This is a genomic window from Mesonia mobilis DSM 19841 (assembly GCF_000423405.1).
GTDB classification, from domain to species: Bacteria; Bacteroidota; Bacteroidia; order Flavobacteriales; family Flavobacteriaceae; genus Mesonia; species Mesonia mobilis.
The window spans coordinates 1-115343 of the sequence record NZ_AUHX01000007.1; the positions used below are offsets into that span (position 1 = coordinate 1).

The 115343-nt window shown below is 35.8% G+C and carries 100 protein-coding genes, 1 tRNA gene and 1 pseudogene; 48 read left to right on the forward strand and 54 right to left on the reverse strand.

The annotated features are described in order from the left end of the window. Positions 1–375 precede the first annotated feature (375 nt). Together dnaE and G551_RS0107130 are read right to left on the reverse strand one after the other, a co-directional pair. Positions 376–4767: a DNA polymerase III subunit alpha gene (gene dnaE, locus G551_RS0107125; protein ID WP_027884912.1), complete on the reverse strand. Its 4392-nt coding sequence runs from the start codon at positions 4765–4767 to the stop codon at positions 376–378. Positions 4768–5013: 246 nt separating this feature from the next. Beyond that, entirely contained in the window at positions 5014–6030 is a 1017-nt protein-coding gene (locus G551_RS0107130) for a DUF6252 family protein (protein WP_027884913.1), read from the reverse strand. A gap of 141 nt (positions 6031–6171) precedes the next feature. Between G551_RS0107130 and G551_RS0107135 the strand changes: the two genes are divergently transcribed. The 3 genes from G551_RS0107135 to G551_RS0107145 all read left to right on the forward strand — a co-directional run bounded on the left by G551_RS0107135 (position 6172) and on the right by G551_RS0107145 (position 8069). Beyond that, the gene (locus G551_RS0107135) at positions 6172–6741 is read left to right on the forward strand and encodes a 30S ribosomal protein S16 (RefSeq protein ID WP_027884914.1); all 570 of its coding nucleotides are present in this window, start codon (positions 6172–6174) and stop codon (positions 6739–6741) included. A gap of 12 nt (positions 6742–6753) precedes the next feature. Further along, a complete protein-coding gene (gene rimM / locus G551_RS0107140) occupies positions 6754–7281 on the forward strand; it encodes a ribosome maturation factor RimM (protein ID WP_027884915.1) in 528 nt (175 codons plus the stop codon). A 71-nt stretch (positions 7282–7352) separates the two neighbouring features. Further along, on the forward strand, positions 7353–8069 hold the full coding sequence (locus tag G551_RS0107145; RefSeq protein ID WP_027884916.1) for a tRNA1(Val) (adenine(37)-N6)-methyltransferase: 717 nt from the start codon (positions 7353–7355) through the stop codon (positions 8067–8069). Here G551_RS0107145 and G551_RS0107150 read toward each other — a convergent pair whose 3' ends face one another. Continuing rightward, positions 8070–8891: a tetratricopeptide repeat protein gene (locus G551_RS0107150; protein ID WP_027884917.1), complete on the reverse strand. Its 822-nt coding sequence runs from the start codon at positions 8889–8891 to the stop codon at positions 8070–8072. It abuts the gene before it with no gap. Positions 8892–9007: 116 nt separating this feature from the next. Here G551_RS0107150 and G551_RS0107155 point away from each other — a divergent pair, with 116 nt between their 5' ends. From G551_RS0107155 to G551_RS0107170, 4 genes are all read left to right on the forward strand, one after another. After that, positions 9008–10183 carry an acyl-CoA dehydrogenase family protein gene (locus G551_RS0107155; protein ID WP_027884918.1) on the forward strand — a complete coding sequence of 392 codons (1176 nt, stop codon included), beginning with the start codon at positions 9008–9010 and terminating at the stop codon, positions 10181–10183. Positions 10184–10689: 506 nt separating this feature from the next. Continuing rightward, entirely contained in the window at positions 10690–11472 is a 783-nt protein-coding gene (locus G551_RS0107160) for a DUF3050 domain-containing protein (RefSeq protein WP_027884919.1), read from the forward strand. Further along, complete coding sequence (locus G551_RS16655) at positions 11465–11836, forward strand: hypothetical protein (protein WP_036243489.1); 372 nt, start codon at positions 11465–11467, stop codon at positions 11834–11836. The genes G551_RS0107160 and G551_RS16655 overlap by 8 nt, the downstream gene beginning before the upstream one ends. Positions 11837–12126: 290 nt before the next feature. Continuing rightward, a complete protein-coding gene (locus G551_RS0107170) occupies positions 12127–13170 on the forward strand; it encodes a transporter (RefSeq protein WP_027884921.1) in 1044 nt (347 codons plus the stop codon). 184 nt (positions 13171–13354) lie between these two features. On the opposite strand, the gene G551_RS0107175 is transcribed toward G551_RS0107170, so the two are convergent. The 7 genes from G551_RS0107175 to trmB all read right to left on the reverse strand — a co-directional run bounded on the left by G551_RS0107175 (position 13355) and on the right by trmB (position 17994). Continuing rightward, positions 13355–13687 (reverse strand): 2Fe-2S iron-sulfur cluster-binding protein, encoded by a 333-nt coding sequence (locus tag G551_RS0107175; protein WP_027884922.1) that lies wholly within the window; start codon positions 13685–13687, stop codon positions 13355–13357. After that, the gene (locus G551_RS0107180) at positions 13687–14754 is read right to left on the reverse strand and encodes an NAD(P)/FAD-dependent oxidoreductase (RefSeq protein ID WP_027884923.1); all 1068 of its coding nucleotides are present in this window, start codon (positions 14752–14754) and stop codon (positions 13687–13689) included. Before G551_RS0107180 ends, G551_RS0107175 begins: the two co-directional genes overlap by 1 nt. An 85-nt stretch (positions 14755–14839) precedes the next feature. Next, positions 14840–15091 carry a NifU family protein gene (locus G551_RS0107185; RefSeq protein ID WP_027884924.1) on the reverse strand — a complete coding sequence of 84 codons (252 nt, stop codon included), beginning with the start codon at positions 15089–15091 and terminating at the stop codon, positions 14840–14842. Positions 15092–15095: 4 nt separating this feature from the next. Then, complete coding sequence (locus G551_RS0107190; protein ID WP_027884925.1) at positions 15096–16229, reverse strand: Mrp/NBP35 family ATP-binding protein; 1134 nt, start codon at positions 16227–16229, stop codon at positions 15096–15098. A 128-nt stretch (positions 16230–16357) separates the two neighbouring features. Further along, a complete protein-coding gene (locus G551_RS0107195; protein ID WP_027884926.1) occupies positions 16358–16690 on the reverse strand; it encodes an MGMT family protein in 333 nt (110 codons plus the stop codon). Further along, positions 16687–17313 (reverse strand): LysE family translocator, encoded by a 627-nt coding sequence (locus tag G551_RS0107200; protein ID WP_027884927.1) that lies wholly within the window; start codon positions 17311–17313, stop codon positions 16687–16689. Before G551_RS0107200 ends, G551_RS0107195 begins: the two co-directional genes overlap by 4 nt. Before the next feature lie 6 nt (positions 17314–17319). Continuing rightward, positions 17320–17994, reverse strand: coding sequence for a tRNA (guanosine(46)-N7)-methyltransferase TrmB (gene trmB, locus G551_RS0107205; RefSeq protein WP_027884928.1), 675 nt, complete (start codon positions 17992–17994; stop codon positions 17320–17322). 68 nt (positions 17995–18062) lie between these two features. Between trmB and G551_RS0107210 the strand changes: the two genes are divergently transcribed. After that, positions 18063–19115, forward strand: coding sequence for a glycosyltransferase (locus tag G551_RS0107210; protein WP_036243491.1), 1053 nt, complete (start codon positions 18063–18065; stop codon positions 19113–19115). Here the strand turns inward: G551_RS0107210 and G551_RS0107215 are convergent. Next, complete coding sequence (locus tag G551_RS0107215; RefSeq protein ID WP_027884930.1) at positions 19062–20141, reverse strand: sensor histidine kinase; 1080 nt, start codon at positions 20139–20141, stop codon at positions 19062–19064. The two genes, G551_RS0107210 and G551_RS0107215, sit on opposite strands and share 54 nt — an antisense overlap. Then, positions 20141–20824: a response regulator transcription factor gene (locus tag G551_RS0107220; protein ID WP_027884931.1), complete on the reverse strand. Its 684-nt coding sequence runs from the start codon at positions 20822–20824 to the stop codon at positions 20141–20143. The genes G551_RS0107215 and G551_RS0107220 overlap by 1 nt, the downstream gene beginning before the upstream one ends. Before the next feature lie 186 nt (positions 20825–21010). On the opposite strand from G551_RS0107220, the gene G551_RS0107225 reads away from it, so the two are divergent. From G551_RS0107225 to G551_RS0107240, 4 genes are all read left to right on the forward strand, one after another. Continuing rightward, positions 21011–23782: a TonB-dependent receptor gene (locus G551_RS0107225; protein ID WP_027884932.1), complete on the forward strand. Its 2772-nt coding sequence runs from the start codon at positions 21011–21013 to the stop codon at positions 23780–23782. Positions 23783–23924: 142 nt separating this feature from the next. After that, positions 23925–25058, forward strand: a complete 1134-nt coding sequence (locus G551_RS0107230; protein ID WP_027884933.1) for a hypothetical protein — start codon at positions 23925–23927, stop codon at positions 25056–25058. 145 nt (positions 25059–25203) lie between these two features. After that, entirely contained in the window at positions 25204–26988 is a 1785-nt protein-coding gene (locus G551_RS0107235) for a T9SS type A sorting domain-containing protein (protein ID WP_027884934.1), read from the forward strand. Positions 26989–27069: 81 nt separating this feature from the next. Further along, entirely contained in the window at positions 27070–28050 is a 981-nt protein-coding gene (locus tag G551_RS0107240; protein WP_027884935.1) for a LuxE/PaaK family acyltransferase, read from the forward strand. A 168-nt stretch (positions 28051–28218) separates the two neighbouring features. Here the strand turns inward: G551_RS0107240 and tyrS are convergent, their stop codons facing one another. Beyond that, entirely contained in the window at positions 28219–29514 is a 1296-nt protein-coding gene (gene tyrS / locus G551_RS0107245; RefSeq protein ID WP_027884936.1) for a tyrosine--tRNA ligase, read from the reverse strand. Positions 29515–29680: 166 nt separating this feature from the next. Here tyrS and G551_RS0107250 point away from each other — a divergent pair, with 166 nt between their 5' ends. After that, on the forward strand, positions 29681–30691 hold the full coding sequence (locus G551_RS0107250) for an NAD-dependent epimerase/dehydratase family protein (protein ID WP_027884937.1): 1011 nt from the start codon (positions 29681–29683) through the stop codon (positions 30689–30691). On the opposite strand, the gene G551_RS0107255 is transcribed toward G551_RS0107250, so the two are convergent. From G551_RS0107255 to G551_RS0107265, 3 genes are read right to left on the reverse strand one after another with little or no spacing between them, the layout of a single operon-like run. Further along, a complete protein-coding gene (locus G551_RS0107255) occupies positions 30688–31161 on the reverse strand; it encodes a DUF4296 domain-containing protein (protein ID WP_027884938.1) in 474 nt (157 codons plus the stop codon). The two genes, G551_RS0107250 and G551_RS0107255, sit on opposite strands and share 4 nt — an antisense overlap. Further along, on the reverse strand, positions 31161–32501 hold the full coding sequence (locus G551_RS0107260; RefSeq protein ID WP_027884939.1) for a dihydroorotase: 1341 nt from the start codon (positions 32499–32501) through the stop codon (positions 31161–31163). The genes G551_RS0107255 and G551_RS0107260 overlap by 1 nt, the downstream gene beginning before the upstream one ends. Beyond that, complete coding sequence (locus tag G551_RS0107265) at positions 32498–33226, reverse strand: polyprenol monophosphomannose synthase (RefSeq protein ID WP_027884940.1); 729 nt, start codon at positions 33224–33226, stop codon at positions 32498–32500. The genes G551_RS0107260 and G551_RS0107265 overlap by 4 nt, the downstream gene beginning before the upstream one ends. Before the next feature lie 93 nt (positions 33227–33319). Between G551_RS0107265 and G551_RS0107270 the strand changes: the two genes are divergently transcribed. Both G551_RS0107270 and G551_RS0107275 read left to right on the forward strand, forming a co-directional pair. After that, a complete protein-coding gene (locus tag G551_RS0107270; protein WP_027884941.1) occupies positions 33320–33985 on the forward strand; it encodes a DUF4271 domain-containing protein in 666 nt (221 codons plus the stop codon). Positions 33986–34009: 24 nt separating this feature from the next. Next, complete coding sequence (locus G551_RS0107275; protein ID WP_027884942.1) at positions 34010–34756, forward strand: uroporphyrinogen-III synthase; 747 nt, start codon at positions 34010–34012, stop codon at positions 34754–34756. Positions 34757–34830: 74 nt separating this feature from the next. On the opposite strand, the gene pckA is transcribed toward G551_RS0107275, so the two are convergent. Together pckA and G551_RS0107285 are read right to left on the reverse strand one after the other, a co-directional pair. Beyond that, a complete protein-coding gene (pckA, locus tag G551_RS0107280) occupies positions 34831–36429 on the reverse strand; it encodes a phosphoenolpyruvate carboxykinase (ATP) (protein ID WP_027884943.1) in 1599 nt (532 codons plus the stop codon). A 71-nt stretch (positions 36430–36500) separates the two neighbouring features. Further along, a complete protein-coding gene (locus G551_RS0107285; protein WP_027884944.1) occupies positions 36501–36890 on the reverse strand; it encodes a DUF423 domain-containing protein in 390 nt (129 codons plus the stop codon). 72 nt (positions 36891–36962) lie between these two features. Here G551_RS0107285 and G551_RS0107290 point away from each other — a divergent pair, with 72 nt between their 5' ends. Continuing rightward, complete coding sequence (locus G551_RS0107290) at positions 36963–38333, forward strand: saccharopine dehydrogenase family protein (RefSeq protein ID WP_027884945.1); 1371 nt, start codon at positions 36963–36965, stop codon at positions 38331–38333. 173 nt (positions 38334–38506) lie between these two features. On the opposite strand, the gene G551_RS0107295 is transcribed toward G551_RS0107290, so the two are convergent. The 3 genes from G551_RS0107295 to G551_RS0107305 all read right to left on the reverse strand — a co-directional run bounded on the left by G551_RS0107295 (position 38507) and on the right by G551_RS0107305 (position 44511). Next, a complete protein-coding gene (locus tag G551_RS0107295; protein ID WP_027884946.1) occupies positions 38507–39202 on the reverse strand; it encodes a zinc metallopeptidase in 696 nt (231 codons plus the stop codon). A gap of 1091 nt (positions 39203–40293) precedes the next feature. After that, positions 40294–41394, reverse strand: a complete 1101-nt coding sequence (ald, locus tag G551_RS0107300; protein WP_027884947.1) for an alanine dehydrogenase — start codon at positions 41392–41394, stop codon at positions 40294–40296. A gap of 105 nt (positions 41395–41499) precedes the next feature. Further along, positions 41500–44511 carry a leucine--tRNA ligase gene (locus G551_RS0107305; RefSeq protein ID WP_027884948.1) on the reverse strand — a complete coding sequence of 1004 codons (3012 nt, stop codon included), beginning with the start codon at positions 44509–44511 and terminating at the stop codon, positions 41500–41502. 143 nt (positions 44512–44654) lie between these two features. Here G551_RS0107305 and G551_RS0107310 point away from each other — a divergent pair, with 143 nt between their 5' ends. The 6 genes from G551_RS0107310 (at position 44655) to truB (ending at position 48303) form a co-directional block, all read left to right on the forward strand. Then, on the forward strand, positions 44655–45533 hold the full coding sequence (locus G551_RS0107310) for a cell division protein FtsX (protein WP_027884949.1): 879 nt from the start codon (positions 44655–44657) through the stop codon (positions 45531–45533). A 27-nt stretch (positions 45534–45560) separates the two neighbouring features. After that, entirely contained in the window at positions 45561–45770 is a 210-nt protein-coding gene (locus G551_RS0107315) for a hypothetical protein (protein ID WP_027884950.1), read from the forward strand. Beyond that, positions 45758–46081, forward strand: coding sequence for a type II toxin-antitoxin system RelE/ParE family toxin (locus tag G551_RS0107320; protein WP_027884951.1), 324 nt, complete (start codon positions 45758–45760; stop codon positions 46079–46081). The genes G551_RS0107315 and G551_RS0107320 overlap by 13 nt, the downstream gene beginning before the upstream one ends. Before the next feature lie 17 nt (positions 46082–46098). Further along, entirely contained in the window at positions 46099–46359 is a 261-nt protein-coding gene (locus G551_RS0107325) for a DUF3098 domain-containing protein (RefSeq protein WP_027884952.1), read from the forward strand. After that, entirely contained in the window at positions 46359–47147 is a 789-nt protein-coding gene (locus G551_RS0107330; RefSeq protein ID WP_027884953.1) for an undecaprenyl-diphosphate phosphatase, read from the forward strand. The genes G551_RS0107325 and G551_RS0107330 overlap by 1 nt, the downstream gene beginning before the upstream one ends. 442 nt (positions 47148–47589) lie before the next feature. Next, the gene (truB, locus tag G551_RS0107340; protein WP_027884954.1) at positions 47590–48303 is read left to right on the forward strand and encodes a tRNA pseudouridine(55) synthase TruB; all 714 of its coding nucleotides are present in this window, start codon (positions 47590–47592) and stop codon (positions 48301–48303) included. Here truB and G551_RS0107345 read toward each other — a convergent pair. Next, entirely contained in the window at positions 48300–48905 is a 606-nt protein-coding gene (locus G551_RS0107345) for a thioredoxin family protein (RefSeq protein ID WP_027884955.1), read from the reverse strand. The two genes, truB and G551_RS0107345, sit on opposite strands and share 4 nt — an antisense overlap. 75 nt (positions 48906–48980) lie before the next feature. On the opposite strand from G551_RS0107345, the gene G551_RS0107350 reads away from it, so the two are divergent. Continuing rightward, positions 48981–49553: a DNA-3-methyladenine glycosylase I gene (locus G551_RS0107350; protein WP_027884956.1), complete on the forward strand. Its 573-nt coding sequence runs from the start codon at positions 48981–48983 to the stop codon at positions 49551–49553. Here the strand turns inward: G551_RS0107350 and aat are convergent. The 3 genes from aat to G551_RS0107365 form a co-directional block, all read right to left on the reverse strand. Further along, a complete protein-coding gene (gene aat / locus G551_RS0107355) occupies positions 49550–50191 on the reverse strand; it encodes a leucyl/phenylalanyl-tRNA--protein transferase (protein ID WP_027884957.1) in 642 nt (213 codons plus the stop codon). The genes G551_RS0107350 and aat overlap by 4 nt on opposite strands. 215 nt (positions 50192–50406) lie before the next feature. Next, positions 50407–50781 carry a DUF3127 domain-containing protein gene (locus tag G551_RS0107360; protein ID WP_027884958.1) on the reverse strand — a complete coding sequence of 125 codons (375 nt, stop codon included), beginning with the start codon at positions 50779–50781 and terminating at the stop codon, positions 50407–50409. 8 nt (positions 50782–50789) lie between these two features. Then, on the reverse strand, positions 50790–51668 hold the full coding sequence (locus tag G551_RS0107365) for a flavin reductase family protein (RefSeq protein WP_027884959.1): 879 nt from the start codon (positions 51666–51668) through the stop codon (positions 50790–50792). A 113-nt stretch (positions 51669–51781) separates the two neighbouring features. On the opposite strand from G551_RS0107365, the gene G551_RS0107370 reads away from it, so the two are divergent. Beyond that, positions 51782–52933 (forward strand): sensor histidine kinase, encoded by a 1152-nt coding sequence (locus tag G551_RS0107370; RefSeq protein ID WP_027884960.1) that lies wholly within the window; start codon positions 51782–51784, stop codon positions 52931–52933. A gap of 18 nt (positions 52934–52951) precedes the next feature. Continuing rightward, positions 52952–53167, forward strand: coding sequence for a hypothetical protein (locus tag G551_RS0107375; RefSeq protein ID WP_027884961.1), 216 nt, complete (start codon positions 52952–52954; stop codon positions 53165–53167). Positions 53168–53238: 71 nt separating this feature from the next. Here G551_RS0107375 and G551_RS0107380 read toward each other — a convergent pair whose 3' ends face one another. The 3 genes from G551_RS0107380 to G551_RS0107390 are packed head-to-tail and all read right to left on the reverse strand — an operon-like array spanning position 53239 to position 56923. Continuing rightward, on the reverse strand, positions 53239–53628 hold the full coding sequence (locus G551_RS0107380) for an HIT family protein (protein WP_027884962.1): 390 nt from the start codon (positions 53626–53628) through the stop codon (positions 53239–53241). Between the two features lie 36 nt (positions 53629–53664). Next, positions 53665–54780: an ABC transporter permease gene (locus G551_RS0107385; RefSeq protein ID WP_027884963.1), complete on the reverse strand. Its 1116-nt coding sequence runs from the start codon at positions 54778–54780 to the stop codon at positions 53665–53667. A gap of 7 nt (positions 54781–54787) precedes the next feature. After that, complete coding sequence (locus G551_RS0107390) at positions 54788–56923, reverse strand: carboxy terminal-processing peptidase (protein WP_084626390.1); 2136 nt, start codon at positions 56921–56923, stop codon at positions 54788–54790. Between the two features lie 227 nt (positions 56924–57150). Between G551_RS0107390 and surE the strand changes: the two genes are divergently transcribed. From surE to G551_RS0107415, 5 genes are read left to right on the forward strand one after another with little or no spacing between them, the layout of a single operon-like run. Further along, positions 57151–57933, forward strand: coding sequence for a 5'/3'-nucleotidase SurE (gene surE, locus G551_RS0107395; protein ID WP_027884965.1), 783 nt, complete (start codon positions 57151–57153; stop codon positions 57931–57933). Further along, positions 57926–58207: a hypothetical protein gene (locus G551_RS0107400; protein WP_027884966.1), complete on the forward strand. Its 282-nt coding sequence runs from the start codon at positions 57926–57928 to the stop codon at positions 58205–58207. The genes surE and G551_RS0107400 overlap by 8 nt, the downstream gene beginning before the upstream one ends. A 1-nt stretch (position 58208) precedes the next feature. After that, positions 58209–59330 carry a lipid-A-disaccharide synthase gene (lpxB, locus tag G551_RS0107405; protein WP_027884967.1) on the forward strand — a complete coding sequence of 374 codons (1122 nt, stop codon included), beginning with the start codon at positions 58209–58211 and terminating at the stop codon, positions 59328–59330. Then, the gene (locus tag G551_RS0107410) at positions 59323–59838 is read left to right on the forward strand and encodes a C40 family peptidase (protein ID WP_027884968.1); all 516 of its coding nucleotides are present in this window, start codon (positions 59323–59325) and stop codon (positions 59836–59838) included. Before lpxB ends, G551_RS0107410 begins: the two co-directional genes overlap by 8 nt. Before the next feature lie 34 nt (positions 59839–59872). Continuing rightward, on the forward strand, positions 59873–61909 hold the full coding sequence (locus G551_RS0107415; protein WP_027884969.1) for a ComEC/Rec2 family competence protein: 2037 nt from the start codon (positions 59873–59875) through the stop codon (positions 61907–61909). Between the two features lie 36 nt (positions 61910–61945). Here G551_RS0107415 and G551_RS0107420 read toward each other — a convergent pair whose 3' ends face one another. From G551_RS0107420 to G551_RS0107435, 4 genes are all read right to left on the reverse strand, one after another. Continuing rightward, entirely contained in the window at positions 61946–62485 is a 540-nt protein-coding gene (locus tag G551_RS0107420; RefSeq protein ID WP_027884970.1) for a thioredoxin family protein, read from the reverse strand. A gap of 68 nt (positions 62486–62553) precedes the next feature. Next, entirely contained in the window at positions 62554–64620 is a 2067-nt protein-coding gene (locus G551_RS0107425; protein ID WP_027884971.1) for a peptide MFS transporter, read from the reverse strand. A gap of 15 nt (positions 64621–64635) precedes the next feature. Beyond that, positions 64636–66186: a peptide MFS transporter gene (locus G551_RS0107430; protein WP_027884972.1), complete on the reverse strand. Its 1551-nt coding sequence runs from the start codon at positions 66184–66186 to the stop codon at positions 64636–64638. Between the two features lie 18 nt (positions 66187–66204). Next, positions 66205–68382 (reverse strand): S9 family peptidase, encoded by a 2178-nt coding sequence (locus G551_RS0107435; protein ID WP_027884973.1) that lies wholly within the window; start codon positions 68380–68382, stop codon positions 66205–66207. 202 nt (positions 68383–68584) lie between these two features. Between G551_RS0107435 and G551_RS0107440 the strand changes: the two genes are divergently transcribed. Both G551_RS0107440 and G551_RS0107445 read left to right on the forward strand, forming a co-directional pair. Beyond that, entirely contained in the window at positions 68585–69892 is a 1308-nt protein-coding gene (locus tag G551_RS0107440) for a hydroxymethylglutaryl-CoA reductase, degradative (RefSeq protein WP_027884974.1), read from the forward strand. Then, positions 69882–70811 (forward strand): GYDIA family GHMP kinase, encoded by a 930-nt coding sequence (locus tag G551_RS0107445; protein WP_027884975.1) that lies wholly within the window; start codon positions 69882–69884, stop codon positions 70809–70811. The genes G551_RS0107440 and G551_RS0107445 overlap by 11 nt, the downstream gene beginning before the upstream one ends. A 199-nt stretch (positions 70812–71010) precedes the next feature. Here the strand turns inward: G551_RS0107445 and G551_RS0107450 are convergent, their stop codons facing one another. From G551_RS0107450 to G551_RS0107480, 7 genes are all read right to left on the reverse strand, one after another. After that, on the reverse strand, positions 71011–73086 hold the full coding sequence (locus tag G551_RS0107450) for a peptidylprolyl isomerase (protein ID WP_027884976.1): 2076 nt from the start codon (positions 73084–73086) through the stop codon (positions 71011–71013). Between the two features lie 85 nt (positions 73087–73171). Beyond that, positions 73172–74461, reverse strand: coding sequence for a hemolysin family protein (locus G551_RS0107455; RefSeq protein ID WP_027884977.1), 1290 nt, complete (start codon positions 74459–74461; stop codon positions 73172–73174). Beyond that, complete coding sequence (locus tag G551_RS0107460) at positions 74461–74652, reverse strand: hypothetical protein (RefSeq protein ID WP_027884978.1); 192 nt, start codon at positions 74650–74652, stop codon at positions 74461–74463. Before G551_RS0107460 ends, G551_RS0107455 begins: the two co-directional genes overlap by 1 nt. Further along, positions 74652–75218, reverse strand: a complete 567-nt coding sequence (gene lptC / locus G551_RS0107465) for an LPS export ABC transporter periplasmic protein LptC (RefSeq protein ID WP_027884979.1) — start codon at positions 75216–75218, stop codon at positions 74652–74654. Before lptC ends, G551_RS0107460 begins: the two co-directional genes overlap by 1 nt. 10 nt (positions 75219–75228) lie before the next feature. Beyond that, a complete protein-coding gene (locus tag G551_RS0107470) occupies positions 75229–76605 on the reverse strand; it encodes a hypothetical protein (RefSeq protein ID WP_027884980.1) in 1377 nt (458 codons plus the stop codon). Positions 76606–76626: 21 nt separating this feature from the next. Beyond that, complete coding sequence (locus G551_RS0107475; RefSeq protein WP_027884981.1) at positions 76627–77865, reverse strand: hypothetical protein; 1239 nt, start codon at positions 77863–77865, stop codon at positions 76627–76629. Next, entirely contained in the window at positions 77865–78596 is a 732-nt protein-coding gene (locus tag G551_RS0107480) for a type III pantothenate kinase (RefSeq protein ID WP_027884982.1), read from the reverse strand. The genes G551_RS0107475 and G551_RS0107480 overlap by 1 nt, the downstream gene beginning before the upstream one ends. Positions 78597–78697: 101 nt before the next feature. Between G551_RS0107480 and G551_RS0107485 the strand changes: the two genes are divergently transcribed. After that, positions 78698–78770: transfer RNA gene (locus G551_RS0107485), tRNA-Phe, on the forward strand. A 120-nt stretch (positions 78771–78890) separates the two neighbouring features. On the opposite strand, the gene G551_RS16945 is transcribed toward G551_RS0107485, so the two are convergent. After that, positions 78891–79049 carry a helix-turn-helix domain-containing protein gene (locus tag G551_RS16945; RefSeq protein WP_373294446.1) on the reverse strand — a complete coding sequence of 53 codons (159 nt, stop codon included), beginning with the start codon at positions 79047–79049 and terminating at the stop codon, positions 78891–78893. 544 nt (positions 79050–79593) lie between these two features. Between G551_RS16945 and G551_RS0107490 the strand changes: the two genes are divergently transcribed. Further along, positions 79594–80163, forward strand: a complete 570-nt coding sequence (locus tag G551_RS0107490) for a hypothetical protein (RefSeq protein WP_027884983.1) — start codon at positions 79594–79596, stop codon at positions 80161–80163. A 124-nt stretch (positions 80164–80287) separates the two neighbouring features. On the opposite strand, the gene G551_RS0107495 is transcribed toward G551_RS0107490, so the two are convergent. Genes G551_RS0107495 through G551_RS0107515 form a run of 4 tightly spaced genes read right to left on the reverse strand, consistent with a single transcriptional unit; the run spans position 80288 to position 86906 of the window. Then, on the reverse strand, positions 80288–80977 hold the full coding sequence (locus G551_RS0107495; RefSeq protein ID WP_027884984.1) for a M48 family metallopeptidase: 690 nt from the start codon (positions 80975–80977) through the stop codon (positions 80288–80290). Next, a complete protein-coding gene (locus tag G551_RS0107500; RefSeq protein ID WP_027884985.1) occupies positions 80970–84143 on the reverse strand; it encodes a type I restriction endonuclease subunit R in 3174 nt (1057 codons plus the stop codon). The genes G551_RS0107495 and G551_RS0107500 overlap by 8 nt, the downstream gene beginning before the upstream one ends. 4 nt (positions 84144–84147) lie before the next feature. Then, entirely contained in the window at positions 84148–85359 is a 1212-nt protein-coding gene (locus G551_RS16215) for a restriction endonuclease subunit S (protein WP_051191322.1), read from the reverse strand. Beyond that, entirely contained in the window at positions 85356–86906 is a 1551-nt protein-coding gene (locus tag G551_RS0107515; RefSeq protein WP_027884986.1) for a type I restriction-modification system subunit M, read from the reverse strand. Before G551_RS0107515 ends, G551_RS16215 begins: the two co-directional genes overlap by 4 nt. 237 nt (positions 86907–87143) lie before the next feature. Between G551_RS0107515 and G551_RS0107520 the strand changes: the two genes are divergently transcribed. Then, positions 87144–87749 (forward strand): recombinase family protein, encoded by a 606-nt coding sequence (locus tag G551_RS0107520; protein ID WP_027884987.1) that lies wholly within the window; start codon positions 87144–87146, stop codon positions 87747–87749. Positions 87750–87768: 19 nt separating this feature from the next. Here the strand turns inward: G551_RS0107520 and G551_RS0107525 are convergent, their stop codons facing one another. The 3 genes and pseudogenes from G551_RS0107525 to G551_RS16950 form a co-directional block, all read right to left on the reverse strand. Continuing rightward, positions 87769–89244: a site-specific integrase gene (locus G551_RS0107525; protein WP_027884988.1), complete on the reverse strand. Its 1476-nt coding sequence runs from the start codon at positions 89242–89244 to the stop codon at positions 87769–87771. Positions 89245–89589: 345 nt separating this feature from the next. Further along, a complete protein-coding gene (locus tag G551_RS0107530) occupies positions 89590–92850 on the reverse strand; it encodes a T9SS type B sorting domain-containing protein (protein ID WP_378913887.1) in 3261 nt (1086 codons plus the stop codon). Positions 92851–92892: 42 nt separating this feature from the next. Next, positions 92893–93675 (reverse strand): annotated as a pseudogene (locus G551_RS16950) (choice-of-anchor L domain-containing protein); the annotation flags it as partial. Positions 93676–93828: 153 nt separating this feature from the next. Here G551_RS16950 and treF point away from each other — a divergent pair. Next, positions 93829–95484: an alpha,alpha-trehalase TreF gene (treF, locus tag G551_RS0107535; RefSeq protein WP_027884990.1), complete on the forward strand. Its 1656-nt coding sequence runs from the start codon at positions 93829–93831 to the stop codon at positions 95482–95484. Here treF and G551_RS0107540 read toward each other — a convergent pair. Further along, positions 95471–96223, reverse strand: coding sequence for a DeoR/GlpR family DNA-binding transcription regulator (locus G551_RS0107540; protein ID WP_027884991.1), 753 nt, complete (start codon positions 96221–96223; stop codon positions 95471–95473). The two genes, treF and G551_RS0107540, sit on opposite strands and share 14 nt — an antisense overlap. 221 nt (positions 96224–96444) lie before the next feature. Here G551_RS0107540 and G551_RS0107545 point away from each other — a divergent pair, with 221 nt between their 5' ends. From G551_RS0107545 to G551_RS0107560, 4 genes are all read left to right on the forward strand, one after another. Next, positions 96445–98022 (forward strand): glycerol-3-phosphate dehydrogenase/oxidase, encoded by a 1578-nt coding sequence (locus tag G551_RS0107545; RefSeq protein WP_027884992.1) that lies wholly within the window; start codon positions 96445–96447, stop codon positions 98020–98022. A gap of 87 nt (positions 98023–98109) precedes the next feature. Then, a complete protein-coding gene (gene glpK, locus G551_RS0107550) occupies positions 98110–99615 on the forward strand; it encodes a glycerol kinase GlpK (RefSeq protein ID WP_027884993.1) in 1506 nt (501 codons plus the stop codon). 3 nt (positions 99616–99618) lie between these two features. Then, positions 99619–100359, forward strand: a complete 741-nt coding sequence (locus G551_RS0107555; protein ID WP_027884994.1) for an MIP/aquaporin family protein — start codon at positions 99619–99621, stop codon at positions 100357–100359. 8 nt (positions 100360–100367) lie between these two features. Beyond that, the gene (locus tag G551_RS0107560) at positions 100368–101153 is read left to right on the forward strand and encodes a hypothetical protein (protein ID WP_027884995.1); all 786 of its coding nucleotides are present in this window, start codon (positions 100368–100370) and stop codon (positions 101151–101153) included. 66 nt (positions 101154–101219) lie between these two features. On the opposite strand, the gene G551_RS0107565 is transcribed toward G551_RS0107560, so the two are convergent. After that, positions 101220–102089, reverse strand: coding sequence for an oxidoreductase (locus G551_RS0107565; RefSeq protein WP_036243499.1), 870 nt, complete (start codon positions 102087–102089; stop codon positions 101220–101222). Positions 102090–102210: 121 nt separating this feature from the next. Between G551_RS0107565 and G551_RS0107570 the strand changes: the two genes are divergently transcribed. After that, complete coding sequence (locus G551_RS0107570) at positions 102211–103266, forward strand: NAD(P)-dependent alcohol dehydrogenase (protein ID WP_027884997.1); 1056 nt, start codon at positions 102211–102213, stop codon at positions 103264–103266. 131 nt (positions 103267–103397) lie between these two features. Here G551_RS0107570 and asnB read toward each other — a convergent pair whose 3' ends face one another. Next, the gene (gene asnB / locus G551_RS0107575; RefSeq protein ID WP_027884998.1) at positions 103398–105083 is read right to left on the reverse strand and encodes an asparagine synthase B; all 1686 of its coding nucleotides are present in this window, start codon (positions 105081–105083) and stop codon (positions 103398–103400) included. Positions 105084–105361: 278 nt separating this feature from the next. On the opposite strand from asnB, the gene G551_RS0107580 reads away from it, so the two are divergent. After that, a complete protein-coding gene (locus tag G551_RS0107580) occupies positions 105362–106336 on the forward strand; it encodes an NAD(P)H-quinone oxidoreductase (protein WP_027884999.1) in 975 nt (324 codons plus the stop codon). Here G551_RS0107580 and G551_RS0107585 read toward each other — a convergent pair. The 3 genes from G551_RS0107585 to G551_RS0107595 form a co-directional block, all read right to left on the reverse strand. After that, entirely contained in the window at positions 106329–107501 is a 1173-nt protein-coding gene (locus G551_RS0107585) for an MFS transporter (RefSeq protein WP_308426751.1), read from the reverse strand. The two genes, G551_RS0107580 and G551_RS0107585, sit on opposite strands and share 8 nt — an antisense overlap. A 118-nt stretch (positions 107502–107619) precedes the next feature. Further along, positions 107620–107982 (reverse strand): response regulator, encoded by a 363-nt coding sequence (locus G551_RS0107590; protein ID WP_036243501.1) that lies wholly within the window; start codon positions 107980–107982, stop codon positions 107620–107622. Position 107983: 1 nt separating this feature from the next. After that, complete coding sequence (locus tag G551_RS0107595) at positions 107984–110302, reverse strand: sensor histidine kinase (protein WP_027885002.1); 2319 nt, start codon at positions 110300–110302, stop codon at positions 107984–107986. A 148-nt stretch (positions 110303–110450) separates the two neighbouring features. Between G551_RS0107595 and G551_RS0107600 the strand changes: the two genes are divergently transcribed. Genes G551_RS0107600 through arsM form a run of 6 tightly spaced genes read left to right on the forward strand, consistent with a single transcriptional unit; the run spans position 110451 to position 114791 of the window. Further along, positions 110451–110786: an arsenosugar biosynthesis-associated peroxidase-like protein gene (locus tag G551_RS0107600; protein WP_027885003.1), complete on the forward strand. Its 336-nt coding sequence runs from the start codon at positions 110451–110453 to the stop codon at positions 110784–110786. Between the two features lie 59 nt (positions 110787–110845). Next, on the forward strand, positions 110846–111901 hold the full coding sequence (gene arsS, locus G551_RS0107605; protein WP_027885004.1) for an arsenosugar biosynthesis radical SAM (seleno)protein ArsS: 1056 nt from the start codon (positions 110846–110848) through the stop codon (positions 111899–111901). 6 nt (positions 111902–111907) lie between these two features. After that, positions 111908–112405 carry a rhodanese-like domain-containing protein gene (locus G551_RS0107610; protein ID WP_027885005.1) on the forward strand — a complete coding sequence of 166 codons (498 nt, stop codon included), beginning with the start codon at positions 111908–111910 and terminating at the stop codon, positions 112403–112405. After that, positions 112406–113014 carry a TIGR04282 family arsenosugar biosynthesis glycosyltransferase gene (locus G551_RS0107615; protein WP_027885006.1) on the forward strand — a complete coding sequence of 203 codons (609 nt, stop codon included), beginning with the start codon at positions 112406–112408 and terminating at the stop codon, positions 113012–113014. After that, positions 113011–113826 (forward strand): purine-nucleoside phosphorylase, encoded by an 816-nt coding sequence (locus G551_RS0107620; protein WP_036243503.1) that lies wholly within the window; start codon positions 113011–113013, stop codon positions 113824–113826. Before G551_RS0107615 ends, G551_RS0107620 begins: the two co-directional genes overlap by 4 nt. Further along, positions 113823–114791: an arsenosugar biosynthesis arsenite methyltransferase ArsM gene (gene arsM / locus G551_RS0107625; protein ID WP_027885008.1), complete on the forward strand. Its 969-nt coding sequence runs from the start codon at positions 113823–113825 to the stop codon at positions 114789–114791. The genes G551_RS0107620 and arsM overlap by 4 nt, the downstream gene beginning before the upstream one ends. A gap of 65 nt (positions 114792–114856) precedes the next feature. Here arsM and greA read toward each other — a convergent pair whose 3' ends face one another. Further along, a complete protein-coding gene (gene greA / locus G551_RS0107630; protein ID WP_027885009.1) occupies positions 114857–115333 on the reverse strand; it encodes a transcription elongation factor GreA in 477 nt (158 codons plus the stop codon). Positions 115334–115343 lie beyond the last annotated feature (10 nt).

A 115343-nucleotide genomic window follows, 5' to 3' on the forward strand; every position in this document is an offset into this window, starting at 1 on the left:
AATGAATATCTTATAAAACCGAAAAACCGTCTCTACTTCAAATTCAAAACAAACTGCTTACTGTAAACTGACCACTGTCAACTGTCAACTCCCAACAACCTCCTAGATACTCCATAGATACTCCCACAAAAGCCCACTCACCACTAACAAAAAAAACCATTCCGCACCCGATCCGGAATCTCATGATAGGAACATAAAATATCTTCCATAAAACAATTCAAAAAGTCTATATTCTAGAATCTATCTCACACCCTGAGCCTGCCGAAGGATCAACTTCAAACTCGAATTCAACTTCATGTTCAAAAGAAACTGTCAACTGTCAACTGTCAACTGCTAACTGTCAACTGCCAACTGCCAACTGCTAACTAAAAACCCCTAATTCACCTTATACTTCAACGGATGCTCCTTTAACTCATCCAGCAGCTCCCGACAGATCTTCACTTTTTGCTTTCGACTTGGCATATTCAGCTTTAAACGTTCTTTGAGTTCATACACCACAAAATGAATCGCAGAATCACCGGTATAAGTAATGAATAGATCTTTAAGCGCTTCAATACGATCTTCTTTCAATTCATCTATATCAATTTGCAAGGTCAACTTACGCGCTAAGCTTTCCATCACATCTTGCAACTGCTTAAACGAATTGAACTGTATACGCGGGTCGCCGGCTTTCCCGGTGTCTTTATTCACCCAACCTTGCTTGATAAAAGCTTTGATATGCACAAAATTATTCGGCATCAGGAAATGGCGGTACTTCAGGTACTCTTCCCCAAAGATGCGGAACTCATACGATTCAATATAATCTTCAACCGTAAACGCTGCCCAGCCCTTCCCCATCTTACTGGTGCGATGCTGCACATCGCTAATCACACCGGCAAACGAAAGCTCGCGCCCGGTCTGACTATGCAGATCGCCAAAGTTCTCTAGCGTACTATTACAGAAATAATCGATCTCGTAACGGAAATCATCCAGCGGATGTCCCGAAATATAAATCCCTACCACTTCGCGCTCTTTCTTTAGCTTTTCCATCGTAGCCCATGGTTCACAAGGCGGTACTTGCGGCTCCGGGATCTGTACATCACTAGCTTCTCCAAACAAACTCACCTGAGAAGAATTCTGGTTCTCTTGAAATTTAGAGGCAAACTTCATCACCTTTTCTAAAAAAGTAATGCCATCGCCTTCATCGTGGAAGTATTGCGCCCGGTGCGTAGGCGTAAAACAATCGAAACCTCCCGCTAAGGCTAAGTTTTCAAAAGCTTTTTTATTGGCAGCCCGCAAATCGATACGTTTCGCCATATCGAAAATAGAACGATACGGACCTTCTTTTCCTTTTCTGTTTTCAACAATCGTAGCGACCGCCCCGCTTCCTACTCCTTTGATCGCGCCCATTCCAAAGCGGACAGCGTTATCTTTATTTACAGAGAATTTGTAATACGATTCGTTGACATCGGGACCAAGTACCGGTAACTTCATTCGTTTACATTCTTCCATAAAGAAGGTCACGTTCTTGATGTTATTCATGTTATTCGACAATACCGCCGCCATATATTCTGCCGGGTAATGAGCTTTTAGATAAGCGGTTTGATAAGCAATCCACGCATAACAGGTAGAGTGCGATTTGTTAAAGGCGTAACTCGCAAAGGCTTCCCAGTCTTTCCAGATCTTTTCTAGTATCGTACGATCGTGTCCTTTTTCTTCTCCTCCGTTTAAGAATTTCGGTTTTAATTTTTCAAGTAAAGCAAAGATCTTTTTACCCATGGCTTTACGCAACATATCGGCTTCACCTTTGGTAAATCCGGCTAACTTTTGCGAAAGCAACATTACCTGCTCTTGATATACGGTAATCCCGTAGGTTTCTTGCAGGTATTCTTCCATATCATCGAGATCGTAAGTGATCTCTTCATCGCCATGTTTTCGAGCAATAAAACTCGGAATATATTCCATAGGCCCCGGACGATATAAAGCATTCATCGCAATTAAATCTTCAAACACGGTAGGTTTTAAGGCCTGCATGTGTTTTTGCATCCCGGGAGATTCATACTGAAAGATCCCCACCGTTTCACCACGCTGGAAGAGCTTATAGGTTTCTTCATCATCTAACGGAAAACTTTCCGGATCTAACTCAATCCCGTGGCGGCCTTTTACAATTTTGATGGTGTCTTTAATCAGTGTTAAAGTTTTCAGTCCCAAGAAATCCATCTTCAGCAATCCGGCACTTTCTACCACCGAGTTATCGAACTGCGTCACATACAGATCGGAATCTTTAGCGACCGATACCGGAACGTAATTGGTAATATCACTCGGCGTAATAATTACCCCACAAGCGTGAATTCCTGTATTTCTCACCGAGCCTTCTAACACACGCGCCTGATTCACAGTTTGCGCCTCTAGATCTTCCCCTTCAGAAATATTAAAAAGCTCATTGATCTTTTCAACCTCTTCACTTCTAAACTTGGCTTTGATCCCTTTTTCATCTAAGGCAAAAATCTTGTGCAGCTTCGACATATCTGGGATGAGCTTCGCAATACGATCGGCATCACTCAACGGCAAGTCGAGCACACGCGCCGTATCTCGAATAGAAGATTTGGCCGCCATAGTACCATAAGTAATAATTTGCGCCACCTGATTGGCACCATATTTATCGATCACATAATCCATCACACGGCTTCGACCTTCATCATCAAAGTCAATATCGATATCGGGCATACTCACACGATCCGGATTTAAGAAACGCTCAAAAAGCAGATCGTATTTAATCGGATCGATATTGGTGATCTTTAAGCAATAAGCAACCGCGCTTCCCGCCGCAGAACCACGCCCCGGACCTACCGAAACATCCATATTTCGAGCTTCGCGAATAAAATCTTCAACGATCAAGAAATAACCCGGATACCCTGTATTCTCAATCACCGAAAGCTCAAAATCGAGCCGCTCGCTAATCGATTCAGTAATTTCTCCGTAACGCTCTTCGGCGCCTTTATAGGTTAAATGACGTAAATAGGCATTTTCGCCTCGCTTTCCGCCATCTTCTTGATCGCGTTCATCTAAAAATCGCTCCGGAATGGTAAACGCAGGTAATAAAACATCACGCGCTAACACGAAAGGCTCTACCTTATCGACCACCTCCTGAATATTCGTAATGGCTTCCGGCAGGTCTTTGAAGAGTTCTTTCATCTCTGCGGAAGACTTGAAATAATACTCCTGATTAGGCAAACCATAGCGGTAACCACGACCGCGACCAATAGGTGTTGACTGCTTCTCCCCGTCTTTTACACACAACAAAATATCGTGCGCATTCGCATCTTCTTTTTCGCAATAATACGTGTTATTAGAAGCTACCAACTTCACATTGTGCTCTCTAGCAAACCGAATTAATACTTCATTGACACGGTCTTCATCTTCTTGCCCGTGACGCATAAGTTCTATATATAAATCGTCTCCGAATTCTTCTTTCCACCACAACAAGGCTTCTTCGGCTTGATTTTCACCAACGTTTAAAACTTTACTGGGTACTTCACCGTATAAGTTGCCGGTAAGCACCATCACATCTTCTTTGTAACGCTTGATCACTTCTTTATCGATACGCGGCACATAGTAAAAACCATCGGTATAAGCTAACGATGACATTTTTGCAAGGTTATGATAACCTTTTTTATTTTTAGCGAGTAAAACTACTTGATAACCATTGTCTTTTCTCGACTTATCGGTATGGTTTTCACAAACAAAAAACTCACACCCTACAATTCCGGTGATCTCTTTTCCATCATAGGCTTCTCCATTTACTTCTGCTTCTTCTCGTTTCTTTTTTACTTCATCGTTATGCTTAGCGATCGCTGAAACAAAGTGAAAAGCACCCATCATATTCGCATGGTCGGTAAGCGCAACCGCCGGCATTCGTTTATCGGCTGCCGCTTTTACTAAATCCTGAACACTAATGGTCGATTGTAAGATCGAGTACTGACTATGATTATGTAGATGAACAAAATCTTCATCCTGTAAGACTTCAATATTCTCTTGCAGCTCTTCTTCTGAAAGCTCGTTTTGTGGCTCTTGCTTGGCCATCTTCTTCCGAATCGCTTCGGAAGCTTTTTTCAGGTTAATGTGTTTTAACCCGATAAGTTGAATAGGCTGCGGATTCGCTTCTGAATAGTTTTCAAAATAGTCGGGAGCAACATCTAACTGCTCTACCGTATAAATACGCTGTCTTACCAATTCTAAGAAACAACGTGTGGTTGCCTCTACATCGGCAGTAGCGTTATGCGCTTCAGCAAAAGGCTCTCCAAATAAATGCTCATGAAGTTCGGTTAGCGTTGGTAATTTAAATTTACCTCCACGCCCTCCGGGAATTTGGCAAAGTTGCGCCGTCGTTTCGGTACAAGTATCCAATACTGGAAGTTCAGTAAGCTTGGTCTCGATCCCTTCCCGATAAAATTCGGCACCCATAATATTTACATCGAAACCTACGTTTTGCCCAACGATAAATTTCGTTTTTCCTAAAGCTTGTTGAAATCGCGCTAAACCTTCTTGTAAAGTAATTCCGTCTTCAGCAGCTAATTCTGTAGAAATACCGTGAATCTTTTCTGCATCATAAGGAATATTAAATCCGTCAGGTTGAATTAAAAAGTCGTCATGCTCGACCAATTCTCCCATCTCATCATGCAACTGCCAAGCAATTTGTATGGCTCTTGGCCAGTTTTCAGAATCGCTAATTGGCGCATCCCAACGCTTTGGTAATCCGGTAGTTTCGGTATCAAAAATTAAATACATGAGCGGTGCTAAATTTTGAAAAATTGAACAGATAAAATTAGAAAAACATAACCTTAAAAGAAAGGGAAGTTATCAACAAAAAAAGCCACCTGCTTATCAAGCGGCGGCTTCTTAAAACTTGGGGCAAATCAATCTACTATTGATTCATTACTAAGAACGAAGCTTTTCGAATCTTAGTATTATTCGATCATAAAAAAAGCCTTGAAAAAAAATTCCAAGGCTTTATAATTTATAATGATTTCTATTCTAATAGTAAATATCGAACTCACCTTCAACCAAATACTCAATTGTAGCATCTTGACTGTCGGTAGAATTAAATTCAAAATTCCCAACAATTCTAGAGTTAGCCATATCGTGTTCTGTAATATTAAGAATTACTGATTGCGACTCAATAACAGTTGGCTCCTCCCAACTAGGCTCATAAACCCAAAATAGTCCGTTAGAAGTGATTTGATTATAACCATAAGTTCCTACTTCTAGATTATTCGGAATCGCAATCGCTAATCTTCTAACATTTTCCTCAAGCGCGGTAAGTGTAATAGATTCTGTTTGATTTGCAGTAAGCTCAGCATATTCATATTCTTGAGAATTCACTTGCGCTGTAAACGTACTCTCCACTTCTTCTGTACCAGAACAATCAAGACTATTTAAAGTCTCTAAAGCACCTTGCGCATCTACACAACTATCAATGATTGCTTGCAATGCTGCAGCGTAAGCAATACATATTTGTTCGTAATCATCATCAGTCGGGTCTGCATTATTGTAGGCAGTTGCTGCATCTGAAGCCTCAAGTGTGACCTCTCCACAAGAACCTCCTTCAGAACCCCCATTAATATTTGCAATTGGCACATCAAAGAAAGATCCTTTACTTACATTAATTGTATCCCCGCTAATCGCATTAAAATAAAACTCTCCGGAAACAGTATTTTCACCAATTCGAGTTATTTCAATTAAACCATCACCCGTTGTACCCGTTGAATAAATATTTGAACCTCCAACCTCATAAGCAGCTTCACTTTGTGTTCCTTGCCCCAATATATATTCCCCAATCTCAAAATCTGACGTTTTTAAAATAATTCTATCAAGACCTGTATCTCCAGTTAAAGTAATAGACTGATCTGCATTAAGAAAGGCTGTAGAAGAATTTGATCTAAAGAAAGTTCCATTTAATTCTCCCTGAATAGAAGGTGTGTTACTTTCTATATCATCACTACAACTAATAGTAATCAAGGCTAAAATGAACAGCAGGGTTAAATTTTTCATAAGTTTGGGATATATTTAACTATTTGAGTGTTACAAATGTAAAATAAAAATTAATAATCTTTTCACTAATAATAAAAAATTATATAGTACCTTTGCGCACTTATTAATAACCGAGGTCGAGAACCTCAAAATTTAATTTTTATGCCTGTAAAATTAAGATTACAAAGACACGGTAAGAAAGGTAAGCCTTTTTACTGGATCGTAGCGGCAGATGCTCGCGCGAAAAGAGATGGTAAATTTTTAGAAAAAGTAGGAGTTTACAATCCAAACACTAACCCAGCAACTATCGAGTTAGATGTTGATGGAGCAGTAAAATGGTTACAGAACGGTGCTCAACCAACAGACACTGCCCGTGCCATTCTTTCTTATAAAGGAGCTTTACTTAAAAATCACCTTGCCGGTGGTGTTCGTAAAGGTGCTTTAACTGAAGAGCAAGCTGAAGAAAAATTCCAAGCTTGGTTAGAAGAAAAAGAAGGAAAAGTAAACGCTAAGAAAGAAAACCTTTCTAAAGCAGAACAAGAAGCGAAAGAAAAAGCGCTTGCTGCAGAGAAAGAAGTAAATGAAAAGCGTGAAGCAGAAGCAAAAGCTGCACAAGCAGAAGCTGAGGCTGCTGCAGTAACTGAAGAAGGTGAGCCTGAAGCAGACGCTGCAAACGAAGTTGATGCTGAAACTGCGGAAGAAGCAAAAGCTGAAGAAAAAAAATCTGAATAAACTTTATTAGCGATGAACAAGGAAGATTGTTTCTATCTTGGAAAAATCGTTAGTAAATTCAGTTTTAAAGGAGAAATCTTAGTCAAACTTGACACCGACGATCCTGAAAGTTTTCTAGAAATGGAATCGGTTTTTATTGATATGAATAAAAATCTGATTCCATTTTTTATTGAAAAAAGTTCCCTTCAAAAATCAAATTTACTTCGACTTAAATTTGAAGAGATCACCTCGGAAGAAGATGCCGATCGTATCTTAAAAAAAGAACTTTACCTTCCACTTTCCTTTTTACCTGAATTAAAAGACGATCAATTTTATTTTCACGAAGTTATTGGCTTTAAAGTAACCGATAAACTTTTTGGAGATGTTGGGATATTAAAAAGTGTTAACGATTCTACACCACAAGCTTTATTTGAAATCGATCGTGACGGAAAAGAAATTCTAGTACCTGTAAACGACGATTTTATAGACAAGCTAGATAAACCCAACAAAATTCTACACCTCGATGTTCCTGAAGGACTCATTGAAATGTACTTGGATTAAGTTTTAGGTATTAGGTGATAGGTTTTAAGAAGTGGATCCTAGTTTCTAAGCAGTTAAGCAATTAAATTTCTATGTCAAAAGCATTTCAATTCAAGCAATTCAAAATAGAACAGGACAAATGTGCGATGAAAATTGGCACTGATGGAGTTCTATTAGGCGCTTGGGCAAGTTTAGAAAATCAACCTTTTTCAATTTTAGATATTGGTGCCGGTACCGGAGTAATTGCTTTAATGATCGCTCAACGAAGTTTTGCTGAATTGATCGATGCACTTGAGATTGAAGAAAATGCTTACGAACAATGTGTAGATAATTTTGAAAGTAGCGATTGGGGCGACCGACTTTTTTGCTACCACGCGGCATTAGATGAATTTGCTGAAGAAATGGAAGGCGAAACCTACGACCTTATTATTAGCAATCCGCCTTTTTATGATGAAAATTTCACTTCTACAGAAGAAAATCGAAATTTAGCTCGCTTTACAGAAGCGCTTCCGTTTGAAGATCTCGTAAAGTATTCAGCGCAACTTCTTGCTGAACAAGGTAAATTCTGCACGATTATTCCACATAAAAATGAAAAAGAGTTTATTCAACTAGCTTCAGCACAAAAATTATTTCCACAGAAAATCACAAGAGTTCGTGGCCATAAAAACTCACCCATCAAAAGAAGTTTACTTCAATTTGGGTTTGAACAAACAACTTTAGAAACTTCAGAATTAATTATCGAAATCGATCGTCACGTTTACACGGAAGATTACAAAAACTTAGTAAAAGATTTTTACCTAAAAATGTAATTACCATCTTACTTGGTAAGGGTAAATTTCGTAAACAGCATTATCTTCGTTGATCGTATTACCGGCTTCTCCTTCTTTTTTAGCCAACGTATAAATTTCTTTCGCTTTCTCATACACTCCCAAACGACTTAATGCAATCGCCTTGTAATACAACGCATCAGAGAATTTCGGGTATTTACTCAGCGATTTATCAAAGATCTCAACAGCATCTTCATATTCAGATTGCTCGTAAAGCGAAATCCCGTAATAAAATAAATCGAGATGATGATAACCATCTTCTCCCCATTTTTCAACTTCAGCCTCTATTTCATTTTCTAATAGCTTTTCTGCTTTTTCAAATTCATTCAATTGAAGATAACACAAAGCCATATAAAAATCATAAGTATGATCCATCACATATTGATTTCCTTCTTTTTCTTTTAGGGTTTTAAAATCTTCAATCGCTTCCGCATAAGTTTTAGCAAAAATACATTTAATAAAAGCCCGATAAGGCAACCATTCTTTTTCATTATACTTTACCGCCTTATCTAAATACCGCATTCCTAATTCATATTTTCTGGCTTTAAAATTTGGCATTGCTTTTTGTTGCCACAAATACGCAATGGTAGAATCTTCTTCTAAACCTTTATCTAAGCATTCTTGCCATTCTCTACTATAGTAACTATAATTATGAGCGCAACTATCTACATATTTTGTAATGATTTGCTCTTGTTTTGCTGAAGTAGAATTGTATTCAAAATTATGACGATTCTCTTGCTCTTTTTTACAACTGAAGAATAGCAGCACCAAGAAAATGATCGTGAAAGCGTGAAGAAATTTCATATAAAATTTACCTGTATAATTCATCCTAAAGCAAATAAAATTAGTGATAAAATTGTTACCTAATTACACTTTCCTTAAATTTAGCCGTAAAATTTTAAGAATTTCAAAAATAACTTATGGCAGATTTATTTCAGGCTCCAGATTATTACCATATAGACGACTTATTAACCGACGAACATAAGATGGTTCGTGATGCTGCTCGCGATTGGGTAAAACGTGAAGTTTCTCCAATTATTGAAGACGCTGCACAAAAAGCAGAATTCCCAAAATCGATCGTGAATGGTTTAGCCGAAATTGGCGCATTTGGTCCTTATATTCCGGAAGAATATGGCGGCGCCGGTTTAGATCAAATTTCTTACGGATTAATTATGCAAGAAATTGAACGTGGTGACAGCGGTGTTCGCTCGACAGCTTCAGTTCAATCTTCATTGGTGATGTACCCTATTTGGAAATACGGTAGCGAAGAACAGCGCAAAAAATACCTTCCTAAATTAGCGACCGGCGAGTTTATGGGAAGTTTTGGTTTAACTGAACCCGATCACGGATCGAATCCCGGCGGAATGATCACTAACTTTAAAGACAAAGGCGATCATTATTTATTAAACGGTGCTAAAATGTGGATCTCAAACGCGCCATTTTGCGACATCGCTGTGGTTTGGGCAAAAAATGAAGAAGGCAGAATTCACGGTCTTATCGTAGAACGCGGCATGGAAGGCTTTACCACTCCAGAAACGCATAACAAATGGTCACTTCGTGCATCGGCTACCGGAGAGTTAATTTTTAATGATGTAAAAGTTCCTAAAGAAAATTTATTACCTAACAAAAACGGATTGGGAGCTCCGCTAGGTTGTTTAGATTCTGCACGTTTTGGCATTGCTTGGGGAGCGATTGGCGCGGCGATGGATTGTTACGATACGGCTTTACGCTATGCGAAAGAACGCATTCAGTTTGATAAACCGATTGCCGGTTACCAACTTCAGCAGAAAAAGTTAGCTGAGATGATTACTGAAATTACCAAAGCCCAATTAATGGCGCTACGTTTAGGTCAACTAAAGAATGAAGGCAAAGCAACTTCTGCGCAAATTTCGATGGCGAAACGTAACAATGTAGATATGGCTATTAAAATTGCTCGTGAAGCGCGACAGATTTTAGGCGGAATGGGAATTACCGGCGAATACAGCATTATGCGCCATATGATGAATTTAGAAAGTGTAATTACGTATGAAGGAACGCACGATATTCATCTTTTAATTACAGGACTTGATATTACAGGAATTTCAGCATTTAAGTAGAAAAGTCAGATGAGATGCTGAAACAAGTTCAGCATGACGAAAAATCACACTTCGACAAGCTCAGTGTGACAATACTTATTAAGAAAGCAGATCATAGCAAGGGCAGCGTTTACAACGTTTGCCCTTTTTTAAATATTTCTCACAACATTTCTTCTTCAGCTTTACTTCTTTTTTAGGCACCACACCATCCACCCGTAAAAAATCTTTGGAATGGTTCGAATAGAAAATTAAAATATTCAACAACATGAATAGAAGTTTTTAAAATATAAGTAAATCCCTACAATTACTTGAAAGCTCGTTACCCTGAACTTGATTAACTCCGTTGAATCTTTGATTTCAGCATCGCATTGTTAATTTCGCCTTATGTGATTCCGGATCAAGTCCGGAATGACGAAAAATTTAATTATTCAAAAAAATCTGCTTTTTAGTGATTAAACAGGCGTTAAACTTGCCTTTGTATTTTAATAAACAAGAATCGCGCCTTATTTTTGCATAAAATTTAGAGTATGAGCACTACCCGCATTGAGCAAGCTACGCAAGAGCTACGTGAACAATTACTGAATCATTCTTTATATGAAAAAATTCAGACGCCTAAAGATCTTCAGATTTTTATGGAGCATCACGTTTTTGCCGTGTGGGATTTTATGTCGCTGCTCAAAGCGCTTCAGTCTAAATTAACCAACACCAAATTCCCTTGGTATCCCGTTGGAAATCCTGAAGTTCGCTATTTGATTAATGAAATTGTTTTAGCAGAAGAAACCGATATCAACCTCGACGGTAATCGCCAAAGTCACTACGAAATGTATTTAGACGCGATGGAAAAAGGTGGCGCAAGTACAGAAGCGATTTATAAATTTATGGAGCAAATACATCACGGCACCGATATTTATTTAATTATCGCAGCTTCAGAATTACCCATTAGCGTAAAGAAGTTTTTGAAATTTACGTTTGAAACCATTTACGCTAATCAGCCACACGCCATTGCTGCTGCATTTACGTTTGGACGAGAAGATTTGATCCCGGCGATGTTTAATTCGATCATCACAAAAATTCAGCAGCAATTTCCGGAAGAAGATCTAAGGTTATTTAAGTATTATTTTGATCGCCATATTGAATTAGATGAAGATGAACACGGCCCGATGGCTTTAAAAATGATCGAAGAGCTTTGCGAGAACGACGAGCAAAAATGGCAAGAAGTGGAAGAAGCTTCGATCAAAGCTTTAGAAAACCGAATTATCTTGTGGAACGGAATTGAAGAAGAAATAATTCAACAGAAAACACTTGCCTAAATTTCTTTCCATAGTATTTACAACGCTGTATTTAGTGGCTATGCTGAAACCGGTGGAGCCTATTCTCGAATATTGCTTTAACTACAATTATATCGTTGAAGTTCTTTGTGTGAATAAAGACAAACCTCGCCTAAATTGTAACGGAAAGTGCTATTTAATGAAGCAACTGCAAAAACAAAGCAACGAGAATTCACCCAAAAAAGCGCAAAGCATTCAATTAGAAAATTACCCAATTGGTTTTATAGAAATTGCTGAAATTATTCAACCTCAACAATTCAACTTCACCCTAAAACGGAATTATTTTTACTTCAATAATTATTCGTACTTAAAAGGAAACATTCCTTTTCAGCCGCCACAGGTTTAATTCTTCTTTTATTTTAAATAATTTTTTGTGTTCTGCCACCAAAGAACGCGTCACCCTGAACTCGATTCAGGGTCTCATCCTGAAAATATTATTTCAAGTTTAGGATGAGATTCCGTGTCAAGCACGGAATGAGGAAAAACTCAATTATTTTAAAATAACAAGTACAAAATTATATTTATAAATGCTGAAAAACTTCAGCTGTAAAATTCATATTTCAAAATAAATCGAATGCTCCTAAATCAATAATAACAAAAGGAGAAATCGAATTTACAATCTTTAAAAATCAATTCATGAAAAATATTTTATGGGTAGCAATGGCATTGTTTTGCTTCAACCTAAACGCTCAAGAGAACAACGAAGAAGAAAATTTATGGGATGCTCATCGAGCAAGTAGTCACGCGCCAATTGGCGTGATGGGAGATCACACACACCATAAAGGTGAATTTATGGTTTCTTACCGCTACATGACAATGTTTATGAAAGATATTCGCTACAATGAGAACGACGTTAATGATGATTTTGTTTACCAAAACTATATGACCTCGCCTCAAGAAATGACGATGGGAATGCATATGTTGGGAGCGATGTACGCGCCATCTGATCGTCTAACTTTGATGGCGATGGCAAACTACATCACCAACGATATGGATTTAACTATGCGTATGACCGGCGATATAGGAATGACAATGGATACCGATTTTTCGACTGCTTCTTCCGGTTTTGGTGATGTTAGCATTAGTGCTTTGGTACAATTACTCAATAAAAACAAGCAAACCTTACACGCAGAATTTGGCGTTGGCATCCCAACAGGATCGATCGACGAAAAAGATGTGACTGCCATGTCGAATGGCGAAGAAGTAATTTTACCTTACCCGATGCAAATTGGTTCAGGTTCTTTTTCAACTAAATTAGGAATGACGTATTTATGGCAAACTGAAAAACTTAGCGGTGGTGCTCAAGCAAACGTAAAGTTTTTCTTGAATGAAAACGATAACAATTACCGTTTAGGCAATCAATATTTAGCGACTTCTTGGTTAGCATATGATGCTACTCAAAATTTTAGTTTTTCGGCAAGAGCAGAAGCTAATTATGTTGAACAAATTGAAGGTTACAATCCTGCGTTAAACCCAATGATGGTGACTACAGCCAACACAAGTAATATTGGCGGAATGCAATTGAATTATGCTCTAGGCGCTAATTATTATTTCAGTAAAAATGCATTAAAAGGATTACGTTTTGCTGCGGAAGTGAAATTACCTGCATACCAAGAACCAAACGGAATACAGTTAAAACAACAATATTCAGTTACATTGGGAACGCAATATTCATTTTAACCTATAAAGAACAATCAAAACATTCCTGCGAGGTCTAAACGACCTCGTAGGTTTTAAGAGGTAAATCTCAATATATTTTTAATCAAACACCAAACCTACAAGGTTTTAAAAACCGTGCAGGATCATAAAAAAAGCCTTATCAAAATTTGATAAGGCTTTTTAAATTATAAGTGAATCAAGACTTTTACTCTTCCGGTGCTAATTGCACTTTAAGTCCTGCTAATTCTTCCGTAATAGGAATTTGGCAACCTAAACGGCTATTATCTTCTACGTGAAAAGCTTCTGCAAGCATAGCTTCTTCATCGTCTTGCATTTCTGGCAATTCAGTATCACTTAACACATAACATTGGCAAGAAGCACACATAGCCATTCCGCCACAAATTCCGATGGTTCCTTCAGGAGCTAATTCGTATGAGCGAACTACTTCCATTAAATTCATATTCATATCGGTTGGCGCATCGATTTCGTGAGATTGACCTTCACGATCTATAATGGTAATTTTTACGTCTTGTTTCATTAATCGATGGCTTTTACAACCGCTTTTGGCGCTTCTTTTTTAGTTCCGTCGAAACCGGTTACGCCACCAACGGTAGTATACTTCATCACGTATTTTTTATCGGGATGAATTTTTTTGTAAGCACTTTGACACATTAAGGTCGCTTCGTGAAAACCACAAAGAATCAACTTTAATTTACCGGGATAAGTATTTACATCGCCAATTGCATAAATGCCCGGAATGTTGGTTTGGTAATCTAAAGTGTTATCTACTTTAATTGCGTTCTTTTCGATTTCTAAGCCCCAATCACCAATGGGTCCTAATTTTGGAGAAAGCCCAAATAACGGAATAAAATGATCTACTTCTAACTGAATTTCTTCAGTAGCTTCACTTTTCTTCTTAATAACTACGGAAGAAAGGTGACCATTTTCATCGGCTTGTAAACCGTCTACTTCAGCAGGAGTAATTAAATTAATCTTACCAAGATCTTTTAATTCTTTTACTCTATCTACGGAATCTAAAGCGCCACGAAATTCATTTCTACGGTGAACCAGCGTTACTTCTTCAGCAATATCTGCTAAGAAAATACTCCAGTCTAATGCAGAATCTCCTCCACCGGCGATCACTACTTTTTTATTTCGATAAACTTCAGGATCTTTCACCATATAAGAAACCCCTTTATCTTCAAAATCTGCAATGTTAGGAATTGGTGGTTTTCTAGGTTCAAAACTTCCCAATCCGCCAGCAATGGCTACGATGGGCGCATTATGCTGTGTTCCTTTATTGGTGGTTACTAAAAAGGTGTCGTCTTCTAATTTTTCAATGGTTTCTGCTCTTTCTGCCAAGGTAAAACCAGGCTCGAAAGATTTGATCTGTTCCATTAAATTATCGACTAAGTCTCCCGCTAAAACTTCTGGGAAACCCGGAATATCATAAATAGGCTTTTTAGGATATAATTCTGCACATTGCCCGCCGGGTTGCGGTAGCGCGTCTATTAAGTGACATTTTAGTTTAAGTAATCCTGCTTCAAAAACAGTAAAAAGACCGGTTGGCCCGGCTCCTATAATTAATATATCTGTCTTAATCATAAATTTTTATTTCTTAAGATACGATGCGATATTAACGTTAAAGACTGTACTAAAAAATGACAATCATCAGCTTTCAGAAAAAATCTTAAGCTTCTATATTGATCACTTTTTCGATTTGCGGAGCATACTTTTTAATCGTCATCTCTACTCCAGATTTTAGCGTCATTTGGTTTACGCTACAACCTACGCAAGCGCCTTCTAATCGTACTCGAACTACATTGGCTTGTTCGTCGATCTCTATTAAAGAAATATCACCTCCGTCGTTTTTTAAAAACGGACGAATTTCTTCTAAGGCTTTCTCTACGTTTTGCTTTAAGTCTTTGCTAATCGTCGTCATATCTCTATTTTTTTACGGCACTACAACCAGCCATAGTAGTAATTTTTATAGCTTCTGTAGGCGGAATATTTTCGTTTCTTCTTACAGTTTCTTGCACCACATTTTTAGTGATCTCTTCCATTGCATTTGCAATTGGCGTATCGTTTTGTAAAGCTGCCGGGCGACCAATATCGCCTGCTTCTCGAATACTTTGCACTAACGGAAGTTCTCCTAAAAACGGAATCTCTATGTCTTCTGCTAAATTTCTAGCTCCTTTTTCACCAAAAATGTAATATTTATTTTCTGGTAATTCTGCCGGAGTAAAGTACGCCATATTTTCTATAATACCTAATACGGGCACATTTATACTTTCTTGCTGAAACATCGCTACTCCTTTTTTAGCATCTGCCAAAGCCACGTTTTGCGGTGTACTCACGATCACCGAACCGGTAATTGGTAAAGATTGCATGATCGAAAGGTGAATATCCCCTGTTCCCGGAGGTAGATCGATCAATAAGAAATCGAGCTCTCCCCAATCGGCATCAAAAATCATTTGATTTAAGGCTTTTGCTGCCATTGGTCCACGCCAAATTACGGCTTGGCTAGGTTTGGTAAAGAAACCGATCGATAAAATTTTAACGCCGTAATTTTCTACGGGTTTCATTTTCGATTTTCCATCGACAGTTACTGAAAGTGGTCGTTCTCTTTCTACATCGAACATAATGGTTGCAGAAGGCCCGTAAATATCGGCGTCTAACAAACCTACTTTAAAACCCATTTTAGAAAGGGTAACCGCTAAATTTGCAGTTACGGTAGATTTACCAACGCCTCCTTTACCAGAAGCTACAGCAACGATATTTTTAATTCCCGGAATGGGTTTTCCTTTAATTTCTGGAGCTTTCTTTTGCGGCGCATCTACTTTTACATTCACTTTTACTTTTGCTTTTTCGTAAACGTGTTCGTGAATAGCCTTCATCACATCGACTTCAGCTCTTTTTTTAATGTGCATCGCAGGAGTTGCTAAGGTTAAATCTACCTCTACTTCATCTCCAAAAATATTGACGTTTTTTACCACGCCACTTTCTATCATATTTTGACCTTCCCCAGAAACACTAATGGTTTCTAAGGCTTTTAAAATCTCTTTTTTATCTAATTTCATATAAAATGAGTCGTATTTTTTATGAATTCTTAATTAGAATTATTCTAAAATGCAAATATACGGGTTAAGTGCGTAATTAAGAAGACGATTGATTGAATTTCTTGATGCTATGTATAAGCCTTTTCGATTTAAGTTGAAGTAGTTTCCGGTTCCCAAAAAACAGATTTAAAATCTTGAATTTGATCGTCTTCAACTTTTATTCCTTCACTTTCTAATAATTGCTGCATCAAGTGAGTTCCCGCAAAATGATGTTTACCGGTAAGTACTCCTTTTCTGTTCACTACCCGATGCGCAGGAACATCTTCACGCTCGCTGGCGCCATTCATGGCATATCCTACCATTCTGGCACTTTTTGCGGCACCAATGGCTTTGGCAATTGCACCGTAAGTGGTAACCCGACCGTACGGAATCTGTTTTGCAACCTCATAAACTCTTTCAAAAAAATTGGAAGAATTGGTCATGAAAAAGGTTTAAAAATTCGGATAAGTGTAATCACAACAAGCACGAACATAAGTCCTGCCATAAAATAATTAGAATATTTACTGAAAGATTGGGTATGTTTTTCAATTTTGGTAAAACCTGCTACATAACCATAAAGAGTTACAAACGTTCCCAGACAAGCTGCGGAAGCAAAAATTACCATATCGACCGTATCGTACTTTGCATTTTCTGGCGCAAAAGCAGTACTGAGCGCTACAAAATAAGGAATAGGAAAAACATTAAAAACAGCAATGGTTAAACCTTTTAAGTAACTCTTGCCGGCTTTGCTCTTTTTGGCGGTGTTTATTTTTTTATTCTTCTTGGCCTGAATAAAGAAAAACACCATTAAAATTAAAAAGACAACCAAGCCAACGCGCAACAACATCTTATTTACATAAGGATGACCTAAAATGTATTTTGATAAAAGAATTGCTAGAAAAGATTGAATCAACACGATGGTTGAAGCTCCCAGCGCTACAAAAACGCCACTGCGCTTACCTCTTTCTACACAAGATTTCGCGACGGTCATATTTACCAAGCCCGGAGGAATCACACCACCTAGCGCTGCTAAAAATGTAAATAAAAAGAGTTTAGATTCTTCCAAAAGCGATTACTTTACACGAAACTTAATGTACGTTATTTTTTTATTTTCTTCAAGATACTGATTTTCATAGAAAGTTTGAATACCAACAACCTCTTCAGGTGAATATTCATTTTTATAAACATCGTGATTTGCGTGTAAAATCTCGTGACCTTCACCGTGTAAAAGCCCCAAAGTATAACCGTGCATAAATTCGCTATCGGTTTTTAAATTTACCACTCCGTCTGGTTTCAATATCTTTTTGTATTTCTGAAGAAACTCGGTATTGGTTAATCTGTGTTTGGTTCGTTTGTATTTAATTTGAGGGTCTGGGAAGGTGATCCAGATTTCATCGACTTCATTTTCAGCAAAAATAAGATCAATCAATTCTATCTGCGTTCTTAAGAAACCTACATTATTCATCTCTTCTTCGACTGCGGTTTTAGCGCCACGCCAAAAACGAGCTCCTTTAATATCGATCCCTAAAAAGTTATTTTCAGGATACATTTTTGCTAAACCAACACTATATTCTCCTTTACCGCAACCCAATTCTAAAACTATAGGTAAGTCGTTTTTAAAGAATTCTTTTGCCCACTTTCCTTTCAAATGAAATTCTTTATTTGTAATTTCTTCTCGGGTAGGCTGGATGACATTCGAAAATGTTTCGTTTTCCTTAAAACGCTTTAATTTATTTTTACTTCCCACAGGTGTTATTTAATATTTTGGTAAAATTAAATAAAATAAAGCAGAGCCTAATAAAGTTATTTTTGATTATGCCGAAAAAAAAGATTTTAGTTGCTCCGTTAAACTGGGGATTGGGTCACGCCACGCGATGCATACCCGTTATTAAAGCTCTTGAAGCGAATGATTTTGAACCTATTATTGCTTCTGATGGTGCTGCACTTTCGTTGCTGAAAAAAGAATTTCCATATTTGAAGTTTTACGAATTACCTTCTTACGATATTCGTTACGCCAGAAAAGGCTTCTTTTTTAAATCGAAAATACTACTCAAAAGTTTTAAGATCTCGCAAACTATTGCTGAAGAACGTAAAGCGACTCTTGAAATTTATGCTCAAGAAGGTTTAAGCGGAATAATCTCTGACAATCGTCTTGGCGTGAATTGCAAGTTTGTGCCTTCGGTTTTTATGACGCATCAATTGAATGTGCTTACAGGAAATACGACTTACTTTAGCTCTAAATTGCATCAGCATTACATTAAAAAGTTTAAAGAATGCTGGGTTCCCGATGTGGAAGGCTCGCCAAATTTAAGCGGAAAACTAGGTCATTTAAAAGACAAGCATCATTTCAACTTAAAATATATTGGTCCGCTAAGTAGGTTATCGCAAAAAGATTCACCTAGCATTTATAATTTAATGGTCATCTTATCTGGACCTGAACCTCAACGTACGTTGTTAGAAGAAAAATTGTTACACGAATTAAAAGATTATGACAAAAAAGTGATTTTTATTCGTGGTGTGATGGAAGATGTTCAAACCAAAGAAACACAAGGCAATCTAACGATCTACAACTTTTTAACCGGAGAAGAATTAGAAAATGCTTTTAACCAAAGTGAAACCGTTCTTTCCCGTTCGGGTTACACGACGCTGATGGATTTAGCAAAGCTGAAGAAAAAGGCTTTTTTTATACCTACACCAGGACAAACGGAACAGGTTTATCTTGCTAAAAGACTTCAAGAGAAAGGAATTGCGCCATCTTGCAAGCAGCATCAATTCAGCTTAAAAAAATTAGAAGAGATTAAACTTTATAAAGGTTTAAGCTTTGACAGCGGCGTTTTTGAGTGGCGTGACATGTTTTCCCTTTTCTAAGGTGAAAGAAAACTCACTCCCTACTCCAAAATCACTTTCAACATAAATTTTTTCGTGATGTGCTTCTAAAATATGCTTCACAATAGAAAGCCCTAAACCAGAACCTCCTTCTTTTCGTGAACCACTTTTATCGACTCGGTAAAAACGCTCAAAAAGTCTCGGAATGTTTTTTTGCTCGATACCTTCTCCATTATCGGTAATTCTTACGATCACTTTGTTTTTGATAAGATCTTCAATACTTACTTCGGTCGTACCTCCAGATTTCCCGTATTTAATAGAGTTGACCACTAAATTGGTAACTACCTGCTGAATTTTATCTTTATCGGCATAGACAAAAATAGGATCATCATAATCGATATCGAAGGTTAGCGAAATATTCTTTTTATGGGCTTTCATCTCTAATAGATCGAAAACACTTTCAACCAATTCAACAATATCAAATTCTTCTTCGACTAAATGCAGGTCGCCGGTTTCTAATTTGGTGATCATATCTAGATCTTTCACAATATAGATAAGACGATCTAGGCCTTTGCTTGCTCGATCTAAATATTTATCTCGAACCTTCTTGTCTTTTATAGCGCCATCGATAAGCGTTAAGATATAACCTTGAACGGTAAAAAGTGGTGTTTTTAACTCGTGCGAAACATTACCCATAAATTCTTTACGGTAGTTCTCTCGTATTTTTAGGGTTTCGATTTCGAGTTTTTTTCCTTCAGCAAACTTTTCAACTTCGCGTTTTAGCGTAGCCATATCTGTCGTAACTTGTTGTTCTTGTAAGGATGAAGAATCTAACAAAGAAACATTATCGTAAACTGCTTTTACTCGTTTATAAATAAAATGCTCGATACGAAGCTGAATAATTAAGAATGCAAAGCAATAAACCGTTACCGCAAAACCTAACACGTAAGGCAGCGAAAACTCTGAAAATAAAACCTCATGTACAGCTAAAAGTATAGTTGTAAATATGGTAATGAATAGTGATGTATAGAATGCAAATTTGTATGAACGCTTAAACTCCTTCCCCATTAAATTACGAACTTGTAACCTACTCCTTTTACGGTTTTAAATTTTTTATCTCCTATTTTCTCACGAAGTTTTCTAATGTGAACATCGATGGTACGACCGCCTACAACCACTTCGTTACCCCATACCTTGTTTAAAATATCTTCACGTTTAAAGACTTTACCAGGATTTGAGGCAAGTAAAGATAGTAATTCAAACTCTTTTCTTGGCAAGATAATTTCTTCTTTACCTTTTAAGATTTTGTATTCGTCTCTATTAATGGTTAACTCACCAATAGTCGTGATATTTTCTTCACCTTCTTCGGCTTTTAATCTTCTTAAAAGAGCTTTCACTTTACTAATAAGAAGTTTCGGCTTAATTGGTTTGGTAATATAATCGTCGGCGCCGGCATCGAAACCAGCTACTTGAGAATAATCTTCACCTCTTGCGGTTAAAAACGTAATAATAGTATTTTGTAACTCCGGAATTTTTCTGATTTGCTCACAAGCTTCAATCCCATCCATTTCTGGCATCATTACATCTAAAATGATTAGGTCTGGCTTTTTCTTTTTTGCCAATTTCACAGCTTTAATTCCGTTTTCTGCTGTGATCACTTGGTAACCTTCAGAAGATAAATTGTAACCAACAATTTCTAGAATATCTGGCTCATCATCTACCAATAGAATTGTAATGTCTTGTTTTTCCATAATAAAAAGGTACTATTTAGTTGGCGGTAAAAGTAAAGATAATATTAAAATCTCTAAGTTAACAAATCTTCCAGATAGATAACATTAATAACAATTTCGTAACACTCGCCCAGAGCATTCTTAACAAACCTGTAACATCTATCTTTTACTCCTTAGCTTCCTTTGCAACGAAAAGAAAACGAATACATGAAAACTATTTTTAACATTTTAATTTGCCTAGTATCAGCCGCTTCCTTCGCGCAAGGAACAGGCTCTATTTCCGGATTATTAACCGATAAAGAAACCGGAGACCAACCCCTACCTTTTGCTAACGTGACTATTAAAGGAACCACAAAAGGAACAACCACAGATTTTGATGGTTTATATCAAATCGAAAACATTGAACCGGGAACTTACACCCTTGTTTTTAGCTTCGTAGGTTACGAAACACTTGAAGTACCTAATGTAAAAGTTACTGCAAACAAAGTAACTGAAGTGAATACCGGCCTCGGAGCTAGTGCAGCTGCTTTAGATGAAGTACTAATTAAAACAGTAGTTGCAAGAGAATCAGAAACAGCTTTACTATTAGAACAGAAAAAAGCTGTTGAAATGAAACAGTCTATAGGATCTCAAGAGTTAGCAAAAAAAGGAGTTTCAGATGCTTCTACAGCAGTCGCAAAAACTTCTGGAATTTCTAAACAAGAAGGTTCTAAAAACATATATGTAAGAGGTTTAGGAGACAGATACAACAGCACATATTTGAATGGCTTGCCTATACCGTCTAACGATCCTTTATACAAAAATATTGACTTAGGAATATTTTCAACTGATATTATTGAAGCCATTGATATTGACAAAACCTATGTAACAAGAAACTATGGAGATTTTGGCGGTGCAAGTATTAATATATCTTCTAAAGATTATCGAGGTGATGGCTTTTTTGAAGTTAAAGTTGGTACAGGTGTAAATATGAACGCGATCGATGTAGAAACTTTTAAGCAACAGGATGGTCCTAATTTCTCTGGATTTTATAACCAAAACCCTCCTAAAAACGCTTTAAATGGTTATAATTTTGATACAAGTTGGGAATTAACTGAGAGATCTCCAATTAATACGAATCTTGGTTTAACCGGTGGTAAATCGTTTGATTTAGGTGAAGAAAGCAGGCTAAGCCTCTTTGGTCATGCTTCTTTTGGAAATGATTTCACCTATAAGGAGGGTGTTGCTCGTGGTGGAGTATCTACTCAAGGAATAGCTAGAAAAGATTTTGATTTTGAGTCTTATGACTATTCAACTGGTAGTACATTTATGCTTAATTCTGTATATAAAATTAACAACCGTCACAAGATTAATTATAATGGTTTATATATCAACTCTACCTCTCAAGAACATGATGAATATTATGGAACTATTGATATTTTTGATGAAGCAGCAAATGGTGGTGGTATTGTAAGAAGATCTACATTTGGAAGAACACAGTTGTTAGTTAACCAACTTTTAGGAGAACATGAATTAAAAGATAATTTTAATATCGATTGGGGAGTTACCTACAACAAACTCGTAGATGATATTCCAGATCGAATGCAAAATACGTTAAGACCTATTAATGATGAAGGAGATTTAAGTATCAAAACTTTATCTGAACTTTCTGATGCCAATAACCACCGTTACTACCAAAACTTAACGGAAGATGAAATCGCCGGAAGATTAAGTGCAAGTTTAGATTTTGCTAAAGACAAAGAAAATAACTATAAAGGTAAAGTAACGGCAGGTTACCAAATGCGCTCAAAGAAAAGTGATTTCGAAGCAACTCAATACAATTTCAGGCTAAGAAATTATAATGACCCTAACGATTTCCCTGTTGTTGATTTTAATAATTTAGATAATTTTTTCACGCAAGAAAACTTCAACCAAAATCTTTTTGACATTAGAACTTTATTTGGAGGAAGCAGTGAAAGACCAGAAACTTACAATGGAGAATTAACCATACACGCTAGCTTTGCCAACTTTCAGTATCAATTCTCAAAACTTACGCTTATTGCAGGTATAAGAGCAGAATTAATAGAACAAAACATTAATTGGGTAACTGCAATTGATCCCGTTGGAGGAAATAATGAGTTAAAAGAAGAGCAAATCTTACCAAGCTTATCTTTGAAATACGAATTGAACCAAAAAAACAACTTAAAGTTTGCCGCAAGCAAAACTTATACTTTACCTCAATTTGTAGAAAGAGCTCCTTTTCAATATAACGATGTAACCAAAACTAGATTTGGTAACCCAGATCTGTATTCTTCTACTAACTATAATGTAGATTTAAAATGGGAATTTTTCCCTAACAAAAGCGAGTTAATATCTTTTGGAGTATTTGGTAAAATTATAGAAAACCCAATAAATGAAGTAACCATTGCATCTGCCACTAACGATATTTCATGGGTTAACTCTGGAGATCAAGCTACAGGAATAGGTGCTGAATTAGAAGTAAGAAAAGATATTTTCAGTATTGAAAAGGGCGAAAACAATCTAAAACAAAATTTAAGTTTCGGTACAAACATATCTTACTTAAATACAAACCAAGATTTTAATCAAGAAAAAGTAAGCGACGAAACTAATTATAGTGTTCAGTTTACAGAAGAAGAAGGTCCTCTAACTGGAGCATCTGATTGGCTAGTAAATGCTGATATTACATTTACAAACGAATTTTCTGAAAACGCAGATCTTATGGCAACTGTTGCCGCCAACTATTTCTCAGAAAGATTTTACGCAATTGGTAATAATAACCGTGGAGGTTTAGCAGATAATGATGTATTTATGTTAGACTTTATAGTAAAAGCTAATTTAACCAAAAATTTTGGGTTAGGCATTGCTGCTAAAAATCTATTAGACCCTACAATAGAGCAATACCAACAAATTCAAGATGTAACGGTAGAATCCTATAGAAAAGGTAGAACCTTTAGCTTCTCTGCAACCTATAAATTCTAAAACATCAAGTTAATTTAATGTTAAGCAGCATCCTCTTTGGATGCTGCTTTTTTAATGATTAGTTAAAGATTACGTAAAACGAAATACATAGATATATCGTTCATTTGCTTCAACAAAATTTAAAAAACTAAAATTCAAAAAAATGAAAAAATTCTTTCTTTCAGTTTTTACATTAAGCGCATTAATGTTTGCTTCTTGTTCTGATGACGACGACAACACAAATGATGATGATGGAGGATCTGGTATAACTATTGATCCTAATGATTTCCAATTAACTATTAATGGTGATGTAGAATTAGACAATGCATTTACTTATAACCTTACAGGTCCAGTTATTGTTTCTGATGGTGCTTCTTTAACAATTCCTGAAGGTACTGTGATCGAAGCTACCGGCGGAACATCTGCATACATTGCTGTTGCACAAGGAGGTGAAATTTTTATTAATGGTGAATCTGACAATCCAGTAATTATGACTTCTGGTGAGGCTGCTCCTGCTCCTGGTGATTGGGGTGGTTTAGTTGTTTGTGGTAAAGCTCCTACCAACAAAGGTGGTAGCGGTGGACAAACAGCTACTTCAGAAGTTGCAGATTTAACTTACGGTGGTTCTGAGGTTAATGATAATTCTGGTTCTATCCGTTACTTAAGAATTGAGTACACTGGTGCTGAATTTAGTGGAGACAAACAATTTAATGGTCTTTCTTTATTCGGTGTTGGTAAAGGTACTACAGTAGAATATGTACAATCTTTTGACGGTCGTGATGATGGTATCGAATTCTTCGGAGGTACTGTAGATGGTAAATACTTAGTTTCAACTGGTAGTGGTGATGATTCAATTGACTTCGCTGACGGTTGGGCAGGTACAGGATCTTATTGGTACATTAGCGGTGGAGCTAAAGCTGGTATCGAAGGTTCTAACAATGGTGATGACGGCGCTGCAACTCCGATGACTAACGCTACTTTAGAAAATATTTCTATCGTTGGTCCTGGTAGCGAAGGTGGAATGTATATTAAAGAAGGTGGCGGAATGTGGTCTGCTTCTAATATCTACATCGAAGGTTTCGAAAAAGGGATTTACATTAAATCTGCTACTGATGATCCTGAAGCTAACGCAAGAGTAGCTGCTGGAGATATTACATTTGACAATATTCAATTCGAAACTGTTGATCAAATGACAGATTATGTAGGTTCAACTGATTTTATTACCGAAGGTAACAATAATGGTGCTGGTAACGGTGCTGACATGCCAGATTGGGCACAAGGTTGGACAAGACAATAATTCAATTAGCCAATAATTTCTAAAGCCGCTCTTAAGAGCGGCTTTTATCTTTTAAATAAAAGTTAATTCTAACTAGATATTAATAATTTCATTGAACTACTTATAAGGTTTCGTTATATTTGCAAAACACATTAAATAATTTATTATGAAGAAAATTACTTTATTATTTACCTTTATGATTTCTATGATTTCATTAGGTCAAACACCAATTATTACAATGATTTCAGATGGAGACTGCTTTGGTGGAACTCCTAAAGTCGTTGAAATTTATGCACAAGGAACTGTTGATTTTTCAAATTACTCATTACAAAAATCAACAAATGGAGGTGATTTTGGTTCTAACTTCAACCTTAGCGACTTGGGTACTGCAACAGATGAGTTCGTTTATATCTACAGAGATGGAGAAACAGAGGGAGGATCTTCAATTTTTGCCGCAGAATACCCATCAGCATCAAATACTTTCGCTACAACATCAGATGCTGTTAATTTTAATGGTGATGATGCTATTAGATTAGTTTTAGATAGTGACTCTTCTGTAATCGATCAATATGGAAACGAAGAGGATGGAACTGGAACACCTTGGGAATATAAAGATGGCTATGCTAAAAGAAATAACGGCACTACCCCTAACGGAACGTTTGTAGTTACAGACTGGACATTTAACAACGGTGCCTTAAACGAAGAGGGTAATTGCCAGAGTGGAACTAACTTTGAAGATATTATAAACCTCGGAACCTACGAAGCAACAAATCAAGGTGGTGATGCTGCTTTACTTATAACTGCTCCAGCAGATAATATGACATATTCTCCAAACACTTCGGAAGTAACAGTTGAATTTGCAATTTCAAACTTTACAATTTCTTCAAGCGCAACAGAAGCAAATGGTGATGGTTACGTACAATACAGTACTGATAATGGGGCAACATATATCAACAAGTTTGATGCAGAAGATATAGTATTAGCAGATTTAGATGCTGGCGATTATACTGTAATGATCCAATTAGTAGATAACAATGGTGATGCTTTAGACCCTGCTATCGAAGATATGGTATCATTTTCAATTGCGATGGCAACTCAAGTAACTTCTATTACTGAATTAAGAGCAGATGTAGAAACAAACGGTGTTGGTTCTTATTACGAAATCACAGGAAACTCTTTAGTAACTTGGACGGATGGTTACAACAATAGAAGATGGATCCAAGACGAAACTGTTTCTGGAATTTTAATTTTTGATCAAGATGAGGTTATCGCTGGCGATGCTTATACTGCCGGAGATATGGTTTCAGGTTTAGTTGGTTATACTGTAGACTACAATGGTGTTTTACAATTTGTACCTTCAGAAGATGCAGGAACAGTTGAGTCTTCAGAAAACACAGTTGCTCCACAGGTAATCACCGTTGCAGAATTTGCAACCAACTATGAAGATTATGAGTCTGAGTATATTGCTTTTGAAAATGTAACTATTAACGATTCAGATGAAGAAGATGCAGATGGTACTTTTCAAACGGGAACAAACTACCCAGTTGTTAGCGGTACTGACGAAACTGAAATGAGAACAGATTTTTATGGTGCAGATTATATTGGTGAAATGATTCCTTCAGCTCCAACTACGATTACTGCAGTTGCTGGAGAGTTTAACGGTAACCACCAAGTTTTCGCTACCAACGTAGATGCTACTTTAGCTGCAGATAACTTTACTGCTTCTACGTTTACACTTTACCCTAACCCAACTTCTAATGGTGCTGTTGCAATCCAGACAGAAACTAGTGGAGCGGTAAATGTTGAAATTTACAACTTGTTAGGTAAAAGAGCTTTAACTGCTAAAAACGTGAACGGCAACCTTAACGTTTCTACATTAAACGCTGGTGTTTACTTAGTAAAAGTGACTCAAAACGGAGTTTCTTCGACTAAAAAATTAATTGTAAAATAAGTTTCCAAGCATTAATATTAGAAGCGCCCCATGGAGGGCGCTTTTTTTATTTTCTTATTTTTGCTGAAATTTTACGATCCCATGAAATTAGAAGAACAAATTTTCAATATTCAAAATGAAGCTGACTTTTTAAAAGTGAGTCTTCAGGTTTTTCAATTTCAATATCAACATAATAAAGTATATCGCAAGTTTTGTGATTTACTGAATACAAAACCTCAACAGGTAACTAGTTTAGAAGAAATTCCGTTTTTACCAATTGAATTCTTTAAAACTCATCGAGTGCTTTCTTCCGCAGAAAAAATTGAAGAAACATTTACTAGTAGCGGTACTACCGGAAATCTTACCAGCAAACATCTGGTAACCGATTTAAAACTGTACGAACAAAGCTTTATCAATGCTTTTGAAGGTTTTTACGGGCCGATCGAAGATTATGTAACCTTAGCTTTATTACCTGCCTATTTAGAGCGCAAAGGCTCTTCATTAATTTATATGGCTAACTATTTTATCGAACATAGTAAACACCCTGAAAGCGGTTTTTATTTAGATGAATTAGATCAGCTTGCGTCGCTTCTGCTTCAACTGGAAAAAGAAAAGAAAAAAGTACTGCTTATCGGAGTTTCGTTTGCCTTATTAGATTTAGTAGAACAACATCAATTCAGTTTAAAAAATACGGTCATTATGGAAACCGGCGGAATGAAAGGTCGCCGAAAAGAAATGATTCGAAAAGAACTTCATCAAATTTTAAAGGAAGGATTTGGCGTTGAAAAAATTCATTCTGAATACGGAATGACCGAACTGCTTTCTCAAGCTTATTCTCAAGGCGACGGCATTTTTAATTGCCCAAAACATATGAACATCTTACTCCGCGATACCGAAGATGCTCTTTCTTATGTTGAAGATGGTAAAACCGGCGGAATCAATGTGATCGATCTGGCAAACCTAAATTCTTGCTCATTTATCGCCACTCAAGACCTCGGAAAAAAAATTAACACAAATGCCTACGAAATACTGGGAAGGTTTGATAACAGTGACATTAGAGGCTGTAATCTGATGGTCTTATAACCTAACATTCGTTATTTTTATGTTAAGTTGAAATTTATCTGTAATTAAACAGCATTTACTTCGTCTTATTAAGTGCTAAGATGAAGTTTTTTCATAATAGATTGGTTAGTTATTTAGAAAGCCCGGTGTGATGACCGGGCTTTCGCTTTTTTATGAGGTAAGGAAAATTTATACCGCTTTAATAATGTACGTATTTTTCTTCCCTTTATTGATGATTACATATTTACCGTTAATTAAATCTGCTTCAGTAATTGCGTAATCTTCTTTTACTTTTTCTTTATTTACAGATACAGAATTTGCTTTTAAAGCTCTTCTTGCTTCCCCGTTGCTTGGTAAAAAATCGGTTTCAGCAGCAAGCGCCCCGATCATATCTAAACCGGCAACGATCTTAGCTTTTTCAACTTCTGCTTGTGGTACGCCATCAAAAACATCTAAGAAGGTTTTTTCATCTAAACCTTTTAAATCTTCTGCAGTACTCTTACCAAACAATACATTCGAAGCTTTAATAGCATTTTCCAAATCTTCTTTAGAATGTACCATTTCTGTAAGTTCTTCTGCTAAAAGTTTTTGTAACAGACGAGCGTGTGGAGCTTCGTTATGCTCTGCGATCAAGCTTTCAATTTCTTGTTTTTCAATAAAAGTGAAAATCTTAATAAACTTTTCTGCATCTTCATCACTGGTATTGATCCAATATTGGTAAAATTTGTAAGGTGAAGTTTTCTCTGGGTCTAACCATACGTTACCACCTTCAGATTTACCAAATTTACTTCCGTCTGCTTTCGTGATTAATGGTGAAGTTAATGCGAAACCTTTACCGCCGCCAATTCGACGAATTAATTCTGTTCCGGTAGTAATATTTCCCCACTGGTCGCTACCTCCCATTTGTAAGGTACAATTTGCAGCTCTATATAAGTGAAGAAAATCGTAACCTTGTACCAATTGGTAGGTAAATTCGGTAAAACTCATTCCTTCATTAGCTTCTGAAGAAAGACGTTTTTTCACAGAGTCTTTCGCCATCATATAATTTACGGTAATATGCTTCCCAACATCTCTAATAAATTCTAAGAACGAGAAATCTTTCAACCAATCGTAATTATTCACCAAAACAGCTCCGTTTTGTTCTTTTCCGGAGAAATCTAAAAACTTAGAAAGTTGTTGTTTTACTCCGTTTTGATTTTTACGAAGGGTTTCTTCATCTAACAAATTACGCTCTTGCGATTTTCCGGTAGGGTCGCCAATCATTCCTGTAGCTCCGCCAATAAGCGCGTAAGGTTTATGACCACATCGTTGAAAATGCGCCAATACCATAATAGGCACCAAACTACCAATGTGTAAAGAATCTGAAGTAGGATCGAAACCAATATAGGCAGAACGCATCGCTTCTTGTAAATGCTCTTCGGTTCCCGGCATTACATCGTGTAACATTCCTCTCCACTGTAACTCTTCAACAAAATTTTTGGCCATTTTTTTAGGTCTTTACAATTATTCTTTTTGATTTTGAATTAAAATTGAATCTGAAAAAAATCTTTACTCAAAATTCAACTTTACTTACGAATTGACAAAGATAGGAGAAACTAAAAATTTTCCTATTCCTAAAAGCTTGAAACTATTTAAATTTTATCTTTACACTATGATTTTAGTAACAGGCGCGACCGGTTTAGTAGGTTCTCATCTTTTGGTTGAATTACTTCAGCAAGATGAAAAAATTAGGGCTTTATACCGAACCGAAGAAAAAATTAAAGCCACCCAAGAAATTATCAAGTTTAAATTAGGAGATAATGCCGAGCAACTTTTTTCTAAAATCGAATGGGTACAAACCGATATTACTCGTATTCCTGAATTAGAAGATGCTTTTAATAACATTGAATACGTTTACCATTGCGCCGGTTATATTTCTTACAATCCCAAAGACTACAAACTTCTTCGAAAAATAAATATTGAAGGAACCGCGAATGTGGTGAATATTGCGTTGAGTAAAAACATTAAAAAGTTTTGCCACGTAAGTTCGATCGCAGCTTTAGGAAGTGAACTTAACCAAAAAAAAATCACAGAAAGTTCTCCGCGAAACAACGAAGCTGAACACGATAATTATTCGATCTCTAAATACGGAGCAGAAATGGAAGTTTGGCGTGCCGCACAAGAGGGTTTACCGGTAGTCATCGTAAATCCCGGAGTAATTATTGGCGCCGGAAATTTTAATACCGGTAGCGGAAAGTTATTTAGCAAAGTAAACAAAAACCTTTCTTACTATCCTCCTTTGGTAACCGGTTTTGTAGCTGTTGAAGATGTTGCAAAATCCATGCTGAAGCTCATGAAAAGTGATATTGTGAACGAACGTTTTATTCTCGTTTCAGAAAATAGTTCATTTAAAGAAGTTCTTGCAGAAATTGCTCAAGCCTTAGGAAAACCAATCCCTAAAAAACAATTACAGCCTTGGATGGTTTTTATAGGTTGGTTGGTACAATATATAGGAAGAAAAATCTTCAACACCAATCAAGAAATTACCAAAAACTCTATTAAAGGAGCTTTTGGAAAATCTTATTATGATCATTCTTTAATTAAAGAAAAGATCGATTTTGAGTTTACCTCGATCAAAAAATCTATTGAAGAAACCGCAATTTATTTTAAGAAAGTGAATTAAGATTGCGGCTTAATAAGCATTCTACCAGAAGAAGAATCTCTTTTTTTATTTACTTCTAGAGATCTGATTTTATCTTCTTTCTTCTTCGCACGTTCTGCTTTTTCTTCTTCACGTTCTTGATCGACCAACGAGTCTAGCACATTTTTTTCATTTTCTAAGCGCGCTCTTACACTATCGTAAATTCTTTCGTTGGTTTTAAAATCTTCAGCGTAATATTCACTGCTTTTTACAAATTGTAAACTATCAATTTTATATTTTTTGAAAATGAGCTCTTTAGTACTTACTTCTCTCTTTTCATATTCAATTGAAGAAAAACTTTCTGCCGCATCTAACTTTAAAAGATCGGTGAGCACATCGATCATTTTATCTTCAGCGATTAGATTTTCTGGTTTTTCAGCGTGATCTACGCTTTGGCAAGCTGCAAAAACGAGCAAGATAAATGTGAAAAGTATGTAAGCTGCTTTTTTCATTATCGATTAAAAGTTAAACGTTCTGCATTTTTAACGTCTAAAACCTTAAAGTTCTTATATACCAATTTACCATTTACAAACGTATGCGTAATGCGTGATCTAAAAGTTGTTTTCTCGAACGGAGACCAACCACATTTGTAAAGAATATTGTCTTTTTGTACCGTCCAAGGTGCATTAAGATCTACCAAGACTAAATCTGCTTTGTAGCCTTCTTTAATATAACCACGCTTTTCAATTTCAAAAAGTATAGCGGGGTTATGACACATTTTTTCAACAATTTTCTCTAAAGAAATTTTTCCGCGGTGGTAAAATTCTAACATTGCCGGTAAAGCGTGTTGTACTAACGGTCCGCCACTTGGTGCTTTGGTGTACACATTATTCTTTTCTTCTTTGGTATGCGGTGCGTGATCGGTAGCGATCACATCTAACTTATCGTCTAATAAACCTTGCAATAAAGCTTCTTGATCTTTCTTGGTTTTTACCGCAGGATTCCATTTAATATGTGTTCCCTTTTCGTTGTATTGTTCATTATTAAACCATAAATGATGAATACAAACTTCTGCCGTGATCTTTTTATCTTTTAAAGGAATTTTATTGGTAAAAAGACTTAATTCTTTTGCTGTTGAAAGATGAAAAACATGTAGTCTAGCTCCCGTTTTCTTGGCAAGCGCTACCGCTTTTGAAGAAGAGATGTAACAAGCTTCTTCACTTCTAATTTCCGGATGATAAATAATCGGGATATCGTCGCCAAATTCTTCTTTATACTTGGCTAAGTTATTTTTAATAGTCTCTTCATCTTCGCAATGCGCAACGACCATTAACGGCGAGTTTTTAAAGATTTGCTCTAAAACCTTTTCATCGTCGACCAACATATTTCCTGTAGAAGAACCTAAAAACAGTTTTAAGGCTGCGGTGGTTTTAGGATCTACTTTTTTAATTTCTTCTAAATTATCGTTCGTCCCACCAAACATAAAAGAATAATTAGCGTAAGCTTTTTCTGCAGCGATTGCGAATTTTTCATCTAACTTTTCTATCGTGGTGGTTTGTGGTACGGTATTCGGCATTTCGATAAATGAGGTGATTCCTCCGGCAATTGCGGCTTTAGAACCGTGTTCAATATCTTCTTTGTGCGTTAAACCCGGCTCTCTAAAATGAACCTGATCGTCGATAACACCCGGAAGCAAGTATTGTCCTTCAGCATCAAACACTTGTACATCTTGCGACTTAGCACTAATAATATCGGCTACTTCTACAATAGTATCATTTTCAATGTAAACATCTCCTTCAAACACTTTTCCTTCGTTAACGATGTTTGCATTTTTAATTAAAATCTTTTTCATATCTCTTTGCCAAATAAACTTTTTAACTTCATTTTTATTACTCCAAAAACTGCTTCAGAAATAATATTACTACTCAATTTCGACTCACCTCTTGTTCGGTCTGTAAAGATAACAGGAACTTCTATAATATTAAATTTATAGAGGTAAGCTTTAAATTTCATTTCTATTTGAAACGCATAACCTACAAATTGTATCGTATCTAAATTTATTCGTTCTAAAACCTTTCTACGATAGCAAACAAAACCTGCGGTAGTATCTTGTATTTGCATTCTGGTAATGAACTTTACGTATTTTGATGCAAAATAAGACATCAAAACGCGGTTCATAGGCCAGTTTACCACATTTACGCCTTTTACATAACGAGAACCAATAGCAACGTCTGCCTTTTGCTTCACACAAGCATTATACAAACGTATTAAATCGTTAGGATTGTGAGAAAAATCTGCATCCATCTCGAAAATAAAATCATAATCTCTCGCTAATGCCCATTTAAAACCGTGAATATAAGCGGTACCTAATCCAGATTTTTCGGTTCTTACTTCTAAAAATAATTGCTCAAAAAATTCTTCTTGTAGTTCTTTAACTTTTACAGCGGTTTGGTCTGGTGAACTATCGTCGACTACCAGTATATCGAAAGACGAGCGTTGTGAAAACACGTTGCGAATAATTCGCTCAATGTTTTCAATCTCATTATAAGTAGGTATGATTACGAGTCGCCTCGACATGCTGCAATTTTTGGCAAATGTAATTATTTTTAAACTCTCCTATTTCAGAATTTTTAGCTATTTAATTTTTAAATTTGCCAAAAAGCAAAAAATTTGGAAGCTGTAACGCGTTCATTTATTTCTAACGATTGGGTAACTATAGTTTTAGTAAGTATTCTCTTGCTTATTGCTTTTTCAAAAAAATATTATGCGGAAGATTTTTTAGATTTTTCTAGAATTTATACTTCTAACAAATACTTCACTTCTCATAAAAGAACGTTATCGGTTCTTAATTTATTCAGCTTTTTATTATTTCTTGGGCAAGGTTTAATTATCGCATTAGCCATTTATTATTTTGTAAAAATTACCGGCTTTGTGAATTTTAGCCAAAAAGATTATCGATTATATATTCAAATTTTCCTTGTTTACAATGTATTAATTGCGGTAAAATACTTAATTGAAAAAATTATTGGAGAAGTTTTTGAAATTAATAAGTTGTTAGATAATTACATTTTCTACAAAATAACCTATAAGAACTTTTTGTCGCTCATTATCTTACCTCTACTAATCATGGTAATTTACGGCTGGCCTAATTCTAAAATTTTAATTTTTTCTTTCTTCATTATCTGGATTTTAGCCAACCTAATTGTGTTAATTAAATACTATAGTAACAACCAAAAGCTTGTTTTGGGTAATTGGTTTTATTTTATTTTGTACCTTTGCACACTTGAAATCGCACCGTATTTCATTTTATATAAAGTGTTTACGGGAGTCCGTTGATTTTAAGTTAAAAAACACAGCACAATGAAAGTGAAAACTATTTTGATCTCCCAACCGGAACCAAAGGTTGAGAATAGTCCTTATTCAGAATTAGAAGAAAAACAAAAGGTTAAGATTGACTTTATTCCTTTTATTCATGTAGAAGGAGTGCCATCAAAAGAAGTAAGACAACAAAAAATTGATCTTTCTAACTTCACAGCTATTATTCTTACCAGTAGAAATGCTGTAGATCATTTTTTTAGAATAGCAGAAGAGATGCGTTTTAAAGTGCCAGATACTTTAAAATACTTTTGCCAAAGTGAAGCTGTTGCTTATTACCTACAGAAATACGTGGTTTACAGAAAGCGTAAAATTTATGTAGGAAAAAGAACATTCCCAGAGCTTATTCCGCTTATTAAAAAGTATAAGAATGAGAAATTCTTATTACCATCTGCAGATATGCTTAAACCGGCTGTACCAAAACAATTAGACAAACTTGGCATCAACTGGAAAAGAGGAATTTTTTACAGAACCGTAGTAAGTGATCTATCACACTTAGAAAAAGTTTTCTACGATGTCGTGGTATTTTTTAGCCCTAGCGGAATTAAATCTCTTTTTGAGAATTTCCCAGATTTTAAACAAAACAATACAAGAATTGCTGTTTTTGGTAATTCTACTATTAAAGCGGCCAAAGAGCACGGTTTAGAAGTAAACATTAAGGCTCCAACACCAGAAACTCCATCGATGACGATGGCATTAGAAAAATATATTAAAGAGCAGAATAAAAAATAAATTCTACTTCGATACAAAACAAAAAAAAGGGCATTTTAAAAATGCCCTTTTTTCATGAGTAAAACTTAAAACCACTAAACGATAGGACCTCCCTTTAAGATCTCATCATTAGCATAATCATCAAATTTTTCGAAATTATCTTTAAAGTAAGAAGCAAGTAGGTTTGCTTTTTTATCGTAAGCTTCTTGATCTTGCCAAGTATCTCTTGGGCAAAGAACTTCTGCAGGAACATTAGGGCATTCTTTTGGCATTTCTAACCCAAAAATAGGATGCTGTTCAAATTCAACATGATCCAGCTTACCTTCCAATGCCGCTGAAATCATGGCCCGGGTATATTTCAACTTCATTCTAGAACCCGTTCCGTAAGGTCCGCCGGTCCAACCGGTATTCACCAGCCAAACATTTACACCAGATGCTTTCATTTTTTCGCTAAGCATTTCAGCATATTTGGTTGGGTGCAATGGCATAAAAGGCGCACCAAAACAAGCCGAAAAACTTGGTACCGGCTCGGTAATGCCTTCTTCAGTTCCCGCAACTTTTGCCGTATAACCACTTATAAAATGATAAGCCGCTTGGCCGGGAGTTAATTTGCTAATAGGAGGCAAAACACCAAACGCATCTGCCGTTAAGAAGAATATATTCTTGGTGTTCTCTCCTACAGAGGGTGTTTGTATATTATTAATATGGTAAATTGGGTAACTAACTCTTGTGTTCTGGGTAATTGAAACGTCTTTAAAATCGACTTCACCTTCACTATTCATAATTACATTTTCTAGAATAGCGCCGGGTTTAATGGCATTGTAAATATCGGGCTCTCCTTCTTCAGAAAGATTGATCACCTTCGCATAGCAACCGCCTTCAAAATTAAAGACTTTATTATCTGGCGTCCAACCGTGCTCATCGTCTCCAATTAGTTTACGATCAGGATCTGCAGAAAGCGTGGTTTTACCGGTACCGGAAAGTCCAAAGAAAATAGCAGTATTGTTATCTTCACCGACATTTGCAGAACAATGCATGGGTAATACATTTTTATAAACCGGAAGAATAAAATTTAAGGCTGAAAAAATACCTTTCTTAATTTCTCCGGTATATCCTGTACCACCAATTAATGCGATTTTTTTGCTGAAATTTAAAATAGCAAAATTATGTTGACGCGTACCATCAACCGCCGGATCTGCTTTAAAACCGGGTGCATTTACAATCAACCAATCTTCTTTAAAATCTTCAAGCTCATCTTCCTCTGGACGTAAAAACATATTGTAGGCAAACATATTACTCCAAGGATATTCGTTAATCACACGAATATTTAAACGATAATCTTGATCTGCACACGCGTAGGCATCGCGTACAAATAATTCTTTTTCAGAAAGATAATCGGTCACCTTATTATAAAGTGCATCAAATTTATCTTCATCAAAAGGAATATTAATATTTCCCCACCAAACTTTATCTTTAGTAACTTCATCTTTTACAATAAAACGGTCTTGCGGAGATCTTCCGGTAAACTCACCGGTATTAATTGCTAATGTACCAGAATTAGTTTCGACACCCATATTTTTGTCGATCGTAATTTGATGCAATTCTTCTGAAGAAAGTTGATAATGAAAATCTGCTTTTCTAATTCCGTATTCCTCTAACGAAAACGTTTTCGTAATTAGCTGATTTGGAAGCATAAAATTATTTTTGTTGTGTTTGTTCAGCAAAAATAGAAATAAAAAGTTTAAGACCTAAGAAGTTTTTAAGTTTATTTCTTATTCATTTTCAGAACGTTAAGAATTAAAACTAACCAAGCTAAGATTAAAAAAACACCCCCTATTGGAGTTACAAACCCAAAACTTTTAATAGACACCCCTGTTATTGCAGAGGTCGTTAGCAAATAAATAGATCCTGAAAACAAAAGAACCCCTACCAAAAGCATCCAAAACACAATATTCTTAGTTTTGTCGGTAAAAAATGAAGTATTCGCAATAATTAGCGCTAAAAACGCGTGATAAAATTGATATCGTACTCCGGTTTCGTAACTTGTTAAACTTTCTTCAGTTAAAACTTCTTTTAAACCGTGAGCCCCAAATGCTCCTAAAATTACAGCTAACATTCCGAAAACACAACCAAGAATTAACAGCTTTCTTTGCATGATTTATTTTTTTAAATAAGATTTTATTAAGTAATTTGAAAGAACCACAAAATTAACCAAGTAATTTTAAACATGCGAAAAATATTGCTCATTGGTGCCGGAAAATCTACTTCGGCACTTATAAAATACCTAAAAGAAAAGTCTAACGAAGAAAAGCTACAGCTTATTATAGGTGATTTATCACTGGCAAATGCTGAAAAATTTGCAGGTCATCATCCCAACACCAAAGCAATTCAACTCGATATTTTCAAAGCTGATCAACGTCAAGAAGCGATCAAGAATGCAGATATCGTGATCTCGATGTTACCGGCACGTTTTCATATTGAAGTGGCTAAAGATTGTGTAAATTTCAATAAGAATTTAGTGACTGCTTCTTATGTGAGTGACGAGATGCAAGCTTTAGATGAAGAGGTGAAACAAAAAGGACTCACCTTTATGAACGAGATCGGCGTAGACCCCGGGATCGATCATATGAGCGCGATGCAGGTGATTGACCGTATTCGAGCAAAAGGTGGAAAAATGCTATTGTTTGAATCGTTTACCGGCGGACTCGTAGCTCCAGAAAGCGACACGAACCTTTGGAATTACAAATTCACTTGGAATCCTAGAAATGTAGTTGTCGCCGGGCAAGGTGGCGCAGCCGTTTTTATGCAAGAAGGCAAGTACAAATACATTCCGTATCATCGTTTATTTAGACGAACCGAATTTCTAGAAGTAGAAAACTACGGAAGATTTGAAGGTTTAGCCAATCGTGATTCTCTTAAATATAGAAGTGTTTATGGTTTAGATAGCATCAAAACCCTTTACCGTGGGACTTTACGACGCGTAGGTTTCAGCAAAGCCTGGAATATGTTCGTGCAACTCGGGATGACCGACGATACTTATACCTTACAAGGCTCTGAAGAAATGAGTTATCGCGATTTTGTAAACTCTTTTTTACCGTATTCACCTACCGATTCTGTTGAATTGAAAACGCGCTATAACCTTAAGATCGATCAAGATGATGTAATGTGGGAAAAATTATTGGAGCTAGATATCTTCAATCCTCATAAAAAGATCGGAATTAAAAATGCTACCCCGGCGCAAGCGCTTCAAAAAATATTAGAAGAAAAATGGACACTCGCTCCCAACGATAAAGATATGATCGTGATGTATCATAAATTCGGTTATGAAATAGACGGTAAAACTAACCAGATCGATTCGACAATGGTGCATCTTGGCGAAGATCAAACCTATACCGCCATGGCGAAAACCGTAGGATTACCGGTAGGTATAGCAACACTTAAAATTTTAAATAAAGAGATTACTACGACAGGAGTTTTACGACCAATTACCAAAGAAATTTACGATCCTATCTTAAAAGAACTCGCTGAAAACGGAATCGTTTTTAAAGAAAAAGAACGTGAATACTTGGGCTATAACGAAGATAATGTAGTTGGATAGTTTTTAATTACTCCTTGAAAAGTAATGTTTATAATTAAACTTATCGAGATTCTAGATCAAGCCCGGAATGACGAAGAAGCTATTAGTTTAATAATAAAATAAGAAAAGAAAAAAGCCTTTCAAGAATTCTTGAAAGGCTTTTTATATAGATCAAACTTATTTAATATGAAATCTTAATCTCTACTTCCTAAAAATATCCCGATGAAATAAAGCAAGGTCGCTAAAGAACCTACTGCGGCAACCACATAGGTTCTCGCTGCCCATTTTAGCGCGTCTTTAGAACCTTCGTATTCTTGCGGAGTCACAATATTTTCTGCTTTTAACCAAGCCAACGCACGATTACTCGCATCATATTCTACCGGCAAAGTGATAAAACTAAACAAGGTTCCCATCCCGAAAAGAATAATTCCTGCCAATAAAACCATTTGCCCAACGCCAAAAGAAACCGCAGCCATTAAAATGATTCCGCCCATGATCACAAACTGACTAAATCTAGAAGCCACGCTTACTACCGGAACCAATGCACTTCGCATTTTTAACCAACCGTAAGCTTTGGCGTGTTGCACCGCGTGACCACATTCGTGCGCAGCAACGGCAGCAGCAGCTGCGTTTCGCTGACTGTAAACTGCCTCACTTAAATTCACCGTCTTCTTTTGCGGATTGTAATGATCGGTTAATTGTCCCGGAGTCGAAATAACCTTTACATCGTAAATCCCGTTATCTTCCAGCATTTTTCGAGCGATTTCGGCACCACTCATCCCATTTTGTAAATGCGTTTTCGAGTATTTTCTAAATTTCGATTTTAGCGTATGGCTCACGTACCAACTCACCAACATAATGAGTCCGATAAGCAAATAATATCCCATCATAACTTTTTCTTTTTCAGTTTTTGGAGAATAAGAAATCAAAAATCTAGCCAATTTAAACAAGTGACGTTTTGTCTTCTTGGGCATATCCCTTCGGGTCGGGCTGTACGCTATATCTTTTTAAATTTCTGCGCTTGCAGAAATTTAAAAAGGATGCCGCTCCCATCCCTTATGCAGAAAAATTAGGGTTCATTTTCAAAGTTAGTTTAACTTAGCTCAGATAAAACCCTTCCGATTTATTTCGCTATCGTTACATAAGCCACCTTCCCTCGAAAGGGAAGGAAGTTTATAATGATTTAAATAAATTCGCAAGATGAGATTCCAGATCAAGTCCGGAATGACGGAAATACTTATTATTGAAGAGAGGAATTAAAAACCTTTATAAAAAAGTTCCCCTCCTTTTTAAGGAGGGGTGCCCGATAGGGCGGGGTGGTTTTGAAAGCTTAATAAAACTTCAGAAGAAGAAAGCACCCTTCCGACTTATTTCGCTATCGCTACATAAGCCACCTTCCCTCGAAAGGGAAGGAAGTTTATAATGATTTAAATAAATTCACAAGATGAGATTCCGGATCAAGTCCAGAATGACGGAAATACTTATTATTGTTGAGAAAAATCAAAAAACTATATTAAAAAGTTCCCTTCCTTTTAAAGGAGGGGTACCCAATAGGGTGGGGTGGTTTTGAAAGCTTAATAAAACTTCAGAAGAAGAAAGCACCCTTCCGACTTATTCCGCTATCGCTACATAAGCCACCTTCCCTTTTGAGGGAAGGAAGTTTATAGTGATTGAAATAAATTCGCAAAACGTGAAAAATAAACCATAACTGAATCACCGAAATATCCTGCAAGGTTTCTAAAACCTTGTAGGTATCCATTTCAAAAAAAAAACCTACAAGGTCAAAAATAGACCTTGCAGGAATGCTTAAAGGATAAAAAACAATACAAAATGTTCCACTCCTTTTAAACGAAAGCTACCTGATACAACAGGGGAGGTTTCGCGTTAGGGATTGAGGCTTTGTTGGAGCTCTTTGGAGATTCCTGCCTACGCAGGAATTGAGAAAAGCGACTGCCGAAAGCCCGACCCGTAGGGAAACGCCCTAAGAATGAACTTCTTCCCAACCGAAAGCTTCAGCTATGAGTTGATAAACGACTTTCCCTTTAATAATATTGAGTCCTTTAAAAAGCGCGGTGTTTTCTTTGCAAGCCATTTCCCAACCTTTTTCTGCCAAGCTAATTACGTAAGGCAAAGTCACGTTGGTTAACGCAACGGTAGAAGTATGCGGCACGGCGCCCGGCATATTTGCCACGCAGTAATGCACGACGTCTTCGATAATATAAATAGGATTTTCGTGCGTAGTGGCTTTGGTCGTTTCAATACAACCGCCTTGGTCGACCGCCACATCGACGATCACCGTACCCGAATCCATTTCTTTTAGCATATCGCGAGTAATGAGTTTAGGGGCTTTTGCTCCTGGAATTAAAACGCCACCAATAATTAAATCGTGGGTTTTAATGTGCTTGCGAATGTTGTATTCGTTAGAAAATTCAGTCACTACGTGGCTCGGCATAATGTCGTTTACGTAACGCAAACGATCCATATTGATATCGAGAATGGTGACGTGCGCGCCCAAACCGGCAGCCATTTTTGCAGCTTGAATACCAACAACTCCGGCACCTAAGACCAATACTTTACCCGGAGAAACTCCCGGCACTCCGCCTAGCAACAAACCTTTACCTTTTACAGGTTTTTCTAAATATTTAGCTCCTTGCTGAATCGACATTCTTCCGGCAACTTCAGACATTGGAGTTAATAAAGGTAATTTACCGTTGGCATCTTGCACGGTTTCGTAAGCAATACATACCGATTTACTATCGATCATGGCTTCGGTAAGTTCTTGATCGGCGGCAAAATGAAAATAGGTAAAGACGACCTGATCTTCTTTAATTAAATTGTATTCTTCAGGAATGGGCTCTTTTACTTTTACGATCATATCGCTTTCGGCATAAACCGCATCGATCGAAGGTAAAATTTGTGCTCCTACTTGCTGGTAATCGTCATCTGAAAATCCGCTGGCAATCCCAGCGGTGGTTTGTACGTAAACCGTGTGATTTCGTTTGGTAAGTTCTAAAACTCCGGCTGGAGTCATCCCTACTCTACTTTCGTTGTTTTTAATTTCTTTAGGAACACCTACAATCATAACTGTAAATTTTAGTTTCCTAAAAATAAAATTAAAATAAAAAATAAGGGTGTTAAACTTAAAAAAAAGTTTAAAACACCCTTATCAACCCCTGAAATTATAGGGTTATTTTACAATATTTATAATTTTACCCGGAACAATGATCACTTTTTTAGGGGTTGCTCCGTCTAATTGTTTTTTGGTGCGCTCGTCGTTCATAACGATTTCTTCTAATTCGTCTTTTGATAGATCTAGTGATAAATCTATCGTGAAACGCATTTTCCCGTTGAAAGAAACCGGATAGGTTTTAGAGCTTTCTTTTAAATGTTTTTCTTCAAATTTCGGGTAAGCGGCGAACGCAACGCTGCCTTCATTTCCTAACTTGCTCCATAATTCTTCAGCAATATGTGGCGCGTAAGGCGAAATTAAAACCGCCAAGGGTTCTAGAATCGCTTTTGAAGTACATTTTTGGGAAGTCAACTCATTTACACAGATCATAAACGTAGAAACAGAAGTATTAAAACTGAAGTTCTCAATATCTTCGGTAACTTTTTTGATGGTTTTATGTAACGTCTTTAAAGAATCTTTGCTTGGCTCAGCATCGGTCACCGCAAATTCTTCGTTGTTGTGGTAAAGCTTCCATAATTTTTTAAGGAAGTTGTGTACACCGGTGATTCCGGCAGTGTTCCAAGGTTTAGCTTGTTCTAACGGACCTAAGAACATTTCGTACATACGAAGTGTGTCGGCACCATAATCTACGCAAATATCATCGGGATTCACCACGTTGAATTTTGATTTCGACATTTTTTCGACTTCGCGACCTACGATATATTTTCCGTTTTCTTCGGTAATAAATTCAGCATCTTTAAATTCTGCTCGCCAGTTTTTAAAATCTTCAATATCTAATTCATTTGAAGTATTAACTAGAGAAACGTCCGCATGAATTGGGGTTATGTGTTGAAATTTCAAATAAACTCTACTTTCATTTACATTTAAAAATTTCAGAACTCCATTTTTCCAATCATCTGAAATTAAATTTTGAAATTTTTCATTTACAAAATTTTCAATATCAAAATCATTTTTAATCTCCGATGAAATAAAAACAACAGGTAATTTTTTCTCTAAATCTCTTTCAAAGTCATAAAACTCCTTATTATAATCATCTGGAGTCAATACAGAATCTATAGAATATTCAACTCTATAAACAAAAGCACTATCTCCCAAAATCATTCCTTGGTTGATGAGCTTTTTAAAAGGTTCTTCTACGGGAGCAAAACCACGATCTTTTAAGAATTTAGTCCAGAAACGCGCGTATAATAAATGCCCTGTGGCGTGCTCGCTACCGCCAATATATAAATCGACATTTTGCCAATAGTTTAAAGCTTCTGGTGAAGCGAAAACCTCATCGCGTTTTTCATCTTCCATATAACGGAAGAAATACCAAGAGCTTCCTGCCCAACCCGGCATTGTATTCAGTTCTAAAGGAAATACAGTTTTATCATCGATCAACTCGTTGCTTACGACTTGGTTCTTTTCTGCATCCCAAGCCCAAACATCGGCACGACCTAATGGCGGCTCACCTTCTTCAGTAGGAAGGTATTTTTCAACTTCCGGTAATTGAATTGGCAAATGAGCAGCGTCGATCATTTTCGGCATTCCGTTAACGTAATACACCGGGAAAGGTTCTCCCCAGTAACGTTGGCGACTAAATACCGCGTCGCGCAAACGGTAATTGGTTTTCCCTTTACCTTGACCGATTTGTTCTAATTCAAAAATCGCTCGTTTTAAAGCTTTTTTATACGGAAGATCGTTTAAGAAATCTGAATTTGCGATCACGGTTCCTTCTTTATCGGCGTGTGCAGCTTCGGTAATATCGACGTCTTTAAAAATATTTTTGATCGGAATATCGAAATGTTTCGCAAAATCGAAATCACGCTGATCTCCACAAGGCACGGCCATTACTGCTCCGGTTCCGTAGCTTGCTAACACATAATCACCAATCCAAATTGGTACCGGTTCTTTGGTAAACGGATGCTCGGCGTAAGCACCGGTAAATACTCCCGAAATGGTTTTTACATCGGCCATTCTTTCACGCTCGCTACGTTTGGCAGTCGCTTCAACATAAGCTTCCACCGCTTCTTTTTGCTCAGGCGTGGTAATTTTTGAAACCAATTCGTGCTCTGGAGCTAAGGTCATAAACGTTACTCCGAAAATAGTATCAGGTCGCGTGGTGAATACTTCAATTGTATCTTGATGATCGTTCACGTTAAAAGTTACCGACGCTCCTACCGATTTTCCGATCCAGTTGCGTTGGCTTTCTTTTAGACTATCGGTCCAATCGATATCATTTAAACCTTGAAGCAAACGTTCTGCATAGGCAGAAATTCGCATACTCCATTGTTTCATTTTTTTACGAACTACCGGATAACCGCCACGTTCTGAAACGCCATTCACGATCTCGTCGTTCGCTAACACCGTACCTAATTGTGGACACCAATTCACTTCTGTTTCCGCTAGGTAGGTTAATCTATATTTTAAAAGAATTTCTTCTTGTTCTTTCTCTGAAAATGCATTCCAGGCTTCCGCAGAAAATTCAGTAACATCCTCATCGCAAGCCGCTTTTACCTGAGCATTTCCTTCCGCAGCAAAAAGTTCAACTAAGGTTGAAATTGGTTTTGCTTTGCCTTCTGCTACATCGTACCAACTTTCAAAAAGCTGAATGAAGATCCACTGCGTCCATTGGTAATAATCAGGATTGCTGGTTCTTACTTCTCGGCTCCAATCGAACGAAAAACCTATTTTATCTAATTGCTCACGGTAACGTGCAATATTAGTTTTGGTCGTAATCGCCGGATGTTGCCCGGTTTGTATCGCGTACTGCTCTGCAGGCAAACCAAACGAATCGTAACCTTGCGGATGCAACACATTAAAGCCTTGATGTCTTTTAAAACGCGCGTAAATGTCGCTCGCAATATACCCTAACGGATGCCCCACGTGCAAACCTGCTCCCGATGGATACGGAAACATATCCAGCACATAAAATTTCTCTTTATCACTGTGATTGGTAGCTTTAAAAGTTTGGTGTTCTGCCCAATGTTTTTGCCATTTGGCTTCGATCTCGTTAAAGTTGTAGCTCATTTTTAAATATTTTCGCGGTTACGAATGCTGAATTTTTTGAAGGGCAAAAGTACCATTAATGTACGAAAATGAAAAGTTTAGACGTTTTAAAGACGAGCGTTTAATTTACTTTTTTATTTTTACAAAAAACATGTGCGGTATATATGAGTTCTTCTTTTGAAAGATATCAGAAAAGACGATTGATCTCGTCTTACTTTTCAGTCGTGATCAGTATTTCTTTAGTCCTATTTTTATTAGGCATTTTAGGAATTTTAGTATTGAACACGAAAAAAGTTGCCGATCACTTTAAAGAACAAATTGCGCTTACCGTATTTTTAAAAGATACCGCGAAAGAAGTAGAGATCGATCAGCTTGAGAAAAGTTTAGCCTTGGCAGATTACACCAAAAGTACCCGCTTTATTTCTAAAGAAGATGCTGCCAAACAGCACAGTGAAGAGATTGGTGAAAATTTTATGGATTTTCTAGGCTATAATCCGCTTCAAAATTCGATCGATGTTTTTTTTAATGCCGATTATGTATCTGAAACGCAAATCGCAGAAATTTCTCGTGATCTTTCTCAAAAAGATTTTGTCGACGACGTGGTTTACGACAAACCCTTAATTGCTTTACTTAACGATAATGTAAAACGCATTAGCTTTTGGATTTTAGTGGTTAGCGGTATTTTCTTATTTATTGCCGTGTTGCTGATCAATAGTTCTATTCGACTTTCGGTATATTCTAAACGTTTCACTATAAAAACTATGCAAATGGTAGGTGCTACCAAAGGTTTTATTCGCCGACCATTTATTTGGAAAAGTGTTCGCTTAGGGGTGATTGGAGCCATTTTAGCATTAGGCGGAATGGCGGCTGTACTTTATTATGTAAACCAAAGCTTCCCGGAGCTTAATTTACTAGCCGACAGAAATTTATTGATTGCCCTTTTTGCAGCAGTTTTCTTGATCGGAATTATCATTAGCTGGATAAGTACTTTCTTTGCCACACAACGTTTCTTAAATCTACAAACCGACGAGCTTTATTATTAAAGTATTATCTTTATAAAAAAGAGTCTTATGGAAACTTTTGAAATCAAAAAAGAATTGCATTCAATCATAGATTCTGGCAACGATAAGTTTGTTAAGAACTTCTATAGAATTGCAAAAAGCTATTTACAGCAATTAGAACAAGATCAAATGATTCTTGAAGGCGAAAAAGATATTAAAGCCGGCAAAGTACATAGCCAAGATGAAGTTCAGAAAATGATTGAGAGTTGGATGAAGTAACAAAACCTGTCGTTTGGACTACTCGAGCCACGAAAGATTTAGAAAAAACGGCTCAATCTTATATTGATTTTTACGGAAAAGAAAAAGCGCTTCAACTACTAACTGAAATTAGAAAGAGTACTGAAATTCTTGAAAAACCTAACGGAAAATTTTCTAAAATTGGTGCTATCGATGAAAGTTTTGCACATCTAAAAAGAAAATACCGAAAATTAATTTCTCATAATTGTAAAATAACTTACCGTATCGGTGAGCAATATATTTACATAATTCGAGTTTTTGATACTAGACAAAACCCAACTAAAAATAAATAATTACTTTTGCGATCACTATGGGAGAACAAAAACGTAAACAAGAACAAAAGCCGGAACCTTACTTTATTTTCGAAAAGAAAAATTACCAAGTGATGTTAATCGGGATAGCCGTAATCGCGCTTGGATTTTTATTGATGACCGGCGGTGGTAGTGATGATCCCGAAGTTTTTAATCCGGAGATTTACAGTTGGCGAAGAATTAGACTTGCTCCCATGCTAGTTTTACTCGGTTTTGGGATTGAAGTTTACGCGATCCTGCTAAATCCGAAGAAAAAATAATGGATGTTCTAGACGCTCTAATTCTTGGGATTATTCAAGGATTAACCGAATTTCTTCCGGTCTCTTCTAGCGGACATTTAGAATTAGGAAAAGCCATTTTAGGAGACAACAGTATTCCTGAAGAATCCCTGATGTTTACCGTAGTGATGCATTTTGCAACTGCTTTAAGTACCATCGTCATTTTTAGAAAAGACATTTGGGAAATTTTACGCGGCTTACTTCAATTTAAATGGAACGAACAAACACAATTCTCTTTAAAGATCATTATTTCCATGATTCCTGCTGCGATCGTGGGCGTTTTATTTGAAGAGCAACTTGAACAATTATTTGGAGGCAGCGTTTTACTCGTTGGTTTTATGCTCATTATTACGGCGCTTTTACTTTGGCTCGCCGATAAAGCTAAAAACACCGGAAAACCGGTAAGCTATTCCAATGCGTTTGTAATCGGTGTTGCGCAAGCCATTGCTTTATTACCGGGTATTTCTAGAAGTGGCTCTACGATTTCAACCTCGGTTTTATTGGGGAATGACAAAACTAAAGCGGCTCGTTTTTCATTTTTAATGGTCGTTCCGTTAATTTTAGGAAAAATTGCTAAAGATCTTCTTGACGGCGAACTTACCCATACTGGCAATAGCACCGGACTTATTGTTGGTTTTATCGCTGCATTTGTCTCAGGCCTTTTTGCGTGTACTTGGATGATTTCTTTAGTAAGAAAAAGCAAGCTAAGCTATTTTGCTATTTATTGCTTGATCGTTGGCGTGATTGCGATCGTAGTGAGTTATTCTTAATTCTTGCGCAGGCAGGAATCTTTTAAATTCTGAATAACACTTCCCGTCATGAGCGGAGTCGAAGTGTTGATTCAGAATCATATCTCATAATTAACGCTTTTCTATACCGCATGAGATTCCGGATCAAGTCTGGAATGACGAACAGATAATATTGATTAGATGCTGAAATAAGTTTAGCATAGCAAGAAGCATATTTTTCTTTCAAGAATTTTTAAAATATTAATTTCAACCTATACATTTTATAAAACTCCGGTTTCTACTGCGGTCCAAATTAGAATTCCGAGAGCAATATCGACAAGAAAAATTCCCCATAACAATTTGTGTTTATTTTGAAATAACTCTTTCATCTGAACTATTTTAAGAATTACCTAAAGTTACAAAAATGAATTTGTTTTGTAAATAGCGTTGAAAAGTTCATCTTTGGGGCGAAAATGAAAATTCTATGAACTCGTTTACTGCTGAAGATTTTAAAAACGGACAAATTTTATTATTCGACAAACCCCTAGAATGGACTTCCTTTCAAGTGGTAAATAAAGTGCGTTGGTTGATAAGAAAAAACTGTGGGATCAAGAAAATAAAAGTCGGTCACGCCGGCACGTTAGATCCGTTAGCAACGGGATTATTGATTATTTGCACGGGTAAATTCACTAAGAAAATTCAGGAGTTACAGGGGCAAGAAAAAGAATACACAGGCACATTTACACTTGGCGCCACAACGCCTTCTTACGATTTAGAAACAGAGATTGACAACACCTTCCCGACCGAGCATCTTTCTGCAGAAAAACTTCAGCAAGCTACAGAACAATTTAAAGGAGATATTGAACAATTTCCGCCGGTATTTTCAGCTTTAAAGAAAGACGGGAAACGCCTTTACGAATATGCTCGAAAAGGTGAAGAAGTAAAAATCAACTCAAGAACCGTCAACATTTCTTCTTTTGAATTGACCAATATTGATTTACCTAACGTAGATTTTAAAGTCTCTTGCAGCAAAGGAACTTACATTAGAAGTTTGGCACACGATTTTGGTAAAGCAGTAGAAAGCGGTGCACATTTATCGGCGTTACGTCGTACCAAAATTGGCGATTTTAACGTTGAAAATGCTTTTACGATCGATACTTTTATTGAAACTTTGCCGGAACGTAAGCAAAAAGACTAAAATAGTTTCAGCAAATCGTCGATAATATTTTGACCTCGATTTTTATTATACCAAAGTTGTAATTGCTCTTTAAATTCAGGATCTAATTTACCATGTTTGGCTTTGTAATCTTCAACCATTTGTGTTGCGATAGTTGGTCTTGGGCCCCAATCTGCAATCACTTCTTTTTGATTAACATCATACATGATTAACTTCGGGATCGATTTACCGCCGTTGGTTAAAAACTGATTCATCAGATCTTCATGCTGATCGCGCAAAACCACACGCATTTCGATATTTGGGTTTAAGTCTGCTAATTGATGAATAACTGGCAAACTATGCGCCGCATCGCCACACCAACCTTCAGAAATTACCAACCAGATCATTTTACCGTCATAAGCTTTTATTTTGGCTTCCGCTTCGGTAGATATTTTTAAGGTTTTTTCCCAGCGCTTCATTCGGCGTAAATTCAACTTCGAATATTCGGTAAGATTCTCGTCTTGCTGTGGTGCGGTAGATTTTTCTTCAGCTAATAGATCTTCCATTAATTTTACGTATTCAGCATACGTGTAAGAAGCTTTTAGGCTTTCTTCGATGAGTTGAAAAGTTTCAGAAGTTTTCATGCGTTTAGTTTTCTACAAAGCTAACACAGACCTATTAATTTTTAGGTTACTTTTGTTACTAAATCTCAGAAAAAAATGCAGAAAAAAAGATGCGGCTGGTGTGAAGGTGATGCGCTTTATGAGGCTTACCACGACAAAGAATGGGGCGTTCCTGTTTATGATGACAAAACCATTTTTGAATTTCTAATTTTAGAGACATTTCAGGCCGGTTTAAGCTGGATCACGATCTTACGCAAACGAGAGAATTTTCGAGAAGCTTTTGACGATTTTGATTATCGAAAAATTGCTGAATATTCTGAAGATAAAATTCAGGAGCTTTTACAAAACGAAGGCATTATTAGAAATAAACTAAAAGTAAGAGCAACAGTTACCAACGCGCAACTTTTTATGAACTTACAGAAAGAGTTTGGTAGTTTTAGCGATTACATTTGGAGTTTTGTAGACGGAAAACCAATCCAAAACGAAATTGAAAATTTTAAAGAAGCTCCGGCAACCACAGAAATTAGTGACCGTTTGAGTAAAGATCTAAAAAAACGCGGATTCAAATTTGTGGGTTCAACCGTAGTTTACGCTCATATGCAAGCCACCGGAATGGTAAACGACCACGAAGTTTCTTGTTTTAGATATGAAGAAGTAAAAAAGCTCTAACTCTTCAAATAGGTGAGAAATTCTTCTCGATGAATTTCGTAAGCGCCTAAACTTTCTAAATGCGGCGTATAAACTTGGCAATCGATTAACTTTATACCTTCATTTTTTAATTTTTTGACTAAAGAAATAAAACCATACTTAGAGGCATTGCTTACTTTGGTAAACATACTTTCACCGCAGAAAATCTGCTTTTCTTTCAGGAATATTCCGTATAAACCGCCGACCAATTCATTATCTTCCCAAACCTCTACAGAGGTTGCAAAACCTTGCTTGTGAAGTTGAATGTAAGCCGAAATCATTTCATCGGTGATCCAGGTACCGTTTTGCCCTTCTCGTTTTACCGCGGCACAATTTTGAATCACCGCTTCAAAATCTTGATTATAAGTCACCTTAAAAGCTTCTTTTTTAAAAAGCTGTCGCATACTTTTAGACACTTTTAAATGCTTCGGAAATAAAACCATTCGAGGATCCGGACTCCACCACAAAATTGGCTGATCTTTTTCGTACCAAGGAAAAATACCAGATCGATAAGCTAATAATAATCGTTCTGGAGACAAATCGCCACCCACAGCTAAAAGTCCGTCAACGTCTGAATTTTCTACGGGCGGGAAAATAATTTCTTTACCTAAAACGTGCATCTAATTGATAAATAATGATTTGATAACAATATAAATATGAAATTGATTGTTTATTGTCAATATTTTAACGATATTTGAAGCAACCTTTTGAGATAAATTTTGTTCATCATTGCTTTTTTTGAATTTGTTTTTGAAGGGTTAACTTAAAACCACTATATGAAAATCCGACCTTAGGGTCGGATTTTCGCTTGTTATTCAGTAAAGCAATTTAGGTTTTAGAACGGTAAATCGTCGTGATCTTCTTCGTTAAAATCTTGTGCCGGCTCAAAATGATCTGCCGGTGGTGGCGTATTTCCTCCTTGTGGTGCAGCCGGTTGTAAATTTTCAATTCTCCAACCTTGGATAGAGTTAAAATATTTGGTCTCTCCCTGTGGGTTCGTCCATTCTCTTCCGCGTAAGTTAATGCCTATTTTTACAGGTTGCCCAACATTAAAGTTATTCAACAAATCGCATTTATCTTGAATAAATTCAACTAAAATATGTTGCGGGTATTGTTCTTCTGTCGTAACTACCACTTCTCTTTTTCTAAAACCATTGCTTCCGTAGGTTTTAGTCTCGTCGATCATTTTAATTCTTCCTTGTACTTCCATAATAATATTTAATTCTTACTTTTTGCCAATAATATTTTCCAAGCGTTAAGCACTTCTTCCTTTTTTAAATATTCTTGCGCAATCGCGTGAATTTTTTCTAAAGAGCTTTCGCTAACATATTCTTTTAATTTATTCTCGCTAAGAAATTCTTCTACTTCTTTTTCTTCGGGAGCTGCTTCTAAGGTTCCTAATTTTCCTAGATCGTTTCCGGTTAAAATACTACTTTTTCTAATGCTTTCGGGTAAAGCATCAACACCCATTCCCATCGATGAAATTGGTTTTGGGATCTCAAAAATACCTTTATTTGCTCTCGAATAAAGATTACCACCCATTCTCGAAACTTGATCGAGTTTAAATTGATCGATCTTATTATTTTCATCTAAAACCTCATCTGCAATATGCATTTTTAGCACTTCACAACAAACTAAATGTCCCGCTCCGCCTTCTTCACCTAAGGTTACGATTTGCGTTACTTTGCATTCAAATTGAACCGGCGATTCTTTTACTCGAAATGGTTTTACCATCTCAGCATCTTGCATCGTGAGTCCGGCTTTTTCAAATTCATTTACACCTTCTGCATACGCCGTACTTGCTAACGACATTTGCTGTACAATGTCGTAATTTACCACATTTATTACTACTTCTTTGTTTTGCTCAACATTTTGTAGCGTGTGTTTGCTCGACTTATCGCTAATTTTTAATACCGGCGAAAACACCAGTATTGGCGGGTTAGCACTCATCATATTGAAAAAACTAAAGGGTGCCAAATTTGGCTTTCCTTCAGCATTCACTGTACTTGCAAAAGCGATTGGTCTGGGACCAACAGTACTCACCATTAAACCATAAAGTTTCTGGGTAGCAATATCTTTAGGATCGATCGTTAACATGAACTCGAAATTTTGACAAAGGTAACATTTACAAAGAGGAATTTAAAACTGTGTGAAAACAATAATTCAACAGAAAAACCATTATATTTAAAATTCTTAGTGATCTATAATTTATGATATTTTCTGACGAGCATCGCTTTACTCGATGGTTTATTACGGTTTCTTCCATCGCCATTGTGAGTATTTTTTTGTGGAATGTTTCTATATTTTTTAATCGCCTCAAAAAAGAAGAGCGCGAGAAAATGGAAATTTGGGTAAAAGCTTATTCTGAAGTTTTAAATAGCGATCTTAACGAAGATATCCCGATCGAGCTGGAAGTGATCTCGAAAAACACCACTACTCCGATGATCATTTACCATAAAAAGGAAGATTTTTATGAGACTCGTAATATTGCTCGCAAAAATGCCGATGATGATGAAAAGATCAAAGCTTTAGCCGCCTCGTTCGCTTCGGACTACCAACCTATTGAAATTGTTTATGAAAATGAAGTTTTCGGAACGCTTTACTACGGGAATTCTAGCTTGATCAATAAGCTAAAATATTTCCCAATTGGGATTGTTTTTATAGTGATTCTTTACCTCGCGATGTTGTATTATTTTTATTCAACCTCAAAATCGCACGACCAGAGTTTACTTTGGGCAGGAATGGCGAAAGAAACTGCTCACCAAATCGGGACGCCGCTTTCATCACTTGTGGGTTGGACAGAAATTCTGAAACAAGAAAACGTCGATCCTACTTATGTAGAAGAAATGGAAAAAGACATTGTTCGTCTGCAAACCATTACCGATCGTTTTTCTAAAATTGGCTCGCTCCCTAACCTTGAACCGACCGATATTGTTGAAGAAACCAAAGATTCTTACGAATATTTAAAAGCCAGAAGTTCTAAGCTGATCAATTTTTCGTTGAAACTTCCTGATGAAAAAATTCAAGTAAACCTCAACAAACAACTATTTAGCTGGACGATCGAAAATATTGTAAAAAATGCCATCGATGCATTAAAAGGAAAAGGAAATCTCGATGTTGAAATTACACAAGACGCCAAATGGGTTCATATTTTGATTTCCGATACCGGAAAAGGAATCCCGAAAACAAAATTCAAGAAAATTTTTAAACCAGGATATACTTCTAAAAAACGTGGTTGGGGTCTTGGGCTCTCGTTAGCTAAACGAATTATTGAAGAATATCACGACGGTAAAATTAGAGTTTTAAAAAGTGAAGTAGGCAAAGGCACTACCTTCGAAGTAAAACTTAAAAAGTTGGTCTAACTATAAATTTTAAAACTGATGGATGATTATATTAAAATACTTACCGATAGCTCGATCATCGTGAATAGAGTCGCTTTTGAATTACAGGAAAATGACATTAAAACCAAAATTATAGATAATGTTGAATTTGGAAGGCTAGCAGGGTTTGGAGTTCAGAATAATGATGTCGAACTGTACGTTTTAAAATCTGAAGCTTTAAAAGCAAAAAATATTATTGAACGTTTAGAGAACTAATGGTTTTCAAAATTGTAATTATTTAATCATCATCAGTTCTCTTTAATTTTTCGAGCTTATTGGTGTCACCCTTAAAAATTAGCTGAAATTTTTTCAGCAAGTTCTTTAAACTCTGCTTCACTTAATTTCACTTTAGAACCAAAAGTAGCTTCTTTCATTTCGTTTAACGGAATTAGATGAACATGCACGTGCGGCACTTCTAAACCAATTACAGACATCCCAACACGCTTACATTCGACAGATTTTCTAATTGCTAGAGCTACCTTTCTAGAGAATTTCATAAGCTCTATATAGGTTTCTTCATCTAGATCAAAAATCTTATTCACTTCTTTCTTTGGAATACATAACGTATGTCCTTTTGCATTCGGGTTAATATCTAAAAAAGCAAAAAAATCTTCTGTTTCTGCGACTTTATAACTTGGGATCTCTCCGTTGATAATCTTCGTGAAAATGGTTGCCATATTTTTTTATTTTTTTGAAATCGTTGTTATCTAAATTTACGCTTTTACATCTAAAGCATCTCTTAAGGCGTTACCAATTAACATAAACGCCATTACTAAACTCATAATCGCCAATCCCGGAATGATTGCCAAATAAGGTTTACCTAAAATAATGTAACTGTAGTGATCTTTGATCATTGAACCCCAACTTGGCATAGGTGGTTGTGCGCCGATCCCTAAAAAACTCAAGCCGCTTTCTACCAAGATCGCTGCCGCAAAATTAGCTGCAGAAATCACGATTAATGGCGCTAATACATTCGGAATAATATGTTTTAAAATAATTCTGGTATGGCCAAAACCTAGAGCACGTGCTGCGGTGACGTATTGCATTTTTTTTACGCCCATTACTTGTCCGCGTACAACTCTGGCAACTTCTACCCACATCGTTAAACCGACCGCAATAAAAACTTGCCAAAAGCCTTTACCTAAAGCTAAGGTAATCGCAATGACCAATAGTAAAGTTGGGATCGACCACGTTACATTAATTAACCACATAATTGCGGCATCGATCTTTCCGCCAAAATAACCGGCAATAGCGCCTAAACTCATCCCGATCACTAAAGAAATAAATACGGCTACAAAACCAATAGAAAGTGAAATACGAATACCGACCAACATTCTACTTAATAGGTCTCTTCCGTATTTGTCGGTGCCTAGTAAAAATGTTTGTTGTTGAATATATTGTTCTTCAATTTCTTCTGCGGAAGAAGCTTCCGGGAAAGTTTCAGCTAAATTATAAGTCTTTTCTAATCCTTCAATTTCACCTTCAGCATAGGTTTTCACTTTTAATTCTTCCTCGGTAAATTCAAAAGAATTGATAGGGATTTCTGTTCCTGAAAATTGCTTTCCGAAGAAAGCTTGCGCTAACCACGATTTTTCTTCAGCTTGAAGATTGGATGGAATGCTAAGCATCGTTACCTCAAAACCCGGAGATTTTGAATGAATAGGCAGATGCATCTGGTTGGCATTTTCAGAATGATCTGGAGCAATTAGGTATGCACCTAACGCCAATAGAAAACAAACGACAATAAACCAGAAACTGAAAACGCCCCAGAAGTTTTTTTTAAACCTCTGGAGCGCTAATTGACTTAATGAGTTTGATGAGCTCTTCAACCGTAAATTAGTTTTTAATATTCGCTAATTTAGATTTTCTTTCGACCCCTTCACTTAAATCTTCTAATACGTTTACGGCTTCTTCTACATAAACATCTTTGCTTAAGTTTTCGTGCCAACGTGTTCTTTTTTCTTGTAGCGTTGTGTCTTGTTTGAACATCTCTTGCTCGTAAGGCAACGACACAAAACTTAGATCTGTTTTATAATCGGTTATCGAATCGAAGCGTTTTGCCAGCTCTTCGTTTTCTTTAATTTGCTGCGCGTAAGTTGTATAGTTTAACGGGTAAACATCTTCGTTTCTTTGCTCGCTGATCCATTTTGCACTTTCATCGATCAATTGAAGTTGTTTACTTTCTGCCATACGTTTTTTACTCTTGGCTAAGGTTTTATCAAAATCGATGTAACCGTCCCATTCTTCATAATCTGCAGGTTCGATCTGATCCCAAGGTAATGGGTTTTCCATATCCTTTTCACCTATATCGATATAACTATATCTGTCTGGAACAACCACATCACTTTTTACTCCTTCTAATTGGGTAGAACCTCCGTTTACTCGGTAAAACTTTTGCGTGGTTACTTTTAAGGCTCCCATATCTCCAAGATCACTATTCTTCATCCAACGGTTAAGGTCGATCACGTTTTGAACCGTTCCTTTACCGTAAGTTTGCTTACTACCAATAATAATAGCACGTTTGTAATCTTGCATCGCTGCCGCTAAAATTTCTGAAGCTGAAGCAGAAAGTTCGTTCACCAAAATCACTAACGGACCGTCCCATAGAATATCATCATCATTGTCGGTTAGAACTTCACGTTCTCCAGTTCCTGATTTTACCTGAACCACTGGACCTTCTTCGATAAATAAACCGGCAATATCGATCACTGTGGCTAGAGAACCACCACCGTTATTTCTAAGATCGATCACTAAACCGTCCATTTTTTCTTTTTTCAATTCGATAATTTCCTTTTTAATATCTGAAGCTGCTGTTCTGTTTTTAGCATCTTCCATATCGAAATAAAAACGAGGTAAATTAATTAAACCGTAGTTACGATCGTTTTTATTGACCATCGCACTTTTTGCATAGGTTTCTTCAATCTCTACAATGTCTCTTTCTAACGTAATATCTTCAACGGTACCATCAACCTTTTTTACGGTTAAGGTCACTTTTGTTCCTTTTGGGCCTTTAATTAGATCGACTGCATCGTCAATTGGCATTCCGATAATATTTACCGGTTCTTTCTCGTCTTCTTGTTTTACTTTCTGAATTAGATCTCCTACTTCTAATTCTTCGCTTCTCCAAGCCGGGCCACCAGAAATAATTTCAACAACTTTAATGTTATCCATTTTTTTCTGAAGTCTCGCCCCGATACCTTCTAAACTTCCCGACATCTGAATATCGAAACGTTCTTTATCTCTAGGCGCAAAATAGAATGTATGCGGATCAAATTCTTCTACAATAGAATTTACATAAATGCTAAACCAATCTTTACGCTCTAAATCTTCATTAAGATCGTAAAATTCGTCTAACGAACTTTTAGTGGTTTCTCTTGCTTCTTTTTCTAATTCTGCATCAGATTTCGGTTTGTAAGTTTCATCTTCTTCCGCTTTTGCTTCTTCTTCAGATTTTAAATCATAAAAAGTACTAAGCGTTGTAAACTTCAACTGCTTTCTCCATCTTTCTTTTAATTCAGCTTTAGAAGATGCGTAATCAATTTTATCGTAATCGGTATCTATTTCTTCCTCATCATTAAAATTGAAAGGTTTCGCTAAAATTTCAGGATAATAATCTTTGGTTTCTTCTAAACGCTGCTGAAGTTTATTATAAGTTAAATTGAAAAAATCGATTTTATGAGCATTAATTTGATCGTCTATCTGATCTTCATACTGCTCAAATTCTTCAATATCTTCTTTTAGAAAATAGCGTTTTCTAGCATCAATTCCCGTTAAATAACTCTTATAAACATTTCCTGAAAACTCATCGTTAATGTTTTTAGGATCGTAATGCCCTTTACTTAATACGTAAGAGATTAATTCTATTAAAACCTCATCTTTATCTGAGTTGGCATCAAACTCTTTTGTGGTAAAACTACAAGAGGCAACCGCCAGTAATAGTCCTAACAAAAAAACTTTATAATTCCTTTTCATAAATCTATTTAAGTTCATTAGCAATTCTATATAATCTTCTTTAAAAACTGTGCCAAGCCTGTATTTATTGCAACATTTTTCTTAAACGTTTTGGCAAGACCTAAAATTAATACTTTTTTTAAACCTAGCCTTATAAAAGATTCATAATACAATTTACGTTGTATTATTATTGAAGTTGAATGGCATTGGTTGAGAATTGTTTATTTTAGCGTTGAAAAATACAAGCTATGAGTAAAAAGAAACCCCTAATTTTAGTAACTAATGATGATGGAATTACCGCTCCCGGCATTCGCCATTTAATTAGTATTATGAAAGAATTGGGCGATGTGGTAGTTGTTGCTCCCGATAGCCCACAAAGCGGAATGGGTCACGCCATCACCATCAACGACAATTTATATTGCGACCCGGTGAAGTTGAAAGAAACCGAAGATCACGAAGAATATTCTTGCTCGGGAACGCCGGCAGATTGTGTAAAAATCGCAACACAAGAGATTCTAAAAAGAAAGCCAGATCTTTGTGTGAGCGGTATTAACCACGGCTCGAACTCGTCGATCAACGTGATTTACTCTGGAACGATGAGTGCTGCGGTTGAAGCAGGAACAGAAGGAATACCCGCTATTGGTTTCTCGCTATTAGACTATTCACTTACGGCTGATTTTGAGCCGACTACAAAATTTGTAAAAGCGATCACTAAACGTGTGTTAGAAGAAGGAATGCCTACAGGAATGGTGTTGAATGTAAACTTCCCGAAACTCACCGAAAAACAAATTAAAGGGATTAAAATTTGCCGACAAGCAAAAGCACATTGGGTAGAAGAGTTTGATAAACGCACCAATCCGCAAGGCCGCGATTATTATTGGCTTACGGGTAAATTTGTAAATGAAGACGAAGGCGAAGATACCGACGAATGGGCTTTAGAAAACGGTTATGTTTCGGTCGTTCCTGTTCAATTCGATTTGACGGCTCATCATTATATTAAAGAATTAAACACTTGGAGTTTAAATGATTAAAAAAGAAATTCTTATTGGTTTATTAGTAGGTCTTTTTGCGAACGCAGCAGGAATCTACCTTTACATCACGCTTTTTTCTCCCGACGGATTAGAAGAAACGATTTTAAAAGCTAAACAAGAAGATTTTTTAGGAAGCATTATCGCACTTGGTGCGATTGCTAATTTTCTTCCTTTTTTCGTGTTTTTAAAGAAAAATCAACCTTATCGTTCTCGAGGGGTTTTAATCGCCACCTTAATTGCAGCGATCGTAATTGCTATTCTAAAATTTAATTAAGATGAAATATTACCTCATCGCCGGTGAAGCTTCTGGAGATTTACATGCTTCAAATTTAATGAAGGCTTTAAAACAAGAAGACCCAAAAGCGCAGTTTAGATTTTGGGGCGGCGACCTTATGCAACAACAAGGCGGTGAATTGGTAAAACATTATCGTGACCTGGCATTTATGGGGTTTGTTGAAGTTTTATTCAACTTAAAAACCATCCTAAAAAATATTAAGATCTGTAAAAAAGATATTGAAGCTTACCAGCCCGATGTGCTTATTTTTATCGATTATCCCGGATTTAATTTTAGAATTGCCGAGTGGGCAAAGCAACAGGGTTATAAAACACATTACTATATTTCTCCGCAAATCTGGGCGTGGAAAGAAAATCGCATTAAAGCTATTAAAAGAGATATTGATGAAATGTATGTGATTCTTCCGTTTGAAAAAGATTTTTACGAGAAAAAACATCAATTTCCGGTTCATTTTGTAGGTCACCCGTTGCTGGATGCCATCGACAACCGAAACGATATTTCTTTAGAAGAATTCACAAAAACTCACCAACTATCTTCAAAACCGATTATCGCTCTACTTCCCGGAAGCAGAAAGCAAGAAATCTCGAAAATGCTAAGCACCATGCTGCAAGTGACCAAAGATTTTGAAGATTATCAATTTGTGATTGCCGGAGCACCAAGCCAAGATCAAGAGTTTTACGAGCCATTTTTAAAGAAAAGCAACGTTTTTTTAATAATGAATAAAACTTACGACTTGCTCAGTGTTTCTTCTGCAGCCTTGGTCACCTCGGGAACAGCAACTTTAGAAACCGCATTATTTAACGTTCCTGAAGTAGTTTGTTATAAAGGCAGTAGAATTTCTTACGAGATCGCCAAACGCGTGATCAAACTCGATTATATCTCTTTGGTGAATTTGATTATGGATAAAGAAGTCGTTAAAGAATTGATTCAGCACGAGTTTAATGTGAAAAATCTTAAAGCTGAACTTTCTAAAATTTTAAATCCTGAGCATCGAGCACAATTATTTAGCGATTACAAAGTTTTAAAAGAGAAACTTGGCGGAAGCGGCGCCAGCAAAAATACCGCTCAACTTATTTATAAAAACTTACAAGCCGATGAATAAACTACTTTTAGCTCTCGTACTCACTTTCACTTTAGTTTCCTGCGGAAGTAAAAAAAGAATTGCTAGCAGTTCTCGCGCTAACACACCGGTAATAGAAAGTAGCTCTTATCGTGAAAAACCAGCTCCTGTAGCTTCTCGTATTGCCGATTATGCGTTAGATTTTCAAGGTACTCGCTACAAATATGGCGGCACAACAAGAAAAGGAATGGATTGCAGCGGACTTGTATATGTTTCTTTTCTCAGTGAAAACATTCAGCTTCCCAGAGTTTCACGTTATATGGCTAACGAGGGTAAAATGCTTCACGTAAATCAAATTAATGTGGGCGATTTATTATTTTTTCAGACCAATAAAAATAAAGACGTGATCAATCATGTTGGTCTAGTCGTAGAAATTGTTCCCGGAAGTGTGAATTTTATCCACTCGACCACCTCGCGTGGCGTTATCGTTTCTTCGCTCAACGAACGCTACTGGAATGATGCTTTTGTCGTCGCTAAACGGGTGTTGTAAATTATAAATAAATTTTCACTAACTTTATTTGGTAATGAAGTTAGTGAATCATCCTCTTTTATTCATTACCCCACTATTTATTATCGGTATTGTTTTAGGATTTCAGTATTGGATTTCACTAAATAAAACCGCTATCGTGTTATGCATTTGCTTTTTCATTTTCACCACGAGCTATTGCTACGGAAAAACTAAATTACTTCCTCAATTTTCACACACGATAATTACCGGTCTTACTATTGTTACTGTGGGTTTTGCGACAACGCAATTTCAGCGGATAGAAAATAGAAATCATCATTACATTCATCAAAATTTAGAAGAAGATGTATTTATTGAAGGTGAAATTTTAGAAAAGCTCAAACCAAACCGTTACTACAACAACTATGTTTTAGAGTTGAAAACACTTCAACAAAAATCTGTTGAAGGTGAAGTTTTATTTTCGATACAACGAGATACTAGCAAACAAGAATTAGCCGTTGGCGATCATTTATTGCTGAAAGAAAAACTGACCGATGTATTTGCTCCGCTGAATCCTTATCAATTTAACTATCAGGATTACCTTAAAAAACGAAAGATCTTTAAACAAGCTCGAAGTAATTCAAAGGGGATAAAAGTTCTTAAAGTTGAAGAATTTTCATTTCAACAATTTGCCGAAAGAGCTCGAAAACAAATTATCGAGCAATTAAATAAAAGCGGTTTGAGTAAAGATCAAATCGACTTGACTTCGGCTCTACTTTTAGGTCAGAAAAAAGAATTGAGCAAAGATATTTACAATGATTTTACCAATGCGGGAGTCGTACATATTTTAGCTGTTTCGGGTTTGCACGTTGGTATTATTCTCATATTCCTGAACTTGATATTTAGACCTCTTCGAAAATTTAAATTTGGGAAATGGGCAGCGTATATATGTAGTCTCATTTGTATTTGGGCTTTTGCGTTATTGGTGGGATTCTCGCCATCGGTTATCCGAGCGGCTTTAATGTTCTCTTTTCTTAACGCCGGTTTAATCTTCAACAAAAAAGCTTCGACCTTTAATATGCTTTGCCTTTCGGCTATTTTGATGCTTTTATGGGATGCTTATTTGATCTTTTCTGTAGGTTTTCAAATGAGCTATTTAGCAGTTTTGGGGATTATTAGCTTTCAACCGCTTATCAAGAAACGCTTCTATATTAAAAACAGAGGCGGCAGGTATTTTTTCGATATTTTAACGGTAAGTTTCTGCGCACAATTAGGCGTAACACCATTAATTTTTCTTTATTTTCACAAATTCCCAAGTTTGTTTTTAGTAACTAATCTATTAATTATCCCTTGGCTAATGTTATTATTTTTCATCGGGATTTTAGTGATTATTTTTGCGCTACTTCAAATTGAATTCTCTTTACTTTATGAGTTCTATGGAAGTTTATTAGACGCACTACTTTGGATCATTCATCTTGTTGCCAATAGAGAGAGTTTCCTCTTTCAAAATATCTTTTTTACCTCAAAAATGATGTTAGCTTTCTATGGCGTTATCCTCTTTGTTTTTGCATTCGTGAAGTATTTTCAGAAAGCATTATTATACTTCATTTTAATTTCAATACTTAGCTTTCAATTGATCTATGCTTTTGAATATTATCAAGTTCATAAACAAAATAAATTCTACATTCTTCATCAAAGTAGAACGACCGTTTTAGCTGAAAAATCTGGATATCAATTAAATGTTTATGCAAAAAACACCACTAAAATTCAAAAGCTAAAGTTCCTAGAGAATTTTAAAACTGAATTAGCGATTAAAGACATGAAAAAACTTCCGCAGAAAAATTTCTATGGAATTAATGAAACTAAAAACTTATTGGTGATCGATAGTTTAGGAGTTTACAAGATCCCTAAAAACGTGAAAGCTGACTATATTTTGCTGACTAATTCCCCAAAAATAAATTTAGACCGTGTACTTGAAAGTCTAAAACCTCAGCAAATTATTGTCGATGGTAGTAATTATTTTTCGTACGTAAAACGCTGGAAAGAAACGTGTATAAAAAAGAAAGTCCCTTTTCACTTCACAGGCAAAAAGGGAGCTTTCATCATTGATTATTGAACATCTTAGCACATTTTCAACATCAAAATTTTTATATTATTCAAACGAACCTTCGAAGTTGGCTTCGTATTCTTTCCAAGCTTCGGCGGTCGTTAAGTCTTTGTAATCGTCGTTAGCGATCATTTTTAAATAGATCTCTAGATCTTTTGGGGTGTGATAACCGGTAATCGGCGCAATAACGTCAGATTTTTCATCGAAAAACACCATACTCGGGTATCCTGAAACTTTTAGCGCATGAGCAAATAAATGCTGAGCGTTTCTACCTTTACGATCGGGATCGTGGTTAGGATTGGTATAAACAAAATCTTGATAATCGATCTCTTCGGTACCTTCAGCATCAAACTTTACAGCGTAAAAGTTTTCATTGATAAACTCAACCACATCTTCGTTATGAAAAGTGTTCTTATCTAATAACTTGCAAGGACCGCACCAAGTCGTGTACACATCCATAAAAATTTTCTTTGGCTCCTTTTTTTGTGCAGCCAAAGCTTCATTCATACTCATCCACTCAATTTCCTGAGCGCTAACAGTTAGTGTCGCTATTAGGAAGACTATGGTAAATAAACTTTTTTTCATATTTAAAAGATTTCAAAAACCGCTCAAAGCCAGTTCTTTATTAATCAACGATTTAAACTTTAACTTTATTATCGAACGCCGTGCATTAGTTTTTTAAGTACAGGATTTAGCAAGAATACTAAAATACCTGCTACCGCCGGCACAATGGTAAAAATTAAAAAGAAAGTTGATAAGTTATATTCTTTGGTAATGTTTTCAATTTGACCTCCTAAAACAGCTGCTAATTTGTTACCTATAGCAATAGCTAAATACCACATACCGAACATAAGTGCAATCATTCTCGCTGGGACTAATTTACTTACATACGAGAGTCCCACTGGAGATAGACATAATTCACCCAAGGTATGGAATAAGTATGCTAAAATTAACCAGATCATACTCACCTTCATAGTTCCTGAAACACCATTAGAACCCCAAGCTAACAAGCCGAAACCAATTGCCATAATAATAAGTCCTAAGGCATATTTTGTTGCGGCGGAAGGATTGTATTTGCTCTCCCACCATTTTGAGAATAAGGAGGCAAAAACAATGATAAAGAATGAATTTAATATACTAAACCAAGAAACCGTGATTTCTACTTGATTGTCTTTTACTTCTGTAACGGTTGCTTTAATAATTCGGTTATCATTCTTTTCTAGTTTTTCTGCATTAGCGACGGCTAACTCCATTCGGCTTTCATCTAAATAACCAAATGCCGTTTCTTCATTATTCTTGGTGATGATATTCACCGTATCACCAACTTTGAAACTAAGGGGTTCTGCAATAGAAACTTTTCGATCTACAACATTTACTCCATCTTGAACAATCGTTTGATCTGAAATTGCTTGATAGGCAACAACATCATTTCCTTCTTCATCTTGACTAGTTGTTTCTATCGCTTGATAAGTAACATCGTAAGCTACAGTATTGAAATCTCGCTGAATCATCCAGCCTACTAAAACCCACATAAATAAGAAGCAAATCACCAATACAATATTTGAACCCGGTATTTTTTTGAAGGTTTTCTTCCATAGTAAAAATAAAACCCAAGAAATAATTATTAATGGAATTACGGTTAATAGCGTATTAACGATGTTATAAATAATCGCTGAATTTCCAGTTAAAGCACGATCTACGTTATCTCTGGCGAATAGCACTAAAGAAGATGCCCCTTGCTCGAACGACAACCAGAAGAATACGGTAAAAAAAGCAAAGATGATAAAGGCGAACATTCGGTCTCGAACCACTGGAGTATAGCGTAAAATTCGACCAATTACCAATATTAAGAATAAAAATAAACCAAAAAGCACAGCTACATATTGACCCTCTAATCCGCCTATTTCAAATGCTGAAAAAATATCTAATCCTGCAATTTTTGACATCGGGTCGTTGATAGCGTAACCTAAACCGATAGCTGAACACAAAACAATTAATACCTTATCTAAGATAGTAAATGGGTTTTGCTTTTCAACTTCAGCATCTTGTTCACTCTCTTGAATTACCTCTTTTGTCTTTTCTGGCTTCGCTCCAATTTTTCCAAATAGGTTTCCTGAGAACCAAAATTGTAATGTTCCTAAAAACATAAAGATTCCTGCAAGACCGAAACCATATGACCAGCCGATTTTTTCAGCTAAATAACCACAAAGCATCATTCCGAAGAAAGCTCCTGCATTAACTCCCATATAAAAAATGGTATAAGCACCGTCTTTCTTTTCTTCATTTCCTTTATACATTTCTGAAATGATCGAAGTAATATTCGGCTTAAAGAAACCTGTACCGATTACCAATAGTGCTAAACCTACATATAAAGAAAGTTCTGTTTCTAAAGCCATAGAAGCGTGACCTAAGGTCATTATAATTGCTCCTATAATCACTGCCCAACGATAACCGGTGAGTTTATCGGCAATAATACCTCCTAAAATTGGAGTAATGTAAAGTAACATGGCATATGTACCGAAAAGTGCCCCGGCATTTTCAGCAGACCATTCCCAACCCGGGTTGTAGCCAATAGCTGCCATGGTTAAGAAATTAACCAATAGAACGCGCATCCCATAAAATGAAAAACGTTCCCACATTTCAGTAAAGAAAAGTACAAATAAACCTCCCGGATGCCCTAAAACTTTATCTTTAAAAAGATTCTCTATATCTGTATTCATCGATGTATTTAATAATTAAATATTTTCTTCTATTTCGTAGGGTTCGTTGTCTTCAACATTATCTAATTTTCGCTCTTTATCTTCAGCTCCGTGAGTTAAACGTTTCAATGGTTTTAAGATCGCGATTACCAATAAACCGAAGATCACGGTAAAAATGGTGATCCCTAAGAAAATGGTTTGCTCTCCTACTTCTTCTGAACCTTCACCTAATAGACCGGCTACTTTATTTCCTAAACCTGTTGCAGCAAAGTAAACTCCCATCATTAATGAAGCATATCTTACCGGTGCTAATTTGGTAATGAATGATAAAGCTACCGGTGAAGCACAAAGTTCTCCCAACGTATGAAATAAATAGGCTAAAACTAACCAATACATTGCTGAGCTACCTTCACTTTCAAACTCCATCGCAGCGAATACCATAAATACAAAACCAAGACCCATAACGATCACACCAACTGCCATTTTAAATAGTGAAGAAGCTTCGTGACCTTTAAGTTTTCTTTTCGCCCAAAAACCTGCTACAATCGTTGCAAAGATGATAATGAATGCTGCATTTAAACCTTGAAACATGGCTGCCGGAATTTCATAACCTAATAAAACGCGATCGGTTTTTTCTTGGGTATAAATATTCATTAAACCTCCTGCTTGCTCGAATGCTCCCCAGAATACGATCACAATTAAAAATGAAAGCAATAAGACTAAGTATCTGTCTTTATTCACTTTTAATTCTAAATCTTTGTAGATCATCATCATTAAAGCAGTAATTGCTGAAAGGAAAATAAATAAAAGTCCGTAAGACCAACCTAACTCGTACCAACCATAAGCCGACAATGCTAATAAAATCCCTGTCACTCCTAATTGAACCGGAGAATTAAAAAGATCTTTATATAAGGTAGGAATAGAAACCTCGTTCGGATCTTTTTCTGTTGCTTGATTACCAACGTGTGTTAAGAACTTTTGTCCCCAAATATAAACCACAAGACCAATTAACATTGCAATACCGGCTAAACCAAAACCGTAATGCCAACCATATTCTTTAGCTACGATCGCTACAGAAGTGGTTGCTAATAAAGAACCGAGGTTAATACCAATATAAAATATACTAAAACCTTTATCTCTTCGAATATCACCTTCTTGATACAAACCTCCTACTAAAGTAGAAACATTTGGTTTTAATAAACCAACACCTAATACTACTAAACCTAAACCGGTGTAAAATGCCCAATCTTGTTCAATAGCTAGAACACCGTGACCAAAACACAGAATAATTGCACCATATAGCACCGATTTTTTCTGACCGATGAGTTTATCGGCGATCATCCCTCCAGGGATCGACATTACATAAACCAACATCGTATACCAACCATAAAGTGCTAAAGCTTCTCCTTTATCCCAACCTAAACCGGGATTGGCTTCTGTAGTTTTTGCTACCATATAAAGGGTTAAGATGGCTCGCATTCCGTAGTAACTGAAACGCTCCCACATTTCTGTTAAAAACAAAATATAAAGTCCTACCGGATGCCCAAAAAGCTCTCTTTTATGAGCAGGTACTGTTTGTGATGTCATATTTTAGGGTTTATGATTTTATAAATTTTCTTTAATGAAGTTGGTCATTTTTGTGTAAAGGTGAAGTCTTGTATTCCCTCCGTAAATTCCGTGATTTTTATCTGGATAAATTGCCCAGTCAAATTGTTTGTTGGCTTGCACTAACGCTTCTACCATTTGCATGGTGTTTTGCACGTGAACATTATCATCACCACTACCGTGAATTAATAAGAAGTCACCTTTTAAACCTTCTACGTGATTGATCGGTGAATTGTTATCGTAACCAGAAGCGTTTTCTTGTGGCGTGGTCATATATCTTTCAGTATAAATGCTGTCGTAAAATCTCCAGCTGGTTACCGGTGCGACAGCGATCGCCATCGAGAAAGTATCGTTGCCTTGAAAAATACAGTTAGAAGACATAAAACCTCCGTAACTCCAGCCCCAAATCCCGATTCTATCGGCATCTATATAAGCTCTTTCGCCTAATTTTTTAGCGGCATCGATCTGGTCTTCTACTTCAAACTTACCAAGTTCTTTTTGCGTTACTTTCTTAAAGTCTGCTCCTTTAAAACCGGTACCGCGACCATCTACACAAACCACAATATATCCTTGTTGCGCTAATAATTGATACCAATAATCGTTCGAGCTATTGAAAGTGTTTGAAACTGACTGTGAACCCGGACCTGAATATTGGTACATAAACAACGGATACTTTTTTGTTTCATCGAAATCTTGTGGTTTGATCATCCACATATTTAACTCGTTTCCGTTTACTTCAATGGTTGAAAATTCTTTTTTAGAGAAATTATAAGGTTTCAACTTTTCTAATAAAGCCTTATTGTCTTTAATAGCTCTTACTTTTTTTCCGTTTCGAGCTTTGTGAAGTGTAAACTCGTACGGAATTGTAGCGCTGGTGTAAGAATTGATGAAATACGTAAAGTCTGCACTAAAATCGGCATCGTTCGTTCCGCGCTTTTGCGTTAACTGCACTTTGTTTTTACCATTGGCTCTAACTGAAAACACATCACGGTTAATGCTTCCGTTTTCGGTGCTTTGAAAATAAATTCTTCCGGTTTTAGCATCAAAACCATAATATTGAGTCACTTCCCAATTTCCTTCAGTTACTTGATCTAATAATTTTCCGGTTTTACTGTAATGGTAAATATGATTCCACCCGTCTTTTTCACTGGTCCAAATAAAACTGTTATCGTTTAAAAATGTAAGGTTATCGGTCACATCTACGTAAGCTTCGTCGGTTTCATTTAAAACAACTTCAGCAGTATTTTTTTCAGCATTCACAAAAATTAGATCCAAATTGTTTTGGTGTCTGTTCATTGCTTGCACGCTTAACACCTCAGGATCGTTGGTCCATTTAATTCTTGGGATGTATTCGTAAGATTTTTCTAGGTTGACTACGGAAGTATTTCCAGCCTCAAGATCGAATAAATGAAGCGTCACTACTGAATTTTTCTCGCCGGCTTTAGGATATTTAAACACATCTTGCGTCGGGTATAATTGCTGACCGTAAGTACCGTACATATCCATAGAGAATTCTGGCACTTCTGTTTCATCGAAACGTAAAAAAGCTATTTTATCTCCGTCTTTATTCCAATCGAAAGCTCTTACAAAAGCAAATTCTTCTTCGTAAACCCAATCGGTAACTCCGTTAATAATTTCATTGTCTTTTCCGTCTGAGGTTACTTGCGTGGTTTCACCAGAACTAAGATCTTTTACATAAATATTGTTTTCAAAAACGTAAGCTACTTTACTTGCGTCGGGAGAAAAAGTTGGTTCCTGAATTCTATCTTCAGAGATCTGCGTTAATTTTTCAGAAGAAAAATCGTACACATAATAAACTCCGGTAGTCGAACGTCTAAAAATTGACTGTACTTGCGTAGAAAGAATCACTTTACTTTCATTCTCGCTCAAAGTATAATCTTGAAAAAAGTCTAAACCTTCGATATCGGCAGAACTTATTAAAGTTCTCGTTTTTTCACCAGTTTCGTAACTATACACATCTACATTCATCGTTCTTGTAGCGCGATCGAAGTTTCTTACCGCATACTCTTCACCATTATTTAGCGAACGTAACGACTGTAAGTATTCTTGTCTAAACTCACCACCCCATATTTCTTCTAGTGTAACTTCTTTATTTTGAGCATTTATAAAGCTGGTAGCGACTAAAAAAGCAGCTACAAACAAATGATGTAATTTCATATTTTATAGAGAATTCAATTTTTGAAGGTCAAGTTTACTAAAAAATCGCCAAAAAATAGGCAATATACATGTTAAATACTAAGGTTTTGTTAAAGAGATTCAGTGATTTTGAGTAACTAAACCACAGTTTCTAAGCAGAAGTATTCTGCAATTTTAAACCTGAATCGTATCTTTGCGACTTCAATTTGAATAACTAAAACTCATGAAGCAGGTAAAAGGCTTTTCTAAGCTTAGTAAAGACGAAAAAATAAATTGGCTTACCAAAAATTACTTCAACGATTCTTCTCAAGCTAAACAAACGCTAGAACGTTATTGGAACCAAGATCAAAAGCTGCAAAAACTGCACGATGAGTTTTCCGAAAATACGATCTCTAACTACTATTTACCTTTTGGCATTGCTCCAAATTTTTTAATTAACGATGAGCTTTACACCATCCCGATGGCGATCGAAGAAAGCTCTGTCGTGGCTGCCGCCAGTAATGCTGCCAAATTTTGGTTAGAAAAAGGTGGTTTTAAAGCAGAAGTACTTTCAACCCAAAAAGTAGGTCAGGTTCATTTTACCTCTGCTGCAAATACTGAAAAATTAACTGCGTTTTTTAACGAAGTGCAACCCAAACTTATTGAAGAAGTAAAAGCGATCACTAAAAATATGGAGAAACGCGGTGGCGGAATTTCTTCCATCGAGTTACGTAATAAAACAGCCGATCTAGAAAATTACTATCAAGTGCATTGCACTTTTGAAACGCTAGACGCGATGGGCGCTAATTTCATTAATTCGTGTTTAGAGCAAATTGCTGAAACTTTTACACGTGAAGCTGAAAATTATTTTTCTGCGGAAGAACAGCCGGAAGTTGTCATGAGTATACTTTCTAACTACGTTCCGCAATGTTTGGTGAGAGCTGAAGTATGTTGCCCGGTAGAAGATTTACTGCCGAATAAAGCAGATGCTGAAAAGTTTGCCACAAAGTTCGTCGAAGCCGTTAAAATTGCCAAAATCGAACCTTATCGTGCCGTAACACACAATAAAGGAATTATGAATGGTATCGATGCGGTCGTACTTGCTACCGGAAACGATTTTAGAGCTATTGAAGCTTGCGCTCACGCTTATGCCGCAAAAGACGGAAGCTACAGCAGTTTAACCGATGCTTCGGTAGAAAATGGTGTATTTAAGTTTTGGATGGAAATTCCGTTGGCTTTAGGAACCGTTGGCGGACTTACAAGTCTTCATCCGCTAGTAAAATTAGCTTTAGAAATGCTGCAAAAACCTTCAGCTAAAGAATTAATGAAGATCGTTGCTGTTGCCGGTTTGGCTCAAAATTTTGCTGCTTTACGATCGCTAACCACGGTTGGCATTCAACAAGGACATATGAAAATGCATTTAATGAATATTCTTAACCAATTTGAAGCGAATGAAAATGAGCGCCAACAAGTGATCGAGCATTTTAAAAGCAATACTGTAAGCCATAGCGCAGTGGTAGAAATTATCGAAGGTTTACGTAATGGAAACTAATTATTACAGTCACGGTAAACTTTTACTCACCGCAGAATACTTGGTGTTGGATGGCGCAAAAGCCTTAGCCGTTCCGACAAAAAAAGGTCAGTTTTTAAAGGTTGCCGATGCTGAAAAAAATACGTTAAGCTGGAAAAGTATCGATCATAAAGGAAAAATTTGGTTTGAACAGGAATATGAAATTACTCCGCAGCAATTTCTTCCGAAGAAAAAATTGACTGATGCAAAAGCCAATTTAATTTGTCGTGCTTTACAGAATATTTTGTCGACCCTAAGAACACTTCAACCTGAATTATTTGTAGAAAAAGGTTTTGCTATAACGACAAGTTTAGAATTTCCGCAAGATTGGGGATTGGGATCTTCTTCTACGTTGATCAATAATTTGGCGACTTGGGCAGAGGTGAATCCGTATGAATTGTTGGCCAAAACTTTTGGCGGCAGCGGTTACGATCTGGCTTGCGCAAAGCATTCGAATCCGATTTTATTTCAGCTTCAAAAAAATGAAAATCCATTAGTTGAAGAGGTTGAATTTTCACCTAAATTTAAAGACGAGCTGTTTTTTGTTCATCTAAATCAAAAGCAAAATAGCCGAGAAGGCATACAACATTATCGACAGCAGGATCTAGCAAAGAGGCAAGATTGGATAAAAAAAGTGAATCGAATTACTGCTGAAATTTTAAAAGCTGAAGACATTTCAACTTTTGAAAATCTAATTGATGAACACGAATTTTTACTTTCAGAAATATTAGCCTTGCCAACCGTAAAGCAGCATTTATTTGCCGATTACCCAAGAAGTATTAAAAGTTTGGGCGCTTGGGGCGGCGATTTTATTTTAGCAACCGGTAGCGAAAACGAAAAAAACTACTTTATAAAAAAAGGCTATAAAACTATTCTCGATTATCAAGAAATGGTTTTATAGCCTTTAAGAATTATTCTATTTTATCTCGCTTACTCTTTTACGATTTTCTGAGTGAATAGTTTTCCTTCTGCGGTGGACTACCTAGTAAATTTGGTATAAATTTCTAAGCGACTTTTTTGCACTTATTACTTGAACTTAGACAATTAAAAAAAGCCTAAGTGTTAAACTTAGGCTTTTAAAGTAATTTTATGTTTTTATATTAAAAGAAATCTGAACGATTATCTTCAATTTCTGCAGAGCTTTCTAATGCTTTATTCACTCTGTTTAAAGCGTTAGAAGACCTAGTTATCGTTTCTCTGTCTGCGAAAGTTCTATAAGAATCTAATGATGGGGCTTCATTTTTCTTTATAAGTTCTACTACATAAACACCTTTTTTCCCAGCGATTGGAGAAGATGTTTCTCCTTGTTTTAAACCGAAAGCTGCTCCAACTACTTCTGGTTCGCTAGTTGCTCCCGGTAAAGTTGGATTTTCTAAATTAACTGCATTCGCTGTTTGAATAGAAGTACTTTCACTAGAAGCGATTTCTTGCATACTCTTACCAGCAATTCTTTCTTTAATAATTTCAGCTTGCTTTTTGCTTCTTAAAATAGGCGTTACTTTAGGTGAAGCTTCTTCAACAGATTGAACACCTTTAGCTTTTCTATCGGTTAATTTTGCAACTACGTAACCTGAAGATAAATCGAATCGTTCTACATCTCCCACTTTAGTATCTTCATTAAATGACCATCTAACAATAGCTCTTTGATTACCAAGAGTAGAATTAATGTTCTCTTGCATAGCCTTTAAATTGTTAGCAGTTTTTACACTGTAATTACTTTCTTTTGCTAAAGCTTCAAAATCTCCTTCTTTAGCTTTCATTTCGAACTTAGTAGTTTCTGTATATAGATCGCTAGTTGTCTTTTCTGAAGGTTCGATCTCTACAGCTAATGTAGCTACTTGTACAGCTTTCTGTAGGTTGGTAGCTTCTTCAACCATCACTACGTGAAAACCAATTTGATTTTCTACTACTTCAACAGTTCCTTCTTCATTATTATAAGCAAAATCTTTTACTTCTGGTGTTAGACGAGCGTTAGTGTAACGATTCCAACCTAAATCTCCACCGTTATCTTTTGATCTTGAATCGTCTGAATATTCTGGAGCTAACTCATCATATTTTGCAGCATCTGCTTTAACAACACTAGCTAAGCTATCTGCTAAAGCTTGTGCCTGCTCTTTTGTTCTTGTAAAATCTCCTTGATCGATAGCAGAACCTTGGTAAGAAACTAAGATTCTTCTAAGTTTAACTGAATCTGCAATTTGCTTAACTCCGGTTACTTTAGAATATTTCCAAAAACCATTTTCTTTATAAGGACCGTAAGTTTGACCTTCTTCTAAGTTAAAAATATTATTGGCGTTCTCTGACGGTAATGCAGACTTAAACTTATAGTTACCATCGTATGGCATTTCAGAATTTGAGGTAACAAAAGCTTCTACATCTTGTGTATTGTTGAATTTTGAAATGATATCGTTTAATTCTTCTTTAGCAGAATTTTCATCATCTAAAGATGGCTTCTCTTCAAAATAAACATATTTAATGTTTGTATTCGCTTCTCTTTCGAAACGTTTTTTATGTTTATTGATATATTCTTTGATTTCTTCTTTAGAAACTTCAACATTTCCGGCAGACTCATAAGGAACTTGAACAAATCTTAAATCTACACTTTCACTTTGCATTAAATAAGCTTGCTCTCCTTCAACTAAAGTTGCTCCAACACCAGCTCTAATCATATTATAATAAAGCTGATTTTTAGCTTGAAGCTCAATTTGCTCTTCCATTGCTTTCCACTGCTCATAAGCTTGCGGAGAAGTTGCTTTTAAATTAGCTACATATTCTTCTAAAACGGCAGGATCGAAAATACCGGCTTCGTTAGTAAAGTTAGGATTACCTGCGTAAACCTGCTTTAACGTATTATTAAATTGATCGTCACCAACCAAAATACCAGTTTTTTCTATTTGCTCTTTTAATAAAGCTTCTTGCAAAGTTCTTTGCCAAACTTGATTTACAGCTTCTGTACTTGTAGTACCTCTACCGTTACGTTGGTAATTTTCAACTTTTCTGGCAAACTCTTCACGATTTACATCTTCACCATTGATTGTAGCTACCGTGTTTTGATCTTTTTGACCTGAAAAACCACCAGTTTTAAAAAGATCTGCCAATACAAAAGAAAATAATGCAAGGGCGATAATTACAATTAAGAAAACAGAACGTTGTCTGATTTTATTTAATACTGCCATTTTATATGATTTTTAACTAAATAGTGGGCGAAAATAAGATAATTAAAGAAATTATAAAATATATATTTCTTAAAAAGTTTAGGAATTAATCTTCATCTAACACTTCTAACTCAACAAGGTCGATTTTTGTATTAGAAACTTCAATTATTGTGACTTTAAAATTCTCGATATGAACGGTTCCGCCTTGTTCGGGAATTTCTTCTGTGTGGTTCACGATCCAACCGCCAAGGGTTTCGTAATTCTCTCCTTCAGGAATGTTTAATTTGAAGTTTTCGTTGACATAATCTACTTCTAAACGTGCAGAAAATTTGTAGCGATTCTCGGCTAGCTCTTCTTCTATAAGTACAACAGGATCATGTTCATCTTCAATCTCCCCAAAAAGCTCTTCAACAATATCTTCAACAGTCATCATACCGCTTGTACCGCCGTATTCATCGATAACAACTGCTATGCTTTTTCGTTTTTTGATTAGAATATTAAGGACATCTTTAACCAACATCGTTTCTGGGACGTAAACCACCGGCATCAAAATAGATTCTAAATCTTTTGGCTTCTTAAACAACTCGAAGCTATGAATATAGCCCACCATATCGTCGTTAGATTCTTTGTAAACCAATACTTTTGAAAGTCCGGTTTCTGTAAAGATCTGGATAAGGTTTTTTGGTGATTCTGAAATATCTACGGAAATAATTTCGTTACGCGGGATCATGACTTCACGCGATTTTACTTCAGAAAATTCTAAGGCATTTTTAAAGATTTGAATTTCAGAATCTATCTCATCGTCTTCTTCAACGGTTTCCATTTGTTCTGAGATGTAATTACCTAATTCAACTTTACTAAAGGCTAATTGCACTTCATCTCCATCAATTTTAAAAAATAACTTGAGCACTAAATCTGAGATCCAAATAACGAAAGCTGAAATAAAAGTGAAGATCACATAAAAGAAATATGCCGGAAGTGCAAAAAACTTCAACAGCGAATTTGCATAAATCTGGAAGAATACTTTTGGCAAAAATTCTGCCGTAAAAAGAATAACGATGGTTGAAATAAGCGTCTGACTAAAAATTTGTCCGTCGGCAATCCAATAATTAAGAAATCCGTTTTCAAAAGGACCTAATTGCGTAAGCCAATTAACCAACAAATCGCCCATATAAAACCCATAAATTACTAGCGCAATATTATTACCTACCAACATTGTGGCGATAAATTTTGAAGGTTTTCTGGTTAATCTTTCTAAGATTTTAGCCAAAAAATCACCTTGCTTCTTCTCGATCTCAATATGTATTTTATTGGAAGAAACATACGCTATCTCCATACCTGAAAAGAAAGCAGATAAAATAAGAGAAGCGATAATGATAATAATTTCGGTATGCATTAGCGTTGATTACGTTCTTCGATCTTCCTCCTAAACCTTCGTTTAAAGAAAAACATAAATACTGCAACGGCTCCTAAAAAAATACACAGATAAGCACGATCTACAGATTCACTCCATACGCGGTAAGCTTCAAAAAAGAAAAGCACGGCAAACACCAAATATGCGTATTCAAAATATTTAAAATACTTCATTATTGTTCAGATTCATCTAAGTATTGCACGCCAATATTAGAGCGTGAAATGAATTTATCAAAATTTTCGTTAGCATCAAAACCTTCACCATCATTTAATGCTCCATTATTCATTTGAATATTATATTTTTTATCGGTAAAAACCCAACTTCTGGCTTGATCCCAATATAATTGTTGAGCGTTTAAAATAGTGGTGTCGCTCGTTACTACTTTTACATTCCCTCGCAAATCGATAAGGTCTGTTTGGTTGTAAACTATGCCATAATCGGCAACGATAGTCGTTTTTTCTTGTTTTTCATTAAAAAAATCGACCTCAACTCCGTCTGGAAATTCACGATAAGCAAACTGTTGATTCGTAAAATCTAACATTTTAGGACTTCGTAAATTCGCTTTTACTTTTCCGCTGTCGGTATAAAACAAATTGACACCTTCACCAATAGTAAGTGGCTCAACTCTATTACCGTCAAACTTTCTCGCTTCGTTTAAACCGTTTTGACATGAAAAAAGCATTGTCGCAAAAAGAATCGCGACAATGCCTCTTAATATATACTTATATGTTAACCACATAAATTATTTACTATAGTGCAGGAACTCTAACACTTTCTCCTACCCAACATCCAAAACTAATATTGTCACCAGTTTTATAGTCTGAAGTAAAGATATCTTGTTTCTGCGGAGCAGTACCTCTATACGATGCAGCTGTTTGACTAGCATTAGATTTTAAAGAAGGATCTACTTTACCAGCTCTATCTGCATATTCTGCAGCTAACCAATAAACTGCTCTTTTCTCGAAAGAAGTTTCACCACAGTTATTTGCGCTAGCAGCATACATTTGAGCAATCTTTAAGTAAGCGATACCCAATGATGGTTGAAATTTAAGCGCTTTTCTGTAAAAGCTTCTTGCTTGAGACAAACTTCCTTTTGATTTATATTTATTAGCAATCGCATAATATACTTTTGCTTTTGCTAAAGGCTCTTCTTCTAACTCTGCAGATTGGTTATAATATTCTAATGCTTTTGCATTATTACCATCTTTATCTGCTAACTGACCTAAATAATAAGCTGTTTTAGCTGAAGGTTCTGCTTCGTGTAAAGCTTCTACTAACTGAAAGAATAAAGGATCGTCACAATCTTTAGCAGAAAGTCTTCTCGCTGCTTTACGTAACCATTCTGTATCTGTTTTCTTTTCTTCAAAATCTTTTTTATAAAGCGGAATTAAGTTATCACAGTCTGCTTTTTCACCTAGCATAGAGTTAATAGAACCCTTAATTTTCATAAAGTTAGTTAGGTAAATATCAGAGTTACTCAATATTCTTTTCTCATTAGAATTTAATTCTTCTCCCGCTTCTTGCTTCGCCATTAAAGGTTCTGCTTGTTCTGCACGAATAATCTCTTGACGTTCGATTTTCTGAATTAATTCATCATACTTAGTAAAAACTTCTTGAAGATCTTTTTTACCAGCTTCTTGTAATTTAACGATTAAGTTAAAGTAAGAATAAAGCGCTTTTGGACTATTAAAAGACTCCCGATCTAACTCCCAAGCTTTATCAAATGCATTATATTGCTCTTCTAAAGAACCTAAACCATTATCAAATTTTACCTGAGCAATATCTGCATAAGTCTCACCTTTCTGAGTTTTATCAGGGAAATTTTCTAATCTTAATTCATAATTTTTAATTAATGCTTCTGCATATTCTTTTTTCTTCGCAGCATCACCTTCAGCATCTTTAATTAATTGCTTAAACATACGCTCACCATATTGGTATAACGCTAAGTTTATCTTAGGGCAATTCTCTGCTAAAGTATTATAATGAGGTAATGCAGACTTATAATCTTTAATTTTTGCACTTTGCGAATAAAGACTTAAGGTTGTATTACAATCTACCTCTTGAGCATTTGCTGTACCGAAGCTAAAAAATACTGCGGCTAATAAAGCTAACAATTTGGTTTTCATAGTTGATTATATATGTAAAAATTAATTAAACTTTCTTTGTTGGAACCATCTATCGTTTAATGAAAGACTTAGAAACACGCTAAAGAAGTTTTCTTCTACTAAGCCGGCGCTGGTGGTTCCTCTTCTTCCAAACTCAACACCAAGGTTTGCATTAGTTAGTAATCTTCCTGCGGGTAAACCTACACCAAAAGATATGCCAAACTCATCGATATCTTCTCCGTTAATGTTTAAGCCCGAGTCTCCAAACCTTGCCCCAGCTCTATAAACCACACGTTTAAAGTAGCTTGTCACATCATTATAATCTGGAATAAAATATCCACCTACACGATAAGTTGTTGCATCGGTATATTCAACATTATTTAACTCGAAAGATCTATTTGTATATTCACTTGAGCTTAAGCGTTGATATTCTGCACCCACAAACCATTCTCTAGGCTTACCAATACCGGCACCAAAACGAACTTCTGAAGGCAAACTCATTTCATCATCTATAACGTCTATTTCCCGAGCGTCTGAAACCAATTCACTCTCATTATAACGTACTAAAGTGGCTAATTCTCTAAAGTTTTCAGACTTCAAATCTGTTGTTGGAGTGAAAGACGCAGAAGCTGTTAATTGTAATTTTTTCGTAACCATTTGCTCGTATTGAGCTGCGAATTTCATTTTAAAACCACTTAAATCTGACCTGTTGATTTCTCGAGTTCCAAATTGAATATCGTTTTGAAAGTTAATGCTTCTATTCTGGATATTACCAAAATTATAACTCCCCTCAACACCTAATCTTAAATTTTCTGTCAATTGATAACCCGCCGCTAAGAAAAGTTTATTTAAACCTCCTCTACCAGAAAATTCACTTGTCCCAAGCTCATCCACATTTCTTAACTGATAACCTACCGAAGTAAAAGGAACAATCCCTAAACCGAAACCTAACTTACCTGTCGGTATTCCGATTGCTAAGTAATCGATATTGGTATTCGACAGATCATCTTCTGTATCGTTTGAAGATATTGTTGTTTCTGAATGAGAAACTCCGATAGTATATGTGGTTAAGCGTAAAGCTCCGTAACCAGCAGGGTTCTGAAGGTTAACATGAATACTATCTGAAGCTATACTCAAACCTCCCATAGATCTATTTTCTGTAGTTCCCTTAAATTTCTGAACCCCGATACCAAAGAATGAATAGGGAGAAGAAGTAATTTCTTGCGCACTTAAAGTGACTGTAAAAAATAAAATCGCTACTGTAACTAACTGTTTAATCATTAACTTTTATTAAATTCTAAAATTTGATTCAAACCTTCAAGTAAGAAATTTGAGGGGGCAAATATGCTATTTTTTACGTTCTTAGACAAAATTTGACGATCCCCACCGGTTAAAATAACTGTTAAATCTTGAAAATTATTTTTATATTCTGAAATAAAACCATCTATTTCTAAAGCTGTTGCTTTTACAACTCCAATTTTTAAGCATTGTTGCGTATTCTTTCCTAAAATACTTTTTTCTTCTTCAACAACCTCGACCAAAGGCAACTTTGCCGTAAATTCATGCATAGCGCGAGCACGCATAGTTAATCCCGGAGAAATAACACCTCCTAAATATTCGTTATCGCTATTTATAAAATCATAGGTTATACAAGTTCCCGCATCGACGACCAATACATTTTTATTTTTATATTGATGTGCCGCATTTGCGATTAATGCAATACGATCGATCCCTAAAGTGTTTTTAGATAAATACCTATTTTTAAAAAAGACCGGTGTTGAAGACAGAAGTTGCAAAAATTTAGTTTTTGACTTAAGTAATTCTTCCCAACTTTTTGGATGTTTTTGAACACTCGATAGAATTGAAAAGCTAATTTTCGGATATTTTTCGAAAAAAAAATAAATTTTTTCAGAAAAGATTTCCTTTTCAAAAGCATCTTTCTCAACAAGTATATCATTTTGAAATACAGCGAGTTTAACTAATGTATTCCCAGCATCAACAATTAGATTCATTTGATAAATTTAGATTACAAACATACAAAAAACAGAAATTTTTCAATTTTTTGTTGTGCAATAGTAAAAATGAATATATATTTGCAACCGCTTAACGCACTGGTGCCTTAGCTCAGTTGGTAGAGCAAAGGACTGAAAATCCTTGTGTCCCTGGTTCGATTCCTGGAGGCACCACCTTTTAAAACGAAAACCCTTGAAAATCAGTATGATATTCAGGGGTTTTTTATTTCACTGTGTTTATTACTGTGTTTTTTTTATTAAAAAAAATAAGGAGCGAAATGCTCCTTAAATAAATTACAGTAACTTTTTAATATCACTTTTTCGATAACGTTTCCTATTACCTAACCTGGCATGGACACAAATAGTCCCTTCGGCTTCATACTTTATTAATGTTGTTGGTGATTTGATATTCAATAACTCCATTACCTGCCGACTATTTAATAGACTTTCCATTATAAAATAATCTCATTAATCGCTCTCTTTATCTCATCATTCGTCACCCTGACATAACATGGTGATGAGCCCTATATAAGATAGTTTAATTTACAGTCCGAGTAGCTAAAACTATACTTATCTTACATATACTAACCTACTACATTAATTTAAATCAAACAAGACCATCACCAGATTATTAAAGTAATAAGGGGGAGTCCCCCCTCCGTTACCCCTCTTATACCCCCTCCCTATGTATACACTCAATAATCGAGATGGCATTGCTTTCTAAATTTTTTTCAAATTTTTTTAAATAATCAAAAAAATAGAACCTGCAAATCTTTTCACCATTTGCAAAATCAATTTTGAAATCACATTCAAAAAATAAATTAAAATATTAGGTGCTGTTTTTCAGTGTTTTAATAAATAATTTAAAAATAAATATGACTTTTTATCTGCACGTGCATATATATTATTGAGGGTTTAAAAACAATAATAACCCTTGACCCTTTTATGTATTTGATTAAATACATGATTAATAAAATAGATTTAATATTATATATACATGATACCTGAACTTAAATACCATGAGCATTTAGCAATATTCAACAAGAAGCATAAAGTACAAGATTATTATACTACCAGTGAAGTCATAAAAATAACAGGTATAAGTGAACGAACACTAAGAAGTAGATTATCTAAGCTAAAAATTAAATATCAGAATCAAAAAAAATTTCTCTATAAAGAAAACAACAAATGGCACATAAGTAAACTTATAGTTGATGAGTTTTATAGCAGATATAAACCCCAAAAAGCTACTAGATACAATCAACGATGGGAGTCATTTATCACTTGGGTAATGAAGGATAATTATGATGATGATGCTCACCATTATTTAATTAATGAAGTAAAGAAAGCTTTCCCAAATCAACTAGAAAATGAATGGTGTTTCGTAATCGAAAAAACAAAAAGAGGGGTAAATCACGTTCATGGCCTTTCTAAATTAGACCATGAAACATTATTCCCTGTAATACATAAAATCATAAAAGATAGCGGTATAATCGAATCTGAATATGATGTCTTAGTGGGTGAAGTAGAGAACCGACACTGCGCTGAAAAGTATTTACGAAAGTAAAATATTGTACCAAATAGATTTTTGAATAACAGGGCATTACTATCTTATCTAAATAGGAATTTAAAAGAAAACAAGTGAATCTAAGGAAATTACTAGACCCGTCTTCAAACACTGGTTTAGAAATTTATAATTTTAAATCTAACATTTGATTGTCTAACTTCTTCCAGTTAGGTTGGTGTTTTGATAATTCAGCCCAGAAATCTTTTGAATGATTTTTAATTTTAGTGTGCGTAAGTTCATGAATAATTAAATAATCAATTAAAGACCAAGGTAGTTTAATAGCATCAATATTGATTATGATATTGTTATTTGCCGTACAGCTTCCCCAACGTTTTTCCATTTTTTGAAAGCGTAATTTGTTAAACTTAAGACCAGTTTCTTTAGACCGTTTATTTATTCGTGGTGTAATTTTTTCTTCAGCTTTGATTTTAAAAAAATCTTTTAACGCTATATGAATATCATCTTGCGAATATTTCTCAGGAACGGTAATTTTAAATTTTGATTCATTAAAATTTATACTGACAGAATTAATGGTGGCATCTTGAATTATTTGGGTATAATATCGACGACCTAAATATTGAATTCTTGAACCAGTTACAATATCACCTTCATCAATAGTTTCTACTAGGTTCAATTTATTGAGTATCCATTTGGCTTTTTTAAGAATCAATCGTTGCGATTTTTCAATAGAAACAGGTTTCCCTTTAAGCACTACACCATTACCTCGCTCTACCGTAATATAATGCGATTTAAGCCCATCTCTTTCTTGAATGGAGTAATCTATTGTTTTATTACCGTATAGGACTTTAGGCATCTTTATTTTTAATCAATATATCCAACAAATCTTTAGCTTTTTGCTTTGCTTCAACGTTCTCCAATTTACTTCTTAGGTAACGTTTTATTTTATTCTCAATATCTTTTTTAACCCTACTTTTATTAGACCACCCAACTATGCTTAATTCACCTGAAATAAGGTCATAGAGTGTATGTGTTGCATCTTCTGCTCCTTCAGCAAGGATAGCTTTCATTGAGTTGTAAACGGCTTTCTTTTGCTCTGTATTGAAGCCCTTGCTCTTACTTTCTTCTTGTTCTTCTACAATTTTATCAACCAAACCAGCATAAGCTAACAGCAACTGAGTTTCGGTAATGCGTTGCTCTTTTTTCTGCTTAAGCAATTCTTCTAAACGCTGCGCTAATGGCTTAAAAAAATCTGGGTTTTTATCTAAACCAACCTTAATGGTGTGCTTCAGGTTATTTCGCATTTTCAACTCTTTGGTTGATGGTGAAGCGTTCAACATTTCTTCTTTGAACTTTTCCCTATCAATAATTGATATGGGTTCTTCCAGTAAATTCTCCACACCTTCAGAACGCAAATGCTCATCAATCATTGTTTGTAGCATCTTACTTTCATCCTGACTTACTTTTAAATCTTCATCATCTGGATAGGCATTTCTGGCTCTTAGTTTGATTTCGTTATAGAGCTTGAAGTCATCTTCATACTTCATTGCCTTAGTGTTCGGCAATACAATGTGAATGGACTTATTGAATTCTTTTAGTAAGACCTTAAATTCATCTCGCTTATCCAAGGGTTCAATATACCGCAAAGCAGCATCTATATACTTTTCACGTTCGTATAATCTATCGATACGCATTGGTCTAAAGAACTCAACCAATTTATTGTGGTTTAATTGTAACCTTGGTAATTCTTCGGCTAGGTTCTTTAAGATATCATCTGGTCTTAAATCTCCACTAAAGATTTCCATTGCTTGAATTAGATAGGAAGAAATACCATTGTAATCCACAATATAACCCGCATCTTTTCCTTTGCGGGAACGGTTCACCCTTGCAATGGCTTGTAGTAAATTATGCTCCTTTAATGATTTATCCAGGTACAACACACTCGCAATTGGTGCATCGTACCCAGTTAATAGCATATCACTCACAATTAGAAACGCAGTGTTATCGTATTTTTTCTTGCCAGATTTTTCCTTTTCATCTTCATCCCCAAATGGAAGTTTATAATCTTCAGTTGCCGTTTTTACGTCTTCGGGTGGAGTTACCCAAATGGGTTTGGGATTATCAGGATTTTCTTTGTTATGTTCTACAGCGGTATAGTATTCTTTAGCTATTTCATCTGATTTGGCTGAACCCAAACTGATAATAACCTTAGATTTGAAATGATGAAAATCTTCATCCTGTAATTCTTTAAAAATCTTCTGATACTTTATAGCAGCTTCCCGTCCTGCTGTTACCAACATAGCTTTATGACCATCAGTATAAATTTTGTCACGATAATTGGTGATTATGTGCTTGGCCACATCCCGCATTCTACTATAGGATAACTGGTATTTTCTTAAAGCGGCACGTTTTAAAACATCCTTTTTTTCTTCAGAAGCATCTTTAAATTTCTCATCAAATTCTTTATCCAGTTCTTCTTTTTTAACATCTAGTTGGGCTATCCCTTCGTCATACAACAATTCTACGGTAGCTTTATCGGCAACCGATTCTTTAATGGTGTAAACATCAATGTAGTCACCACCATAAAATTCTCCCAGTGTACTCTTATCTTCTTTACTTATTGGTGTTCCCGTAAATGCTACAAACTTGGCGTGTGGCAATACCATACGCATAAATGCGGCAAGAAAACCATAATGACTCCTATGGGCTTCATCCACCAGAACATACAGGTTCTTTTTACTGGATAGATGAGCAAGGTCAATTTCTTCTCTTTCTGTAACTATCCATTTCCCTTTTTGGAGTTCTTTTGTGATTTTTAATAGCTTATTACGTTGGCTGTCTATGGTTTTTTCAACCCTAATATTATCGGTTTCCTCTACTTCGGTTTGGTCTTTATCGGTCTCTTGAAATTTCTGAAGTGTGGTGGTAATAATCTTACCATAATCATTACTTAGTAAGGTATCCAAATGAGCAACGGAAGATGCTTGGGTAACATTTTTAAACCCAACATTTTGGAATGTAGTGGTAATCTGCCTATCCAAATCCTTACGGTCGGTCATTACCATTACCGTTGGGTTATCAAACCCGAATTCTGGTGACATCAATTTCCTGGTTACATAGGCCATAGTAATTGATTTACCCGAACCTTGTGTGTGCCATACAACACCACCACGGTCTTCCTGTAGTCTTTGTATGGTTTTATTAGTTGCTCTTAATTGCTGATACCTTGGTAGCTTTTTTATTATTCGTCCGTTATCATTCTCAAAAATCACAAAATGGCGAATGATATCCAATAAACGCTCCTTACGGAAAATGGAATATAATAGAATATCCTGCCGACTTGGGTTATCTCCCAAAAAGCTCAGGTCTTCTTCCTTATGTGGTTTGTAAACGGAATAGAATTGTTTGGGTGCATTTACCGCACCATATTTACCACCAATTTGCCAGATACCCACCATTAACTGATTAAAGTGGAATAGCTTTTCTGAATTCTCCTGATAATGTTTTAAATCACCATAAGCAGTTTCCCAGGCATTTTGAGCTTTGGGTGATTTACACTCAATAGCGGCAAGTGGTAACCCATTTACATAAACCATAATATCTGGTTCTGAGTTCCACGACTTACCTTTAAATTTCATTTGGCTGATGGCCTGAAAATGGTTGTTTTTAAGATTATGGTAGTCTATGAAATGAACGGGGTGAAATTCTTCTTTACCATCTATTTTTTGCTTTAAACTAAGTTTACTCCCACGCAGGTAGTCCCAAATGTCCTGATTGATTTCTATTAAAGAAGTACCAGTAACGGAAGTAATGGTATGATAGGCTTTTTGTAGATTATTATCATTAATCCAGGGATTAATACGTTTAATTGCCGCTAATAATTCTTCTTTAAAAATAACTTCGGCATTATCTTTACGTTTATCCAGTTGGGTAGCTTTACCACTGGTATACCCCATACGTTCAAAAAGCTGTAAAGCTGGCAACTCACTATATTGGTATTCTGGTTGGGTAGTATCACTCATAGGTTTAGGCTTCATTTAGATTATTAACCCGAATTTTACCCGTAAGCAATTGTTGCATCAATCCTTTTTTAAGTTGTTGATAAGCTTGTTTTTTATCTTTTTGGGTTTGTAATTTTGTATCTACATTATTTAAAATTTCAGTGATTTCATTTTGCTCTTTCATTGACGGTAACTTAACCAAGCAATCCAGTACTTCACTTTTCTTTAAATTTGTTTGACCTACTCCATTGTCAAATGCAAGAAAATACCTATTTCTATTTATGGATAGATAGAGAAAGTAATTGTTCATCATATCTTTAGCTCTAATTAAACAGATGCGTTGATTTAATGTATACAAACCATTTTCATCCACCAAATAACATTTAGAAAGTGCCTTACCATTGGGTACATCACTCATTACCATTGTTATGTCTCCTTTATTTAATGGAGAAAGATTTTGATTTGATTTTTTAATCACTTTCCCATCTGAAGATATAAATTTCGAATTAACTACTATATATGCACCATTCTCATCAATAATTTTCTCGTGACCTTTTCCATTTCTAAAATCAGCAACTTCGCTAATCTTCTTCACTTCCCAACTTTTAGGGATTTCCCCAAGTGGTGAATCTTTAAACTCGGTATGACCAATACCCTTGGTAAGCAGGCGTTGCATTAAGCCTTTTTTGAGTTCTTCGGTAGCCGTAATTTGCTGGTCAATCACCGCTATTTTCTCATCTACCGTACTTAGGATATTGGCAATTTTTTGTTGTTCTGGAAGGGGTGGGAGTGGGAAGGGATATTTTCGTAATTGGTCTAAATCTACCCCTGTTTGCCCGCCACTTCTTTGAGATAAATTTTCAACAAATGCCCAGACATTATATTGTGTAATGAAATAATATAAATATTCCTTATTTAGTTCTTTCTCGTTAGGAATGGCTTTTAATAATGCTACATTATAAGCACCTTCAAGACCTCGAAAAATTTGAAATATAGGAGGACCATAACGCCCAATCATTATATCATCTTTATTACATTTTTTTCTTGCGAGTTTAGAAGGTATATAGGTTTTATATTTACTCGTCTTATAATCTCTAGTTTGAATAAGTCTAACATAACCATCTTCAGGTTCATAAATAAAAGTGCTTCTTGGAGGTTGTGCACCACCAGAAAATTTAACAATTTCTCCTAAGTTTCTATCTTCCCATCCTGTGGGCACTTCATTTCTCATACTCATATCCCCAACTCCTTTAAAAACCCACTTAGCTTGTGGTCAATTTCTGCTTCTTGTTGTTCTAAGTTGGCAATGGTTTGCTTTACCGCTACCATATCTACTTCAGGTTCAGGCTCACTTGTATCAACATATCGTGAAATGTTGAGGTTATGGTCGTTTTCTTTTATTTCATCAATAGCTACCACACGCATATATTTATCCACTTCAGTATAGCCATCATACGCCTCTACAATTTTCTGTACGTGGTCTTCTAGTAACTGGTTTTGGTTTTTTCCCTCTTTAAAATCGTTACTCGCATCAATAATCGTTACCTTATTTTTTTGCGCTTCGGTTTTGTTTTTATTGATAATCCAGATGGATGCAGGGATACCCGTGTTGTAAAACAATTTTGATGGTAAACCTACGATACCTTCGACTAAATCGGTTTGTAACAAAGCTTTACGTATTTTACCTTCGGTAGAACCTCTAAACAAAGTACCGTGTGGTAATACGACACCCGCTTTACCATCTTCTTTTAATACGGATATCATATGCTGTAAAAAAGCTAAATCGGCATAACCCCGTGGTGGGATACCATACTGAAAACGCCCATAAGGGTCGGTTACCTGTGTATTATATTTTGGGGTGACTTTTTTCTCTTTCCCGTTTTTATCGAGTTTAACTTCCACATTGGTTTCCGCAGGTGTCCACCATTCGCCTTGCGAAAATGGCGGGTTGGCAATCACCCTATCGAACAACATTAGTTCGTTGTTTTCAATATGTTTTGGTGACACAAGTGTATCTCCTTTCTGTAAATCGGCATCAGTAAAATTATGAAGTAGCATATTTAATTTACCAATTGCCCAAGTGCTTAAGTTCTTCTCTTGCCCGTATAAAGACACATTAATGTTTTTACCTATTTTGCCTTCAGGTTGTTCGGCGATGTAATTAGCAGCTTCAATCAACATCCCACCGCTACCCATTGTTGGGTCGTAGATACGTTGCTTGGGTTCAGGTTTTATGAGTTGGACGATAAGTTGAACCACACCACGTGGGGTATAAAATTCGCCTCCTTTTTTACCTGCATCATCAGCAAATTGTTTAATTAGATACTCATACGCATCACCCAAAATATGTGGAGAATCCAGGTCTGCATTACGCAGTGAATATTGATTAAAATGGCTTAACAAACGCTTGATGACATCATCGGAAAGCTTGTCTTTATCACCAAATTTGGTGGTGGTCAACACACCTTCTAAAGAGGTATTTTCCCGTTCTATGGCTGCGAAAGCTTTATCGAGTTCAACACCAATATTCTCAGTTACTTTGGTAAGGTAATCCCATCGGGCTTCAGGTGGAAAATTGAAGTAGGCATCATCTTCAGCTTCTTCACGGGTACTACCGTCTTCTTCCATTAAAAGTTCAACTTCTTCTTCAAAAGTGTCGTTGGTTCTTTTAAGAAACAGTAATCCGAAAATGTAATTTTTAAAATCTGATGAATCGATTGACCCTCGTAATATATTAGCCGATTCCCATAACCAGGATTCGAGTGTATCAAGTTTTAAGTTCATTTGATATATTGAATTAGTAATTTGTGTAGGGTAGCGGTAAATGTACTAAAATGTTGTGAGTTTGTTAACATCTGAGCAAGGTAAATTGCTAAGTGTTCATAATTAGACTAAAGGCTAAACTTGATACATAACATTATCATTAAACATTGATTTGATTTTAAATCAACCGTTCAAAATAAACCACCCTAATATTGTACATAAAATTAAAATATCGTATCTTAGTTTTAAATCAAGAATATGAAAAAAGCAAGATACAATAGAATATCATCTCCAAACCAAAAACTAGAACGTCAGTTAGTACGTAATCACCCTGACGAAATCATTTTTAATGATGTTATCAGTGGTGCTGTGGCGTTTAAAGAACGTGAACAAGGTAAAGCATTGATGGATGCTATTGATAATGGTGATATCAATTTTGTATCGGTAGCTGCGGTTGACCGTCTAGGTAGAAATTTATACGATGTTTTGACTACATTAGAATATTTTAATAATAAGGGTGTGATATTACGAGTTGATAATTTGGGACTTGAATCGATGGTAGATGGTAAGCCTAATCAAGTATTTAAGCTGATTATATCTGTTCTTGGAAACGTCGCTGAAATGGAACGTAATAATCTTAGAGAAAGACAATTAGAGGGCATAAAAATTGCTAAAGCCAAGGGTGTTTATAAAGGTCGAGAGCGTGGTTCTTCGATGAGTGATGAAGCGTTTTTAGAGAAGTATAGAACCGTAGTAAAAGAAATCAATAAGCATCCCAATTTGTCAGTTAGGAAGCTAGCTAAGATAACTGGTGTAAGTGTCGGGACGGTACAGAATGTGAAATCAAAAATGAAAACTATTTAAATCTAAATTATATATATCATTAAAAAGTGTATATATCTGAATTTATCCTATTTATTTCATCAACAAATCTTTTAGTTTTTATCATTGACTCGGTCTTTACATATACTTTTCTCATAGCATTGTTTGGCTTCTTATCTGGATGAGTCATATTATCGGCTATATCAGGGTCAACCCTTAGAATATCTAAATTTGTAAGAAATGATTTTCTACCATCGTGAGCCGAAATCAGCTTGTATTTAGGTTTTTTCGTTTTGATTTCCCCAAAATGATACGTTACATTTTTTTCAATACATTCATCATCAAACTCAAGCAACTTAAATAATTCTTTTAATTTTCTATTTATTGTACCATTAACAGACCATTTAGGAAACACACCACCATGCCTATTAATTATGTCTTCAACAGGTTTCAATATTGGCATATATACCTCAGTATTAGTCTTTTGCTGTGTACTTAAGAAGTATTTAAAATTACATTTTTTTATTACTTTACCATTTTCATCAAATTCTTTATCTTCACAATACTCAATAGGCTGAGAACTCGAATCAACCATACTTTGATACCTCATTCCCGTTAAACTACTTATAATAATAAACTCTTTAGCCATTTGAAGTAAGGTATCATATGACACATCTGTGTCTATCAATTTTCTAAGTTCACGTTGATTGACAAAGATATCTTTAGACGACGGTACACTAGGTGTTTTAAGGTCTGTTAAGTTGACGTCTATAGGGCATACTATACCCGATTGTTTAGCACGTCGAATTGTCTTAATTAAAGCGTCTTGATATTTACGAATCGAATTAACCGAATACCCGTATTTCTTTTTAGTTTGCTTTTTATCTCTAATTGAATCTTCAACTACTTTTTCACCTCGTAAAATTTCATCAGTCACATCCCAGAATTTCCAATAATAGTCAACATCAAAATCTTTAAAAAAAATCTCTTTAGACATCACCGACTCATATTCCTCGATTAAGGTTTTTAATGTTTTATAAGTTTTAATGGTATTTGTAGTAATTTTATCTACCGCATTTTTACCTGCACCATTTTCATATTTTTCGATATCAGCTTGCAAAAATTTTAAAATTGAGACTGCTGAATCATCAACCCTATCTTTTCGATTTAATCGGATTAATAACTCTTCTTTTAATTCTGCTGGTGATGGTGTTTTATTTTCCGCTACATATTTTGATTCAAGTTTCCAAACCTCATCTTTAATTCGATTCATTTTGTTCTCGATAGTTCTATTCGTTCGGGTGTGTTTTTTGAAAATATTTGGGTCGAATTTATACCCAGTTTTAATATCACCAAATTTACTCGGTTGTATCTTGGCTTCGACAGATAACCTACAAGGTAATGACCTCCTTTTACCACTAGATTGCATTTTTGAATACCCATAACTGATACTTACCATTATAAGCTCTTCAGCAGTTCTTTTTTTTTGGTCTTTATTTTTTGGTTCTAAATAGAATCTAAATTTAGGAGGTTTCAAAATACTGTGTTTTTTACTGTGTTTTTTTATGGTATCAAAACTAATAATTTAATTTAAAATGAAACAACTAAATTTTTAAAACCCTCCCTAACAGCACGTAAATAAAGGGGTTTAACAAAAAATGAAATGTAGTGAAAAAGAAAATAAATCTTCCTGGAGGCACCACCGCAGAAACCTCGATCTTTGATCGGGGTTTTTTGTTTTAAGCCTCATTACACTTGACTTCCGAAGGTTTTTTACAAATATTTAATATTAGCTTTTTTCAATTAGGGTGCTACATAGGGTGCAACAAAAAAACCGCTACTACAAAGTAACGGTCTTTTCTGAAAATATCGGTTTTATTTTTTACCGCTTCAATGTAAAGTGAGATTTAAACTGTCTTTTTTGCCCTTCATAAACATAATCTACTAAGAACCAATAATCATTTGATGGCATATTTTTGCTATTGTAAATTCCTGCCCAACCTTTACCCGAAGGAGATATAACAGTTAACAACTTACCAAAACGATCGTAAATACTAACTTTTGCGTTTTTATCGAACTTTAAGTCGTATATATTCCAAGTATCATTAAATCCATCTTCGTTTGGCGTAAAGAAACGAGGATATTTTACAATATCTATTTCTACTGCCTCTGTACCACAATCTCCATATTCACTTTTAACTTGAATTTGATGCGGGCCTGAAGCTACATCGTAAAATTTATTACTTTCCTGAAACCCTCCACCATCTAAACTATACTGGTAATCGCCGTAACCTTTTAAAATTTCAACAGAAATATTAGCTACATCTTCAAAAGGTTGGGTTACATTAACTTTTACCAATGGTCTCCCGGAGTCTTCAACCGTTACCGTTGTGGGTAAATAATTACAATCTGAGCCAATTTCTGGATTCAGCTTTTCAACTTCAACATAATACTCTCCAGCTTCTGTAGCTTCGTATTCTGAACCTGTAAAGATGAGTTCGTCATTTAAATACCAATGCACTCTAAATTCTGAATCATCTAAACCTGAAATTAAATAAAACGATGAATTCACTTCACCTGTAGTAACGTCTCGACAAATCGTTCCTCCTTCAATATAAAGTTGCGGACGCTCATAAATTGTAATTACTATTTCTTTTTCTTCAAAACATTCAGGGTTATTAACAGCACTTGCGTAAACAAATACTCTATACGTACCCGGAACATCGAAAGACAATTCACCTTCTGTTAATTGATTTACTGCTCCAGATGACCAATAATAATTTAATTCAAAATTCTCTTGACTCATCTCTGGCAAAGTATAACTACCGCATCGTTCGATAGTATCTTCAATCACACTTAAATCGGGCTGCGCAATATTTACGGTAAAACTTTCTTCTGTCTCACAAATAAATCTAGTACCGTTTTTTACATAAATAAAAACCTCTCTATTTGTATTGATCGTATAACCAGGATTTAATTGATTGCCTTCACCTCCACTTTCGGTATAATAATTTCCAACACTTAAAGAAGGTAAGGTGTAAGATTCACAAACAAAAACATCTTCTGCCGGCGCTAAATCTAATCCTTCTATATATACGGTAAAAGAATCTTCATTATAACACCCCAATAAATCTTCATATTCATTGTAGATATATATTGTCTGAGTTTCTTCTATGATATCTCCAGGAAATAATTGCTCTCCCTGCGCTAGACTTTCAGTATAATAAGAACCATGATTAATTTCTGGTAATTCATAGCCGTGACAATCATATATATCTGTAAAATTTGAAACTTCTGGATAAGATCTTATTTCTACTTCAAAAGAAGTTTCGTTATCACAACCATTTTCTTCATTATTAATATAAATTGTCTGAGATGAAGTAATCACACCTCCTGCTGCTAATAAATCTCCAGATCTACCTGAATCGGTAAAAAATTGACCATGAACAATTTCTGGCAACACATAGGTTTCATCTTCACACAACACAACATCATTTAAACTATCGACAGGCGGAATGGGTTTTACTTGTATATAAAATGAAGTCGTATTTGTACAATTAGGCATCGTAGTAGTTTGCGCATAATAATAAATGGTTTGGCTTTCTTCTATATAAGCTCCTTCAGGTATTTGATTTCCTTGACCTTCAGCTTCAGTAAAAAAACCACCTACTGAAAGTTCTGGCAACTCATAACCACCACACACGACTAAATCTTGAAATTCAGGCACAATAATTACACTAAATTCATGCTGATTATCACAAACCCCATCATCATTATAAATATAAAATGTATTGGATTGTGAGATCACATCGCCCTCAGACAACATCACTCCATTACCATTAGTATCTGAAAAGTAATCACCATTTTCTATGTGAGGCAGCTCGTAATTTCCACAAGTAACAACATCTTCTAACTCATCTACCAACGGCAACGGCAATATCTCTATCTCGAAATCTTCTTCTCTACAAAATTCTCCTTCAATTTCTGCATAAAACCAAATGGTTTGACTCTCATAAATAAAGCTACCGGACGGTAAAAGATCTCCACCTCCATTTGGACCTCCTTGTTGGGTATAAAACTCTCCCGCAGGTGGATGTGGGATTTGAAACTGACCGCAATGCTGTAATTCAACAGAATAATCTTTAATTAGAATAACTCTAAAACTACTTTGGTTTATACACCCATTTTCATCTGGACCATTAAATATATAAATGGTTCCCGACTCGGTTACCTCATAACCAACCGGCAGTTGTTCTCCTTGACCATTTGGAGAAGAATAATAATTACCGTGTTCAATCTCTGGTAAAAAATAAGATTCACACTCTACCACATCTTCTAATTCTGATACCTGAGGCGGATCGTTTAGTTGAAATGTTACCGGTGCGACTTCTGAACAATAAGGATTTTGATTTTCTTCTACTCTCACCCAAATCACTTCTGAACTTTGACCTGAAGGTATTTCATAATTAGCAAAATCAGCAATAGGATTAGTTCCTGCTAATGCATCACTTTCGGCATTGAAATAAGAAAAATTATAATTAAAGAGCTCCTGAGAATCAACGATAGAAGTATTCACTATCGCCAAAGAAATTTGAGTAGGTATGCCGGGCATGGTACATAACTGAAAAGCATCAGGAGTTTGAAGCTCCATTTGATCATTAATTAACAACTCAAAATCCGTAACAGAAGAGCAATAATTATCTGTTGCCATATTGAATAGTTTCACCAAAACAGTCTGATTACCTAAACTTAGATAATGATCAACTTCAGATAAAGGGATTGGGTTTAAAGATTGTAAATCTTCTTCTGAAGCAAAATAATGAACTACATAATCACTATTTTCTATACCTAAAAATTCAGCATCATTATAGGTAAGATCAAAAACGTGATCACCTTCACCACTATAACAGGCAACAATATCTTCAGGTTCTTGAAGACTTAAATCTGTAAACTCAACTTGATCACTAATTAAACAATTAGTCCCTTCTTTTGTTACCAAAACACCGTAAGTTCCTAATTGACTTGCCTGAATAGTATTAGAAGTTAACCCCGGAATTATCTGACCATTATACGTCCAACTATGATCGTATTCTTCTACATCTAATCCGGTTGATAAAGAATAAACATCTCCTTCACAGATCATTTTGTCTTGACCAAGATCTACATCTGCCGTAAAACTACCAGCATCTAAAAATATCGCTGAATCAAAGTTAGCATCGTTAGAATCTGCAATTACCAATCTAATTTTATAAGGAGTTCCTGGAGTTATGTTTGTTTCTGCTCCCAACAATTTGGTATAACCACGCATATTAACTGTAGAGCTTTCTGGCGTGTTTACATTATAAGTATCAAATAAGTTTCCGTGATCAGACTCACAAGAATTATTAAAATCACTATCCTTAATGTTCTTTACCGATATTGGTGTGTCAGTTCCCGGTATTACTGCTAAATTCTGCATTTCTCCGGTTTCTAAATTAGTTAATAAGAAAGCAAACACATCACTCGAAACACATTGCCATTCTCCATACTCATTAGAAGCAAACAGAAAATTAAATCGAAAATTGCTCGACAACGGCACAAAATCAAATTCTAAGAAAGCTAAATCTGTCAAAATCGATGATTGCCCAGAATCTTGATTAATTTGCTCTAATACATCGTCTGATAAACTATTGACTTGACTACTTAAATTTTCATCGGTATAAGGTCCTTGTGTTAAATAAGCATTACCTGTTCTAATCATCACACCTTCTTCAATAGGAAATGCTCCGCCGTTATTAGTAAAATATGCAACAGATTGTTCAGAAGAAATCTCAACATTAGAAACTTCAACACAAGCGTTATTTAACAATACATTAACTAAATCTTCAGGTGAATTATCATTTTGAGGTATCGAAACCGTCTGTGAAAAACCTGCAAGCGACAACAATAAAATTACGTGGGGTAATAGTTTCTTCATATTCCTTTTCATAATAATTTATAGCATAATTACCTGTCGTCCAAGAGGCAAATCTGCCGATTAAATGCAAATATTATCATAAATTACGATGAAAAGCAAATTTTACTCGATGAAATGCAATAGAGTTTCTTTAAATTGCTATTCGTATTATTTATTTTTAGGCTTATGAAAATCAGATATTTGAGTAATATTAATAGGTTTACTTTGTTTTTATTGCTTATTTGTGTAACATTAGCAATGATGAAGTACGAAAACCCCAAAACTGTTAAAAAAGCGTTAAAAATAAATATTCAGACTCCGGAAGAACTTTATGGTGATCTTTTTTATTCCATTCAAAAAAATCATCATTTATTTAACGACAGTAAAACTTTTGTAGATGCTATTCCTCTTTTTGAAGTTGAAACCATTAGAAACAAATTCTCTCAACTAAATAATCCTAATGATGAAGAGCTAAAAGATTTTGTAATTCAAAACTTTAAGCTACCAAAAGAAAATGCTTCTTACAAAGCAGATTCTTCAGATATCAATGAACATATTTATAAACTTTGGGATGTTCTACAACGCCCGGCCGATGAAAAACATTCAGGAACGTTAATTCCGTTACCACATTCCTATATAGTTCCCGGGGGTAGATTTCGAGAAGTTTATTATTGGGATAGCTATTTTACGATTTTAGGTCTGCAAGAAGACGGTAAAAAAGAACTCATTCAAAATATCATCGATAATTTTTCTTATTTAATTGAAGAATACGGCTTTATTCCCAACGGAAATCGAACCTATTATTTAAGTCGTTCACAACCGCCCTTCTACGCATTAATGATCGATGTTTTAGCTGAAGAAAAAAATGAGCAGGTGTATGCAGAATATTTACCACATTTAGAAAGAGAGTACGCTTTCTGGATGACAGGTAAAAATCAGCTTCAGCAAAAAGAAGACACAAGGCTTCGAACCGTTAAAATGCCGGGCGGAGAAATTTTAAACCGATATTGGGACAATAAGAGCACACCTAGACCCGAAAGCTATATGGAAGATATTGAAACAGCCGAAAAAGCAATTCAACTCTATCCTGAAAAAACAAAAAAAGAAGTTTATCGAGATATCCGAGCCGCAGCTGAGTCGGGTTGGGATTTTTCAAGTCGCTGGTTTTACGACGACAATAATAAAGAGGCAGGATTGCCTAATATTCATACTACAAATATTATTCCGGTAGATTTAAACTGTTTGCTTTATAATCTCGAAAAAACAATTGCAAAAGCTTATCATATTAAAGGAGACGAAGTCAAGCAACAGTATTATTTGGATTTAGCTGAAAAACGCAAAGCAGCGATTCAAAAATATTTTTGGAATGAAGAATTCGGCTTTTATTTCGATTATAATTTTCAAGAAAAAGAGCATACCAATATTTGGTCGCTGGCAGGAATTTATCCGTTATTTTTTGAAGTCAGCAAGCAGCAACAAGCTTATTCAGTAAAAGAAAAATTAGAAGAGAAGTTTTTAGTCCCCGGTGGTTTATTGGCGAGTACTAATTTCACTACTCAACAATGGGATGCGCCAAACGGTTGGGCTCCGCTGCAATATTTAGCTATTGAAGGTTTACGTAATTACCAACAGGATTCTTTAGCAAAAACGGTAAAAGAAAGATGGCTCAATCTAAATAAAAAGGTTTACCAGAGAGAATATAAAATTTTAGAAAAATACCACGTCGTAAATATTAATCGTGAAGGTGGCGGCGGTGAATACCCTAATCAAGATGGTTTTGGATGGACCAATGGAGTTTACAAAAAACTTTCTTCTGAAAAAGTTGAAACTACACAACCGTAAGTTTAATACCCATTGCTTTTATGCGATTAACGACTTTTGAAGAAATTCCGCTATCGGTAATAATATGATGTACACAATCTAAACTGCATATTTTACCAAAACTCTTTTTTCCGAATTTTGAAGAATCTGCTAAAACAATTGTTTTTTGAGCAGACTGAATCATTTTTTGGTTCAGCGCAGCTTCTTCTAAACTGGTTGTTGTGCAGCCGTAATCAAGATCGATCCCATCGACACCAATAAATAATTGATTGCAAGAAATATCGTTCAGAATAAAATTTGCATAATGCCCAATTACCGAAGATGAACTATGGCGAACATTACCTCCTAATTGAATAACATCGTAATCTTTATTTTTAAGCAGCTCCACCGCTACATTTAACGAAGAAGTAATAATATTTAGCTTCCCTTGAATGTTAATAGCTCTTGCCAAAGCTTGCACGGTGGTTCCTGAAGCGATCATAAAAGAATCGTTTTCAGAAATTAAATTAGCAGCAGCTTGAGCGATCCCGTTTTTTTCTTCAATAGAGATTTTTTCTTTTTCATTAACCGGACGATCTTTCATATAAGGATTTTCGAAAGAAGCGCCGCCGTGTGTTCTAAAAAGCAAGCCTTTATCTTCCAAAAGTTTTAGATCCTTTCGAATAGTTACTGCAGAAACATCAAGTTTTTCACATAAATCGGTTACTTCTACGTAGTTGTCTTTTTGAAGTATTTCTAAAATTTCTTGATGTCTTTTCATAAATGCTCAAATTATAAAGGCAAATATAAAAAATAGAACTTCAATACCGCGTTAGAATAATAATAACGTAAAACTCCCAATAAATGCAATTGAAATATTACGAAAGAATTTAGCTTTCGTTTTTATGCTGAATTATCACATTTGTAATTTTTTACTTTCTTTTTGTTTCGTTTTATAATTTTTTTATTATTTTTGACCTGTATTCGTAATTTAACAAAACGATGAGTAATCAAAATATATATTCTAGAGAAGCTATTTTAAGCCAAATAGATGCAAATGAAGAATGGGATGTAATTGTAGTTGGCGGTGGAGCAACAGGTTTAGGTACTGCTTTAGATAGTGCCACTCGTGGTTATAAAACTCTATTATTAGAAATGGCAGATTATGCCAAAGGAACTTCTAGTAAAAGTACAAAGCTTGTTCATGGTGGTGTTCGTTATTTAGCACAAGGCGATATCGATTTGGTGAAAGAAGCTTTACACGAAAGAGGATTGTTAGCGAAAAACGCTCCGCACTTGGTAAAAAACCAAAGCTTTATAATTCCTAACTACAAATGGTGGGAAGGTATGTATTACACCATTGGTTTAAAAGTTTACGATTTTTTAGCAGGTAAATTAAGTTTAGGGAAATCAAAACACATCAAAACGAAAGAAACCATAAGCAGACTTTCAACCTTAAAACAAGAAAAGCTTAAAGGTGGTGTTGTTTATCAGGACGGTCAATTTGATGATTCTCGTTTAGCAATAAATGTTGCGCAATCTTGTATTGAAGAAGGAGCGACTTTACTCAACTATTTTAAAGTAAATGGTCTAGAAAAAGACGAACAAGGAAATATTTCTGGAGTAAAAGCAACAGATACAGAAACGAATACTCAATATACTTTTAAAGGTAAAACCGTAGTTAATGCTACTGGAATTTTCACCGATGAAATTATACAAATGGATAATCCTGAAGCTCGTAAAATGGTTAGACCAAGCCAAGGGGTTCATTTAGTATTCGATAAATCTTTCTTGCCGGGTAACGATGCAATTATGATCCCGAAAACCGATGATGGTCGTGTACTTTTTGCAGTGCCGTGGCACGATAAAGTAATTGTTGGCACTACAGATACGATGTTAGATGAGCATAGCTTAGAGCCAATAGCTCAAGAACAAGAAATAGAATTTATCTTAAAAACCTTCAATAAATACGTAGCCAAACAAGCTACAAGAGACGATGTGCTTAGTATTTTTGCAGGTTTAAGACCGCTTGCTGCACCAAAAGACAATTCAGAAAAAAGTAAAGAAATTTCTAGAAGTCATAAAATTATCGTTTCTAAAGCAGGTTTAGTAACTATTACCGGTGGAAAATGGACCACTTTTAGAAGAATGGCTCAAGACACGGTAAACAAAATTATTAGTCTAGGGAAGCTTCCTAAAAAAGAATGTAAAACAGAACAGTTTGCATTACACGGAGCGCAACCTATGACTAATCTCGAAAATCACTTATATATCTACGGAAGTGATAAAGAGAAGATCGAAAGCTTGATGAAGCATGAGCCGAATCTTGCAGAAAAATTAAATCCGAATTTACCATTCACTAAAGCTGAAGTAATTTGGGCAGCGAGATACGAAATGGCAAGAACAATAGACGATGTGCTGTCTAGAAGAGTAAGAGCTTTATTTTTAAATGCAAAAGCTGCAATAGAAAGTGCTCCCGTTGTTGCACAATTACTCGCACAAGAACTAGGTAAAGACGAAAATTGGAAGAAAAACCAGGTAGAAGCTTTCAATAAAATAGCAAAAAATTATACCATCTAGCTAACCCACAACTCAATAAATAAAAACCTAAAACTGATCTCTTCGCTCGAGCATTCAGAGAACAGTTTTATCTAAATCTTAAATTTTATGGATAAATATATTCTTGCGATAGACCAAGGAACTACTAGTTCTAGAGCTATCTTATTCAACAAAAAAGGCGAAATTCATTCAGTAGCCCAAAAAGAATTTACTCAATATTTCCCAAAACCGGGATGGGTAGAACACGACCCTGCAGAAATTTGGGCAACTCAAGCCGGCGTTGCTGCAGAAGCAACAACCAAGAAAGGACTTAATGGTAAAAACATTGAAGCCATTGGTATTACGAATCAACGCGAAACCGTTGTAGTATGGGATAAAAATACGGGTAACGCAATTTACAATGCTATTGTTTGGCAAGATAAAAGAACTGCAAAATATTGTACAGAACTTAAAGCCAGCGGTAAAGCAAAAATGATTCAAGAGAAAACAGGATTGGTGATCGATTCTTATTTCTCCGGAACCAAAGTAAAATGGATCTTAGATAATGTTGAAGGCGCTCGCGAAAAAGCTGAAGCCGGAGATTTATTGATGGGAACCATCGATACATGGTTAATCTGGAATTTTACTAAAGGTGATCTTCATGTAACCGATGTAACCAATGCTTCTAGAACATTGCTTTTTAATATCAATACGATGGATTGGGATGAAGAGTTATTAGAGCTTTTCGATATACCAAAAAATATGCTTCCTGAAGTTAGAGATTCTAGTGAAGTTTACGGGCATACCAAGACTACAATTTTCGCTTCTAAAGTGCCAATCGCAGGGATTGCAGGAGATCAAATGGCCGCTCTTTTTGGACAAATGTGTACCAAAAAAGGGATGGTTAAAAATACCTACGGAACAGGTTGCTTTATGTTGATGAATATTGGAGAAAAACCAATTATTTCTAAAAACAACTTACTTACTTCTGTGGCTTGGCGTATTAATGGTAAAACAGAATACTGTCTGGAAGGAAGTATTTTTATAGGTGGAGCTGTAGTACAATGGTTACGCGACGGTTTAGGCATTATTCATAAATCTTCACAAGTAGAAAGTTTAGCAAGTTCTGTAAAAAGTAGTGAAGGCGTTTATTTTATTCCTGCGTTTGCAGGTTTAGGTGCTCCTTACTGGAATCAAGAATCTAAAGGAACCATTTTCGGTATTACTCGAGGAACTACAGATGCACATATTGCCAGAGCTTCTTTAGAGGCGATCGCTTACCAAACCATGGATATTCTAAAATCGATGAAAGCCGATTCTGAGATCGATATTCATGAACTTCGTGTAGATGGTGGTGCATCGGTTAATAATATGTTGATGCAATTTCAATCAGATGTTTTAAACACGACTACCGTAAGACCAAAAGTAACTGAAACTACTGCGCTTGGTGCTGCATATTTAGCAGGATTAGCTGTAGGTTACTGGAAAGATACCGATGAAATTCAGGAAACTTGGGAAGAAGACGTGAAATTTCAGCCTACTGAAGAGCAAGAAGAAGTGAAACACGGTATTAAAGGTTGGTATCGCGCTATTGAAGCACTTCAGCACTGGAGTGATAACACAGAAAACGAATAAAAGATGACACCATTTATAGCAGAAATTTTAGGAACTGCCATTCTAATTTTATTAGGTGGTGGCGTGGTAGCCAATGTAAACTTGAATAAAACTATTGGTCAAGGTAGCGATTGGATCGTTATTACTACAGGTTGGGCACTTGCCGTTTTTGCAGGCGTAGTAATTGCAGGTCCGTATAGTGGAGCGCATCTTAATCCGGCGGTGACAATTGGTTTGGCCGTTGGAGGATTATTTCCTTGGGCAGATGTTCCCACTTTTATAGCAGGAGAATTTATTGGCGCTATGTTAGGTGCTTCGTTGGTTTATTTAATGTATAAAGATCATTTTGATGCCACAGAAGATGGTGGTGCTAAAAGAGCGGTGTTTTGTACAATGCCGGTTATCCCAAATACTTTTAGAAACATGATCAGTGAAATTATAGGAACATTCGTATTAATTATTTGTGTTTTCTATTTTGCTGAAGCTTCTTTTGAGACTGAAGTAGGCTCAACCACAAAAGTTGGTTTAGGAGCTATTGGCGCAATTCCTGTTTCATTTATTGTTTGGGCAATTGGGCTTTCTTTAGGAGGTACCACCGGATATGCTATTAATCCTGCTCGTGATTTAGGACCTCGTATTGTTCACGCTATTTTACCTATTAAAGGAAAAATTGATAGCGGTTGGGGCTATGCTTGGATTCCTGTCGTAGCACCACTTATCGGAGCCGTTTTAGCTGCAGTTGTATTTTTAACACTTGGTAAATAAATTGAAAAATGAAATCATTAAAATATCTATTTTTATTCTTCGGGATCTTCCTAAGTCAATCGGCATTCTCGCAAGATCAAGACAATATTATCGAAGAGAGAAACGAAGAGAAATTAGAGGAAAAGGAAGACGAAGAGAAGCTGTTTCATTTTAATCTTCAGCTTAAAAATATGCACTTATGGAGAGGTTATCACGTATCTAACTCTCCGGTAACTGCAGCAGATGTAAATTACACTTCAAAAAACGGCTTTTTTAAAGCAGGACTTTGGGGGGGAAGATCTTTTAACGGTGAGTATACCGAGTATGATTATTACGTAAGTTTTATGCATAAAGGTTTTACGCTTGCTGTTTGGGATATTAATAACACTAGCGATTATCCAGATGTTGGTTTTTTTAATTACGATCGTGCAGAAACTTCACATTTTATCGATGTAAGTTTGGCATATCAATTCAAAAAAATTCCGTTGAAAGTTTCTTGGGCAACCATTGTACAAGGTAGAGATACTTATGTAGACGATAATGGTGAGCTTAAAAATGCTTTTTCTAATTATGTTGAAGCTAGCTATGTCATCTTAGATAAAGAAGATTGGTCTTTAGCAGGTTTTGTTGGCGGAGCGTTTTCTTTTATGAGCGATGCTAACTTTTATGGCGATCACTCTACGATTAATAATGTAGGTGTTATTTACAATAGAGATTTAGAAATTTTAGAGTATACATTACCTGTTTCGGCAACCGCTTCGTGGAATCCGTTACAGGAATATGGTGCAATTCAAGTTGCTGTGAACCTTTTTTAAGTTTGTGTGAGTAAGGAGGTTTTTTAATTTGAACGAGAGAAGTCGGCATTTAGCCGACTTTTTGTTTTATAAATACTGAAAATTGCATAACTCTTCAGAAATCTCCCAAAGCCGCTTTGCTTTTTCTTTATCATTTGAAATAGCATTCGAGTCGACCACTTTTGGTTTCCCTGAATATTCTTGAAAACCCGAAGGCCCCAGATAATCTCCACCCGCTAATTTTTCATCTAAAGCAGCTTTAATTTGAGGTTGCGCTCCACTTTTAGCAGATTGCGTGAACGGATATACAAAGGGCGTAAGCAACTTCATCATTCCTGTTAAATGCCGAAACAAATTGGTTCTCGAAAGTCCGGGATGTGCTGCTAAAGACTTAACTGAAAGCTGTTGTGCTTTTAGTCTTCGGTCTAATTCGTAAGCAAACATTAAACAGGCAAGTTTACTTTGCCCGTAAGCTTTCTGTTTGTCGTAATTGTTTTGAAATTGAAGATCCTCAAAATAAATATCGCCCCATTTATGTGCCAAACTGCTTAAACTTACCACTCTTGCTTCAGCAGCATTTTTTAACGGTTCTAGAAGTAAACCGGTTAACAGAAAATGACCTAAATAATTAATCCCGAATTGTAATTCGAAACCATCTTTAGTTTTCCCATAAGGCGGAATCATTAATCCGGCATTATTCACTAGAATATCTAAACAGTTATATTCAGATTTAAATTTTTCAGCAAAACTTCTTACAGCATCTAAACTCGATAGATCTAAGGGTAGAATTTTTAGTTGAGCTTTAGGGATTTCTTTTAAAATTTCAGCTTTAGCTTTTTCAGCTTTGCTTTCATTTCGGCAAGCCATTACTACTTCAATATTTTTTTCAGCAAAAGCCTTTGTAGTTTCCAAACCTAATCCGGTATTGGCTCCGGTAATAATGGCAATTTTATTCATCGTGATGTTTTTCTAAAAATACTAACCTACATCAATATACAGCGTTAAAAAAAGTTAAAGCCTCTCGCTAAATTTTTCAAGAAGTCATAAATCTATTAAATTGAAAACAAAATTTTATAAAATGAGTCAAGTAGAAGTAAAAGCATACGGCGCAAAAGCTAGTGACGCCGATTTAGAACAATTAGATATTAAACGTAGAGAAGTCTTACCAAACGATGTGAAGATCGATATTTTATACTGTGGGGTTTGCCATAGTGATATTCACCAAGTCCGTAACGATTGGGGCAATTCTAAATATCCTGTAGTTCCTGGGCACGAAATTATTGGTCGCGTTATTGAAACCGGTAACGAAGTTTCAAAATTTAAAGAAGGAGATTTAGTAGGTGTTGGCTGTATGGTCGATTCTTGCCAAGAATGTGAATCTTGTAAAGAAGGTTTAGAGCAATACTGTGAAAACGGAATGGTGGGAACTTACAATGGTAAAGATGAACATTTGGGCGGTCACACCTTCGGCGGTTATTCTGAAACGGTAGTAGTTAGAGAAAAATTCGTATTGAAAGTACCTGAAAATATCGATGCAAAAGGAGCTGCGCCGTTATTATGTGCAGGGATCACCACTTGGTCTCCACTTCGCCATTGGAAAGTAAAAAAAGGAGATAAAGTAGGAGTTATTGGTTTAGGTGGTTTAGGTCACATGGGCGTTAAATTTGCAGCTGCTCTAGGTGCAAAAGTGGTGATGATCACAACTTCACCGGGCAAAAGTGAAGACGCTAAGAAATTAGGAGCCGATGAGGTGTTGATCTCGAAAGATAAAGAACAGATGAAGAAACATGCCGCATCGTTCGATTTTCTGTTGAATACCGTTCCGGTAAAGCACGATTTAAATCCATACATCAATCTTTTAAAAAGAGATACTACAATGGTGTTAGTTGGTGCGATTGAACCGCTAGAAGAAATGCATGGAGGTTTATTAATTACTAAACGAAGAAATGTTGCTGGTTCTGTAATCGGTGGAATCCCGGAAACTCAAGAAATGTTAGATTTCTGTGGAGAACACAATATAGTCTCTGATATTGAAATGATTGATATGCAAAACATTAATGAAGCTTTCGAGCGCGTCACCAAATCTGATGTAAAATACCGTTTTGTGATCGATATGAAGTCTCTGAAAAACTAATTATCACATCAAGTTATATATTCGAAAGCCTAAAGTCTATTATAGATTTTAGGCTTTTAATCATATAAAAGAAAATCCCTGACAGTAAAAACTATCAGGGATTATTATTATTTTAAAAAGCTTTAACGCTACTATTCTACCGGTTGGTCTTTTTTGTAAGCATCACTATGAATGTTTGCTACAGCTCTACCCGATGGATCGTTCATATTTTTAAACGATTCGTCCCACTCTAAAGCAGTTGGTGTGCTACAAGCAATCGAAGGCACTGAAGGTACCGACAAGGCTGCAGCATCACTCGGGAAGTGTTCTGTAAAAATTGAACGATAATAATATTCTTCTTTACTACTCGGCGGTTGTATTGGGAATTTAAAATGTGCGTTGGCTAGTTGCTCATCGCTCACTTTTTCATTAACCATTTCTTTTAAAGTATCGATCCAACTGTAACCTACTCCATCAGAAAATTGTTCTTTTTGGCGCCAAGCTACACTTTCTGGTAAATAATCTTCAAATGCTTTACGAAGCACCCATTTTTCAATACGTTCCCCATTAATCATTTTATCTTTTGGGTTTAAACGCATCGCAACATCCATAAACTCTTTATCTAAGAAAGGTACTCGACCTTCGATACCCCAAGCACAAAGTGATTTATTAGCTCTTAAACAATCGTACATATGTAGTTTGTCTAGCTTACGAACGGTTTCTTCATGAAATTCTTTATCGTTTGGCGCTTTATGAAAATAAAGGTAACCACCAAAAATCTCATCTGACCCTTCTCCGGAAAGTACCATTTTAATTCCCATCGACTTAATGTGTCGAGCCATTAAATACATGGGCGTAGAAGCTCTTACGGTAGTTACATCGTAAGTCTCCAGATGGTAGATCACATCTTTAATCGCATCTAAACCTTCTTGAATGGTAAATTTTATTTCGTGATGTACCGTATCTAAATGGTCGGCAACTTTTTGGGCTGCCGCTAAGTCTGGTGAACCTTCTAAACCAATTGCAAACGAGTGTAAACGTGGCCACCAAGCTTCATCGGTATCTTGACTTTCAATACGCTTTTGTGCATATTTTTTTGCTAATGCTGAAGTAATAGATGAATCTAAACCTCCTGATAGTAAAACTCCATAAGGAACATCACTCATTAATTGACGGTGTACGGCTTTTTCTAAAGCTTCGCGTAAATCTTCGATACTGGTTTCATTATCTTTCACATTGTCATACTCCATCCAATCACGTTCGTACCAACGCTGAAAACCTTCTTCTTTACTTGATAGGTAATGCCCCGGAGGAAATAATTCAATCTTCATACATTTACCTTCCAACGCTTTTAATTCTGAAGCTACATAAAAGGTTCCGTTTTCATCCCAACCAATATAAAGCGGGATTATCCCCATATGGTCTCGCGCAATGAGGTATTCATCAGTTTCTACATCGTAAAGAGCGAAACCAAAAATACCATTGAGTTCATCTAAAAATTTCGCTCCTTTTTCTTTATAAAGTGCGAGTATAATTTCGCAGTCAGAATTGGTCTGAAAGTTATAATTACCATTTAGCTGATTTCGTAGATTAAGGTGATTATAAATTTCACCATTGGCAGCAAGTACCAAATTACCATCTTCAGACAACAAAGGTTGTTTCCCTGAAGTGGGATCTACAATCGCCAAGCGCTCGTGCGCCATAATGGCCTTCTCGTTACTGTACACACCGCTCCAATCTGGACCACGGTGACGAATACATTTCGCCATTTCCAGTAACTGAGGTCGTAACGTTTCAGAGGCTTCCTCTAGATCGAAAGCGCAAACAATTCCGCACATAAAGTTACATTTTAAATAAATTAATTAATAAATAATAAAAATCAACCCTGCTATAGAGTTGATTTGTTTGTTGAATCAACTAATATAAATGAAAAAACTTAGAACAAACTCGGAAAATGATGTGATTTTTGGAGATTTTCTGAATGTTTAAAAACTCAGTGATTTAGCGTTAATTAATTAATTTTTAAATAAAATATAATCCTAAAATTTAAGAATCTGACAAATATGATTTTCTTAAGAGATTAATAGAATATCATTTGTAACTTTCTAATAAAAAGATGAAAGCTATATTTACTACACGAGCCGGCGGACCTGAAGTACTTCAACTTCAAGAAACCGAAAAACCTTCTCCTCAAGAACACGAAGTTCTCCTAAAAATTAAAGCAGCCGGGGTTAACCGAAGCGATATTTTAACGCGTGAGAATCCTGATGCATACGGTGACGATTTGCCTTCAGCTAAAATTCCCGGGTTAGAAGTTTCCGGAGTGATTGAAGCTATAGGCTCTCAAGTTTCTAACTTTAAAATTGACGATAAGATTTGCGCCTTAGTAGCCGGCGGCGGTTATGCCGAATATATTTGTGTTGATATACGTTTATGCTTGCCCATTCCCGAAGGTTTGAGTTTTGTAGAAGCCGCTTCGTTACCGGAGGTGATCTTTACGGTTTGGTTTAATTTATTTCAGCAGGCGAATCTAAAATCTGGAGAAAAATTACTTATTCACGGTGGCACGAGCGGCGTTGGCGTGATGGGTTTACAAATTGCCAAGGCTTTAGAAATTGAAACATTTGCTACAGCGGGTTCTTCTGAAAAAATAGAATTTTTAAAGAACATTGGGGTTTCCAAAGCGATCAATTATAAAGAAGAAGATTTTCAAGAAGTATTGAAAGATGAAAAGCTTGATGTGATCTTAGATATGGTTGGTGGCGATTACACAAATAAAAACCTGGAACTACTTCAACCCAAAGGAAGACTCGTAAATATTAATGCCATGAAATCTGCGGAAGTAACCATAGACCTTTGGCAGGTTATTTCTAAAAATATCACCTTAACCGGAAGTCTTCTAAAACCTCAACCTATTGATGTAAAAGCCAAAATAGCTCAAGAAATTAAAGCTAAAGTTTGGCCGCTTTTTACTTCCGAAGAAATAAAACCTGTGGTCTATAAGAAATTTCCGCTATCAAAAGCGAATGAAGCTCATAAATTAATGGAAAGCAGCAATCATATTGGTAAAATAATTCTCGAGGTTAAATAGCATATTTTCGAGCTACTCGTTTGCGGTTAAGCATGACAGAAATACAAATTAAAGCTCCTAAAAACGCCATAAAAGCGCCGACAACTTCTGGTGAAGTGTAACCAAATCCGTTATCAATAGGTATTCCTCCGAAAAAAGCTCCTAAAGCATTTCCGATATTAAAACCGGCCTGCATACTCGCTGAAGCTAACATTTCTGCTCCTTTTGCAGATTTGATCATTAACATCTGAATAGGTGCGATTACCGAAAACGCAACGATACCGGTAATAAAATTCATCACTAGCGATAGCATTTGGTTTTCAGCAACTAGTTTAATTCCGAAGAGACAAATAACCATAGTGAAAAGCAAGATCGTTCCTGCTTTAATAGGTGAAATAGCATCTGCCAATCGACCACCAATATAATTACCAATCGTCATCCCTACTCCTACCATCATCAAGATAAATGTGACGTTAGATTTTGCAAATCCGCTTACATCAGTAAGTAGCGGAGTGATATAACTGAACCACGCAAAAAAGCCTCCCGTACCAACTGCCGTAATAAGTAATACCAACCAAGGTTCTAAATGTTTAAATATTTTAAGTCCTTCTTTGGGTTTTTCACCTTCATTTTTTTCAATTTTAGGCATCCAAAAGATCAAAGAAAGTATCGCTAACAGTCCAATTGCAGCGACTATTAAAAAACTATAGCGCCAAGAAATACTTTGCCCGACATAAGTTCCTAACGGGATACCAACAATATTCGCAAAAGTTAAACCACTAAACATAATAGCGATCGCACTCGCCTCTTTGCCTTGCTTCGCTAATTTACCGGCAACTACGGCACCAACTCCAAAAAAAGCTCCGTGTGGTAAACCTGAAAGTAAACGGGTTACTAAAAATAAATTATAGGAAGGCACGATGATCGACAAACCATTAAACACCGTAAATAAAACCATTAAGCCTATGAGAAGTTTTTTAGGTGGAAAGTTACCGGCAATGAGCACCAATAATGGCGCACCAATTACAACTCCTAATGCATATGATGAGATAAGGTAACCTGCTTCTGGAATACTAACCGATAGATCTGAAGCAATATCTGGCAGCAAACCCATCATCATAAACTCTGTCATCCCAATCCCAAAACCGCCAATGGCTAAGGCGATTAAACTTTTTTGAATATTCATATTGCTTCAATTTGAAGCTGCAAATGTAGTCGGAATTTTAAACTGAAAAGAAAACTAATGATAAAGTTTTACTACCGCAATATAGAGTTTACTAACGATATCGATTGAGATTATAAATTCATTCTTTGGTAATTTCTAAAATTTTCTCTTTCGTAATAGGTTTGGTTAAATAACCTTTTACTTTATCAAATTGTTTAGCACGTTCTTGATCGGAATAATCGATAGATGAAGTTGCCAAATAAATGCAAGAGTCTTTAAAATCTTCTTTATTAATATTTTCAAGAAACTCCCAACCATCCATTTTAGGCATATTGATATCGAGTAGCATGATTTGGCATTTGCAATGGTTGTTTTTATAGTAGTTGAAAGCATCTTCGCCATTATAAAATGTTCTTATAGCGATGTTCCCATCAATTCTATTGATAAGTCTTTTCATTAAGAGTTGGTAAACTCTATCGTCATCTACTATACAAATTTCCATACTACTTTTTAAAATACAGGGTAAAAACAGACCCTTTATTTAACTCGCTTTCAATTTCAATTTTACCTCCTAAAGCTTTCATCTGGTTGTTGGTTACAAACAAACCTATACCTCGTGAGTTTTTAAAATCTGTAAAAGTTTCATACATGCCAAAGATCTGACCTTTATAAGAGTCTAGATCGATGCCAATACCATTATCTTTAATTTGAAGAATTTTAAACTCTTCGGTTTCACTAAAGATAAGATTAATTTCTGAATTTCTCTGCTTATCTCTATATTTTATAGCGTTAGAAATAATATTGAGTAGTACACTTTCTAAGTATGCGGGATTAAATTTAAGTTGCTCTCCTTCAGGGATATTTTCGGTGATCGTTATGTTGTTGCACTTAATTTCTCTTTTTAAAATGTTTTTTATTCGCTGCAAAAATGGCTTTAAAGTTATTTCTTCAACCAAACCGCCATCACTTTTTTGAATGTGAATCACTTCATTTAAATCGGTTAAAGTTTCATCTAAAGAAATGGTGACTTCTTCTAATAAATTAAACATTTCTTTCTTCTCTTCAAAAGTTTCTAGATCTCGAATTAAATGAATTAAGCCTTGAATATTGCTCGAATGCGACCTTAAGTTATGAGAAACAATGTAAGAGAAATTCAACAAACGTTCATTTTGCTCGACCACCATTTGGTAAGAATGCTGCAAGTTAATCATCGCTTCTTTCTTATCGGTTTGATCGACTGTCGTTCCTTTTACTTTGAATATTCCGTTTTCTGAGGTTTCGCACTCAACCCGCGTTAAAATATGTTTTAGCTTATTATTAGTATCTAGTATTCTATGCTCTAAGGTCGTTCCTTCTTTTGTTTCTAGTATTCTCTTTAAATCTTGCTTATATTTTTCAAAATCTTCAGGATGAACTCTATTCGATAATGTATCACTATCAAGTTTTTGGTTTTTATCAATATCAAATATCTTATACATTCGATCTGACCATCTTATTTTCCCTTTTTCAGGCTCCCAATCCCAGTAAGCAAGTTTAGAGATTCGAATGGCCATTTGCATGCGATCTTGTAAGTCTTTTAATTTCTTTTCAGATTTTTTACGTTTGGTTACGTCTTCAATTAAAAGAATATGGGTAATTTGATGGTTTACTTCTAAGGCTGAATTTGTTACCCTAACAATTTTCTTTAGGCCTCGTTTACATATGAGCTTGCCTTCAAACTTATCGTAATTCAAAAGCTTTTTAAATGAATCGTCTTGAAGCTGAAGAAACTTCGAAAACCTTTCACCTTTTAATTCATCAATCGTATAGCCGGTCTTCGATAAAAATTTCGGATTCGCTTCTATAAATTTTTCATTTTCATCTAAATGAATAATTGACATACCCGCTTCCTGAAAAATTGCTTTATACTTAATTTCAGAATTTAAAAGTTTAGCGGTTTGCAATTTAATATAACGCTGAAGTTGAGCCGGGCGCTGCAAAACTACGTAAGTTAAAAGCGCACAACCAAAGGCTAGAAATAAACCAAAAATTAAAAAAGGTGAAGCGGCAATAAAAGCTTTATGTGAGTTATCTTGACCTAAATAAATTTCCCATTCGGCGTCTTCAACAACAATTTTTTCAGCTTTACTAAAATCGAAATCTTCACTATTATTATCATTAAAAATTTCTCGCTCTCCGGTATTGGGGTTTATTTTGGTAAACCTATAATTATAGCCTTCATCAGCCAAGTTTTGAATTCCCGACTTTTCTAGAAAAGTTTCTAAGTTAATCATCACCGCAGAGAAACCCCAAAAGCCATCATCTGCATAAACAGGCAATCTTCCTATAATACCAAAGCCGCCTTGTTTAAATTTTAAGGGTCCGGCAAAGAACATTTTACCACTTTCTATCGACTTTTTCGCTTCGGTTTTTGAATACTCATAATCAAGAACATTTAAACCAATTGCTCCTTTATGCTTTTCGTAAGGGTAAACATATTTTATTACTCCATCGGGCACTAACTCTATTCCGTCAATATTTGGGTTAGAATTAAAAAGTTTTTCAGCAACTGTATTAAAATTTTTGGGTTTTCCGTTATCGTCTATAGTTAAAGCTATAGATAATGTAGTAACATAGCTACTTTTTAGAATTTGATCAATTTTTCCCTCTACCTCTTGTAAAGTTTCGGTTGCTTTATGCGCTTCTTTTTCTTGATTAATCCATAAGTCCTTCTGAGCTATCAAAAAAGAAAGCCCAAATACCACTACAAAAGTTAATGTAGAAAGTAAGTACGGATGGTTGTAAAACCAATGTATATGATAACGGTTATCCTCTAATTGCATTTAGAGTAGAAATAGTTAGTGATTAGCTAATCTAAGAAATATGACAAATTTCTTACAAATTTTCTTTATTTATTTAATAAAATTATCAATATGCTGTATTTCTGCTTATTTTTTTACCTTTAACCTAAAATGTTTTAAAAATATTGCTATGTCAAAACCTTATTACGATCCTTCAGATTTAAGAAAGTTTGGAGAAATTACCGAATGGAGTGAAGAATTAGGAAAGAAATTTTTTGATTACTACGGAAGCGTTTTTGAAGAAGGCGCACTTTCTGCCCGAGAAAAATCGCTTATTGCGTTGGCCGTTGCGCACGTTGTTAAATGCCCTTATTGTATCGATGCTTATACCAAAGATGGTTTAGAACGCGGCATTACCAAAGAAGAAATGATGGAGGCCGTTCACGCCGGCGCAGCTATAGAAAGCGGAGCTACTTTAGTTCACGGTGTACAAATGATGAATAAATACAAGAAATTATCGATGTAGTCTTAAAACTGCGACTACCTATTTTTCGTTAAGTATTTCAACTAAAAACCAAACCGTTTATGAGCACCAAGTCGCTTTCGGCCAGAAATAACGAATTATCAAACCCGCAAAAGCAATTAGAATATTTAAGCGAAGGCTTATTTGCCGATGGTGAATTACCTACGTTTAAGCATAAGCTTGAGAAGGAAGACGATTTTCCATTACAACCAAAACCTTTAGAGATTCTTCAGATCAATTTAGGTTATATGTGTAATCAAGTTTGTTCACATTGCCACGTAGATGCCGGTCCCGATCGTAAAGAGATCATGACGGTCGAAACCATGCAACATTGCCTGGAAGCGATTAAAAAAACCGGTGCGCATACTTTAGATCTCACCGGTGGCGCGCCAGAGATGAATCCTAATTTTCGTTGGTTTGTAGAAGAAGCTTCTAAAGCAGGAATTAAAGATTTTATCGTTCGCTCTAACCTTACCATTATCGTAGCTAATAAAAAATACTACGATTTGCCGGAGTTTTTCAAAAAACATAATGTTCACGTGGTTTCTTCACTACCTTTTTATAAAAGAGAAAAAACTGACAAACAACGTGGCGAAGGGGTTTTCGATAAATCGATACAAGCTTTGCAGATGCTGAATGCAGTAGGTTACGGGAAAGAAGGTAGCGGCTTAAAATTAGATTTAGTGTATAATCCTTCCGGTGCATTTTTACCCAAAGATCAAGATGCGATGGAAAGTGACTTTAAAACCGCGCTTAAAGAAGATTTTGATATCGACTTCAACAGTCTTTTTGCAATTACGAATCTGCCAATTAGTAGATTTTTAGAGTATTTAATTGCTTCAGAAAATTATGAAGATTATATGTACGAATTGGTGAATGCATACAATCCTGCCGCAGTACAAAATGTCATGTGCAGAAACACCCTTTCGGTAAGTTGGGATGGTTGGCTTTACGATTGCGACTTTAACCAAATGCTCGAATTAAAAGTGAATAGCAGCGTAAAGCACATTAGCAATTACGACGAAGATGCGATACAAAACAGGAATATTATTATCTCGCAACATTGTTACGGTTGTACTGCCGGCGCAGGAAGTAGTTGCCAAGGAACCGTTGCTTAAAAGTATATGAAACTATCAAGATTATTTTTATTGTTAAGTTGCCTGTCTTGTATTTCTCAAAATTCTGTTGAAGAAGTTCTCGATCGTTACAACTCGCATTCGGTACCTTATATTTCTGTTGAACAACTAAAAGCTATTCAGCAAAAAGACAGCGTGATTTTGTTAGATGCTCGCGAACCGGAAGAGTTTCAGGTAAGTCATTTAAAAAATGCGACTTATGTTGGCTATAAAGATTTTTCTGCGGAAGAAATTCAGCAACAATTCCCGGATAAAAATCAGCCGATCGTGGTGTATTGTTCGTTAGGCGTTCGTTCTGAAAAGATTGGAGAAAAACTTCAGCAATTAGGTTACAAAAATATTCAGAATTTATATGGCGGAATTTTTGAATGGAAAAACAATAACTACCCGGTATTTACTTCAGAAAACAAAGAAACCAACAACAAAGTTCACGCCTATAGCAGAAGATGGTCTAAATGGCTAAAAAATGCTGAAAAAGTTTACTAAATGAATTCAAAAAACCTGCTTATCATCTTCACCAAAAACCCTGAATTAGGAAAATGTAAAACCCGATTAGCCAAAAGTATTGGTGATACTGCGGCTTTAGAAGTTTATAAAAAACTACTTCAACACACCGCAAAAGTCACACAAGATCTTTCTGCCGACAAAGTGGTTTTTTACAATATAGAACCTATCGATCAAGATGATTTTTCTTCAACCTATTTCAGCAAAAAAACTCAACGTGGTGATGATCTAGGTGAAAAAATGAGCAATGCCTTTCAAGAAGGTTTTCAGAATAATTACGAAAAAGTCGTGATTATTGGCAGCGATCTATACGATTTACAAACTCGTGATATCGATGAAGCTTTTCTTCAACTAACGCATAACGATTATGTAATTGGTCCGGCAAAAGATGGCGGCTATTATTTATTAGGGATGAAAAAATTTACTCCGGCGGTTTTTCAAGAAATTAATTGGAGTACTGCTACAGTTTTAAAAGAAACTTTGCACATTTTAAAAAATAAAAAAGTAGCTTTATTAACGCAAAAAAACGATATCGATACCATCGATGATATAAAGAATATCGAGGTATTTCAACAATATATAAATTCATGAGACATATAGAACAAACGGTAAAATATCTTAAAAACAAAGGTTTTGAAGCTCCGGAAGTCGGCATTATTTTAGGGACTGGTTTAGGGAAACTTTTAGAAGAAGTAAAAATCCTGGAAGAGGTAAGTTACAACCACATTCCTAATTTCCCGACCGCAACGGTTGAGTTTCATAAAGGTCATTTAATTTATGGCGAATTAGAAGGCAAGAAAGTAGTAATTATGCAAGGTCGCTTTCATTTATACGAAGGTTACAGCTTGCAAGACGTTACTTTTCCTGTAAGAATTATGCACCGTTTAGGCATTAAAAAATTATTGGTTTCTAATGCTTCGGGAGCAATAAATCCTGAATTTAAGAAAGGTGAATTAATGCTAATCGACGATCATATTAATTTATTAGGCGGTTCTCCCCTAGCCTTTAAAGGCGTTTCTCAATACGGCGAACGTTTTGTAGATATGAGTTGCCCTTACGATAAGCAAATGAGTGAAAAAGTTGAAGCGATCGCTAAACAAAATCAAATCAAACTAAATAAAGGGGTTTACGCTTCTGTACTCGGACCTCAACTTGAAACGCGTGCCGAATACCGAATGCTAAGAACTATTGGGGCCGACGCTGTTGGGATGAGTACCGTACCCGAAATTATTGTCGCCAACCATTTAAAATTACCGGTCGTCGCGGTTTCTGTATTGACTGATGAAGGTGATCCCGATAATTTAGAGCCGGTCGACATTAAAGAAATTATCGCTATGGCTGCAAAAGCAGAACCCAATATGATCGTTTTATTTAAAGAATTAATTAAGGCTATTAAAGTATGAGTTATTTAGAAACTACCAAAAACGTCTATAAAGAAGCCGCTTTAACTCCAGATGTCGGACTTTGTTGCACAACCAATCCTGTTTGGGAATTACCGGGATTAAAAATTCCGAAGACCATGCAAGAAATGAATTATGGCTGCGGAAGCACCGTACATGCCAGAGATTTAGTCAACAACCCAAAAACACTTTATGTAGGTGTTGGTGGCGGAATGGAACTACTACAATTTGCCTATTTCTCTAGACAAAAAAATGGTGTAGTAGGCATAGATGTGGTTGATGAGATGCTTGAGGCTTCCCGTAAAAACTTCAAAGAAGCAGAAGAATTAAATCCTTGGTTCAAGTCTGAATTTGTCGATCTAAAAAAAGGCGATGCGTTAAATTTACCGGTTGAAGATAACACGATCGATGTTGCGGCTCAAAACTGTCTCTTCAATATTTTTAAAACTGAAGAATTAAAAAAAGCTATTGCAGAAATGTATCGCGTCTTAAAACCTCACGGCAGGTTAGTGATGAGCGATCCCATTTGTGAGCAAGAAATGAATGAAACTTTACGCAACGACGAGCGACTTCGAGCGCTTTGTCTAAGCGGAAGTTTGCCTTTAAATGAATACGTAAAAATGCTCACCGATGCCGGTTTTGGTACTATTGAAATTAGAGCTAAAAAACCCTACCGAATTTTAGACGCTAAAAACTACCCCACCGAAGAGCGCATTTATATTGAGAGTATTGAAGTTGCAGCCATAAAAGATCCGATGCCGGAAGACGGCCCTTGTATTTTCACCGGGAAAGCTGCCATTTATTATGGCGAAGAAGACTTTTTTGATGATAAAAAAGGACATATTTTGCTTAAAAATCAGCCGTTAGCGGTTTGTGATAAAACTGCCGGCGCATTAGCCAGTTTAAATCAAGACGATATATTCATCAGTGAATCGACTTTTCACTACGATGGCGGCGGTTGTTGCTAAATTGAAAAATAAAAAAAGCCTCTTCAATTTGAAGAGGCTTTTTTATTTGCTATATAGGTTTAAAACTAACCTCTCGAAATTTCTAAGATCTCGAAAGTCATCGTACCGTTTGGCACTTGAATATCGGCAGTATCACCTACCTTTTTTCCTAGTAAACCTTTACCAATAGGAGAATCTACCGAAATTTTACCACTTTTTAAATCGGCTTCACTTTGCGCAACCAATTTGTATTTTACTTCCATTCCGTTCGTGGTATTTTTAATTTTCACAGAACTATGTATCAAGACTTTAGAAGTATCTAATTGAGACTCATCGATCACTCTCGCATTGGCTACCACTTCTTCTAATTTAGAAATTTTCATCTCTAATAAACCTTGGGCTTCTTTGGCGGCGTCGTATTCGGCATTTTCACTTAAATCGCCTTTATCTCTCGCTTCTGCAATTGCTTGTGAAGCTGCAGGACGTTCTACATCTTTTAGATGATTTAACTCGTCTCTTAATTTTTTAAGTCCTTCTTCAGTATAATAAGATACTTTACTCATAACTTCATCG

Bases quoted from the DNA above. Each gene is read 5' to 3' on its own strand.
- G551_RS0107360 (WP_027884958.1), bottom strand. From the start codon at position 50,781: ATGGAAGTACAAGGAAGAATTAAAATGATCGACGAGACTAAAACCTAC.
- G551_RS0107455 (WP_027884977.1), bottom strand. From the start codon at position 74,461: ATGCATACCGAAATTATTATCATTATCGCTTCTCTTATTTTATCTGCT.
- G551_RS0107560 (WP_027884995.1), top strand. From the start codon at position 100,368: ATGAAATCATTAAAATATCTATTTTTATTCTTCGGGATCTTCCTAAGT.
- G551_RS0107555 (WP_027884994.1), top strand. From the start codon at position 99,619: ATGACACCATTTATAGCAGAAATTTTAGGAACTGCCATTCTAATTTTA.
- G551_RS0107540 (WP_027884991.1), bottom strand. From the start codon at position 96,223: ATGAAAAGACATCAAGAAATTTTAGAAATACTTCAAAAAGACAACTAC.
- G551_RS0107155 (WP_027884918.1), top strand. From the start codon at position 9,008: ATGGCAGATTTATTTCAGGCTCCAGATTATTACCATATAGACGACTTA.
- G551_RS0107515 (WP_027884986.1), bottom strand. From the start codon at position 86,906: ATGAACTTAAAACTTGATACACTCGAATCCTGGTTATGGGAATCGGCT.
- G551_RS0107290 (WP_027884945.1), top strand. From the start codon at position 36,963: ATGCGAAAAATATTGCTCATTGGTGCCGGAAAATCTACTTCGGCACTT.
- G551_RS0107150 (WP_027884917.1), bottom strand. From the start codon at position 8,891: ATGAAATTTCTTCACGCTTTCACGATCATTTTCTTGGTGCTGCTATTC.
- G551_RS0107390 (WP_084626390.1), bottom strand. From the start codon at position 56,923: ATGAAAAGGAATTATAAAGTTTTTTTGTTAGGACTATTACTGGCGGTT.
- G551_RS0107285 (WP_027884944.1), bottom strand. From the start codon at position 36,890: ATGCAAAGAAAGCTGTTAATTCTTGGTTGTGTTTTCGGAATGTTAGCT.
- G551_RS0107615 (WP_027885006.1), top strand. From the start codon at position 112,406: ATGAATTCAAAAAACCTGCTTATCATCTTCACCAAAAACCCTGAATTA.
- G551_RS0107255 (WP_027884938.1), bottom strand. From the start codon at position 31,161: ATGAAAAAAGCAGCTTACATACTTTTCACATTTATCTTGCTCGTTTTT.
- arsS (WP_027885004.1), top strand. From the start codon at position 110,846: ATGAGCACCAAGTCGCTTTCGGCCAGAAATAACGAATTATCAAACCCG.
- G551_RS0107440 (WP_027884974.1), top strand. From the start codon at position 68,585: ATGAAGCAGGTAAAAGGCTTTTCTAAGCTTAGTAAAGACGAAAAAATA.
- G551_RS0107420 (WP_027884970.1), bottom strand. From the start codon at position 62,485: ATGAAAAAAAGTTTATTTACCATAGTCTTCCTAATAGCGACACTAACT.
- glpK (WP_027884993.1), top strand. From the start codon at position 98,110: ATGGATAAATATATTCTTGCGATAGACCAAGGAACTACTAGTTCTAGA.
- tyrS (WP_027884936.1), bottom strand. From the start codon at position 29,514: ATGGCCAAAAATTTTGTTGAAGAGTTACAGTGGAGAGGAATGTTACAC.
- G551_RS0107160 (WP_027884919.1), top strand. From the start codon at position 10,690: ATGAGCACTACCCGCATTGAGCAAGCTACGCAAGAGCTACGTGAACAA.
- G551_RS0107490 (WP_027884983.1), top strand. From the start codon at position 79,594: ATGATACCTGAACTTAAATACCATGAGCATTTAGCAATATTCAACAAG.
- G551_RS16945 (WP_373294446.1), bottom strand. From the start codon at position 79,049: ATGGAAAGTCTATTAAATAGTCGGCAGGTAATGGAGTTATTGAATATC.
- G551_RS0107580 (WP_027884999.1), top strand. From the start codon at position 105,362: ATGAAAGCTATATTTACTACACGAGCCGGCGGACCTGAAGTACTTCAA.
- G551_RS0107495 (WP_027884984.1), bottom strand. From the start codon at position 80,977: ATGCCTAAAGTCCTATACGGTAATAAAACAATAGATTACTCCATTCAA.
- G551_RS0107500 (WP_027884985.1), bottom strand. From the start codon at position 84,143: ATGAGTGATACTACCCAACCAGAATACCAATATAGTGAGTTGCCAGCT.
- G551_RS0107135 (WP_027884914.1), top strand. From the start codon at position 6,172: ATGCCTGTAAAATTAAGATTACAAAGACACGGTAAGAAAGGTAAGCCT.
- G551_RS0107275 (WP_027884942.1), top strand. From the start codon at position 34,010: ATGAAAGTGAAAACTATTTTGATCTCCCAACCGGAACCAAAGGTTGAG.
- G551_RS0107265 (WP_027884940.1), bottom strand. From the start codon at position 33,226: ATGTCGAGGCGACTCGTAATCATACCTACTTATAATGAGATTGAAAAC.
- G551_RS0107230 (WP_027884933.1), top strand. From the start codon at position 23,925: ATGAAAAAATTCTTTCTTTCAGTTTTTACATTAAGCGCATTAATGTTT.
- greA (WP_027885009.1), bottom strand. From the start codon at position 115,333: ATGAGTAAAGTATCTTATTATACTGAAGAAGGACTTAAAAAATTAAGA.
- G551_RS0107195 (WP_027884926.1), bottom strand. From the start codon at position 16,690: ATGACCAATTCTTCCAATTTTTTTGAAAGAGTTTATGAGGTTGCAAAA.
- G551_RS0107370 (WP_027884960.1), top strand. From the start codon at position 51,782: ATGATATTTTCTGACGAGCATCGCTTTACTCGATGGTTTATTACGGTT.
- G551_RS0107410 (WP_027884968.1), top strand. From the start codon at position 59,323: ATGAATAAACTACTTTTAGCTCTCGTACTCACTTTCACTTTAGTTTCC.
- G551_RS0107585 (WP_308426751.1), bottom strand. From the start codon at position 107,501: ATGAATATTCAAAAAAGTTTAATCGCCTTAGCCATTGGCGGTTTTGGG.
- G551_RS0107375 (WP_027884961.1), top strand. From the start codon at position 52,952: ATGGATGATTATATTAAAATACTTACCGATAGCTCGATCATCGTGAAT.
- G551_RS0107310 (WP_027884949.1), top strand. From the start codon at position 44,655: ATGAGTTCTTCTTTTGAAAGATATCAGAAAAGACGATTGATCTCGTCT.
- G551_RS0107315 (WP_027884950.1), top strand. From the start codon at position 45,561: ATGGAAACTTTTGAAATCAAAAAAGAATTGCATTCAATCATAGATTCT.
- G551_RS0107620 (WP_036243503.1), top strand. From the start codon at position 113,011: ATGAGACATATAGAACAAACGGTAAAATATCTTAAAAACAAAGGTTTT.
- G551_RS0107250 (WP_027884937.1), top strand. From the start codon at position 29,681: ATGATTTTAGTAACAGGCGCGACCGGTTTAGTAGGTTCTCATCTTTTG.
- arsM (WP_027885008.1), top strand. From the start codon at position 113,823: ATGAGTTATTTAGAAACTACCAAAAACGTCTATAAAGAAGCCGCTTTA.
- G551_RS0107240 (WP_027884935.1), top strand. From the start codon at position 27,070: ATGAAATTAGAAGAACAAATTTTCAATATTCAAAATGAAGCTGACTTT.
- G551_RS0107180 (WP_027884923.1), bottom strand. From the start codon at position 14,754: ATGATTAAGACAGATATATTAATTATAGGAGCCGGGCCAACCGGTCTT.
- surE (WP_027884965.1), top strand. From the start codon at position 57,151: ATGAGTAAAAAGAAACCCCTAATTTTAGTAACTAATGATGATGGAATT.
- G551_RS0107305 (WP_027884948.1), bottom strand. From the start codon at position 44,511: ATGAGCTACAACTTTAACGAGATCGAAGCCAAATGGCAAAAACATTGG.
- G551_RS0107450 (WP_027884976.1), bottom strand. From the start codon at position 73,086: ATGGCAGTATTAAATAAAATCAGACAACGTTCTGTTTTCTTAATTGTA.
- G551_RS0107345 (WP_027884955.1), bottom strand. From the start codon at position 48,905: ATGAAAACTTCTGAAACTTTTCAACTCATCGAAGAAAGCCTAAAAGCT.
- G551_RS0107570 (WP_027884997.1), top strand. From the start codon at position 102,211: ATGAGTCAAGTAGAAGTAAAAGCATACGGCGCAAAAGCTAGTGACGCC.
- G551_RS0107220 (WP_027884931.1), bottom strand. From the start codon at position 20,824: ATGGAAAAACAAGACATTACAATTCTATTGGTAGATGATGAGCCAGAT.
- G551_RS0107225 (WP_027884932.1), top strand. From the start codon at position 21,011: ATGAAAACTATTTTTAACATTTTAATTTGCCTAGTATCAGCCGCTTCC.
- G551_RS0107365 (WP_027884959.1), bottom strand. From the start codon at position 51,668: ATGTTAACGATCGATCCTAAAGATATTGCTACCCAGAAACTTTATGGT.
- G551_RS0107470 (WP_027884980.1), bottom strand. From the start codon at position 76,605: ATGAAAACCAAATTGTTAGCTTTATTAGCCGCAGTATTTTTTAGCTTC.
- G551_RS0107210 (WP_036243491.1), top strand. From the start codon at position 18,063: ATGCCGAAAAAAAAGATTTTAGTTGCTCCGTTAAACTGGGGATTGGGT.
- pckA (WP_027884943.1), bottom strand. From the start codon at position 36,429: ATGCTTCCAAATCAGCTAATTACGAAAACGTTTTCGTTAGAGGAATAC.
- G551_RS0107380 (WP_027884962.1), bottom strand. From the start codon at position 53,628: ATGGCAACCATTTTCACGAAGATTATCAACGGAGAGATCCCAAGTTAT.
- G551_RS0107415 (WP_027884969.1), top strand. From the start codon at position 59,873: ATGAAGTTAGTGAATCATCCTCTTTTATTCATTACCCCACTATTTATT.
- G551_RS0107350 (WP_027884956.1), top strand. From the start codon at position 48,981: ATGCAGAAAAAAAGATGCGGCTGGTGTGAAGGTGATGCGCTTTATGAG.
- G551_RS0107435 (WP_027884973.1), bottom strand. From the start codon at position 68,382: ATGAAATTACATCATTTGTTTGTAGCTGCTTTTTTAGTCGCTACCAGC.
- lpxB (WP_027884967.1), top strand. From the start codon at position 58,209: ATGAAATATTACCTCATCGCCGGTGAAGCTTCTGGAGATTTACATGCT.
- G551_RS0107325 (WP_027884952.1), top strand. From the start codon at position 46,099: ATGGGAGAACAAAAACGTAAACAAGAACAAAAGCCGGAACCTTACTTT.
- rimM (WP_027884915.1), top strand. From the start codon at position 6,754: ATGAACAAGGAAGATTGTTTCTATCTTGGAAAAATCGTTAGTAAATTC.
- G551_RS0107170 (WP_027884921.1), top strand. From the start codon at position 12,127: ATGAAAAATATTTTATGGGTAGCAATGGCATTGTTTTGCTTCAACCTA.
- lptC (WP_027884979.1), bottom strand. From the start codon at position 75,218: ATGTGGTTAACATATAAGTATATATTAAGAGGCATTGTCGCGATTCTT.
- G551_RS16215 (WP_051191322.1), bottom strand. From the start codon at position 85,359: ATGAGTATGAGAAATGAAGTGCCCACAGGATGGGAAGATAGAAACTTA.
- truB (WP_027884954.1), top strand. From the start codon at position 47,590: ATGAACTCGTTTACTGCTGAAGATTTTAAAAACGGACAAATTTTATTA.
- G551_RS0107430 (WP_027884972.1), bottom strand. From the start codon at position 66,186: ATGACATCACAAACAGTACCTGCTCATAAAAGAGAGCTTTTTGGGCAT.
- G551_RS0107600 (WP_027885003.1), top strand. From the start codon at position 110,451: ATGTCAAAACCTTATTACGATCCTTCAGATTTAAGAAAGTTTGGAGAA.
- G551_RS0107460 (WP_027884978.1), bottom strand. From the start codon at position 74,652: ATGAAGTATTTTAAATATTTTGAATACGCATATTTGGTGTTTGCCGTG.
- ald (WP_027884947.1), bottom strand. From the start codon at position 41,394: ATGATTGTAGGTGTTCCTAAAGAAATTAAAAACAACGAAAGTAGAGTA.
- G551_RS0107590 (WP_036243501.1), bottom strand. From the start codon at position 107,982: ATGGAAATTTGTATAGTAGATGACGATAGAGTTTACCAACTCTTAATG.
- G551_RS0107530 (WP_378913887.1), bottom strand. From the start codon at position 92,850: ATGATCTGTGAAGGAGATGTTTATTCTTTATCAACCGGATTAGATGTA.
- G551_RS0107595 (WP_027885002.1), bottom strand. From the start codon at position 110,302: ATGCAATTAGAGGATAACCGTTATCATATACATTGGTTTTACAACCAT.
- G551_RS0107425 (WP_027884971.1), bottom strand. From the start codon at position 64,620: ATGAATACAGATATAGAGAATCTTTTTAAAGATAAAGTTTTAGGGCAT.
- G551_RS0107185 (WP_027884924.1), bottom strand. From the start codon at position 15,091: ATGACGACGATTAGCAAAGACTTAAAGCAAAACGTAGAGAAAGCCTTA.
- G551_RS0107145 (WP_027884916.1), top strand. From the start codon at position 7,353: ATGTCAAAAGCATTTCAATTCAAGCAATTCAAAATAGAACAGGACAAA.
- G551_RS0107175 (WP_027884922.1), bottom strand. From the start codon at position 13,687: ATGAAACAAGACGTAAAAATTACCATTATAGATCGTGAAGGTCAATCT.
- G551_RS0107475 (WP_027884981.1), bottom strand. From the start codon at position 77,865: ATGATTAAACAGTTAGTTACAGTAGCGATTTTATTTTTTACAGTCACT.
- G551_RS0107445 (WP_027884975.1), top strand. From the start codon at position 69,882: ATGGAAACTAATTATTACAGTCACGGTAAACTTTTACTCACCGCAGAA.
- G551_RS0107190 (WP_027884925.1), bottom strand. From the start codon at position 16,229: ATGAAATTAGATAAAAAAGAGATTTTAAAAGCCTTAGAAACCATTAGT.
- G551_RS0107260 (WP_027884939.1), bottom strand. From the start codon at position 32,501: ATGAAAAAGATTTTAATTAAAAATGCAAACATCGTTAACGAAGGAAAA.
- G551_RS0107545 (WP_027884992.1), top strand. From the start codon at position 96,445: ATGAGTAATCAAAATATATATTCTAGAGAAGCTATTTTAAGCCAAATA.
- dnaE (WP_027884912.1), bottom strand. From the start codon at position 4,767: ATGTATTTAATTTTTGATACCGAAACTACCGGATTACCAAAGCGTTGG.
- G551_RS0107480 (WP_027884982.1), bottom strand. From the start codon at position 78,596: ATGAATCTAATTGTTGATGCTGGGAATACATTAGTTAAACTCGCTGTA.
- G551_RS0107295 (WP_027884946.1), bottom strand. From the start codon at position 39,202: ATGATGGGATATTATTTGCTTATCGGACTCATTATGTTGGTGAGTTGG.
- G551_RS0107565 (WP_036243499.1), bottom strand. From the start codon at position 102,089: ATGAATAAAATTGCCATTATTACCGGAGCCAATACCGGATTAGGTTTG.
- G551_RS0107520 (WP_027884987.1), top strand. From the start codon at position 87,144: ATGAAAAAAGCAAGATACAATAGAATATCATCTCCAAACCAAAAACTA.
- G551_RS0107235 (WP_027884934.1), top strand. From the start codon at position 25,204: ATGAAGAAAATTACTTTATTATTTACCTTTATGATTTCTATGATTTCA.
- G551_RS0107400 (WP_027884966.1), top strand. From the start codon at position 57,926: ATGATTAAAAAAGAAATTCTTATTGGTTTATTAGTAGGTCTTTTTGCG.
- treF (WP_027884990.1), top strand. From the start codon at position 93,829: ATGAAAATCAGATATTTGAGTAATATTAATAGGTTTACTTTGTTTTTA.
- G551_RS0107130 (WP_027884913.1), bottom strand. From the start codon at position 6,030: ATGAAAAATTTAACCCTGCTGTTCATTTTAGCCTTGATTACTATTAGT.
- G551_RS0107215 (WP_027884930.1), bottom strand. From the start codon at position 20,141: ATGGGGAAGGAGTTTAAGCGTTCATACAAATTTGCATTCTATACATCA.
- G551_RS0107330 (WP_027884953.1), top strand. From the start codon at position 46,359: ATGGATGTTCTAGACGCTCTAATTCTTGGGATTATTCAAGGATTAACC.
- G551_RS0107610 (WP_027885005.1), top strand. From the start codon at position 111,908: ATGAAACTATCAAGATTATTTTTATTGTTAAGTTGCCTGTCTTGTATT.
- asnB (WP_027884998.1), bottom strand. From the start codon at position 105,083: ATGTGCGGAATTGTTTGCGCTTTCGATCTAGAGGAAGCCTCTGAAACG.
- aat (WP_027884957.1), bottom strand. From the start codon at position 50,191: ATGCACGTTTTAGGTAAAGAAATTATTTTCCCGCCCGTAGAAAATTCA.